This is a genomic window from Yersinia kristensenii, assembly GCF_900460525.1.
GTDB lineage: Bacteria > Pseudomonadota > Gammaproteobacteria > Enterobacterales > Enterobacteriaceae > Yersinia > Yersinia kristensenii.
This window is the reverse complement of the sequence record NZ_UHIY01000001.1, coordinates 2,074,382-2,189,724: the sequence shown is the minus strand read 5'-3', so window position 1 is coordinate 2,189,724 and position 115,343 is coordinate 2,074,382. Positions and strand designations below refer to the sequence as shown.

Here is a 115,343-nt window from a genome sequence, read left to right as displayed (position 1 = left end):
AAAACCGTTACGCAATTTTTCCAGCGCGGCAAACACAATCTTATCCGCGTAATCATATTGCCCCTGCGCGTGATAAATCACATCAAGGCGATTAAGCAGCAAATAGAGCTGCTCGTCGATTTCATCAAAAGGTAATGCGCGATCGATACCCAACTTCTCGGGCGCGGCCTCTTGCCCTAAACGGCGGCCAAACCAGATTTCAGCGGTTAAATCGCGCACTCGGTTAAACAGCACGCTGTGGTTGTGAGTCTCATCGCTTTTCACCAGAATCAGCACCGCTTCCGGCTCATTAAAGCCGGTCAGATAACTAAAATCGCTATTCTGCCGATAAGGATATTCAGAGTCTGCACTGCGCGTAGCCTCTGGTGCGGCAAAAATAATGGCAGCGCTGCCCGGGGCCATCTTCGCCAACAGTGCCTGACGGCGGTTCTGGTATTCTTGCTGAGTCATTACACCCTCCTGAAATATCCGGTTTCCATCATTCAACACACGACACAGGCCAGCTTAGTGTAATGTCGGTTTGCGTACTTCCGGAGCCGTCGGTTTTTCTTGAGTAAATTCAATATGACACAAGATAGCCGCGACACGGACATACTCGATGACTTCTTCCAATGATTGGGCCAGTTCTTCCTGATCTTCATCCTCGTCATATCCTAACTGAGCAATATTACGCAAATCATCAATGGCTTCACCCACTTCATCTTTCACTTGCGCCAACTTCGGTTGCAGCATCCCAAGACCTAACAGGAAATGGTTTACCCAGCCGGATAATGCATCAGCACGGTCAAAAACAGTGATCTCTTCCCCTTCAGGAATCAACAACTGGAACATAAAACCTTCGTTTTCAAGCGCTTCTTGTGTTGCTTGATGTAACTGTTGTAACGGCAAACCAAGGGCTTGCGAAAAGGCGACGCCCTCGTTGGTCAAGTCATGCACCAGTGCACGCCAACCATCGTCTTTACTGCCTCCGCACAGCATGCCACTGATCAGACCATGCATTTCAGCAGGGGTTAATGCCACTGCTTGCTGGTTCAATGCCAGGGCAAGTGATTGGTAAGTCGGTAATGTATTCTCTATAGACATGCGTATTGGTCATCGTTGGCAGGATAAGTTCGTGTTATGCTACCACCAAGAAAGGTCGCTATACCAGAAAACGCAACACTCTATACCCTATAGATTTCAAGATGCAGGAAGCGGCAAAGCCTTTTGTTACTTGAAAATAATGGATATATACCCTAAATAATTCGAGTGGCAGGAAGGCGGCAATTGAGTGAATCCCGCTGAGTTGACGCCAGTCAATGATTCGGGCGAGCGAGAGCAGCCAACGCATATGCAGCTTGAAATATGACGGGTATAAAGGGGTTGAATCTTGGTATCGAGGTATATATAGTGACGCCCGCTTTGCCGCTACGAGCATTTTGCCTCTGGTTTTCAGGGCTGGCGCGAAATTAGTCAGGAAGGTCGCATGTCTGCACAACCGGTAGATATTCAAATTTTTGGTCGATCGTTAAGAGTGAACTGTCCCCCAGAACAACAAGATGCGTTGAACATGGCAGCAGAAGATCTTAACCAACGGTTGCAAGATCTGAAAGTTCGCACTAGAGTCACCAATACTGAGCAGTTAGTTTTCATCGCGGCATTGAACGTATGTCACGAATTAGCTCAGGAAAGGTTGAAAACCCGTGACTATGCATCCAATATGGAGCAACGTATTCGGATGTTACAACAGACCATTGAACAAGCATTGCTTGAACAGGGTCGCATCTCTGAACGTCAGGATGCACAGTTTGAATAAATCTCTGTTGAATGATAGATTCAGCAGTGAGTAAAGAATTTCTCTGAGGTGTTCGTCAGCGGGCCAGTCCCCTGAGCCGATATTTAATACCAACAGAATGTAGCGACTCCGTAACTGGTGCGCATGCTCGGTCCGCCGAGAAGCCTTAAGGTTGCGACGCTGCGTTCACCTTGAACCATGGGTTCAAGGGTTACAGCCTGCGGCGGCATCTCGGAGATCCCTTTCTTATCGTGTAACACTTTGCGGTTATCACATTCGTTTCGATACCAGCAGTTTTCTATTCACTTATCTCAACCGCATGTTTTTTTAAGTTAAAAATATGTTTTTAAGTCAACAACATGCCCTTGAGCGGAAAAAAATCCGCAGTGAAATTCGTGAGCGCCGGCGTCTTTTGACTCCCGAACAACAGCAACACTCTGCCGATTTCGCGGCTAAACATATCGCTTCCCACCCCAAAATCCAGCAAGCCAATACCATCGCCGTATTTCTGTCTTTTGATGGCGAGTTAGATACCTCCCCGGTTATCGAATTATTGTGGCGGCAGAAAAAACAGGTTTATCTCCCGGTGCTTCATCCTTTCAGCCCAGGTAATTTACTGTTTCTCCACTATCGCCCTGATAGCCAACTCATTCGCAATCGCTTGAAAATCCTGGAGCCCCAATTAGATGTGCGTGACGTGCTGCCGTTAAACCAATTGGACGTGGTGATAACCCCGCTGGTGGCATTTGATAGCCACGGGCAACGTTTAGGTATGGGGGGCGGTTTCTATGACCGTACACTGCAAAACTGGCAGCAAGGCGGTCCCTATCCTATTGGTCTGGCCCATGATTGCCAGCAAGTCGAGCATTTACCGAGTGAGCATTGGGATGTGCCGTTGCCAGAGATTGTGACACCGACAAAACTGTGGCAGTGGTGAGAGATAACCTTTCAAAATAAAAAAACACCCGATATCTTATACATAGCGGGTGTTTAGTCACGCAATTCGATGTTTATCCCCAAAGTCACTGGCAATGCAGCCAGGCAGCAAGCGAACTAATCCCGATGAGCTTACATAAGTAAGTGATGCGGGTTAGTGAGGGCCGCTAACAACGCTGCAACGTCAAGGACAAAGCATCAGTAGAGCAAGCGCGCACGGATAGTCCCTGGAATCGCCTTCATGGCCTGCAACGCTTTTTCTGCATTCTCTGCATCATCAGTTTCAACATCAATAACGACATACCCGATATCAGCACTGGTTTGCAAATACTGCGCCGCGATGTTGACATTCTGCTCAGCAAAAATTTTGTTAATGCTGGTCAGAATACCTGGGCGGTTCTCATGGATATGCAGCAAGCGACGGGTGTTATCACCATGAGCTGGCAGAGAAACTTCCGGGAAGTTAACCGCAGACAGCGTTGAGCCGTTATCGGAGTACTTCGCCAGTTTACCGGCCACTTCATCACCAATATTCTCCTGTGCTTCCTGAGTTGAACCACCGATATGCGGGGTCAATAACACATTATCAAACTCGCACAATGGTGAATTGAACGGGTCTTTATTGGTTGCTGGCTCTTCAGGGAAAACATCGATTGCCGCACCCGCCAGATGATTGCTCGCCAGCGCATCACAGAGTGCCGGGATATCAACTACCGTCCCACGAGAAGCATTAATCAGCATCGCGCCCGGTTTCATCAGAGCCAACTGCTCAGGGCCAATCATATTTTTGGTGGAGTGATTTTCTGGCACATGCAAACTAATCACATCACTCATATTCAGCAAATCAGACAGATGGCGAACCTGCTGCGCATTTCCCAACGACAGTTTATTTTCAATATCGTAGAAAAACACTTTCATCCCGATACTTTCAGCCAGAATACCGAGCTGAGTCCCGATATGACCATAGCCGATAATCCCCAGTTTTTTGCCACGGGCTTCATAGGAACCGACAGCCAGCTTATTCCACTCGCCACGGTGTGCTTTAGCGTTAGCCGATGGAATACCGCGGAACATTAGCAGTAACTCGCCCAGTACCATTTCGGCTACCGAACGGGTATTGGAGAAAGGTGCATTGAATACCGGCACACCACGTTTAGTTGCCGCTTTTAAATCAACCTGATTGGTACCGATACAGAAACAACCCACTGCAACCAACTTTTCTGCTGCAGCAAAGACTTCTTCGGACAGATGCGTGCGCGATCGAATCCCAACGAAGTGAGCATCACGAATAGATTCTTTCAGTGATTCGGTGTCTAAGGCACCTTTATGATATTCAATATTGCTATAACCGGCTGCACGCAGATTATCAACCGTGCTCTGGTGCACCCCTTCCACTAACAGAAACTTAATTCTGTCTTTCTCCAGTGATACTTTTGCCATGTCCCCGACCCTATTTTCAGACTTCAGATGTGGCTGACGATATCGAATGAATCTGGTCAGCACCCCGTCAACATAACAAATATTTCGCGGGCGGCAATACAAACGATTGCCTCCCGTCAGCATAACAAACAGTGAAAATGTTAATTTATGGAATAAAAAACTGGCGGAGAGAGAGTTAATGGCAGGTTAAGAAAATGAAATGATTAAATGTGATATATATCACCAAATTTAATGGTTTTAAGAAAAGAGTTTTAAAGGCACAATTTATCAGGGTGAAGCCAATAACCTCACCCTAAATAATATTCATTCAACTACTTGAGCACGATTGTCTTAACACCCTCGGCAGTACCAATCAGCGCCACATCAGCACCTCGGTTGGCAAATAACCCTACGGTGACAACACCGGCGATGCCATTAATTTTATTTTCGAGCGCGATGGCATCTAAAATAGTCAGGTTGTGCACATCCAGAATAACATTGCCATTATCCGTCAGGACATTTTGGCGATATTCAGGTAACCCACCTAATTTCACCAGCTCGCGGGCAACATAAGAACGCGCCATCGGGATAACTTCAACTGGCAGTGGAAACTTACCCAGAACATCAACTTGCTTGGAAGCATCAGCAATACAGATAAACTTGCGGGAAATGGCCGCAATGATTTTCTCGCGGGTCAGGGCTGCACCACCGCCTTTAATCATCTGCATTTGGCTGTTAATTTCATCCGCGCCATCAACATAAATATCCAGCACATCGACTTCGTTGCAATCAAACACCTGAATACCATAGCTTTTCAGCTTGGCGGTAGAGGCATCAGAGCTGGAAACGGCCCCTTCAATCTGGCCTTTGATGGAGGCAAGAGCATCAATAAAATGTGCTGCAGTAGAGCCGGTGCCGACCCCAACGATAGTGCCGGGTTTGACATAATCTAATGCTGCCCAGCCCACTGCTTTTTTAAGTTCATCCTGAGTCATGGTAAGTTCACGCCTTGATGTGAAAGAAAACCTGACGTCATTATAGAGCATATATATGATAAAACATCGCAATAAAGCTGGCTCATGTCTGTGGTAATTCTAGCTGGATCACAGTTACGCCGGTTTATTTGTGGCGAGCGCGCCCGCATTCCAACATAGAAAAATGATCAAAATGTGGCATAGTGCGGTATTAACTTAAATATTTGGAGAGATGACTCCGATGAAACGCCCAGACTACCGTACGCTACAAGCGCTGGACGCGGTGATCCGTGAACGCGGTTTTGAACGCGCGGCACAAAAACTCTGTATCACCCAATCGGCGGTATCTCAACGCATTAAGCAGTTGGAAAACCTGTTCGGTCAACCGCTGTTGGTGCGCACTGTGCCCCCCCGCCCGACTGAGCAAGGGCAGAAACTGCTCGCCTTACTGCATCAGGTTGAACTGCTGGAAGAAGAGTGGCTCGGCAATGATAACGGCGGCGATACACCGCTGTTACTGTCATTAGCGGTTAATGCCGACAGTCTGGCAACCTGGCTGCTACCGGCGCTGAAACCGGTGTTAGCAGACTCCCCTATCCGGTTGAATTTACAAGTCGAAGATGAAACCCGCACTCAAGAGCGGTTACGCCGTGGCGAGGTAGTGGGCGCGGTCAGTATCCAGCCTCAACCGCTGCCAAGCTGTCTGGTCGATCAGCTCGGCGCACTGGATTATCTGTTCGTTGCATCAAAGCCCTTTGCCGACCGCTACTTCCCCAATGGCGTGACCCGCTCGGCATTGCTGAAAGCACCCGCCGTGGCCTTTGACCATTTGGATGATATGCATCAGGCGTTTTTACAACAGAATTTCGATTTGTCACCGGGCAGTGTGCCGTGCCATATCGTTAACTCGTCGGAAGCCTTTGTACAGTTGGCAAGGCAAGGCACCACCTGCTGTATGATCCCGCATCTGCAAATCGAAAAAGAGTTGGCATCCGGTGAGTTGATTAATCTGACGCCGGGGTTATTGCAACGTCGGATGCTGTACTGGCATCGATTTGCACCAGAAAGCCGGACAATGAGAAAGGTGACTGACGCCCTGTTATCTCACGGGCGTCAGGTATTACGGCAAGACTAGCTTATTTGGCGGCAACGGCTGGCGTGTTAGCGCTGGTTTTCAGCTCAAACACGACATCAACCTGATCATCAAAATGGATGGTTTGTTGCTCGTAAGTTTGGGCGGCATCATTGGCTGGTGCGGCGTCAGCACTCTTGAACATACGCGCTACCGGCATTGGCTGGTAGTTAGTCGCACGGTAACGAATGCTATATACCGGCCCTAATTTAACCTTAAATCCGTCAGCCAAAGCACCTGCCTGACTAATGGCATTCTCGATGGCTTTTTGACGAACCTGTTCACGATAAGTGTCCGGGTTGGCAACACCAAGCTCGACAGAATGAATTTCATTAAGGCCCGATTTGAGTGCCCCATCCAGCAATTCGTTCAACTTATCCAACTGGCGCAATGTCACTTGAACCTGACGTACCGCACGGTAGCCTTTCAATACAGCTTCACCGGTTTTCTGATAATCGTATTCAGCTTGAGTCCGGATATTGGCCGCATTGATGTCTTTTTTCTCAATCCCGCTCTTACGCAGGAAGTCGAAATATTGTGCGACGCGGGTGTCTGCCTGTTTCTTAGCATCTGCGGCATCTTTGGCAGAGACACTCACTTCGATGGTAATAGTGGCAATATCCGGAGCCGCATCAACACTGGCGGTACCCGAGGTGACAACATGCGGCCCTTCTGGCAGTTCAGCCGCCTGAACTTGTAGCGCCAAAGGTAACGTCCCTAATCCCATCATTGCGGCCAAAGCCAATGTCTTCAACTTCACGGAGCCTCCTAAAGTAATCATAATAAAACTATGCACTAAATAATTCGAGTTGTATGAAGGCGGCAACTGAGCGAGTCCCCAGGAGCTTACACAAGTCAGTGACTGGGTGAACGAAGGCAGCCAACACACATACAGCTTGAAGTATGACGGGTATAAGACAACCGTAGCATATCTTACTAAATTAGGGATTCGGATTAATGATAAAAACTTACAGATTCAATCCCTGCCGCGCTAACTGAAAAGCAATAAACCACATCACGCTCCCCACCAGCGAATTGATCACCCGCTGTGAGGTTGGGCGATTAAGCCACGGCGATAGCCACGCGGCCAGCAAAGCTAGTGCAAAAAACCAGGCTACAGAGGCGCTCACGGCACCAAAAGCAAACCATGGACGAACATCCGGTAATAACTGGCCGCCCAAACTCCCCAGCACCACAAAGGTATCCAGGTAGACATGCGGGTTAAGCCAGGTCACTGCCAATAGTGTCACCAGAATACGCCAGCGCCCTTGCGCACCTGTGGCAACAGTTGATGACGAGCTATCGCCACGCCATGCAGCCGTTAATGCGCCCCAGCCATACCACAGCAGAAATGCCACCCCACCCCAAGTGACCAGCGCCAGCAGTAAGGAAGAGCTATTCAGCAAAGCACTACCGCCAAAAATACCTGCACAAATCAAGATGATGTCACTGAGGGCGCACAACGCGGCACTCATCAAATGATGTTGCCGCTTAATTCCCTGATTCATCACAAAGGCATTTTGTGGCCCGAGGGGTAGGATCATGGCCGCACTGAGGGCAAAACCTTGCAAATAGACAGCTAACATACTGTTACCTTTAAATAATACTCAAAATGAGCTGAGAGAATTGTTGAAGAATTAGCAGCATATTACGAGGAGATAACCATCAGAGGAAATTGATATTTCTTATCAACTATAAGTAAAACTAATAATAGATAAACTAAAGCTCGCGCGTGGGAACAATAAAAGAAAAAGAGAAGAAAAACGGGCCAATAATAGCCCGTTTTGACTGAGTATAACGCTATCTGATTTTATGCTGACGGAGCAGATTCCACGTTATCAACCTGATGCAAATGCACATCCATCTGCGGATAAGGAATGCCAATTTTGTGAGCATCCAGCGCGCGTTTAAAGTTCTCCATCAAATCCCAATACACTTCCATTGCATCGCCATTGGTAGTCCAGACGCGCACGGTAAAGTTTAATGACGAAGCCGCCATCTCATTCAACCGCACGGTAACCCCTTTGTCATGCATGATGCGAGAATCGGCTGCAATGATGTCACCCAACACTTTCTTCACCACATCAATATCAGCATCATAGGCCACGCCAATAACCATATCAGTACGGCGATTGGGTTCGCGGCTAGTATTGATGATGTTGTTGGCGATAATTTTACCATTTGGCACCACAATGATTTTGTCATCAACAGTGCGCAATGTGGTTGAGAAGATCTGCACCTGCACCACGGTACCGGCTACACCGCCCAGATCGACATACTCACCCGCTTTAAAGGGACGGAAGGCCACTAGCAATACACCAGCGGCAAAGTTGGACAGTGAACCTTGCAGTGCCAAACCGACTGCTAAACCGGCAGCACCGATAACCGCAATCACCGAGGCAGTTTGTACTCCAAGGCGACCCAACACCGCGACGATAGTAAAAGCCAGAATACTGTAGCGCGCCATTGCCGCCAGGAAATCCGCTACAGTGATATCAATACCACGCAACTTCATCACTCGACCAAGCATGCGTGATACCACTTTGGCAATGATTGAACCGACAATCAGAATCAGTAACGCCGCGACAAGATTCACTGCATACTGAATCAGTAACTCCTGATTATTCACCAACCAAGTACTTGCTTCATTGATACCATCAACTACGTTTAATTCTTCCATTTAAACCATCCTACAAAAAACTCCCTGCGGGAGATATGACTCCAAAAGTGCCACCCAATGCTGACTAATACAGTGGGCAGTGCGTTTAGGGTAACCAACAATGGAGAATGTTGCCAATTTTGGCAGTCCCGTTAAGCCAACAAAACAGACGATAGAGTCAGTAGCAGCTGCTAAAGCGGCAATACAGTGATGCTCGCCAACAACGAAAAAAGGCCCCTAAGGGCCTTTTAAAACAGTCAGTATGAGACTGAATTACAGTACGTCGATTGCGTTCAGTTCTTTGAATGCCAGTTCCAGACGGGCAATCATTGAAACCTGCGCTGAGCGCAGCCATACGCGCGGATCGTAGTATTTTTTGTTCGGTTTATCAGCACCTTCTGGGTTACCCAGTTGGCCTTGCAGATAGCCTTCATTCTTTTTGTAGTAATCCAGAATACCTTCCCACGTTGCCCACTGGGTATCGGTGTCGATATTCATTTTCACTACGCCGTAGCTAACTGCTTCTTTGATTTCAGCAGCAGTAGAACCTGAACCGCCATGGAACACGAAGTCCAGGCTGTTGTGCGGCAGATTGTGTTTCTTAGAAACATAATCCTGAGAATCACGCAGAATAGTCGGGGTCAGTTTCACGTTACCTGGTTTGTAAACACCGTGCACGTTACCGAAAGAAGCTGCAATGGTGAAACGTGGGCTGATTGCGTTCAGTTTTTCGTAAGCGTAATCAACATCTTGCGGTTGAGTATACAGAGAAGATGCGTCCATATGGCTGTTGTCCACGCCATCTTCTTCACCACCAGTGCAACCCAGTTCGATTTCTAGCGTCATACCCAGTTTTGACATACGAGTCAAGTATTTGCTACAGATTTCGATGTTTTCTTCCAGGGACTCTTCAGACAAGTCAATCATGTGAGAAGAGAACAGTGGTTTGCCGGTTGCCGCGAAGTGCTTCTCGCCCGCATCCAACAAGCCGTCTAACCATGGCAGCAATTTCTTGGCGCAATGGTCGGTATGCAGAATAACAGGAACACCGTAGTGTTCAGCCATCTGGTGTACATGGTGCGCACCAGAGATAGCGCCCAAGATTGCAGCACCTTGTGGCACGTCAGTCTTCACGCCTTTACCTGCGATAAATGCTGCACCACCGTTAGAGAACTGAACGATAACCGGCGCACGCACTTTGGCTGCTGTTTCCAGCACTGCGTTGATAGAGTCGGTGCCGACACAGTTTACTGCTGGCAAAGCAAAGTTGTTTTCTTTTGCTATTGCGAACACTTTCTGAACGTCATCACCTGTGATGACACCTGGTTTTACGAAATCAAAAATTTTAGACATGTACGTTGTCCTGTTTCGTCGACTGAAGATAGCAGCTATCCGGGAGGATAGGCCCTAAATGTAAATCGGTTTTCGCCAGCCTAAAGCCCGCGAGCTTCATTGGCTAAATGCGAAACGGGCGGCTCTCGCCCCCCGTTATCTAAATTACTGCTTAGCGCGCTCTTCCAGCATCACAACCGCTGGCAGTTTTTTCCCTTCTACAAACTCAAGGAAAGCACCGCCGCCAGTGGAGATGTAAGAGATTTGGTCAGCAATACCGAACAGATCGATAGCTGCCAGAGTGTCACCACCGCCCGCGATTGAGAATGCTTCGCTCTCTGCGATGGCGCGAGCCACAATTTCGGTCCCTTTACGGAAGTTAGGGAACTCGAACACACCAACCGGGCCATTCCACAGAATGGTTTTGGCGTTTTTCAGAATCTCTGCCAGACGTTCTGCTGATACGTCGCCCAGATCCAGAATTTGCTCATCATCTTTGATCTGATCAGCAGGCTTCAATGTTGCAACCGCGGTTTCAGAGAATTCAGTAGCAACACGCACATCAGTAGGAACTGGGATATCGCAAGTTTCCAGCAGGCGTTTAGCTTCTGGAATCAGGTCTGCTTCGTACAGAGATTTACCTACATTGTGGCCTTGAGCTGCCACGAAGGTATTGGCGATACCGCCACCCACAATCAATTGGTCGGCAATTTTAGACAGCGCACCCAGCACGGTCAGTTTGGTTGAAACTTTAGAACCACCAACGATAGCAACCATTGGACGCGCTGGGTTACCCAGTGCTTTACCTAAGGCTTCCAACTCTGCTGACAGCAGCGGGCCAGCACACGCGATAGGAGCAAATTTACCTACGCCGTGAGTCGAAGCTTGTGCACGGTGAGCAGTACCAAAAGCATCCATGACATACACATCACAGAGTGCGGCATATTTCTTGGACAGAGTTTCGTCGTCTTTTTTCTCGCCTTTGTTAAAGCGAACGTTTTCCAGCACAACCAACTCGCCAGCTGCAATTTCAACGCCGTCCAGATAATCTTTCGCCAAGCGTACCGGAGCAGACAATTTGTCTTTCAGGTAGTTAACAACTGGCAGCAAGGAGAACTCTTCGTTGTACTCGCCTTCGGTCGGACGACCCAGGTGAGAGGTAACCATTACTTTAGCGCCTTGCTTCAGTGCCGCTTCAATTGTCGGCAGAGATGCACGGATACGCGCATCAGAAGTCACTTTGCCATCTTTTACCGGAACATTGAGGTCCGCACGGATCAGCACGCGTTTGCCAGCTAGATCCAGATCGGTCATCTTAATTACAGACATGGTGAATCCTCTTGTTGATTCTCTTTAAAGTTGCATAAGCTGCACATCAACGCTGATGTAACCGCAGTAAATAACGGAAAAACAATACGTTAGCATGCCGTACTAGAAACCGCTTTTGGCCATCGCCAATGTCGTATCCAACATTCTATTGGCGAAACCCCATTCGTTATCGCACCATACCAACGTCTTAATCAGGTGCTGCCCACTGACTCGCGTTTGAGTGCAATCGACAATAGCACTGTGCGGATCATGGTTAAAATCGGTCGACACCAATGGTAATTCCGTATAGTCAACTATACCACGAAATGAACCTCTTGCTGCCTTTTGCAAAAGCTGGTTAACCTCAGCCACACCAACCGGGCTTGTCACGCTGACGCTTAAATCGATCGCCGTTACGTTGATGGTTGGCACCCGTACCGAGATAGCTTCAAACCTGTCGCAAAACTTCGGAAAAATACGGGTAATCCCTGCTGCCAGTTTGGTATCCACCGGGATAATTGACTGGCTTGCTGCTCGGGTACGGCGTAAATCTTGATGATAAGCATCAATAACGGGCTGATCATTCATTGATGAATGAATGGTGGTGACAGTGCCGGATTCAATGCCATAAGCGACATCCAACAACTGAATAATAGGAATAATACAGTTCGTGGTACAGGACGCGTTAGAAACAATTCGGTGGTCTGCTCGCAAATCCTGATGGTTAACACCATAAACCACCGTAGCATCCAAATCATGTCCACCAGGATGGGCAAACAGCACCTTTTTGGCACCGGAGGTTAAATGCGCCTCGCCATCTGCACGGCTACCATAAACACCGCTACAATCCAGAACCACATCAATTCCTAACTCACCCCAGGGTAACTGCCCAATCTCCGGCTGATGTATCAACCGAATAATATCGTCCCCGACGTATAATTTGTCACATTCCTGACGAACATCCCAGGCAAACCGGCCATGGCTGGAGTCATATTTCAACAGATGGGCCATCCCCTCTGCATTAGCCAACTCATTAATTGCAACGACTGAAATCTCTGCCCGGCGACCTGACTCATACAATGCGCGTAAAACGCTACGGCCAATACGGCCAAAGCCATTTATCGCTATACGAATTGTCATGTTACTCCCTGTTTCTGGTTATTATCATGCAACCCCATAGCGTACTGCAGCGCACCCTAAGATGTTAATCGTCTTATCACAATTCAGCCAGAATACTTCCGGCGTTTTCCTCAGCGAAATTGGCTGAAATGGAAAGTGAATCATGACTGAAACGCTTCAGCCAGAATAAACCAAACTAATCATAAAAGGAATATCTGCCTGATAAAGGGCACAATTCATCCATCAATTAGCGAAAAAAAAGACCGCCGAAGCGGTCTTTTAACAGCTGTATTACCGAGCCTCTCATCACCCTTTACAGTGATTTATAGCCTTGATAACGTCATGCTGTTTTAACAAAAATTATTTCAACAACGCCTGGGCTTTTGCCACCACGTTTTCTACGGTAAAACCAAACTCTTTGAACAGCAATTCAGCAGGAGCAGATTCACCAAAGGTGTGCATACCCACTACTGCGCCATTCAGGCCGACATATTTGTACCAGTAATCAGCAATACCGGCTTCAACGGCAACGCGGGCGCTAACAGCAGATGGCAATACGGATTCACGGTAAGCAGCGTCTTGTTTGTCGAATGCATCAGTCGATGGCATAGACACAACACGCACTTTGCGGCCTGCAGCAGTCAGTTGATCGGCAGCAGCAACCGCCAATTCAACTTCAGAACCGGTCGCGATAAAGATCAGTTCAGGAAGGCCTGCACAATCTTTCAGCACATAAGCGCCTTTAGAGATATTGGCTAACTGCTCAGCAGTACGTGGCTGTTGTGCCAGGTTTTGGCGCGAGAAGATCAGTGCGCTTGGGCCATCTTTACGCTCCAAGGCATACTGCCATGCCACCGCAGATTCAACCTGGTCACATGGACGCCAAGTGCTCATATTTGGAGTCACACGCAGGCTGGCCATCTGCTCAACCGGCTGATGGGTTGGGCCATCTTCACCCAAACCAATAGAGTCATGGGTATAAACAAAGATGCTGCGGATTTTCATCAGCGCGGCCATGCGCACTGCATTACGGGCATATTCCACAAACATCAAGAAAGTCGCGCCGTAAGGAATGAAGCCGCCATGCAGGGCGATGCCGTTCATGATGGCAGACATACCAAATTCACGTACACCGTAGTGAATGTAGTTACCCGCGAGATCTTCGTTCAGAGATTTGGAGCCCGACCAGATAGTCAGGTTACTTGGTGCCAGGTCAGCAGAGCCGCCCAGGAATTCAGGTAACACTTTACCGAAAGCTTCCAGCGAGTTTTGCGAGGCTTTACGGCTGGCAATATTCGCCGGGTTAGCTTGCAGCTGTTCGATGAATTTCTTGGATTCAGTCGCCCAGTTAGCGGGCAGCTCACCACTGATGCGGCGTTTGAATTCAGCAGCCAGTTCCGGATACGCTTTAGCGTAAGCCGCAAATTTCTCGTTCCAGGCCGCTTCTTTTGCCTGGCCAGCTTTTTTAGCATCCCACGCGGCATAGATATCCTGTGGAATTTCGAATGCTGCGTATTTCCAGCCCAATGCTTCACGGGTCGCGGCAACTTCATCAACACCTAATGGTGCGCCATGTGAATCATGGGTGCCGGCTTTCTTCGGTGAACCAAAACCGATAATGGTTTTGCACATCAGCAGTGATGGTTTGTCGGTCACTTTGTGGGCTTCTTCGATGGCCGCTTTGATAGAATCAGCGTTATGACCATCAACACCCCGAACCACATGCCAACCGTAAGCTTCGAAACGGGCCGCGGTATCATCAGTAAACCAGCCTTCAACATGACCGTCGATGGAGATGCCGTTGTCATCATAGAAAGCGGTCAGTTTGCCCAGCTTCATGGTACCCGCCAGAGAGCAAACTTCGTGAGAAATACCTTCCATCATGCAACCGTCGCCCATAAAGGCGTAGGTGTGGTGATCGACAATCTCATGATTCGGGCGGTTAAACTGCGCGCCCAGCGTGCGTTCTGCAATCGCAAAACCGACTGCGTTAGCAATGCCCTGACCCAATGGGCCAGTGGTGGTTTCTACGCCAGCGGTATAGCCATATTCAGGGTGACCTGGCGTTTTAGAGTGCAGCTGGCGGAAGTTTTTCAGTTCTTCCAGCGGCAGATCATAGCCAGTGAGATGCAACAGGCTATAGATCAACATGGAGCCGTGACCATTCGACAAAACGAAACGGTCGCGATCAGCCCAGTGTGGATTAGTTGGATTATGGTTCAGGTAATCACGCCACAGAACTTCGGCAATATCTGCCATACCCATAGGGGCACCGGGGTGGCCGGAATTCGCTTTTTGCACTGCGTCCATGCTTAGTGCGCGGATCGCGTTGGCAAGCTCTTTACGAGAGGACATGTTTTACTCCAGGTCGGATTAAAAAAAGCGTTCAAGTTTACCATTTTCTCAGACTCAACATTGAAACGGCAACCACTAAAACCACAATGAGCAATAACTTCCATATTAATGACGAATGGAGTCTGCTGATTTTCAGAATAAATCTATAGCTCTGACGCCAATAGCACATTAATCTCCGCTATCCATTGTCAATCAGGCCATACCTTGGGTATCTCACCAGTGCTGCCCAGAGTAGTAGAAGCTGCGCTGATGCAATAGCTATTAATGCAATTGATGTAATGTAACAATAAAAACCCCATAACCACAGGAAGAAAGTGTTATGAAAATGCGTACCTCAATGATTGCCCTGAGCCTGACGGCATTACTTAGCGGCTGCCAGAATATAAATACTGATGGATTGATGCAATCCGGTGCCCAAGCTTTTCAGGCTGCAACCCTGAGTGATGCTGATGTCAAAAATCTCAGTGAAAAATCTTGTGTGGAAATGGATCAAAAAGCCCAGATAGCCTCTGCTGATAGCGCCTACGGCAAACGTCTGGCAAAAATTTCAGCGGCATTGGGTGATAATATCAATGGTACCCCAGCTAACTATAAGGTTTACGTCACAAAAGATGTCAATGCTTGGGCGATGGCCAATGGCTGTATTCGAGTTTACAGCGGCCTAATGGACATGATGACCGACAATGAAGTGGAAGGCGTACTTGGCCATGAGATGGGTCATGTGGCATTAGGGCATACCCGCAAAGCCATGCAAGTGGCCTATGGCACCACCGCCCTACGGACTGCTGCCGCATCTGCCGGTGGGGTTGCCGGGCAGCTTTCTCAGTCTCAGTTAGCCGATATTGGCCAGAAACTGGTGAATGCCCAGTTCTCACAAAAACAAGAAAGTGAAGCAGATGATTACTCATTCGACCTGCTGAAAAAACGCGGTATCGATCCTAACGGTTTAGTCACCAGCTTCGAAAAATTGGCTACCATGGAAGCCGGCCGCACCAGCAGCATGTTTGATGATCACCCGTCCTCACAGGCCCGTGCCGACCATATCCGCCAACGCATCGCCGCCGAGAAATAATAATATCTTATTAGTGTAAGCGCCCCATAACAGGGGCGTTATGACTTATTCCACCGCCAGATTCACTTCTATTTGATCACCGCTGATCCGCACGGGGTAAGTGTTCAAATCCCGCTCCCCCGGCTCACGCAAGCATTGTCCGGTTCGGATATCAAACAGTGCTCCATGCAATGGGCACTCAACGGTTTCTCCATCCATAAAACCTTGAGTTAACAATGCATTGGCGTGAGGGCAAACATCCTCCATCGCGAAATACTCGCCATCAAGGATATAGACACCAATCCTTTTATTATTAACTAGAGCTGAGAAAGGGAAGTCCGGTTTGACGTAACTTACCTTACAAACACTGACCCATCCCATGAAAGCACCTCGCCGATTATCGTCAGAAAACACCAATATTAGTGTGGTTGATATTTAGACAATCACCAGCCGTCGCGCAAACAAAAAGGGCAAACCTGAGTTTGCCCTTAAATGATATTAATCCGCTGCTAATACTTACTCATCTTCGAGATAAGTATAACCGTACAGACCAGCTTCAAACTCTTCCATAAACTGAGCTTGTAGCTCAGTGTCCAGATCGGTTTCTTTCACTTGATCGGAGAACTGTTTCAGCAACTTCTCTGGGTTCAATTGAACATATTCCAGCATATCCGCGACAGTATCACCTTCGTCGGTCTGTTCAAACTCAACCGTACCATCAGGGAAGACAAATACATCTACGGCTGCGGTATCACCAAATAGATTATGCATATTGCCCAAGATTTCCTGATAGGCGCCGACCATAAAGAAGCCCAGCAGTGGCGGATTCTCTGCATCATACGGCGGCATTGGCATGGTGGTTGCCACTCCGTCGCCATCAATATAATGGTCGATAGTCCCGTCGGAGTCACAGGTGATATCCAGCAAAACCGCACGGCGCTCTGGTGGCTTATCTAACCCCTCCAAGGGTAAAACTGGGAAGAGCTGATCAATACCCCATGCATCCGGCATTGACTGGAATAGTGAGAAATTGACATACAGCTTGTCAGCCATACGCTCTTGCAGCTCATCAATAATTGGCCGATGTGCGCGGTTGCTTGGGTCCAACTGCTTTTGGATCTCATTACAAATGCTTAAATACAGTTCTTCAGCCCATGCACGTTGCTTTAATTCCAGCATACCGTGTGCATACTGGGTGTGGACATCGTGCAAGTCCATTTGGCTGTCGTGTAGCCATTCGCGCAGAGAGCGGCGGTTTTCCGGCTCTTGCATTTCCAGCCAAGTGTCCCACAGGCTGATCAGCGCACGAGGTGCATCTTCTTCCGGCGGTTGTGGCTCATTAAACTCATTGCGTTCTACGCCGATCACATTGGAAACCAGCACAGTATGGTGTGCGGTGACTGCACGGCCCGATTCCGTAATCACCGTTGGGTGCGGCAAGCCGTGCTCATTACACGCATCACCAATACCCCAGATAACGTTGTTGGCATATTCATTCAGGCCATAGTTTACTGAGCAATCAGATTGGGAGCGTGTCCCTTCGTAATCCACACCCAGACCGCCGCCCACATCGAAACACTGGATATTGACACCCAGTTTGTGTAGCTCCACATAGAAACGGGCTGATTCACGGACACCAGTGGAAATATCACGGATATTGGATAGCTGAGAACCTAAATGGAAATGCAGTAATTGCAGGCTTTCCAAGCTATTGGCTTCACGCAGCATATCAACCAACTGCAATACCTGAGTGGCAGATAAGCCGAATTTGGATTTTTCACCGCCACTGGCCTGCCATTTGCCGGAACCTTGTGATGCCAGACGGGCGCGGACACCTAAGCGCGGGACGACATTCAGGCGCTCGGCTTCTTCCAGTACCATTTTGATTTCTGACATCTTTTCGATGACCAGATATACCTTATGGCCCAGTTTTTCGCCGATCAATGCCAGGCGGATATATTCACGGTCTTTATAGCCATTACAAACAATGACCGAGCGAGTCATACCGGCATGTGCCAAAACCGCCATCATTTCGGCTTTAGAACCGGCTTCCAGCCCTAACGGCTCACCAGAATTAACCAGTGACTCAATGACCCGGCGATGCTGGTTAACTTTAATCGGGTAAACCAGGAAATAATCGCCTTCATAGCCAAACGACTCACGCGCGCGTTTAAATGCACCATTAATTGAGCGCAGGCGATGCTGTAAAATCTGGGGGAAGCAGAATAGTGCAGGCAGTCGTTGCCCCTGCTCAAGCTGCATTTTTTTGACCAGTTCCGCCAAATCGACACGCGCCTCACGAACATCCGGATCAGGGCAAACACTGATATGGCCTAGTTCATTGACGTCAAAATAGTTGCCACCCCAGTAGGCGACGTTATACGTGCTCAGCATCTTGCTAGCATTACGATCATTCATGGCAACCTCCTGCATGGAGCGTAAAGAAACATGTGCGCCCGCAGCTGACGGACGGCCAATCAAGTTATCATCAGACATAATTCGCCTCTATTGCGATACTGACGATAAAGTCAGCTACTATCGCAGCTACAACCAGCAAGGACAACCCGCGTGAATGCCAAATTGGCAGAATATTGCGCTATAAAGCGCGATCCACTAGCAGTTTATCTCGGCTATTCATTACCCAAAACAGGGTAAATCACGTTTAAATGTAAAATACGTTTGACTGTAAATACGTATTGAGATTTTGTGAATCGGATTAGCCGCAAAGTCGTCAAGCTAGCCGGATTCAGTGCTTCAGAGGGTAATTAACCCGCCCGCGAATCCTGAGTTGCACCCATGTGGGTATAACATCGGGTTGATGGCGTACAAGAAAGGGAGGTTGCAAGGGGGGATTGAACGTCAGAACGACGCAGCTGTTGATGTGCAGCAACCAGTAGACAACGGATCATTAATCCAACCACCTCCACGCATGCCGCTCATGATGAACAGACAAGACTTTATTAATAAACAAATTAAGTAACAGTAAAATGACGCTGCCATTTTAGTGCCCATCACGACGATGCGCTCATAAGATTGAGTGCCTCTCACTAAGTGCGAAACACTAAGAATCTCACAATGAGCTAATGTCATCTTCTGCCATCTTCATCATTGCGTATCGAATAAGCTGCGCGCGCAGTTTATACCTATAACGGGAGCAAAATGCAAAATGAAAATGGCTTGCAAGTGTATCAAGAGGTAAATAAATCAAGTGACAACTAAAGTGAGAAATATCTTGATGCAAAAAGGGCTGGCGTTAATAGCAAAAGCTGACCTAAAATAGACGTCCAGATGTTAATACATCCATCCATTTTAATTGCTAGAATGTCTGTTAGGCTATAATTATGACGGACTTCTAAAGGGATAGACTGCTAAAGGCTTTGCCTAAAGGGGCGTTGTAAAGTGCAATGCAACGAAAAGCCCATACAAATCGCGGCTCTAATTGCTTGACTTCAATGCTATGCAGTGACATTTCACTTGTATTCAAGGTAAAGAAAAACAATGGCTAAACACCTATTTACATCGGAATCAGTTTCCGAAGGACATCCTGACAAAGTCGCCGACCAGATTTCAGACGCTGTACTTGACGCCATTCTGGAGCAAGATCCAAAAGCACGTGTTGCCTGCGAGACCTATGTCAAAACGGGTATGGTATTAGTTGGCGGGGAAGTGACCACTAACGCGTGGGTAGATATCGAAGAAATTACCCGCCGCACTGTGCGCGAAATCGGTTATGTCAATTCTGAGATGGGTTTTGATGCCAACTCTTGTGCAGTATTGAGTGCAATTGGTAAGCAATCTCCTGATATTAATCAGGGTGTTGACCGTGCTGATCCGCTGGAGCAAGGTGCGGGTGACCAAGGTTTGATGTTTGGCTATGCCACCAACGAAACTAGCGTCTTGATGCCGGCACCCATTACTTATGCTCACCGTTTGGTTGAGCGTCAGGCTGCAGTGCGTAAAGATGGTACTTTGCCATGGCTACGCCCGGATGCGAAAAGCCAGATTACCTTCCAATATGACGATGGCAAAATTATCGGTATTGATGCGGTTGTTCTGTCAACTCAGCATTCAGAAGATATTAGCCTGACGGATTTACAAGAAGCAGTGATGGAAGAAATCATCAAGCCGATTCTGCCTGCCGAGTGGCTCAATGCCGCCACTAAATATCATATTAATCCAACAGGCCGTTTTGTTATCGGTGGCCCAATGGGTGACTGTGGTCTGACTGGTCGTAAAATTATCGTTGATACCTACGGCGGTATGGCACGTCATGGTGGCGGTGCGTTTTCGGGTAAAGACCCATCAAAAGTTGACCGTTCTGCCGCTTATGCTGCTCGCTATGTGGCAAAAAATATCGTCGCGGCTGGCTTGGCTGACCGTTGCGAAATTCAGGTTTCTTACGCTATCGGTGTAGCAGAGCCGACTTCCATCATGGTTGAAACATTTGGTACCGGGAAGATCCCTGAAGATAGATTGGTCACTTTGGTACGTGAGTTCTTTGAACTGCGCCCTTATGGCCTGATCCAAATGCTGGATCTGCTGCACCCGATCTATCGCAAAACGGCTGCTTATGGTCACTTTGGCCGTGAAGAATTCCCTTGGGAAAAAACTGACAAAGCCGCGTTGTTGCGTGATGCAGCCGGTCTGAAATAAGTTTCGGCCGATCAGTTCTCAATAACAAAAACCCCGCTAAGCGGGGTTTTTTTATACTTTATTTTTATGGTTGCCGGTAACGCTCAATCAAGCTGAATATCGCCATTCCTGCCACCATCGCGGCGGCAAAAATAACACCTTGGTATATTCCCGCCCCCAATAGGACTAAAGCTGGCCCTGGGCATATCCCCGCCAGCCCCCAGCCAATACCAAATAACACGCTACCACCGATTAAACGGCGATCAATTCGAGTAGATGTTGGCAATTGGAGAGGTTGCCCCCGCAAACTGGTTTTACGTTTTTTAGCCCAACCAAAACCTAGTATCGCGATAGCAACCGCAGCGGCCATCACCAGCGCTAGCGAAGGATCCCATAAGCCACTAATATCCAGAAAACCCAGCACTTTAGCTGGATTCGCCATACCTGCGACTATCAGTCCCAAGCCAAAAACCAACCCGGCAAGCAATGAGAAAAGTAGATTCATATTCCCTTCCTATCGACTAAACGAATAGATGGCGGACAAGCCATACAGTGCCAAAACCCGCAAACATAAAACTCAATGTCGCCAATAAGGAACGTGGTGAAAAGCGCGCTAATCCGCAGACACCATGCCCGCTGGTGCAACCTGCACCATAGCGAGTACCGATCCCGACCAATAATCCGGCCACGATCAGAACCGGCCAGCCAGCATCAATCTGAATTACCGGTAGTGCAGTAAAGAGTGAATAAATCACCGGAGCAGCAACCAAGCCGAGGATAAAAGCAACGCGCCAGGAAATATCGCCGGCTTTTGGCGGCAATAATCCACCTAAAATGCCGCTAATACCGGCAATGCGGCCATTGCAAAGCAATAGGATTATTACGGCAATGCCCAATAGCGCCCCACCCGCCAGTGCGCTGTAGGGAGTGAAATTAGCCCAATCTATCGTCATGCGCCCTCCTTCTCTTGTGGGCAATAAAGCTGATAAAGCACCTCAAGTAGCGCCAATACTTTATTATCAGCGATTGAATAAAATATGCGTTTCCCCTCGCGGCGGGTGTTTACCAGCCCATCACTGCGCAATACACCGAGCTGTTGTGAAAGTGTCGGTTGGTGAATACCTAAAGCTTGTTCCAGTTCGCCGACCGCCTTTTCCCCCTGACTCAGTTGGCACAGCAGTAACAGTCGATCCTCATTCGCCAGTATTCGCAGCACGTCACAGGCCTGCCCTGCCGCGTACCTCATCAGATCCATACTGATCATTTTATTGTTATTCATATGCATCTCGAACATTTTTGAATCATTATATATTTTTATATTATATATTTTTACATAATGATCTACTAAAAATAGTCCCATTGACCTACTTGCATCTGATTATCTGCCGTTTTATTCTTCCGCGATATGAGTTCATTAAGAATCCCCATCGCGCTACAGCAAGCAGTTATGCGCTGTCTGCGCCATAAATTACAGCTGGCGAATCAGCATCTTGGCACCGATTATCCGGAGCCGAAAATCAATTATCATCAACGCGGTACCAGCGCGGGCAGCGCCTATCTACAATCCTTCGAAATTCGCCTCAACCCGGTATTATTGCTGGAAAATCAGCAGCCTTTTATTGATGAAGTCGTCCCCCACGAACTCGCGCATTTGCTGGTTTATCGCCAATTTGGTCGGGTAGCGCCCCATGGTAAAGAATGGCGCTGGATGATGGAGCATGTGCTGCAAGTCCCGGCCAGCCGTACTCATCAGTTTGAAGTGACCTCAGTGCGCAGTCAGACTTTCAATTATCAGTGCAAATGCCAGCAACACGCCTTAACTATTCGCCGCCACAATAAAGTACAGCGCGGAGAGAGCGAATACCGCTGCCGCGAATGTGGCGAAAAACTGCAATTCGTGACAGCAAAAAGCTGTTAGGAAATCTCGTTACTTGTTATAAAACAGCAAGTTAATTTGCCATTCATAACTATTATCTATAACCTGCCAGCTTTTCATCATCGGGCTGTTTTGAGATATGTTACGCAAACTTCTATTCCTGCTGGTTTTATCCTCCCCACTGCTTGCGCTCCCCGGCTACAGCCAAAGCATCAATAACTTTTCTCAGGCCAAAGCAGTTGCGGCAAAAATTAATCAGGATGCGCCCGGCAGCTTTTATTGTGGATGCAAGATTGACTGGCAAGGCAAAAAAGGCGTTCCAGACCTAACGAGTTGCGGCTATCAACCGCGGAAAAATGCCCAACGCGCAGCACGGATTGAATGGGAACATGTGGTCCCAGCTTGGCAATTTGGCCACCAACGCCAGTGCTGGCAGCAGGGCGGGCGCAAGAATTGCGCTAAAGATCCGGTCTATCGTCAGATAGAAACTGATTTGCATAACTTGCAACCCGCTATTGGCGAAGTGAATGGTGATCGCAATAACTTCATGTATTCCCAATGGAATGGCGGCAAGGGTCAATATGGTCAATGTGACATGAAAGTCGACTTTAAAAATAAGCAGGCTGAACCCCCAGCACGCGCGCGCGGTGCCATTGCACGAACTTACTTTTATATGCGCGACCAATATCAACTGCGACTTTCCAGCCAGCAAAGCAAGCTGTTCGAGGTGTGGAATCGCCAATATCCGGTGACAAACTGGGAATGTCTACGTGATGAGCGGGTGGCAAAAGTACAAGGGAATCATAACCCTTATGTACAACGCGCTTGCCAGCAGCAAAAAGGCTAATCTAGTATACTGATCAAAGTTTTCGTTTCAGGGCTAAAAATAACCCATGCGCATACCTCGCATTTATCACCCGCAGCCTTTGCAGGCAAATACCGAATTGGCACTCAGTGATGAAGCCGCCAATCATGTAGGCCGCGTACTGCGGATGACTGAAGGCCAAAGTCTGCAATTATTTGATGGCAGTAATCAGGTTTTTGCCGCTGAAATTATCCGTGTGGATAAAAAAAACCTGATTGTCCGGTTAGCCGAGGGGCAGTTGGAAGACCGCGAATCGCCCTTGAATCTGCATTTGGGCCAGGTCATTTCCCGTGGGGAAAAGATGGAGTTTACTGTCCAGAAATCTATTGAACTGGGTGTCGATGTGATTACTCCACTGTTTTCCGAGCGCTGCGGCGTTAAGCTGGATGGCGAACGTCTGGCGAAGAAAATTCAGCAGTGGCAGAAAATTGCTATTGCGGCCTGCGAACAATGCGGGCGCAATAAAATCCCAGAAATCCGTGAGGCAATGCAGCTAGCCGATTGGTGCGCAGAACAGGGTGACAGTCTAAAACTCAATCTGCACCCGCGAGCCAGCAACAGCATTAATACCCTCCCCTCGTCACTCAGTAAAGTGCGTTTGTTGATTGGCCCGGAAGGCGGCCTTTCTGCCGATGAAATTGCCATGACCTCGCGCCTTGGATTTACTGATATCCTGCTAGGACCGCGAGTTCTGCGTACCGAAACTACCGCCCTTACCGCTATCACTGCTTTGCAGGTGCGGTTTGGTGATCTGGGATAAAATTCGTTCCCATTAGGAGAGAAGAATGATCAAGCTCGGCATCGTAATGGACCCAATCTCGTCCATTAATATCAAGAAAGACTCCAGCTTCGCTATGCTGTTGGAAGCACAGCGCCGTGGTTGGGAACTACATTACATGGAAATGGGCGACCTTTACCTGCGTGGGGGGGATGGCCGCGCCCGCACTCGCCTGCTGAGTGTGAAACAGGACAAAGACAACTGGTTCAGTTTTGGTGTAGAGCAAGACTTACCGCTGCATGACCTTGATGTCATCCTGATGCGTAAAGATCCACCGTTTGATACTGAGTTCATCTACGCCACCTATATTTTGGAACGCGCGGAAGATAAAGGCACTCTGGTGGTGAATAAACCGCAGAGCCTGCGCGACTGTAATGAAAAGCTGTTTACCACGTGGTTCCCAGATTTAACCCCCGATACACTGGTTAGCCGCAGCAAAGAGCATATCCGCAAGTTCCATCAGGAACACGGCGATATCATTTTGAAACCGCTGGATGGAATGGGCGGTACCTCAATATTTCGCGTGAAGCAAGATGACCCTAATTTGTCGGTTATCATTGAAACACTGACCGAACTGGGCAGCCGATTCTGTATGGCGCAAAACTTCCTGCCTGCCATTAAAGAGGGTGACAAACGTGTTTTGGTGGTGGACGGCGAGCCAGTGCCTTACTGCCTGGCGCGTATCCCGGCACAAGGTGAAACTCGCGGTAATCTGGCGGCCGGTGGCCGTGGCGAAGCGCGCCCACTCAGTGAAAGTGATTGGGCGATTGCCCGTGCTGTAGCACCGACGCTGAAGAAAAAAGGGTTAATTTTTGTCGGTTTGGATATCATCGGCGACCGCCTGACTGAAATTAACGTCACCAGCCCGACCTGCATCCGCGAGATTGAAGCCGCTTTCCCAGATGTTTCTATTACTGGCATGCTGATGGATGCAATCGAAGTGCGTCTGGCTAATAAATAAACCGGCGCTCGCTCCAAAAAACTTGAAGCCGCAGCCAACAACCCTGCGGCTTCAAGGACAAAAATATCCCCACAGTCATTGGAGTTGCAGGTAGGCGGCAAGAGAACAAATCCCGATGAGCCTATTTATTTTAAGGTCAACGGGCAGTAAGTGATTCGGGTGTGTGAGCGCAGCCAACAACCCTGCGGCTTCAAGGACAAAGGGGATCCGTGACTTTATCCCCATTTATCCGCATACTGGCAGAGTTTTCCCCTTAACTCAGCGAACCCCCTATATAACATAATGAATTTACAGCATCATTTTCTTATCGCTATGCCGTCACTTCAAGACCCGCAGTTTATGCGCTCAGTTATCTATATCTGTGAACATAATAAAGAGGGTGCGATGGGCTTAGTCATTAACAAGCCGATTGAACAGTTCACAGTAGAAACTGTGCTGAAAAAATTGAAGATCAACCCAACCCCACGCGACCCATCCATTCGACTGGATAAACCAGTATTGGCGGGTGGTCCACTGGCGGAAGATCGCGGTTTTATCTTGCATTCGCCGCAGGAAGGTTTCGGCTCCAGTATTCCTATCTCACCAGATACCATGATAACCACCTCTAAAGATGTGCTGGCGACATTTGGAACACCGGAACAACCTAAAAATCTGCTGGTAGCACTGGGTTATGCGGGCTGGCAACAGGGGCAGCTGGAACAAGAACTGCTGGATAACGCCTGGCTGACCATTGAGGCAGACAGTAATATCCTGTTTAACACCCCGATCTCTGAGCGCTGGCAAGCCGCGGCCAATAAACTGGGTATCAATATCTTTAATATTGCCCCGCAAGCAGGACACGCCTGATGGCTAATCGCACAATTGTAGCCTTTGATTTTGGTACTAAAAGTATCGGCGTTGCTATTGGTCAGGAAGTCACTGGCACCGCCAGAGCACTGACATCCTTTAAAGCTCAGGACGGTACACCGGACTGGCAAAAAGTCGAAAAACTGCTGAAAGAGTGGCAACCTGATTTAGTTGTCGTCGGGCTGCCACTGAATATGGATGGCACCGAACAACCACTCTCGGCGCGCGCGCGCCGGTTTGCCAACCGCCTACATGGCCGTTTTGGTGTCCAAATTGCCTTGCAGGATGAACGCCTTAGTACCGTCGAGGCGCGAGCCAATTTATTTGACAGTGGCGGTTATCGCGCACTGGACAAAGGCAGTGTCGACGCCGCCTCCGCGGTGATCATTCTGGAAAGTTGGTTTGATGAGCAAGCAGGCTGAATACGTTTTTTGACATTTTATCATAAGCCAAATTCTGCATCCCCTGCTGTTTTCCACTATCCATTCCCGCTGCCTGCCCCGACAAATCGGGTATAGCGTGGCACCCATCCCCGCACAATTGTATACTGGATGGATGCCAATCAGCGGCTCAAAATATTGCACACCCTCGCGGGTGCTTTTTACATTTATTGAGGTTCTCTCATGACAAAAGTAACTGTTGCTGCGACTCAAATGGCCTGTTCCTGGGACCTGCCTAAGAACATTGAAAATGCCGAGAAACTGGTACGTGATGCGCACGCCAAAGGCGCACAAATCATCCTGATTCAGGAGCTGTTTGCCGCTCCTTATTTCTGCATAGACCAAAGCCCGGAACACTATGCACTGGCCCAAGAGCTGGATAGTAGCCCGCTTATCCAACATTTTTCCAAGCTCGCGGCCGAGCTGGAAGTGGTATTGCCACTGAGTTTCTTTGAGAAAGCCAACAACGCATATTATAACTCGCTGGTCATGATTGATGCTGACGGCTCAGTGCTGGATGTGTATCGCAAAACTCACATCCCTAATGGGCCGGCGTATCAAGAAAAACAATTCTTTATCCCCGGTGATACCGGCTTTAAAGTCTGGCAGACCCGCTACGCCAAAGTCGGTGTAGGTATCTGTTGGGATCAGTGGTTCCCGGAAACTGCCCGCAGCCTGGCATTGCTGGGCGCGGAAATCATTTTCTACCCAACAGCCATTGGTTCTGAGCCAGCTTATCCTGATATTGACAGCCAGCCGCACTGGACTCGTGTTCAGCAAGGTCATGCCGCTGCGAATCTGGTGCCCGTGATTGCCTCTAACCGCATTGGTACAGAAAAAAGCAAATATATCGATGGTCTGGAAATGACTTTCTACGGTTCCTCGTTTATTGCTGACCAAACTGGTGCGCTGGTAGCTCAGGCGAATAAAACCGACGAAGCTATTTTGGTGCATGAGTTCGATTTGCAGGAAATCGCGGCTCAGCGCGCTTCATGGGGCTTGTTCCGCGATCGTCGCCCGGAAATGTATCAGGCACTTGCCACATCTGATGGCAAGACCCGGAGATAATTTATGTCTGTAAAAGACCCAGTTTTACCCGATACGGCATCACAAGCACTGCCGAGTACTCCGCAGCAAGATGGCTTTTTTATGCCAGCAGAATGGGCACAGCAAGATGCGGTCTGGATGCTGTGGCCGTATCGTCAGGACAACTGGCGTGGCAAAGGCATTCCCGCTCAACAGACGTTTGCCAAAGTGGCGGAGGCTATCAGCCGTACTACACCGGTGTTTATGGGCGTACCTGCTGAGTTTATGGCGCAGGCAAAAGCCACCATGCCAGCCAGTGTCACCTTGGTAGAAATGGCCAGTGATGATGCCTGGATGCGCGATACCGGCCCGACCATGGTGATTAACGGTGCCGGTGAGCGCCGCGCTGTTGACTGGCAATTTAACGCCTGGGGCGGTCTTAACGGCGGTTTGTATGCCAATTGGCAGCAAGATGAGAAAATTGCCGTCCAAGTCAGTGATTTCTTGAATAATGCGCATTACAGCGCACCGCTGGTGCTGGAAGGTGGATCTATTCATACTGATGGCGAAGGCACTTTACTGACCACCGCTGAATGTTTGCTGAATCCAAACCGCAACCCGCACCTGAATCAAGCGCAGATTGAACAGTTGCTGCACAAATACCTTGGTGTCACGCATTTCATCTGGTTACAAGACGGCGTCTATAATGATGAGACTGATGGCCATATCGACAATATGTGCTGCTTTGTTCGCCCAGGTGAAGTCGCCCTGCATTGGACTGACGATCAACAAGATCCGCAATATGCGCGTTCGGTTGCTGCCTTTGAGGTTTTATCCAATGCAATCGATGCCAAAGGCCGTAAGCTGAAAATCTGGAAGCTGCCTGCGCCAGGCCCACTGTATAACACCGAAGCCGAGACTTTCGATGTGCTGTCCAGCGATGCCGTGCCACGTACCGCCGGTGAGCGGTTAGCGGGGTCTTACGTCAACTTCCTAATCAGCAATCAACAGATTATTTATCCGCTGTTGGACAGCCGCACAGATGGGCTGGCGCATGACCTATTGCAGCAGATATTCCCTGACTATGCGATTGTCGGCGTCCCTGCCCGCGAGATCTTGCTCGGGGGTGGCAATATTCATTGTATTACCCAGCAGATCCCCACGCCGTAAATACTCTTCGTACTTGGAGCCGCTGCGGTGTTAGCGGCTCTCACTTACCCGAATCACTTACTAATGTAAGCTCATCGGGATACATTCGTTTGCTGCCTTGCCGCTACTCCAATTACTTTGAGTAATCTCTTTTGTATACTTGGAGCCGCTGCGGTGTTAGCGGCTCTATATCAATTGACTCACATGCTGATCTGCCAATATGCCCTGTTTTTGCCGCTGCGCTATGCTCTGTTCAAAAGTTTGCATTCCCCATTGCCCACCCGTCTGTATCACTGAGTGAAGCTGGTAGGTTTTACCTTCACGAATCAAATGGCTGGCTGCCGTGGTTTGAGTCAGAATCTCAAATACAGCTATGCGCCCGCCGCCGACTTTATGACACAATTTTTGTGTGATAACGGCGCGTAAACTGGCGGCTAATTGCGCCTGAATCGCCGTTTTCTCTGCGACAGGGAATATATCCACCAGCCTATCGATTGCTTGGGCCGCGGTACGAGTATGTAATGTGGCTAACACCAAATGCCCGGTTTCAGCAGCGGTTAGCGCTAAACGAATTGACTCTGGATCCCGCAGTTCACCTAATAAAATGATATCTGGATCTTGCCGCAATGCCCCGGTTAAGGCGCTACTGAAAGAATCGGTATGACGCCCCAACTCCCGCTGCTGGATCAAACATGTTTTGCTGCTATGAAGAAATTCGATCGGATCTTCCAGTGTGATGATATGCCGCGCTTGTTTTTGATTCATGGCACTTATCATCGCGCTCAATGTGGTGGTTTTACCACTACCTGTCGCGCCGGTAATTAGAATCAATCCATTCTCTTGCTCAATGAGTTGGTTAATAATGGGTGGGACGTCCAATTCGTTCAGTGATGGGCTAGTTGCAGAAATGACACGAAAGGCTATCGAACGCCCCTGCTGTTGCTGGAAAACATTCGCCCGCAGCCGTTGCCCCGCACTCGTGGTGCAAGCACAATCAACCTGCCCACTTTGCTGCAATTGCCTTTGTTGAACTTCACTCAATAAATGTCGGCTAAGGCCACTCAGCCAATTGGCATTGACGCGCGGCCAATGAGTGAAGGTTTTCAATTCACCATCAATACGCAATACCGGATGATCACCGGTACAAAGGTGCAGATCGGATGCATTATGATTTACACTAGCCGCCACTTTATTGGCAAAATCCTGTTCGTTGAAGTCACCATCGGCATGTTCAGGGTTTTCTAAATCAATGTATTCGGTGAAAACATCACTAAATACGGGGTTATCCAAGTCTGTGTTTTTGTTATCCAGACGGGTGAAATCCATATCAAACTCCTGGGTCCATATGAGCACAATTGAGCAGAATCTACAGGATGTCAGAGCGCAAATCGCAACCGCTGCACGCAATTGCGGGCGCTCTCCAGAAGAAGTGACATTGCTTGCAGTCAGTAAAACCAAGCCTGTGAGCGCTATCGAAGAAGCCATCGCCGCTGGGCAATACGCTTTTGGCGAAAACTATGTGCAGGAAGGAGTGGATAAAATCCACTATTTTGCAGATAACGCCCCCTCAGCCCATCTTGAATGGCACTTTATCGGCCCCCTGCAATCAAATAAAAGCAGATTAGTCGCAGAGAATTTTGCCTGGTGCCATACCGTCGATAGGCTCAAGATTGCACAGCGCCTAAGTGCTCAACGCCCGCCAGAAATGCCAGCATTGAACATCCTGATTCAGGTCAATATCAGTGATGAGCAGAGTAAGTCCGGTATTACACTGGCGGAGCTGCCCGCTTTGGCAGCCAGTATTAATGCGCTACCTAACCTGCATTTACGCGGGCTAATGGCTATTCCGGCTCCTGAAACTGATTATCAGCGGCAACTGGCGGTATTTGAGCAAATGAATCAGGCGTTCTTGACTTTAAAAGCCAGCTACCCTCAGATGGATACGCTTTCCATGGGGATGACGGATGATATGGCTGCCGCTATTGCCGCGGGCAGTACTTTAGTGCGCATTGGTACCGCCATTTTTGGCTCCCGCGCTTAACCCCCGGTGGCTTCGAATACAAAGAGGGCCCCAAAGTAGTTGGAGTCACGGCAAGGCAGCAAAGGAGCGAATCCCGATGAGCTTACACAAGTAAGTGATTCGGGTGAGTGATAGATGCTAACACCGCTGTGGCTTCAAATACGCAGGGGATGAGGAGAACTGATTTAATGAAACATCGCAACATTACATTCATTGGCGCGGGCAATATGGCGCGGGCAATTATCGCAGGTTTAGTTGCCGGTGGTTATCCCGCTAAGATGATCAGCGTTTGCGCACCTTCCGGTAAAAACCGTGATGCTCTGGCGGCTGAGTTTGGTGTTATCAGTAGTGACGATAACATGACCGAGGCGAAAAAAGCCGAGGTGGTAGTTTTGGCGGTTAAACCCCAATTAATGGCGGCGGTATGCCAGCCGTTGCAGGAAAATATCAACTTCACTGGTAAGCTGGTGTTATCTATCGCCGCGGGTGTGCAGGTGGCCCGTTTCTATACGCTATTGGGCGAGAATCTCAATCTGGTGCGAATTATGCCCAACACACCATCGCTGGTGGGGAAAGGGATGAGCGGCCTTTATGCACCGGATCAAGTCTCGCAAGATGACCGTGATTTTACGGCTTCACTGATGAGTTCAGTGGGTAAAGTTTGTTGGGTGAATGACGAAAACGGCATCAACAGCGTTATTGCCGCCGCAGGCAGTGCGCCAGCTTATTTCTTCTTGTTTATGGAAGCGATGCAGCAAGAAGCTGAAAAATTAGGTTTTGACAGTGAAACCGCCCGTATGCTGGTGCAGCAAGCGGCGTCCGGTGCAACAGCATTAGTGGAAGCCAACCCGCAATTACCGCTTTCAACACTGCGTGAACAAGTCACATCGAAAGGAGGCACGACCGCGGAGGCAATTCGAGTATTTAACGAACAGCACTTGCCACAAATTGTTTCCAATGCCATGCAAGCCGCTATTGTGCGAGCAAAAGAAATGGAAAAGCTGTTCTAACCACAGCAAAATTTACAAAACCCGACACCGGCTCTGATGCTTTCCCGTTAAGATAGGGGCCTATAAAGTAGGCAAATAGGTTGTCTATTTACCTGCATACCATATTGAACAAAGGATTAAGGCAACTCATGCTAACGCTGACTTTTCTGGCAAAAACGGTCATTGACCTGTATGTGATGGTACTGCTGTTGCGTATCTGGATGCAGTGGGTTCACAGCGATTTTTATAACCCGTTTTCACAATTTGTGGTGAAAATCACCCAGCCGATTGTTGGCCCGTTGCGTCGGATTATCCCGTCTTTGGGGCCAATCGACAGTGCATCGTTGCTGCTGGCGTTCCTGTTGATGACCATCAAGTATCCACTATTGGTGTTGATCCAGAGCGGTTCAATGTCACTCAGCCCGTACAACTTGCTGTTTGGTGTTATTTCGTTAGTTAAAGCAGTCGGTTATCTCATTTTTTGGGTGATGATTATTCGGGCGCTGATGAGCTGGGTCAGCCAGGGCCGTAGCCCAATGGATTACCTGCTTTATCAGTTAACTGAACCTTTAATGGCACCGATTCGCCGCATTTTACCCGCCATGGGCGGTATCGATTTCTCAGCGATGGTGGTGATTCTTATTCTGTACCTGTTCAACTATTTAGGTACGGATCTGCTAGGTGAGCTTTGGTTCATACTGTGAGTGTAGTCACCCAGTTGCTGGACGGGCTGGCTCTCAGGCTATATATTCAGCCGAAAGCCAGTCGTGATCAGATAGTCGGTTTACATGGCGACGAACTTAAAGTCGCCATTACCGCGCCACCCGTTGATGGTCAAGCTAATGCTCATTTGGTCAAGTTTATCGCTAAACAGTTCCGGGTAGCGAAAAGCCAGGTGATTATCGAAAAGGGCGAGTTGGGGCGGCATAAACAGATCAAAATCGTTAACCCGCAACAGATCCCGCCCGAAGTGGCGGCACTGCTCGAATGATCAATACTTCCCGCTAGAATTGGGCGATTAAATATCGGCCTAAATGAAATTCAGGACTCTTCCATGCAAAAAATAGTATTAGCCACCGGCAACCCCGGTAAAGTGCGTGAGTTGGCAAACTTGCTGGCCGATTTTGGTTTGGATGTCATCGCGCAAACCGAACTGGGTGTCGAATCTGCCGAAGAAACTGGCTTAACTTTCATTGAAAACGCCATATTAAAAGCACGCCATGCCGCACAAACCACCGGTTTACCAGCTATCGCAGATGACTCTGGCTTAGCTGTTGATGCTCTAGACGGAGCGCCTGGGATTTACTCCGCTCGTTATGCTGGCATTGAGGCCAGTGATCAAGAAAACCTTGAGAAACTGCTGGTCGCATTGAAAGATATTCCTAATGCACAGCGCGGTGCCCAATTCCATTGTGTGTTGGTTTATATGCGCCATGCGGAAGATCCAACGCCATTAGTCTTCCATGGTCAATGGCCGGGTGTGATCGCTCACCAACCTGCTGGTGCGGCTGGATTTGGTTATGATCCTATTTTCTATGTCCCAGAACTGGGTAAAACCGCAGCAGAATTGACTCGTGAAGAAAAGCACGCCGTTTCCCATCGTGGTCAAGCACTGAAACTGATGCTGGATGCCCTGCGCAATGCTTAAATTACCCCCGCTTAGCCTTTACATCCACATTCCCTGGTGTGTGCAGAAATGCCCTTACTGTGACTTTAATTCCCATGCGCTGAAAGGTGATGTCCCCCATCAGGAATATGTAGAGCACTTGCTAGCGGATCTTGATGCAGATGTGCCTCTGGTCAGCGGTCGCGAGATAAGCACCATTTTTATTGGTGGCGGCACACCAAGTTTGCTCAGTGCCGAAGCCATGCAACAGTTGCTCGATGGCGTTCGCGCCAGATTGCCGCTGGCAATGAATGCTGAAATTACTATGGAAGCCAATCCCGGTGCAGTTGAAGCTGACCGTTTTAGCGGCTATCAGCGAGCCGGTATCAACCGCATCTCTATTGGTGTGCAAAGCTTTAGCGCGGCGAAGTTAACACGGCTGGGGCGGATACACGGGCCGGAAGAGGCGAAACGCGCCGCTGAATTGGCTACCTCATTGCAACTGCGCAGTTTTAATCTGGACTTAATGCACGGTTTACCGGATCAATCGCTGGAAGAGGCGCTGGACGACTTGCGCCAAGCTATTGCATTGAATCCCCCGCATCTGTCTTGGTATCAGTTAACGATTGAGCCAAACACCGGCTTCAGTTCGCGCCCTCCGACTCTGCCAGATGACGACGCGCTATGGGATATTTTCCAGCAAGGCCATCAGTTACTCAGTGCCGCCGGATATCAGCAATATGAAACCTCGGCCTATGCTAAACCGGGTTACCAATGTCAGCATAATCTCAACTATTGGCGTTTTGGCGATTATCTGGGGATTGGCTGTGGTGCACACGGTAAAATCACTTTTAGTGATGGGCGGATTTTACGCACCATAAAAACCAAACATCCCCGTGGGTTTATGCAGGGCAAATATCTGGATAAGCAATATGAAGTCGAAGCGGCTGACCGCCCTTTTGAGTTCTTTATGAACCGATTCCGTTTGCTAGAGGCTGCACCACGCGCGGATTTCACTCATTTTACTGGGTTAGCTGAAAGCACAATTCGCCCGCAGTTGGATGAAGCATTAGCGAAACAATATTTAATCGAAACCGAGGAATACTGGCAGATCACCGAGAAAGGAAAGTTATTCCTTAACTCGCTGTTAGAACTGTTTTTGTAAAACAATTGAGATTTTATAAAAATAAGTGAGAAAAACAGGTTCAGATGGCATTCCCAGTCTGAACCTGCAAAATCTGAATCACCCTATACCCAATAAATTTCGAGTTGCAGGAAGACGGCAATAAAATGAACCCACAGAATCGAGATAACTCAAGGACTTGGGTAAGTAATGACCACCAACAACCCTGCATCTGGAAAGATGGCAGGTATTAATTTAATGCTTTGAGTAAATCCTTACGTTGCTGCTCTAGTGTTGTCACACGCCCGCATACCTCATGCCCGAACTGCTGGAAATCCTGTTCCTGATTATTCCATTCGTTTTGGATAGCCTGCTGTAACCCCCCCAGATTCCCCATAATGGCCTGCAATGGATTATTGCCCCCACTGCTATTGGTCGCCTGCTTAACGCCCATCTCATTCAGGCTATCTTGCAACACACCGCCCATGCTCTGTTGCACCAACTGGCGGCCATCTTTTTCGACTTGATCGATAGCTTTATGGTGGAAAGTTAAACCGTCACTGCGTTTCTCAATAATGCGGTTCATTTGTTGCTTAAGCTGGTCACTCAAGGTGGTCAGCCGGTTACGCACATTACTGCTGCTCCCCAGTTGTTGAACAATCACTTTATCCAGCGAAACGCGTGCCTTTTCCAAGTGCTGCTGGGCACCATTTTCTATCCACGGCAAATCTTTGCGCAATGCCGTTTGATAGCGGAAAGCCTGTTGGCGCTGTGCATCAGTCACAGTTAATGTTTTGCCATTACGGGTAACATCACCGTCAGGCGAAATCTGTAAATTACCGCTGGCTCCCACTACCTGTACAGATTGCGGACTGATAATGACATCATCCTGCGGTTTTACACTGCACTGATAATCAGCTTGTGCCTGCCAGGCAGTCAGCATCAATACCGCTAGCCCCGCCGTGCGTAATGCTTTCATTTTAAGTAACATAAGACTCCTGAGAAACTGTGCCATCCCGTAGTTCTATGGCTATTTATAACGTGCTAATCTCCACCCTGCCAGAATTTACTTTAGGTATAAAGAAGAGCTGTCCTAAAAAATGGAGCGGCCAATCCGCTGTGCCAATAGTTCTAAGGCAGCGGTTCCAGCCAGAGAGTTCCCCGCAGGATCTAATTCGGGTGACCAAACCGCAATACATAACTCATCGGGCACAATGGCGATAATCCCACCGCCAACACCGGACTTACCTGGCATACCCACGCGGAAGGCAAATTCACCGGCTCCATCATACATACCACTAGTAATCATCAGAGCATTAATCTGTCGCGCCTGCATCGGCGTAATCAATGATTCTTGCCCGCTAATACTGTGCCCCTGATTCGCCAGGTAAACAAAGCAGCGGGCCAGTTCGACACAACTCATGCGCATGGCACAATAGTGAAAATAGGTCTGAAGCACCGTCAGCACATCATTGTTGAAATTACCGAAGGACTTCATCAGATAGGCGATAGCCGCATTTCGATCAGAGTTTTCAAATTCCGAGCGCGCGACACGAGCATCGTAACTGATGTTGTCGTCATTCACTAACTGGCGCACCACTTCCAACATTCGTTGCTTCGGCGCGCTAAGGCGGCTTTGCAACATATCGCAGACCACCAGCGCCCCAGGGTTAATAAATGGGTTACGCGGTTTGCCTTTTTCTAACTCTAACTGCACCAATGAGTTAAATGGCTGACCAGAGGGTTCTTTGCCAACCCGCTGCCATACCTCCTGTTCCCCATAACGCGATAATGCCAGAGTCAGACTTAATACTTTTGAAATAGATTGAATAGAGAAACGCTCATCGGCATCTCCGGCCTGAAATATCGTGCCATCCAGCGTACAGACCGCGATACCTAATTTGTCAGCCGAGACCTCAGCCAAGGCGGGGATATAATCCGCCACTTTCCCCAGACCAATCAGCGGGCGCACCTGCTGCAAGATATCTGCCAGCAAGGTATTATCTAACCCTGTTGTCACCCCTAAAGCTGCTGCCACAACGATACTCCTAATCAATCTCCGGTAACCGTTTCCGCTAACTGCGCCTGATAAAAACAAAGGCGCCTGCTTAGGCGCCCTTATTGATTATCTACCGTTAAAACGGAAGATCAATCCCACCAGATATCAAATAGCTCACTGGTTTCTACATCTTTTAATTTGCGCGCTTCCAGCCATTTAGTCACTAACGCACGGTGTTCATCGGTGCAATGACCGATTTCTTGCAGGCAAATCAAGCCTTCCCACTGCAAATAGCCGCTGCCATCAAATGCCAGGCCGTTTGCTTCAATGACTTCATCGATAAAAGCATCGACAGTTTCGTCAATAGCATCAACACCGGTACCTTCTGGGAAGGTCCACTTTACAGAAAAACCTAATTCCTGAAACTCGTCGATATGCATTTTTTTGCGTAAACGACGACTACGATTCTTAGCCATTATTCTTTCCTCTCAAACATCAGATCCCAAACGCCATGTCCCAGGCGCTGGCCGCGTAATTCAAATTTTGTCAGCGGACGTGAGTCCGGACGAGGCACATAATCATTCTGCTCTGACAGGTTGTGGTACCCGTTCGCACCTGACATAACCTCCAGCATATGTTCCGCATAATGCTGCCAGTCGGTCGCCATATGGAACACGCCACCCACTTTTAATTTACTTTTTACCAATTCGACAAAAGGTGCCTGCACAATACGACGTTTATTATGACGAGCCTTGTGCCATGGGTCTGGGAAAAACAACTGAACCATGTCCAGTGATGCATCCGGAATCATATTTTCCAGCACTTCAACCGCATCATGGCACATAACCCGCAGATTACTCAGACCCGCGTCATGAGCTGAGCCCAAGCAAGCACCCACGCCCGGAGAGTGTACTTCTATCCCCAGAAAGTTTTGCTGCGGATTACTGGCCGCCATAGTGACCAGCGAAGTTCCCATACCAAAGCCAATTTCTAATACCACCGGCGCTTCACGCCCAAATAAGGCGGTTAAATCAACAGGGGTTGGCTGATATTCCACGCCCATCACCGGCCAGTAGTTATCAAGCGCCAGTTGTTGGCCTTTGGTCAGGCGCCCCTGACGGCGGACAAAACTACGAATACGGCGCATAGCGCGGCCGTTTTCATCAAATTCCGGAGATATGACGTCATTTATCATGGTGCTTTCTGTCTGTTGGTTGCGTATACGAACGCGCATTATGCAAAGATACGCCAGTTTATCAACTCTGGCGGTCATAAGTACAAAATTAAGCTGTAAATAACAGATTAATGCCCAAACTGGCTAATTCAATGCCGCTAATGCCGCTGTAGTGTCAAGAATGATAGCATCTCCCCCAAAGTTATTGGCGTTACAGCCAGGCAGCAAGTGAACAAATCCCGATGAGCTTACTCAAGTCAGTGATTCGGGTGAGTGAATGCCGCTAATGCCGCTGTAGTGTCAAGGATAAAGGGGGTTTACAGTCAGAGGAGTCTATGCTGCAATCCAGCCCTAATTTATTTCTCTGCCGGATATCGATACCTGCTTATGATGCAAGCGCAACAATTCGCGCACGTGGTACTTGAGTGGTACCAAAGCTTTGGCCGCAAAACATTGCCATGGCAATTGGATAAAACACCTTATCAAGTCTGGTTGTCAGAAGTGATGTTGCAACAAACGCAGGTTGCGACCGTCATTCCTTATTTCCAGCGTTTTATGCTGCGTTTCCCTGATATTCGTGCTCTGGCGGCTGCCCCCTTGGACGAAGTTTTGCATTTGTGGACAGGGTTGGGGTATTACGCCCGCGCCAGAAACCTGCATAAAGCCGCCCAGACTGTTGTTGAACGTCATCAGGGAGAATTCCCCACGACCTTTGACGACATACTGGCACTCCCCGGCATTGGCCGCTCCACTGCAGGTGCTATTTTATCACTCTCTTTGGGGCAACATTTTCCAATTTTGGACGGTAATGTGAAGCGAGTTCTGGCTCGTTGCTATGCCGTTGAGGGATGGCCGGGTAAAAAAGAGGTCGAAGGGCGACTGTGGCAAATAAGTGAAAATGTCACCCCTGCCAAGGAAGTGGGTCAGTTTAATCAGGCCATGATGGATTTAGGCGCAATTGTCTGCACCCGTTCTAAGCCCAAATGCGAGCTTTGCCCCCTGAATATAGGGTGTCTCGCTTATGCCAACCATAGCTGGGCGCGCTATCCGGGTAAAAAACCCAAGCAGACAATACCGGAAAAAACAGCCTATTTTCTGTTGCTGCAAAACGGCCCTCAGGTGTGGCTCGAACAGCGGCCTCCCGTGGGATTATGGGGTGGGTTGTTTTGTTTTCCACAATTTGCTGAACGAGAGAGTTTGGATAGTTGGTTACAACAACGCGGCATGTCTGCCAGCGAGTTGCAGCAGTTAACTGCTTTTCGTCACACCTTCAGTCACTTCCATCTGGATATTGTCCCCATGTGGTTGAATACTGTATCAGGACGCGGATGCATGGATGATGGGGCGGGTCTCTGGTATAACTTAGCACAGCCGCCGTCGGTAGGATTAGCCGCTCCCGTTGAGCGCTTATTGCTTCAGTTAGCAAAGGAAGAGTTAGCAAAAGAAGAATTGGCGAAATAATAATGGGTAGCACCGCCGTCTACTCAAATAGCTGTATTTGACGATAGTCATCAAAGAGGATTTAGCATGAGCAGAACGATTTTTTGCACGTTTTTAAAGAAGGATGCTGAAGGACAAGATTTTCAGCTATATCCGGGCGAAATCGGCAAACGTATCTATAACGAAATCTCAAAAGAAGCTTGGTCACAATGGATAACTAAACAAACCATGCTGATTAATGAGAAGAAGCTCAGCATGATGAATGTAGAAGACCGAAAATTGCTGGAACAGGAAATGGTCAATTTCCTGTTCGAAGGGCAGGATGTTCATATTGAAGGTTATACTCCGCCGAGTCAGTAACCTATTACGGGGCCTACACTGGCCCCGCTGTTATTTATTCCCTAACGGGACATTCCTCATCAAGATATGGCTTGTAAGATGAAGAAAATTTTAGCTTTGTTGGTCATTGCACCATTGTTAGTGTCTTGTTCAGGCAATAAAAATCAGGCAGAAAACGAAGCCTTTGTCAAAGACACCAACGGTTTTGAAATTTTAATGGGTCAGTTTGCCCATAACATTGAAAATATTTGGGGATTAAAAGAAGTCCTAATCGCGGGCCCGAAAGATTACGTTAAGTATACGGACCAATATCAAACCCGCAGCCATATCAACTTTGATGCCGGTACCATTACGGTTGAAACTATTGCCACGACCGATCCGGCGGCTCACTTACGTCAGGCAATTATTACCACGTTATTAATGGGCGATGATCCTGGCTCGATCGACCTCTATTCTGATGCTAACGATATTCAGATCAGTAAAGAACCTTTCCTCTATGGGCAAGTACTAGATAACAACGGAGAGCCAATTCGTTGGGAATGGCGAGCCGCGCATTTCGCCGATTATTTACTGCAAACCAAAATGCAAAAACGCACCTCTGGTTTGCATGTTATCTGGTCGGTCACCTTGCAATTAGTGCCAAACCATCTGGATAAACGCGCACATAAATATCTGCCGCTGGTGCGCCAATCAGCCGAAAAATATGGTGTAGAAGAGTCATTGATTCTGGCTATTATGCAAACAGAATCGAGCTTCAACCCCTATGCGGTAAGTGGTTCTGATGCGCTGGGTCTGATGCAGGTTGTTCAGCATACTGCCGGGCGGGATGTCTACAAATTGAAGGGCAAAAGTGGCCAACCGAGCCGAAGCTATCTTTTTGATCCTGCTAACAATATTGATGCTGGCACGGCCTATCTGTCTATTCTGCAAAATACCTATTTGGGCGGTATTCAAAATTCCACCTCGCGGCGTTATGCTGTTATTACCTCCTATAATGGCGGTGCAGGCAGTGTGTTACGGGTATTCTCTAGCGACAAGAACCAGGCAGTAAATATTATTAATAGTATGGCGCCAGGCGATGTATTCCAAACATTAACCACCAAACACCCATCCGGTGAATCTCGCCGCTATCTGGTGAAGGTGAATAGCGCGCAAAAGAGCTACCGCCGCCACTAATTGTCATGGGTATAAAGGGCACAGTTCGCTGTGCCCTTTTTTATGGCTAAAATTGTGATCAGCAGATAATTATGCACATTTGAATAACAACCATTCGTAATAAAGCGCTTATAGTGCTGCTCACTATTCTCTTATCCACTACTGGTCGATTGAACAAATGGACTTTGGACTTACCTTTTTCGAAATGGCGGCTATTTTTTCTACCATGGTGGTCGCCTATATTATTTTTGGTATTACCGGCTTTGGTTCCGCGTTAATTGCCAGCCCAGTTTTAGCGCTCTTTATTCCTGTAGCGAAAATTGTCCCTTTACTGGCAATTATTGATATGGTTGCGGCGATCACTAATGTGGCGCGTCATAGCCGTCATGCGGATATTGCTGAGCTCAAGCGCCTGGTGCCATTGATGATTATTGGCAGCTTGATAGGCGCAACAGTCCTCCTGCGAACACGCCCCGATATTTTGCTATTAGCATTAGGCATATTTGTCATTTTATATGCTATTTACTCTCTAAACCGACGCAAACCGCAAGGGCAGTTTCAACCTGCTGCCGCGATCCCTTTTGGCTTAATTGGTGGCATCTTCAGTGCACTATTTGGTAGTGGTGGGTTTATCTATGCTATTTATTTATCCGGGCGGATAGCCAGCAAAGATAATTTACGGATTACACAGACAACACTTATTGGCCTAAGCACCTTAACCAGAGTGATTTTATTTGCTCTGGCCGGAGTCTATATGGACTTGTCGATTTTGTGGATGGTATTGCTATTGGCACCGGGGATGTTGGTCGGATTAACAATTGCCAATAAAATCAGCTTAGGGATCAGTCGCGAACAACTGATTAGAATCATAAATATCTTACTGCTGATTTCCGGTACTGCTTTGTTGGTCCGCTATTTCAGTTACTGATTATCCAACGAGGGATCAAAGTGACAGCCAATACTTTTATCAGCTGTCTCCTGTTTTCAAATCACTGAGTAATGACATAACCAAAAATACGCCGCCATTCTACATCTCCTTTTTCGATATAAACACCCTGCAATTCCGGGGAGAAGCCCGGCAATAAATTAATGCCCTCTTCCAACGCCAGGAAATAACGCTGTACCGCCCCACCCCATATTTCCCCCGGCACAACACACAACACTCCCGGCGGATAAGGCAAAGCCCCTTCTGCGGCAATACGCCCTTCGGCCTCAGCAATAGGAATCAGTTCAATATTATCGCGGACAAACTGAATATTAGCATCCTGCGGGTTCATCACGACCAAGGGGAAACTGGCTTTGCGGAACATATCCTTTTGCAGCTGTTTGACATCATGACTGACATACAAGTTATGCATTTCTTGGCATAATTGGCGCAAGGTATAGCCACGATAGCGCTCTTCATTCTTACGATATATCGTCGGTAATACATCACACAACTGCGCATCTTGCTCAATATAGCGCTCAAACTCCGCTAACATATCAACCAGATGAGCCATTTTTCTTGAATTTTCAGCAGGAGTGAGCAAGAACAGGATCGAATTTAGATCGCATTTTTCCGGCACTATGCCATTTTCTCGTAGGAAAGTTGCCAGTATCGCTGCTGGTACACCAAATTGGGTATATTGTCCGCTGCTGGCGTCAATACCTGGTGTTGTCAGTAATAACTTGCATGGGTCAACCAAATATTGGTCTTGGTTATATCCTTCAAACCCATGCCAATGCTCATTGGGAACAAAATTAAAGAAGCGGGCATCATTGGCAATAATATCCGTATCGTAATCCTGCCAATTTATTCCCTCCACTGTAGGCGGAATAAATGGTCGTAACATTGAGCAGCGCTCTAATAATAATTTACGAGTCTCGATACCGAGCTTTACACAATCCATCCACATGCGGCGACCACTGTCGCCGGAATGTATTTTGGCATTCACATCTAACGCAGCGAATAAAGGGTAAAACGGGCTGGTTGATGCATGCAGCATAAACGCATTGTTAAAACGCTTATGATTACAGTGGCGTTTTTGCCCTTTGATATGGTTATCTTTTTTATGTACTTGCGAAGTCTGAGAAAAACCAGCCTGCTGCTTATGCACTGACTGAGTCACAATAATCCCAGGGTCATTTTCATTTAATTCTAGCAATAGTGGTGAGAAATCCTTCATCATCGGAATAAATTGTTCGTAACCGACCCATGCAGAATCAAATAAAATGTAATCACATAAATGACCAATACTATCAACCACCTGGCGGGCGTTATACACAGTGCCATCATAAGTGCCTAACTGAATGATCGCTAATCTGAAGGGCCGTGCATCATTCACACGATCAGGAGCCACTTCAGCTAGTTGCTGACGTAAATAACGCTCATCGAAACAGTGTGAATCGATGCCACCAATAAATCCAAATGGATTACGCGCAGTTTCTAAATAGATTGGCGTCGCACCCGCTTGAATCAGTGCCCCATGATGGTTGGATTTATGGTTATTTCTGTCGAATAACACCAAATCACCGCGGGTTAATAAAGCGTTAGTGACCACTTTGTTGGCCGCCGAAGTCCCATTCAAAACAAAATAGGTTTTATCTGCATTAAAGACCTTAGCCGCATATTTTTGTGCATCTTTTGCCGCACCTTCATGGATAAGTAAGTCACCCAATTTGACATCGGCGTTACACATATCTGAGCGGAAAATCGTCTCACCATAGAATTCAAAAAACTGACGACCGGCAGGGTGTTTACGGAAAAACTCTCCACCTTGGTGCCCAGGGCAAGCAAAGGTGGAGTTTTTCATCTCGACATATTTCTTTAATGTTGAGAAAAAAGGCGGTAACAGATTTTTTTGATATTCGCTGGCGGCAGCCTCAACCTGAGCATTGTAAAATGCTTTATTTGCCTCACCGAGTGTGATGACCCCCTTAATAAGAGGCAAATAATCCGCAGAAACCGTCTGTTCGGCCATAACAGCAATAAAAGTAGGAATAGCAAAGCCCAAATCATGGAGCTTTGACAATATACCGGCATTCGCATCTTCCACCGATATCACCACAGCAGCAACATCGGTGAAATCGGTCTGATTGAGGTATACCACTCCCCGCTGACTTTCTATATAAGAAGCCAAACGAGCACTTGTTGCTATTTTTAATTGTGTCATGTCACTTACTCTCAAACGGTCAGGTATGAGGCTGCCACTTTGGCATATAGATGGCATCATATTGGGAATCATATGAATCGCCGGCAATTGATATCTTTAAAACGCACTTTCACCGGCAGAAATAAAAGCCAGAATAGTAAGTGAATTGGTCTCAGCATCGGCCAATAGACATCAGTAAAATCAGAGAATTAGCTCTATTTTTAATAATGCCTAATAGTGAGCAACACGTAGCCTTACCGCATAGAAGGAATAAGAGACTTACCCGAAATGAAACGAAGGAGGTAGCACATAAGGCGCTTAATATGCATTGGATAGTGTAAATCTGCCATAACCGCCCCCTGCTTAAATTCTCAAAATTATATGGACTAGAGGAATGAATAGTAACGCTAAATTCGCGCAATAATTACATGTTTATGGGAGCGATTCAACCCTTGAAGTTCAATAAAAATTCATATTTAGTGAATATCTAAGCTATTGTTATCTAACAAACTGAAAAATAAAAAATATATAAATCAATCAGATGAAACCGCCTGTTACGATGGAAAAAGCATCGCACCAACATTTATTAGCTATTTTTGCATGAAAAGAGAGCAACCGATCGCCTTTATATGAGAAACTCATTGACGATTTGGTGCCAATACGGTTTAATGCGCCCCGTTGCCCGGATAGCTCAGTCGGTAGAGCAGGGGATTGAAAATCCCCGTGTCCTTGGTTCGATTCCGAGTCCGGGCACCACTATTTATAAGGCCTCGCTGCAAAGCGGGGCTTTTTCGTATCTGGATTCTGGTCTATTTCCTGTCTGATGCCTGACTCATTGCGACCCCTATTTCAACACGCTATCTCCCATTTCCCCCTACACATCCCATCATAGTCATGCACTCTGTTACCTATACAACCAGAAGCAGCTATTCATCATATAATCGTCCTCATCCTTATTAACGCCCCTTTATCACGCCACAAAAAGCAGAAAAACTTCGGTTTTTCACGACCACCGCCCCCCGTAAGGAGGGCGGTGGTGAGATTACAACGCGTTAGTGAAAGTACGGGAGATAACATCCTGCTGCTGCTCGGATGTTAGGGCGTTAAAACGAACGGCATAACCAGAAACGCGAATGGTGAGATTCGGGTAGTTCTCTGGATGAGCAATAGCGTCCAGCAACATGTCGCGATTCATCACATTAATATTGAGATGCTGCCCCCCTTCCATGGCCTCATCATGGTGGAAATATCCATCCAACAAGCCGACCAGATTATTATTACGCACAGCCGAGTCCTTGCCCAGTGCAGCTGGGACAATCGAGAAAGTGTAGGAAATCCCGTCTTTAGCATATTTGAACGGCAGCTTACTGACCGAGGTGAGAGAGGCGATCGCCCCTTTACGATCACGTCCATGCATCGGGTTAGCCCCAGGTGCAAACGGCATACCGCTGCGTCTTCCATCCGGCGTATTGCCCGTCTTCTGACCGTAAACCACGTTGGAAGTGATGGTCAGAATTGACTGGGTCGGCACCGCATGACGATAAGTCGGCAGCTTGCTGATTTTCTTCATAAAACGCTCAACCAGATCACAGGCAATCGTGTCGACACGCTCGTCATTGTTGCCATACTGCGGATATTCACCTTCAATCGCAAAATCAACAGCCACTCCGTCAGTATCACGGATAGGTCTAACCTTGGCGTACTTAATCGCCGAGAGTGAATCCGCCGCCACCGAAAGACCGGCAATACCACACGCCATGGTGCGATAAACATCGCGATCGTGTAGTGCCATCAGCGAAGCTTCGTAACTGTATTTATCGTGCATGTAATGAATCAGGTTCAGGGCACTGATGTATTGCACTGCTAACCAGTCCATAAACACATCAAGGCTGGCCATTACCTGCTCATAATCCAGCACCTCATCTGTCATTGGTGCGCATTTCGGGCCGACCTGGATTTTGAGTTTTTCGTCCATGCCACCATTGATGCAATACAACAACGTTTTGGCCAGATTGGCGCGTGCGCCGAAGAACTGCATCTGCTTACCCAGCACCATTGGGCTAACACAACAGGCAATAGCATAATCATCACTGTTAAAATCAGGGCGCATCAGGTCATCATTTTCGTACTGTAATGACGATGTCTGGATCGAAACATTAGCCGCGTAGCTCTTAAATGCTGCTGGCAGGGCCTCCGACCATAAAATGGTCAAGTTCGGCTCCGGGGCCGGGCCCATAGTGTCCAGCGTATGGAGATAACGGAAAGTATTTTTGGTGACTAATGTGCGGCCATCTAACCCCATTCCGCCGAGTACTTCTGTTGCCCAAATCGGGTCGCCGGAGAACAATGAATCAAACTCAGGAGTCCGTAGGAAACGCACCATACGGATCTTCATAATGAAATGATCGACAAGCTCCTGAACTTCCTGCTCATTCAGCAACCCACTCGCCAAATCGCGTTCGATATAAATATCAAGAAAAGTCGCGGTGCGGCCCAATGACATCGCACCACCATTTTGTGATTTTACCGCCGCCAGATAACCAAAATAGAGCCACTGAATCGCTTCGCGGGCATTTTGGGCAGGGCCGGAGATATCAAAACCATAACGTGCGGCCATAGTTTTAATCTGCAATAGCGCGTGGCGATGCTCGGCCAGCTCTTCACGCAGGCGGATAACACTTTCTAACTCAATGCCCTGCTCAAGCTGCGGCTGTAAATCAGCAAACTGCAACTCACGTTCACGCACCAGATAGTCAATACCGTAAAGAGCAATACGCCGGTAATCACCGATAATACGCCCTCGCCCGTAGCCATCCGGCAAACCGGTTAAAATACCGGATTTACGGCATTTCAGCATCTCGGGAGAATAAACATCAAACACCCCCTGATTATGAGTTTTTCGTAAATCAGTGAAGATATATTTGAAGTCGGTGTTCATCTCGCGGCCATAAGCGTCAAATGCACTTTGGACCATATTGATGCCACCGAAAGGGTGTAATGCACGTTTCAGCGGTTTATCGGTCTGTAGCCCGACAATTTTTTCCAAGCCTTGCTCGATATAACCCGCTTCATGCGCCGTAATAGTGGTAGCAATATTGTCATCAAAATCTACTGGGGCATGGGTGGCATTCTCCTGGCGAATACCCTCCATAACCTGTTCCCATAGCTTTTGAGTGGCAGGCGTTGCCCCGGATAAAAACGACTCATCACCTTCATATGGCTGATAGTTTTTCTGAATAAAATTCCTAACGTTAATCTCATCACGCCAGTCGTTTCCGCTAAATCCGAGCCAGGCATCGGTATATTTCTTATTGCTAATATCTACATCAATCTTCATGAACAAACTCCAATAAACAAGATATAAGGGGCTACTTGATGGATCGGGCCGTTAAAAAACAGCCTCAGGAACCGCCGTGCCCTGTTGTGCATAGCCAAGACGAATAGCATCAAGCGCAATCATTTTTTCTTCATTAGTGGGGATCACTGCGGCGGTGACTCGTGAGCGTGCGGTGGTTATGACGTGGGATGATCCATGCTGTAACCGCTTGTTTTTGGCATGATCAATGTCAATACCAAAAACAGCCAAATGTTCCAGTGTTAACTGCCGGATCAAAGATGAGTTTTCGCCGATGCCCCCCGTAAAAATCAGAGCATCGAGTTTGCGTAGCGAGCTAGCGTGTCCGCCGATATGCCGTGCCAACCGGTGTACAAAGGTATTTATCGCCAGACGTGCACCTTCATGTCCCTCATGATAGGCATTTTCCAAAACGCGCATATCTGCGGATAGACCGGAGATCCCCAGTAACCCAGACTCTTTATTCACCATATGGTCCAAGTCTTCCAGACTCTGCCCGGTTTGACGCGCCAGGTAGGCCAATGCGCCATAGTCCACGTCACCACTGCGAGTTCCCATAATCAACCCCTCCAGTGGTGTCATACCCATTGATGTATCAACGCTTTTGCCATCCTGAACGGCACAAAGTGACGCTCCATTACCCAGATGAGCGATAATCAAACCGCAATCGCTGCCGTCAAATCCGAGAAAACTCGCGGCTTCCCCGACCACATAACGATAAGAAGTTCCATGGAATCCATAGCGCCGTACTCCCTGCTCGCGGAAATAGCGGTAAGGCAGTGCATAGAGATAAGCCTCTGGTTTTAAAGTTTGATGAAAACCGGTATCAAATACCGCCACTTGCTTGATGCCAGGGAATAGCTGACGTGCGGCTTCAACACCGTGTAAATTGGCGTAATTATGCAGTGGAGCCAGCGGCGAAACTTTTTTGATTTCCTCAACGACACGATCATCAATCAATACCGACTCACTGAATATTTCGCCGCCATGGGCAATTCGGTGGCCAATGAGTGAAATTGATTTATCCAGACCACGTTTCTCTAATTCATCCGCAATAGCAGCCAATGCGTCAGAATAATTCCATTTAGCCAATTGAAACTGAGTGACTCTATTAATCCGCAAAAAAGGTTTTTCAGTACCAATACCATCGGCAATCCCAGAGATTACCGCTTCACAATTGTCGGCTGTCAGTACTGAAAATTTAATGGATGATGAGCCACAGTTAATAACCAAAACTGTAGGATTTAATGTCATGTGATTACTCCGCCCGTGTTTTATTGGGTAAAACACGGGCTTTTAGCGCCGTACTTATAATAATTTGTAGACGATGTTGAAGATGGTCAGCAGACCGACGATAGTGACAAAATAGTTTTCTGGCCGGCCTCTGAAACGGGCCAGAGAGGGTAATTTATGAATAGCGTACATAGGCAATAGGCACAGTAGCGAAGCAATAATTGGTGCCCCCATAGCTTCAATTAAATCAAGTATATTCGGATTGATATAGGCCACTAACCAAGTTGATCCCATAATAAAGAACATACTGATTAGATTAAGCTTCCTGGTGGATATTTTTGTTTTATCGCCCTTATAACCGAACTTAATCACTAAGCCATTCAGACCCTCCAACGTACCGAGATAATGTCCGAAGAAAGATTTAAAAATAGCAACGAGTGCTATTAGCGAAGCTGCATATTCCAGAGTGATTGAAAACGTCGACCGATTACCAGCCATCGAAGAGAAATGGTTAGCCAGATAAGACAATACTGGAATATTTTGTGCCTTGGCTTCCGCCATATTTTGTGGTGAAAGAGTAAATAGGCAGCTAAAGGCGAAGAACATCACCACCGCTACCATTAATATGCTGGCTCTACTGATAATCTGAGAGCATTTCTTCTCAGTATATTCACGGCCAAACTCCGGTTCATATTCTTCACGTTTCGATACCACGAAAGAAGAAACAATCGGAGAGAAGTTGAATGAGAACACCATAATGGAAATCCCCAACCATACTGTCACCAATATACCGTCGTGCCCTAACAGCGAAATCTGGCTCAAATCCACTTGCTCAATAACCGAGGCATTCCAGTAAGGAATTAATGAGAGTGAGATGAGTACCAGGCAAGCAATAAACGGGAATACCAGGAAACTCATTACATTAACCATCAGTTCTTTACCGAAGTAAATCACCACGGCCATCAGTAATAACAGCGCTAGTGCTACCACACCCCGGTTTAACGGTGGTAATTGGAGTTGGTTTTCCCAGAACGTCATAAAGGTATTAGTGATAGTCACACCATAAATCCACAGCAGCGGACAAATGGCAAAAAAATACAAGAAGGTAATGACCACACCACCGGTTTTGCCAAAATGTTCTTCGACAGTTTCAGTGATATTGCCCGAACAATTGCTACCCGATAAACACAAGCGAGCAAGTGCACGGTGGCAGAGGAAGGCGATGGGATATGCCAACACCAACATAATTAAAATAGGAATTAACCCGCCAAAACCCGCGCGGATAGGAAAGAATAAAACCCCGGCCCCTATAGCTGTACCAAATAATCCCAAAGTCCAAGTTGTGTCTGATTTGCGCCACGTTTTTGTTTCTACTGTGGTTGTAATAGCATTATCGATATGCATTAATAAATTCCTTATTAATATATTTTACGAAATACTGCCTAGTCCCGTTATTTGTGATACGCGCGATAAATCAATATTCCCGCCTGATATAAGGCTGACAGTTTTTTTACCCGTAATATAATCTTTCAACTTCCCGCTTAATAATGCTGCGGATGCCAATGCTCCTGCTCCCTCAGTAATAATCTTATTACGCTGAATAAGATCAACCATACTTCTTCTAATTTCATCTTCACTGACCAATATAATATCGGTAACCAGTGCTTTAACTATTTCGAAAGGTAAAGTACCTGGGCGAGCGACATCACAACCATCAGCTAGCGTGCTGGCTTTTCGGTGATTGGTAATACTGCCACTATAATAGGATGCCGCCATGCCATGAACATTTTCTGACTGTACGCCAATGATATTAATTGTCGGATTAATAGATTTAATCGCCAGTGCAATACCGGAAATTAATCCACCACCACCAATGGGTACAATCACATTATCGACGTCATAAAGATCTTCGAGTATTTCCAGCCCTATTGTCCCCTGCCCGGCAATGACTTTTTCGTCATCAAACGGGTGGATAAAAATACGATTTTCCATTTCAATAATTTCGCTGGCTTTAGCAATGGTGTCATTGAAGTTCTCACCATGGAGCACCACCTCAGCAGAGTATTCACTGGTCGCCGCAATTTTTGATTTAGGTGCGCAATTTGGCATGACCACCTTGCTGTTAATCCCCAACATGGCACAAGACAGAGATACACCTTGCGCATGGTTACCCGCCGAACAAGCCACGACTCCCTGTTTTCTTTCTTCTTCGCTGAGTGAACTGAGCTTATTAAACGCCCCGCGGATCTTGAATGACCCAGTACGTTGCATATTCTCAAACTTGAGATAAATCTCACCATGACAGCGCTCACTCAGATAATTCGACCTCGCTAACCCGGTTTTATAGATATGTCCTTGCAATCTTTTTTGTGCATCAATCACATCATTTATTGTTATTGGTAAGTTGCTGTAAATTTTCATTTTTAATAGCCTTGCAGAATAATATATTTAAGAACAATGTATTCAATGCGACGGATGCTACGGCACAAAAAACTGGATTAATGTGACATTATCAGCAAAAAACAATGCAAGTGATCATGCGATCAGCTGTTTATTTCAATAAATGTAATGGGGTCGACATTCCTTTTTTAGGATTAGTTTTTCTAATGTTAATAAACAAAAGATGACGAAAACTATAGCCTGATGAATTATTGGGGAAAATTGCGAAGATCAGTCAGAAAGATGGATACATTAATTTAACATGCTGCTTACAGTCACTAGTGCAGTATAAAATACTAGATTCTTACTCTTCTACTCGCTCTCTATTTATAAATTTCCTCCACTTGCTATTCTTTTGCGGTTTCCATCACTAAGCCATTTAACAGCATCAACTATCTGCTTTAAATTTATCATGAAATTTACACCCAAAAATTTGGTTAATGAATGTGCAATCAATGATTGTTCCTCATTACTGTGAAATTTTTCTTGCTATGGTTTAAGTCATACTAAGCGTATTGGGTTTTGTCGGTATCATTCTGGGCTGCGCGGTGCGTGATCTTTGCTAACTTAAACTGCTGTCGATGCCAGTACGCTCATCAGTATCGACCTTAGCAAAAACTCATTCTATATTCATTGCCAAGAAAATACGGCAACACATTAATAAATGCTCACTGAGCATAGGAGCAATAGCAGGGGAATAATAGTGAACTAAAAGAGATGTATTTATATATCTATTATTGAGACTATTTAAATAGGTTGTTTTCTCTTTTCTCCTGTCAACAGGAGTATCCAGAATTTGAAAGCTTGTCGGGTCAAAAACGTCAGGTCTCACAGATTAAAATAACATGCAACCCGACAAGCGTTTAATACAACAGAATCCTATTTACAAAGTGATGTTGCTATTACTTCTCAATATTCAGCTTTTCAAGGGCCGATTCCAGCATACGTTTGGCCTCAGGGACAGATTCAATCAGCTGAAGAGTGAGCAATGCTTCAATGGTAGATTCTGCTCCCGAGTTTTTATTCACCTTGGTGGCCGAATCGATACCGTCAAAAGAAATCCCTGTTACCGGGTAATACATTTGAGCCTGTGCGGGATTGTTTTTAAAGAACCACAGCGATAAATCGACAGCTCGCTCCAGGTAAACAGCATCGCGAGAGATCTCCCAAGCTTTAATATTGGCAAACACCATAGGGCGAATAATATAAGCAATTTGGGAAAATTTCTTTTGTTCAATTAATGTGACCTTTTCACCCTGCTGCCGCACGGTAAACTCATTTAAGAATCCATTATTAATTAACCAAGGCTGGAAGTGGTCCAGTTCGGTAAAGGCCGCTTTAATCATCTCCCGATCACCCAGACTTTTGCCTGCTACCAGCAAAGCATAAGCCTGACTATTGCCGTAACCATGCCACAGATTTTGCCAACTTAAAAAGGCACCGTGGACTGGCGAAGACGTGTCTTTAATTTGCATTAACATGATGCCTGCAGCCAATGAACGCATCATTTTTTCAATTTCTGGTTTGGCTTCCAAAGTCTGTGCATCACTCAGAGCCATCAATAACACCGATGCCTGGTCTCCAGCAGTATGTGGCAGCCATTCAGGCACCGCTACGCCCTCTTTCTCACCTTGGGTTTGTTTGAAGTTAAAATCTTTATAAATAACATCAATGGTGGCAAAAATTGTCTCACGGGTTCTTTCCGCCAATGCACTATCAGTTTTTACCAACGTAGGGTAAGTCTGAGTCAGCGCCCATAACGCGCGCCATGTCCACCAATTTGGCTCAGCTACACTGGTTTTATATTCTTTATTAATAGAATGATCAGGATAAATAAAATTATAAAAGTAGCCATTATCTGCTCGTAGATAGAGAATAAACTCTACCAACGATTTTACTTTTTCTAAATCAGTTGCTGAACCAGTAATCTGGTATTGACGCTGATAAAAAACAGCTGCGCGGGCAACATCATCAATGGCAGATACGCCTTCGATGGGATCTTTAACCCAGCGGTAATCGGGAAACTCGCTATAGATATGAATGAGACCCAGCTCTGTTTTATTTGCCACCGTGACCTTCTGATATAAAGCATCCAGATGATCGGTATTAACTAACTTCGCATTGGAACAAAACGACGTCAAACTAATGATACAAACCAGGGTATTGAGTAATTTCATATTATTTCTCTTATTTTAAGTTATTTATTTTAAGTTATTTATATACAGTCACTTAAAAAATATAGTTAACCCCTAACTTACCAAAATGAGTGGTCGTATCACTGTAGTTTTTCTCATCGCGGACACCGCGATCCCAGAATTTTTTATCATACTCCACTCGGTAAAAATATTCGGCAACCAAATAAAATCTATCGGCGATTGGATAGCTATAGTTAAATATATATTTTTGAGCTTTAGAGGTTTCTCTGTAGCCATCGTGCCCACCAATACGTCTTAACTGCGGCTCCATTTTAAACAGGAAGTTATTTTTACCTATATTAACGGCAACCCAAGGACGAAGCTCCTGCTCCAGAACATTCGCTGTTTTTGCGCCGTCATGATTAAAGTCCTGACCTTCTTTACGGAATAACTCAAGACCCGCGTACACATTATCTGCAACTTTATAATTCACATTAATAAGCGCTTCGTAGAACTGGAACCGCCCATTATCAGCACCACGGGCGTCTTTATCTTCTACTAGCATTTTCACATCGGTATTCACACTCATTTTATCTGATATTTGATAACGATAATAAGGCCGGAAGCCATAACCATCGCCACCAATATTGTTATCACCGCCTGTTGTACGATTTTTCTCGTAACCAGTTTTACCTAAATAGATCCCTTCGAACATAAACCAGTGTTTATCGATACTTTTGGCCCAGGCAGGACGGATTTCCATTTCTATCATGCGGAAATCGACTTTATGATTACTGTCATTACGCGAGTCGCTGGTAAACTGCACCTGTTTAAGAACAAATCCTGTATTCCAACCCGTATCACCAAAATTAACTCGCCCGTCAGCGAATACCCTTTCATGTACCGGGCGAGAGTTAGTGCTGCGCCCCTCATTGCGGAAATGTTCTATTTTATATTCAGCCAACCAGTTACCATGAAAATAGGATTTTTCATTCTTAGGGATGCGCACAATACCAATATTATCATCGCTGAGCTCCACAACGGCTTCCACCGTCTCACCACCGTCTTTCACTATCCTTATTTTGTCACCGGCAAAAATAGGGCTATTTTCGGCATTGTTGGTTTTTACCCTATTCGGAGAATTATCCGCATGGGCAACAGAACAGATACTTGCCATCAGAAACAGGTAAAAATATTTTGAGTGTCTCATATGCATTCCATGTAAGCAGGCAGTCTTCCCATTTGATAGATAATAGGAATCCCACCTAATATAATTGATATTAGGTTTAATCCATTAAGGAAATTAAAAAGCGATTAATATTGTCTGATAATTAAAGTCCGATAAAGGGATCCTTAATATCAATCCAATGCGCTTCGGCATCACTGGCGCCAACATATAATCGCCAGCGGTTGTCGGGGAGCTTAATTAGCCCTCCAGGGAAAATAACATCCACTAAATCCGGGCGTTTAGCACTACCTGGTAGCAGATTATTTCTAGTCGCAATAATTTTTATTGATGTGTAGGTTTTAGTATCCGGGTTGAAGATAAATACTCCCGGATAGTAGTGCCTTCCTCCATGTTGGTCGAAACAGGCAATATGGGAAAGTAACCCAATGGTGCCGTCGCGAAGTAAATGAGTTTCATTGACTCCTCCCCATTCATCAGTATCAAACTGCTGATCAAACAATTCAGCACTGGCGATGGTTTCCGGTGTTAACGCTTCCAGGTTATTTATCTCAACATACCCAATAGTACCCCGACCGCCAATATTACCCTGTGGTCGAGTAAATACCCCGATACGCCCCTGCTGAATATGGCACAAACGGATATCTTTCATCCCCGGAGGGCCCGAGGCAAAACGGGTTAATGAGTGAATGTCTCGGCCACGGTAAAATACAGTATGCCAGATGAGTTTATCTGGATTGTCAGGGTGTGGATTAATCTCGACCCCGCCAAAAATCAGTTCATCCTCAATCCGAGTAAAGAAAGGATCCTGCAACTGGAATGTCGGCGCATCAGCAATCGGTCTCCATTTACTTTGATGTTCACTAAAAAACACAATAGTCGAATGCTCGGAATCTCTGGCTTCAACACGTCCGGCAATAACTACCTGCCCTGCGGAAGTAAATGGAGCCGTAATATTATAAATGTCTTTATCACCGACACCGGTAAACTCAAGTTTTCCGGTCGAGTAGGTAATATCAGACGTGCATTGCTGGTAATTGGCGAGCAATTGGGCAACGCTGGCGGGTGTATTATGTATCATCATAAAAGCCTTATATTTATCTCGTCATTACACCGACAGGTGCTGCCATAATTGAGCCATAGGCATTTCAGCCAGACACATACATTCGTCCGCCGCACCGTAATAGACCCGCAAAGTATCGTTTCCAATTAATGCACCACAGGTAAAGACGACATTACCAAAAAAGCCGTGAAGCTCATAAGGTGCCTGCGGTTGAAGCAAAGGTACCGGTGACTTTGCGAGAATTTTGGTAGGTTGTTCCAGGTCAAGCAATAGCGCACCAAGGGAATAACGTTGGTTAATATCAACTCCATGATAAATTTGCAGCCATCCCTTTTCGGTTTTCAGCATTTGCGCTCCACCGCCTAGTTTTAAAGCATCCCAAGGATCTTGCGATGTCCCCAATAAGTGTCGGTGATCCCCCCAATGCAGTAGATCCGTAGAACTGGCCAACCAAATCTCAGGTTTGCCGAAGTGTTTCGGAGCCGGACGGTGTAATGTCATGTATTTGCCATTGATTTTTTCTGGGAAAAGACAGGCATCACGATTATCCGGACAGAAAATCAGCCCCAGGCGTACTACCTCAGTAAAGTCGTGGGTGACCGCCAATGCGGTGCAAATACCCTTAGCAGACACAGCGGAATAGTTAATATAAAAAGCGTCGTCAATTTGGGTAATTCGGGCATCCTCACAACCAAAAGCTTCGTAACCATTCGCTGGGAAGATAAAGGGCTTATCGTCAACAATGAAAGTAACGCCGTCACGGCTTCTCGCTACGCGCAGATGGGAAAGAGAGGTCAGGTAGACCGTCGATGGGTCAGCAATGTCGGTGATTAACCGCGGATCACTAAAATCGTAGGCCGGATCATCACGCCGGAATAACCGAGTTGTAACCTGCCAGTGCCCACTATCTTCCATAAGCAAAGGCACGAGGGTGGTATCTTTGCTCTCAGAGATAACACTTTCCGCAATGCGAATCAGCATAATAGTTTCATCGCCGAGTTGGGTAACCCCTGCGTTAAAAGCACATTCGACCTTAAATCCCGGATGGCTGGGCGTAATATCCTGGGGCGTAATTAACGGATTACCGGAATACCTAATCATTATTGTCCTCTATATAAATAACGATATCGTTATTAGTCATTTCACTGTATTTACGGGTATCAAATAAAATTTGACCGGGGAGATGAGCTGCTAATGGATAAGCTCTCCCAAAATTAATCAATACAGTGGCGCGCTGGCGGTGATAGCAGCGGCTGAATATTAGGGTGTCTTGAACAAGTGTTAACTCGTCATATTTACCATATTGAAAAACGGGGTATTGTGCGCGTAGAGCAATCATTTTTTGATAATCATGCCAGAGAGAATGGAGGTCTTTTTGAGCCGCTTCAGCATTTATCTCCCGGTAATTTTCATTAATAGGCATCCAAGGCACTTGCGAACTAAATCCAGCCAACGGCACGCAGGACCACTGCATAGGTGAGCGTGAATTATCACGACTTTTGGTTAATGCAAATCGAAAAGCCTCTTCAGAATTACCGCAGGCGGCAAATTTCTGTTGGTAATGCATTTTTCCCTGAATGTCGTAAATCTCTTCTGGGCAGGTAGCCACATAATCCTGCATTCCTATTTCTTCACCGTAATAAATGAAAGGAATGCCATAAGCCATTAATTGCATGCAGGCCATCGCCCGAGCACGGAAAATATCGCCCACACCTTCACCAAAGCGGCTAATCATCCTCGACATATCATGGCTGGAGAAAAACAATGTCGGCACGCCGCTATATGTACTGTCCATCTGCTCAAACTGCTGGAAAATCTGTTGTAGATCGAAAGTCGGCTGACTGGCTAAATTAAAATTGAATACGACGTCACATAATGTGGTGGACTGATAACGCGCGAGTTCATCGAGCTTATCGCTGCCAACTTCCCCGACAATAAAATAGTCACCTTTGGCGCGCACATGAGCCAATAAATCTGAGAGACAATTCTCAATGCCCGGCTGATTAATATCATTCAGGTGTTGTTGCTCACCATTATCCAGCACCGGGTTATTCATTCTTGTGTCATTGCAGGACAGGAAATTGATCACATCCAGTCGAAAACCATCCACCCCCATCTCTATCCAGAAATCCAGTACGGTTTTAGCTTCATCAATCACCGCTGAATTGGCCCAGTTTAGATCAGCCTGCTCAATAGCAAACTTGTGATAGTAATAATCCCCGCCTTCTGCTTCCAGTTCCCAAGCCGAACCACCAAAAAATGACTGCCAGTTATTAGGTTCGCGGGTGAAAATAAAATAGTCCCGATATTGGCTTTCCGGGTTATTTAATGCATCTTTAAACCACGGATGCTCCGTAGAAACGTGATTCAATACAACATCGATAATCACCCGAATATTGCGTTTATGAGCCTCTGAAATTAACTGCGAGAAGATCTCTAGAGTGCCAAAATTCGGATCCACATTAAGGTGATCACTAATATCGTAACCATTATCCACTCTCGGAGAAGGGTAAAATGGCGTTATCCAAATCCCACCAATCCCTAACTTCTGCAAATAATCCAGTCTGTTTATTAACCCGTAAAAATCCCCTATCCCATCACCATTACCGTCCTGGAAACTGGGCAGATAAATTTGATAGAAGACCATTTCACGCCACCATTGCATATTCATCATTTCGGTAACGCCCTATTTTAATGACAGGGACATACCCTGCATGAAATATTTACGGAATAGAATAAACAGAACGACAATCGGGATGGTCTGAATAACCGCACCAGCAATCACTGGCCCAACATAAACACCATAAGATTTACTGAATGTGGCTAATAACACTGAGAGTGGCATTTTACTTTCATCCTGAATCACTATCAGCGGCCATAAGAAGTTGTCCCATGTGCCGACAAAGGTAAACAGTGCCACAATGGCGATAATAGCCTTATTAAGCGGCATCATCAGATAAATCATGATTTGCCACAGACTGGCATTATCTATTTTAGCTGCGTGAATATAATCATTGGGAGTTCCCTGAAAGCTTTGAGAAATCATAAAGATACCCCAAGAACTCATCAGAAATGGAATAATCATGGCGCTATAACTGTTTAATAATCCCAATTCTCTGACTAAGACAAATTGCGGAATAATAAACATAGATGCAGGGAAAACCATCTGTAAGAACAATAAATTTCTAAACAATGATTGGCCTTTGAACTGCATTTTAGCCAGTGCGAATCCAATAAACATGGAACTTAACGTCACTGCCACCGTCACTACAGTCGAAATAAAAAATGAGTTAAATAATGTTTTTAAAAATGGCTTCTCTACCCGACCGCTATTTTCAAACAGAAAGCGATAATTATCGAGCGAGTAGGCGGTATCAAACAACCCAGAAGTATAAACATCGGCTGACTGTTTAAAGGAAGATAACACCATCCAGATATAAGGATAGAGCCACGAGAGCGCCAGAGAAAACATAATCAAATGGATGATGAGACTACTGATATTTTTTTTCATTTAAACAATCTCAACCTTTCTTTCTAGCAGTTTTCTGACCGCTAAAATAATCCCAAAACTGGTGAGTGCGATAAAAATTGACATGGTGGCCGCCCAGCTTGGCTGCATCTTCATAAATGCGGTTTCATACATTACGATCATAGGTGTCGTGGTGCTATTAAGCGGCCCACCGCCAGTAATAAGATATGGCTCGGTAAAAATAGCGAAAGAAACGGTAATCGCGAGAACCAGCACCATAATCAATTGCGGGTTGATCATGGGTAAAGTGATATGAAATAGGCGCTTGATGGTACCGGTATTATCTAATGTCGCCGCTGAATAAATTTCTTTAGGGATGCTGTTCAGCCCAGAAAATAGAATCAGTCCGTAATATCCAACAAATTTCCATGTAACAACCAAAGCGATAGATAACATCGCTAAGTCTGGGCTAGTTAACCACGGTAGGGTGAAACCAAACCAATCATATAAAAAAGTATTTAATGGCCCATCTTGACTAAAGATCTTGGAAAACACAATGGAATAAGCCACGCCGGATGAAACGTTAGCCAGTAAAAAACTTAGCCCAACAAAGGTCCTGCCATACTTTAATTTCTGTAGGCCAAACGCAAATAGAAAGGAAGCGATAAACACAATAGGTAAGTAATACATTAAGAAACGTAGCACATTTAACATCGACTTCCAGAATAATGGATCCTGCATTACCAGAATAAAGTTATTCAGGCCATTAAAAGTAGGAGTACCGACAAATCGCCATTCAGTTAGCGATAAAACCGCGAGCCAAATAAAAGGATAAAACCAAAATATGCTGGTATATCCCAGATAGGAGGCAGCCAATATACTGCCTACATGTTTATCTTTAAGCTTTAAAAAAGTCATAATGCAAGGCCACCTGCTCACTTTAATCCGCAAAACGAGAAATTAACTCACTCTTACTATTCGTGTTTTAAAAGTTAGTGTTTTAAAATCGCGTTCACTTCTTTTACTGACTGTTGCAGCGCTTCATCCGGAGTTGCTGTATTAAAGGCTGTTTTCTCAATCATTTGCGTCATGCTACGTTGAATTTCTACTGTTTCACCACTGGAAACAGGCGGTATCGCCACATTGACATATTCGGCGTAAGCCGCTGCGTAAGGGTGTTGCTGATAGTATTCGGCAAAGAAAGGATTAGTGAGCAAATCTGCTCTAGCGGGTGGCATACCGGTCAGTTCCATCCACCGTTTATCGAATTTTGGCTGGCTGAATACCCATTGAATGAACTCCCACGCTTCGGGCTTAACTTTAGAGTGGCTAAATAGCACCAATCCTTTTCCATCGGCGAAGGTATGGGGTTTATCTTGTTTATTTTTGACTAGCATCGGGCCAATTTTTATATGCTTTAAAATTTCTGGGTATTGTTGCTGATAACGGCTGATATCCCAGGGGCCGCGTACTGCCCCCAGAACTTTACCGGTCACTAAAGGGTCATCTTGGCCAAAATCATACAGAGTCCATTTTTTTGAGAAAAGTGTGTACATAAAGCCCAATACGTCATGCCCATCCTGACTATCATAGGTAGCTTGTTGGTTGGCAATATAAGGTTTACCATCGCTTTGGGCATAATAGAGGGCGATAAAGTCAAACCAGCGGTCCCACCAATTACGGCCTGAGGTAGCTTGTATTGCATAACGTTTATCCGGGATAGTGTATTTCTCGGAGAGGGCATAAACCTCATCATAAGTTTTCGGAACTTCGCTAAAGCCCTGCTCTTCTAACAAATCGCCACGCCACCAGAATAATACTGGGTTCATATAAATCGGCAGGATGTAGTTCTTTCCGTTATAGCGCCAATTCTCCATGATATCCGTCATCTGGCGGGTACCAATTAAGTTTTCATAACCATCCAAAGTGGAGAGATCGACAATTTGCCCTAAATCGGCCAACTGAGAGCCGAAGCCGGTAAAAATATTTTCTGAAATATCAGGTGCGCGGTCAGAAGCAATCGCGTTCATTATGGCTTCTTCAGAACTACCCGCCGCTGGAATTGTTGAGAATACGACTTTCTTTTTATCCGGTTGTTTATTCCACTCTCCAACCACTTCGCTCCAGAATGCTTCCTGAACATTGTTCGGGGCTATCCACAGGGTAATATCCTGTTTTTCATTTTTATTCGATGTAGCGTTATTGTCGCAGCCAGTAAACACAACACTGCTGGAGGCAATTGCCAAAAAAATCAGGGTTTTCTTCATTTTATCTAACATTGCTTTATTCCCAGGGCCATTGTTGAATGAAAAGGCTGGAAGACCAATTTTAACGTTAAAATAAAATAGCAGCGTAATTCCCATAATGATGTGAAGTATTTCACATCTCATCATTTTAAGTTTAACGTTAAAATCGTGACATTCGTTCAAATTTTAACGTTAAAATTGATGTAGCATGTAGTTCTTAGGCTGTGGGTTTGATCATTTCACAAGGAGGAGGGGGATAGAACACAGGCACTTTGCTCATTCTTCTTTCCGGAGATTCTAACATGACCACGAGTAAAAAAAGAGAAACGCTTAAAACAATAGCTGAAGCACTTAACGTAACGCATACCACGGTCTCGAATGTATTTAATCGGCCAGAAAAGGTATCGCCGGAATTACGAGATAAAATTTTAGCCTATACAGAATCCATAAATTATCATGGCCCTGCGGGGGCAGGCCGCTTTCTGCGTACCGGACAATGCGGAACACTCGGGGTTATATTTAACGACAACCTGAGTTATGTATTCTCTGATCGACATGATATTGCATTGATGCGTGGCATTGCCGAAGAGTGTGAAAAAAATGGGATTAACATTGCTTTAATGCCGTTAAAAGCTAACAACGAGCTAAAAAAACGCATGATGGGCGCCTTGGTGGATGGCTATATTTTAAATGCTACCTATAACAATGACGAAATTGTTCAGGCGGCATTAACCAGTGGGCTACCAGTGGTTACCACCGATATCAAACTCCAGAATTTTGCCTGTGTTTCGATAGATGATGGCGCCGCAATGCAGGCCATTTGCCAGCATTTATTGGCCGCCGGACATAAAAAGTTCGGCATTGTCTCTTTCCCAGTAAATAGGCACTCAGATGTATTGTCGCCACTGGCCAAATTCTCTACGGAATATGATAACGGTGTAGCTTTCGGGCGGATAAATGCCTGTATCAAGGCGCTCACCAATGCGGGAATTGATTTGCGTACCAGCTATGTAGCAGAACAACCACATAGCGAAACTGGCGGAGAAACAGCGGCTAAAGCGCTATTGGCTGCAGAGCCGGATATCTCGGCCATTATCTGTTTATCAGACCGTTTTGCCTTCGGCGTTTATCAGTTTTGTCAGAGCCACAATATTTCGGTACCCGGCCAAATTGCGATTACCGGGTTTGACGATATCGATATTCAAGATCCTCCCATTGGTTTAACCACCATCCGTCAACCTATTGTGTTAAAAGGCCGCGAAGCTGCAAGAGCACTTATCTCGGGTCAATTAGCCCGTGATATATCTTTGGATTTTGAACTTATTGTTCGTGATTCTGCATAATCAAATGGAAAGGAAATGGAAAAATTAACCTGTTTTAAAGCTTACGATATTCGGGGAAAGCTCGGTTCTCAATTGAACGAAGATATAGCCTATCGAATTGGACGCGCCTATTGTCAGTGGCTCAAACCAGTAAAAGTAGTGGTCGGTGGCGATGCGCGAGCAACCAGTGCTGATTTAAAAAATGCGCTGGCAAAAGGGTTAATGGATGGCGGTGCTGACGTCATTGATATTGGCATGGTTGGTACAGAGGAAGTTTATTTTGCTACCCGTTTTTATGGCGTCGATGGCGGGATTCAAGTGACTGCTAGCCATAATCCGATTGACTATAACGGCATGAAACTCGTTAAAAAAGATGCGCAGCCCATTAGCGGTGATAACGGTTTGTATGAGATTCAGAAGCTGGCACAAGATAACTATTTTGCTCCGCCAGTCGTTAAAGGCCAGTTTGAAACCCAGTGTATTCGCGAACACTTTGTTGAGCATTTATTAAGTTACATCGACCTTAGTACATTAAAGCCAATGAAAATTGTGGTTAATGCGGGCAATGGCGCGGCGGGCCCTACGCTTGATGCATTGGAAGCGGCAATGGCAAAACGCCAAGTTCCCATCAGTTTTATTAAAATTAACCATCAACCGGATAGTCGTTTCCCTAACGGCATCCCAAACCCGATGTTAGCAGAAAACCAGTGGTCAACTCGACAAGCGGTATGTGAACATCAGGCGGATCTCGGGATTGCCTGGGATGGAGATTTTGACCGCTGTTTCTTCTTCGACAACTTTGGGAATTTCATTGAAGGCTATTATATTGTTGGCGTGCTAGCGGAAAGATTCTTGCGCGCGAATATGACAGGAGAAATAACCCATAATCGTGGGAAAATAATCCATGACCCCAGATTAATCTGGAACACAGTTGATATTGTACAGACACTTAATGGTACAGCGATCGAATCTAAAACCGGTCATGCTTTTATTAAAGATGCCATGCGCCATCATGATGCTATCTATGGCGGTGAAATGAGTGCCCACCACTATTTTCGAGATTTTGGTTACTGTGATAGCGGCATGATCCCTTGGTTGTTGGTAATTGAATTACTGTCGCACAAAGCAACATCGCTATTTTCACTGATTGAATCCCGTAAGATGCTATTCCCAGTATCAGGTGAGCTTAATTTCACCATTGACGATCCAGCCACTAAAATTCAACAAATAAAACAATTTTATGTCAATAGCGCCATCCGCGTGACCGAAATTGACGGTCTTAGTATGGAATTTGAATACTGGCGATTTAATATCCGAGCATCTAATACTGAGCCACTGGTCCGTTTAAATATAGAAACTCGTAGTGATAAAGATCTACTGGAGCAAAAAGTTACGCAATTGACTCAATTGCTACAGAAATAAAATACCCGACTATAAAAAACCAATTCAATCTATCTTATGTGTATCGTTAATACACGAGGATAAATTACAGCATCTTGTTGGAGCATATAATGGCTAGCGTTTCTCTCGCAAATGTCGTGAAGTACTATGAAAAAATTAAAACAATTGATAACGTCAATCTTGAAATTGCATCAAGAGAGTTTATCGTTTTGGTGGGTCCTTCTGGCTGTGGGAAATCCACATTATTAAGAATGATCGCAGGTCTGGAAGAAGTAAATAGTGGTGAAATTAAAATAGAAAATAAAGATGTGACCCATACTAATGCCGGCGCGCGCGGCGTATCTATGGTATTCCAATCTTATGCACTTTATCCCCATATGACGGTACGCGAAAATTTGGCATTTGGCCTTAAAAATATCAAAATTCCAAAACAAGAGATCGATGCTAGAATTGCCAATGCATCAGCTATTTTGCAATTGGATAATTATCTTGAGCGCCTACCGCAGCATTTATCTGGTGGCCAACGTCAGCGTGTCGCTATTGGCAGGTCAATTGTCAGTTGTGCCAATGTATTTTTATTTGATGAGCCTTTATCTAATCTTGATGCCTCGCTACGCATTCAGATGCGACAGGAAATCGGTAAACTACATGAGCGATTGGGTAAAACTACAATATATGTCACTCATGACCAGATAGAAGCCATGACACTGGCGGACCGGATAGTGATTTTAAATCAGGGGAAAATAGAACAGATAGGAACTCCTGAAGAGGTCTATAACCATCCGGCTAATATCTTTGTCGCCTGTTTTATCGGTGCCCCTAAAATAAACTTATTTAAGGCGATTTATGAGCAGACGGGCTACGTTAATATTAATGGACTCAGTACTTTTATTCCGCGACTGGCAAAACTGAATCTACCGGCAGGAGCACAATTGACATTAGCTATTCGGCCCGAACACTTTTCCTTAACCGACAGTACCGAACTATCCTTGGTGGTGAAAACCGACCTTACCGAAATGCACGGTGACTCCACCGTAGTGCTATTTAATTCACCTGAGCATGGCGCACTGCAAATGAAAGTCCCCTATCAATTGAAACTCCCCGTGGGTGAAGATGTGATTATCGGAGCTTCCTGTCAGCACATTCTGGTGTTTGATGAACACGGCCAAGCCGTGCACATTGAGCCATAATCAAGTTGACCACGTTAAAGGCCTGAGTGAGTTTTGGGGCCATTGACCTACTATTGATTAATATTGATAGCAACGTGAGTGGCACTATTGATGATGAGGGGATAATTTCTTTCGGTGGTAATGGTGATGAGCTGAATTACAGTGTCGTTGATGAGATTGCCAAACGCGCTTTGGCAACAGGAGCCAGAGTTTTAGCTGTGCGCAGTGCAGACCTACCACAAGGTGCTGATCTCAATGCAATATTACGTTATCCATTATAAAAAGGATTAATGACGATGACCTGATTTCCTGTATTTTGGGAAAGATAAGTCAGGTAACGCCCCAAATATCTGGGGCGTTTTTATTTCCTAATCGGTGAAACTGAAAAGGATACCAAACTCATCCGCAGAAAATCTCTATACGCCAAACTGCACTAAATCTTAGTATGAATTACCCTATTGTTATTATTCGACTGATTTATTGTCAGGAATATTTTCTGTTAACTCAGGTACAACAATGGGTATATGGCGAATATTAAACCCAGTAATACCCAGCACCAGAGTTATCAACGGTGCCGCAATATTAAATACGGCGAACGGCATATACGCCATAGTCGATACCCCGAGAACTGCGGCCATATAAGCCCCGCAGGAATTCCATGGGATCAAAGGTGAGGTAACAATACCGGCGTCAGAGACCGCACGCGACAGGTTTTCGGGTGCTAATCCACGTTTGGCAAATTCAGCGCGAAACAGGCGAGTGGGTAACAGCAGAGCAATATATTGATCGCCCGCCGCAATATTTAACCCAATGGCGGTGGCAACAACTGAGGCAATTAAGCGCCCCACGGTTCTGGCCCGTAACAGCAGCGGGGTCACCAATTTATTAAGCAGACCAAAGTCATCCACCATGATCCCGAAAGTGACGGCACCAATAATCAACCAGATGGTGAGTAGCATACTGTCCATACCACCGCGCGAAAGCAGGGCGTCGATCTGCTCAATGCCGGAGTTTTCCTGAAAACCGGTCGCCATGGCAATCCAAATAGCTTTAATGGCCAGCAGCGGTGTGGCAACATCCGGTTCAGCAATAAACCGCACAATAACCTGTGGTTGCATAAAAGAAGTCATGATCCCGGCCAGCAAAGCAGAGCACATGATGGCCAGCGCGGCGGGTACTTTCAATACGGATAACATCAGCAAAAAGAACAGGGGCAACAGATTCCAAGGTGTAATATGGAATAGCTCATTGAAACGGGTCATTTCATTATTAGTCACTGTTGCATCAAAAGCGCTGTGCTGATTCATACCCAGCACAATAAAAGCAATCAGGGCAATTAACGCCGCGGGAACGGTCGTCCAGAGTTGTGTACGAATATGTTTATACAGTTCCACACCATTTAATTGTGCGGCCAATACTGTACTTTCTGATAGGGGCGAAACTTTATCACCGACATACGCACCAGAAATCACCGCACCCGCTGTTATTTCTGGCGATAATCCTAGCATATTAGCCAAACCAACTAACCCAACCCCCAAAGTTCCGGCAGTTGTCCAGGAGCTGCCAATACTCAGCGATACTCCGACACACACCAGGAAAGCAATAGGGTAAAACCAATTAGGTGTAATCATAACAATGCCGTAATACACCATGGTTGGGATAGTGCCGGACATATTCCAAGTGCCAATTAACGCGCCCACAGAAAAAAGAATAAATATCGCGCCGGAGACCGTCGCAATACCCTTACGCCCTGATTCAGAAATAGCCTCCCAACTATGACCATTCTTTAATATGACCATTGAAGTGATCATTGTACTAATGATGATCGCGACTTGCAGTGGGCCATTGACGGCATTAAGGCCAAACAGGGTAACAGATGCCCCGACCAGCACAATTAATGAAACTACCGGAATAAGGGCATCCAGATAGCTGGGAGCTTTTATCGTACGGGGAGGTTTAGGGTCAATGTCCATGTATGCTCCATATACTACTCAGTCGAGGGGACTATTTTAAAACTTAATATCAGAGTGTTGCGCGACGTGTTATTAATCTAAGCGTAGTCGGTTTTAGCGGCAGCATAGAAAAATAGTAAGCTAATTATTTTAATAAATGTGCTAAATAAAACCGGCCCTTACTTGTCAATTCGCGACAGTTATTTCCCTCATTAATGAATATTTACTGATCGTTAGCAGGCAAGGCCAACAATGCATATCGGTTCAGCAGTTGGGTAAACCGGCTGTCTATCTGTTGGCGCAATGCCAATGGCGGGATTTGCCCTGATTCTGATTGTTCCTGATACTGCCGCAACAGCTCTTCCAGCGGAACTGTTTGTGCCAGCGGCTGTTGGATGGCGTAAACGGCAGACTTCAGTTCAGAGACTGTCATATATCCACGTTTTTTTTCATCCAAACTATTGAGGCGCTCACTCAACTGCCGTAATCGCTCTTGCGCCAGCGCGTAGTGTTGCAACTCCACCAATGGGGCTGCCCCATTCTCTCGTTGCTGTTGCCACACCGCACTCAACCGTTTTACTTCTTGATTGGTTGGCCACAGTTGTTGTGCCTGCGCTAATAGTGTATCCCCCTGCCCTTGTGCCCATAACGGCGGTAACTTTGCCAGTTGCTCCAACTGCACCGCACTGGCTTGCAACATAGGTTCCGCCAAATGCGCCCACTCAGTATCTGATGCCTGTATTTTCAGTTCATCGATTGATTTTGCAGTCAGCGGTGCAGGTAACGGAGCGATACGGGCCAACAATGCTTCCGCCAGCGGCGGGGATGACCATGACTGCCAGATAATGAAACTCCCCGCCATCAACACTGCCATCAACAATAACCCGGCAACAAAACCCTGTCCGGCCTTCCAGCGCGGAGGTGGCGGTGACGGCGGTGGAGACAATGCCACCTGAACACTCGGTGGGGCGGGTTCGTTGACAATATAAACCAGTGGCTCGGGTTCACTGACCGCAGCAGAGGATAATGTGGGTGGTACTTGTGGTTCAGTGATATCCGCCTGTCGTGCCGGAACCGTCAACCGGTCTGGCATATCAGAACTCGCCTCGGCACTTTCCAGACGCAATGCTGCGTTATGCAACATCAGGCGAACACCATCCAATTTACTCAAATGCTTGAGTTCTAAAGTTTGCAGTTGTGTACACAATTGCTCCAGCGCACGCTCCGCCCGGTACACCTGAGCCAGGTCGCCATAACACAGTGTCATGGTGCGCCAGACTTGTTGCAATCTGTCACTCAACCAAGCGAGTAACGCCACCCGAGCATGAGTTTGAGGTGGCCACAATGCGCTCCATTGATGAGACAGCAAGCCCGCCAGTAACTCCAGCCCCTCACATAATCCTGCGAGCCCGGCAATGTGAGTTCGCGCCAGGGTAAAATCTACCGTGGTCTGCAATTCAACGCCGTTCTGGCGAAACAGCGCCAAACAAAGCTGCTCAACCCGAGCCCAGTCAACATCGGGGCGAGCGGGATGATGTAACTTGCCAATTTCGTCACGTAAGGCGCTAAATTCAGCAAAATGGCGGGGATCACCGCCAGTTTTCAATGTACGCTCGGTATTCGGTGCCATAGTTTTCCTTCCCTGATTAAACATTAAAACGACTCCCTCGGATCGAGATAGTGTTGTTGTTTAAGGTGGCGCATCAGCACCCGACCTTCTGGCATAAACGCCGTACCATACCGCACTAGCCCCAGACCTTTCAGTTCCGCCTCAATGGCGTATTCCAAATGCCCTGGCGCGGTCTGTGGCAATAAAAAAACTTGTAAACTTTTTAGACGCGGCTCGTATTTCAGCAACACATCTGAAAGGGTATCTATTAACTGATGAGCAGTCCCCGGCATGCCTTGCAATATTTTAGTCATATCTGGCAGCCCGAAATCAGGTAAATGAGAAATGGTTCCAGCCCGGGAATTGAGTATCCGCTGGATATTATCCAATACCGATAATATGACCTGTTCTTCTTCACTCACAACATTGAGTGGTAAATCACCGCTGAAATTGCCGGTGAGGATTTCATACAGAGAGGGAGTATTCATAATATTTAGTCTGACGCTCGGTTCGCTTTATTCGGATAAAATCAGAAGGGTCATTCATGGCACAAGCCCATCATCAGGCTGATGGGGCTATCGAGTTGATGAATAAACAAGCTGACAAATATTGGTATCTTTGATCTCAGACTTTATTGCCTGGTTATCCCTTTACATTCATGAAGAGACCAGCCATTATCTGATGGATATAAAACGTCTATACCGGACCATTCTGGTTCAATTTTATCTGAGAATTGCCACTCCCAAAAATACCAAGCGGAACTTATTAGTTTCTCATTTTCTTTATTATAAACAATGAAAAATGATTAATTTGGAAACAGCTGTAGAACTCGTCCTATCCCACCATAAGGCTTATAGCCTGGGACATAAATTATAAAATAACACAAGCTAGGTTCATTCCAGTATTTATAACTTGGCGTGGCATTTTTATATGCTAAAACTTTAATAACAAAACAAATAGAAAGATATAAACACACCCCAACACTCCCATGAAAAGCAATATCGATAATACTTATGTACCAGTCCAATCCAAAATATAATCACCAATCACAACAATTACTGAGATAACAAAAATCATTAACTTTAAAATAAATTAATTTTCATTACAAACACCATAAAATTACTCCTACTGTTTAGATGTCGAACTTAATTAACTCATTTGTTATATTTTAAATGTTATTATTTTTTATTTGCAACAGTAAGACTTAGGACTACAAATAAATACCCCATAAAGCCAGATAGGAACATTAATGTTACTCTGAGAGGATTTGTGCTATACCATGTGGTAAACATAATTACAAATACCGACACTATCATTACTAATGAAAACCTTGCTTTCAGAAATGGAGAAATAAACACAGCAGGCATCACTATAAAATTCATATAAAACATAACAAAACCTAACGTCACCCCCCTGCTCTGGGGTTTAAAATGGCCCATATACCATTCATGACCTAGTTGATGGATGGAGAAAACAACAAAGCACGCCATTAATGCTATGATGACCTTGAACATAAAGTTTTTATTTATTCCATATCCCATGTTTTTCTAGTCGCTAAAATAAAAACATATCCAGTTACTACACTAGCCCCCATTAATATAACTCTAAGAGGGTGCAATGAATACCACTCAAAGAATAAATAGCATATCCCACAAAATAAAATCGCAAAACCAACCCTGAATGTTGTAAACAAAGTTACAAGTAAAACAGGAGAAGCAATCAATAAAAAATAAAAAGATATAAATATCATTCCAACATTTCGGTGAGAAGTAATATCGAACATACCTTTGTACAAGGATGAGCCAAAGCTGTAACTGCCAATCATAATGATGACAGATACAACAAAGATTATTAGCTTTAAAATAAACTGACTTTTGATGCCAAACGCCATCTTTATATAACTCATTTTTATCTATTGGCCTTCCTTGCACGATTAGATCAATTAGCTATGTACCCTGACAGCAAGTAACCACGTCTTGCGGCCGCAATAAGGTTTTCAATGTCCACTATTTAATGCTCCTACTTTGTAACTTTACTGGAAGTATCAGAATGTTCTTCATAAGGCGACCATGCATTATCACTCCAGCCCAGCAGGACTTTATCACCGGGTAAAAAATGAACGTGCAAATCATTCTCCCCCCACTTACGTTCCGGTAAAGGCATCTCAGCACGGCGCGTTTCTGTACGGAGCCCTGCATCATACTGGGCGCGGGTAGTGCTTAGCGTCCAAACAACTTCCGCCTTGTTGCCACTTATACTGCCGCAACAAGTTGCCCCCCCACCTCCGTGAGCAAAGGCATTCGACCCAGCCACCCCATTAACACTAAAACCCAGAATAGGCCGGTCAATCTCACTGTGAATAATCAAGGTTACTGGCCCAGTCGGCGGGCCCCATATCGATGCCCAGACCAACCAACCGCCGTATGCCAGCACCATCGCCAGCAAGCTGCCCCAAATCCATTTCCCCCAACGGGCATAACCGCGATTCACAGCACCATCAATTTTTTCCAGCCGGTTAAAAAATCCCATTATTTTTTCTCATTCTCAATTCTGATTAGCCGGAGTATTTAGACAGAATCAATGTAGATGATGCTTTCCACACCGTTATTTTCTGTAATGATAATTGCATTTCTTTCGACCCTGCCAGAATGAACCCACTATTGCCCAGTTCAATGGTGCGCGGTTTGTCCGGGTCAAGATCGTCACGGCTCAGCACCAGACGCCGGTGTTATCTTTCATATCCGGGCGATTAAACAGCCCCACCACGGATTTAGAAGCCCAAAATCAGGTAAATGAGAAATTGTTTCGGCCCGGGAGTTCAGGATCCGTTGGATATTATCCAGCACCGACAATATGACCTGTTCTTCTTCACTCACGACGTCGAGTGGCAAATCACCGGTGAAATTACCGGTGAGAGTTTCATACAGAGAGGGGGGAGTTTTGGTCCATATATTTACCTAGCTGAAAATATATTACGTTAATCATTATCAGTACAACAAGATAGTAACTAACTAAACTTATAGAAAGCAATTCATCACTATCATTATTTTTAAGAAAGAACACTTCATAATAAAAACTAAAAATAAGAAAATTTAAGTAGTAAACTTCACCTAATATAATTTAGCTTCATATAAAAAAGGATAAAGAGCCAATCAAAAAAATATATCTAATCATTACAACAACCCCCTATTGGCACAACTCTAACAGGGAGTAATGAATATCATTATTAATGAGTAAATAGCCTACTCTTCAGAAAAAACAAATATCACCCTGCAATCTTGTGAAAAATAATATCTAGAGTACTCTTGTGCAAGGCCAGATCTAAGCTATAACAGTTAATAACAATAATTACCGAGGTAAAAAATTACTAGTTTTAAAAATAAACTTATTGTTGATTCCATACACCATACTGATCTAACACCTCTTTCGATATACTATCTCCCAGAAGTGCTAATTAATCTAAATTTAAAGTTCAGTCATTAAAGGAAGGAAACCCAGATCAAGAAGTTTGATCTCAACATCATTAGCTTTGCTTATGTGTTCTTTATTTCGTCCATCAAAGATATCTATAGTTGAGACAACAATAGTTCCTTTTTGCTTTTCAGCAGACATCACAGGTACTATTCTAGCAGCCTCAGGAATTAACTCTGGTAATAATATCGCTGGAATATAAATCATCCACCCTACACAAATTCGATCAGGGAATACATTTTCACTATTATTCCAATAGCCATTAGTATTTATTGATGCATACACATGTCCTTTATTAGAAACAAGGAAAGTTAAAAAATCAATGACTTTTTCTACATTCACATCTGTTTCGTCACAGGTAATACTAACATCCAAAGTTGTTTTTTTTATATTTTCGACATGCTTTTTTATATAGTTTATTGAACAAACTTTGCTGTCAGTTTCACCATCCCATACACCTTCTATTATTAACGGATAATCTTTATCTATTTGACTGCGCCATCTTTCAACAACCTTAGGTTCAGCCTTGTCATGGTCAAATACAACATACTCAAGCGCTTGCTTTCTTGAATATCCTTTTTCGTACCATCGTTTTTTTGTCCCCAACATTCCATCTATCAATTCAGAAATATAAAACAATTCATCAAGGCATAACTCAACGTCAGGACGTAGAGTATCTTCATAGTAAGCATTTGTTGATATTCTTATCATGGCACCCACCTTGTAATTATGTCTTTAAAGTCTTTAAACATTTTCGAAAAGTATCGATAGCTCACTGGCTGCATAAAAACCCAAACGACTTTTAAAGGTTGATTAACCGTCGCAACAGCTTGGTGCCGTGCAGCTTGACTTAAACCACTTTTGTAACCTTTCCACCATCCTTTAGGATCGCCAAAAGCATCGAAAAACTGATCATATCGTGCCTTCGCTTCCCAGAACTGACACAGTTTATCTTTCCAGCCGTCAAATGAAACACCGCAGTACTTAAACTCCTGAATCTGCTGCGTTTCAGAGTTATAAAATGTGCCGCAAATGCGCGTCTGGTAACTTATGGTAATAATGCTCCAGCGCGAGCAACGTCTTACCATAGGTAATACTTTTCCTTCCGGGGGACAGTTTTTACACGTTTTTTCGTCGGTTTTGGTCTGTGCTCCCGTGTTGGCCTGTGCTCGCGTTTTGGTATCCGCACCCTCATAACTCACGGTTTCCGAATGATCCATATCGTCTTCCCAGAAATCACCGTGAGTTTCAGCGCTGACAGCTATTGGCTCATGTAGAGCAGGATCGTAAGCTTTCCCCTGGTAATCAAATCCGCCTTTGCTGCTGCTCCATGCCCCCCCATATGTAGGATCCGACATACCGTAATCGTCCCAGCCTCCGTCACTTCCTGACATTGGGTATGTAGGCGAGCCAATGGCACTGCCCGCTGCTCCTGCACTACCTGTCGCTACTCCTGTCCCTATACCAATGAAGGCCATCAGAGTCCTCTCCTTTCCCTGTTTATCACCACATGTTTAAAATCTTTCAGGCGCTGGTCCGCTGAATAGCCGTTGTAAGTTTTCAGCCATTTTTCCACTTCAGGTTTCTGGTAAAACTCCGGATAAAAAACCTCCAGTCGCAAAAAATCCCGTCTCACGTTTTTTTCACTCAATTGCAACGTGTTTGCATAGTCCAGCGCTTTCCTCAGGCGGGCGAGGAATATGTCATCCGGTTCTTTTATCACCGGGTATTTCTTCTTCAGTTTTTGAGCTGTATCTCGGACAAAGTCATCGTCCTCCATTTTATTAACTTCGGTGCACTGCTCTTCCGTCAGTTTCAGCATATAAATTCCTTTTGCTTCAATGAATAAACGCGTTTATCCACAGTCGAGTACCATTGAGCGATATCCTTGGTTAATTTCCAGTGCTGCTGTTCGTTCAGTTGTTCACCAAGCCTGACCTGAACTCTAGGATCCTGAAGACGCAGCAAAGCAATTCTCCCATCAGGCAGTTCAACATTCAGGCACTGTTGTAAATGTGCTAGTAGCTCAGAGAGTGATAATGCAGACAGGATCCAGGATACGGCAGGCAGATGTTGTTCAAGTTCTGCTAACTGTTCTCTGAATGCCATAGCCGTGTGCATATCAATCAGCCAGGGCCCTGCGAAAGCAATTCTGGAATCAGGATATTTATCAAATAACGGCAGGACAGTACTATCAGTGACTTGAAGCTCCTCACCATAGTGGCGCTCATACTGGAGGCCATCTACCAGGGCAAACAACGAGGTTCTTGTCGATGCGATCAACTCCTGGCTTGCAAGGCTGAAACTCATATTCATGATTCACCTCTAACAACAAAAGTATCGCCATTCATCGCAGCCTTCATCAGGCAACTGAGGCAAATACCACTCCCTGCCACCGCCTGAAATGGCATTGTCGCTGTCGCCGTCATCGCCGTCCTTTTCACCTTCCGCAAATACTGGCTTGGGGTGCCATATTCAATTTTCCCGGCTTCTATTTTCAGGTAGCTGCCGCCGCCATTGAGCGTAATGCGCTTTTTGCCCGCAAACAGCATGTCATCGGCAGAGCTGACGGTGAGTTTCTGCTCCGCAAACAGCCGCGCATTGCCGTTTTGGGCCTGTATCTCAATCGGCCCTTCGCTCGATTTCAGACTCAACTGCCCGCTCCGTGCAAACAACCCCAGCTTTTCGCCGGTCAGCACGCTCATATTGCCCATCACCCCCGCGCTGATATCGCCTCCGGCATTTATCACCATATTCTTGCTGGCGGTGAGCTGCATATTTTCGCCGCTGGTGAGGGCTACGCCCAATGGCGCAGAGAAATGGATAACTTCATTGAGCGGTTTTAGCCGCTGCGCAAACATCGCCATCTGACTGTCAATGTCCGCTTTCAGCGCCTCGGCCTGCCCGGCCGCAGCTTCCAGTTGTTTGATCTGCTGCTGAAGGTGGTCGATTTCCTTCAGCGCGGCATCCATGTCCAGCACGTCTCCGGCGGCTTTCTGTTGCCCGTCGGCACTGATAAACAGCCCTTTAGTGGCGCGGATTGCGCCGTATTCATCGGTGCGCAACTCGGTACCGGTGCCGCGTACTTTGCCCTGCGCATCTACCAGATGGCCGGTGTTCAGCTGAGTTTTGCCCCATTCCGTGGCGAGCTTGATATGCTCCTCACCCCGCTTATCCTCCATCCGCAGTTTGTTGTTCGCGGGCGTCCGGAGAATATTGCGGCTGTGATTATCACGGTTAACGTGGTCAGAATGTTCAGAATCATGCAACGCATACGCAATATACGGCAGATCAATATCACCCTGACTGAAAGCCAACGCCACCTCCGCACCATCAATGAGCGGAGTGTGCCAACCGTAGATTTCACCGGCATAGGGTTTCGCCATGCGCAGCCACAGATAAGCATACCCAGACGCCGTGTCGTGGCGGTCAAAGTCCAGTTTTACCCGGTAACGGCCGGTCTCATCCAGCCAGGCGTAAAGGTCATTTTTCTCGCGGCTCTCGACTCTTGCCGGCAGGGTGCCGTGGATGGTCGGGCGCATGATTTCTGCCGGGCGGAAGCAGTAACGCTCGCTGTAAGGTATGCCCCACACCGAGACGTGCAGCCGCGAATCGCGGGAAGCACTGAAGCTGGTGAGCGTGATAACCACACCCTCTTTCATCGCCTCAATGACCGCCCCCTGCGGCTCCAACACCATGCCCGGCGTCAGGCCGGAGGCATTGCTGAACAAATGGATACGGGCGGATTGATTCAGTTCGCGCTCGTGATAAAGCCGGGCATAAAATGCGCCACTTTCGGTTTCCGGCTCCGGGTCCGTGTCATCGCCGGCGGTGAGATAAGGCGCGCTGTAGCGGTAATGTTCACCGGTGGTCACCGCATCGTGACGAACGCTGACAGTAGCATCCAGCGGGGTGCGGGCGGTGCGATAGTTATAGTCACGCACCGCAGTCCCCCCGGTGACCACATTGTGCCAGCTGCGCACGCCCCAGACTGACTCCGTGGCCCCGTCATCAAGCCCGGACGGCGCGCTGTAGGGCAGCCGCACATCAAACTGGTAGTGAAGCTGGCTGTCAGCAAATATCACCGTTTCCTGCTCGGTCGCGGGCTGCATCTCAGTGCGAAACCAGATACCGACTTCAGACAATAGCCGCTGAATAAACTGCAAATCGGTTTCTCGCCACTGAGTTATCAACTCACGCGGTGGGTAAGTGCGTTCGAGGCGAAACTCAAAATCCGGCCCTTCCAATCCGTGGTCGCGCAGCACCTGTTCCACCACTTCCGGCACCGACTGGTTTTGGAAAATGGCACAATTCCGGCGGCGGGAAAGCAGCGCCAGACGGGATTCCAGCCTCACGCGGTAATGCGACTGATCAGCGGAGGTAGAAAGCCACTCCAGCCGGGTGAGAATACCGTGCACCATCTTACCGTTGCGCATCCGCAGTGTGGCGAACTTCAGCAACACCTGCTCAGGGGCGATATTCGTCTGCGCCGTGGTGAATTCAATCATCCAGGAAAAAGAGGTATTTAATGCCTCGCGACCGCGTAAACGCAGCACATCCGCGGTCACCGTGCTGTCATTGATTTCCAGCACATAGCGGGATTGATTGTTAAAAAGGGGGAACCCGTTAGCCATGATGTTATTCCTTTACTGGCACCAGAATGAACCCGCTATTACCCAGTTCAATGGTACGCGGCTTGTCTGGATCAAGATCGTCACGGCTCAGCACCAGACGCCAGGTGTTATCTTTCATATCCGGGCGATTAAACAGCCCCACCACGGATTTAGAAGCCCGAAATCAGGCAAGTGAGAAATTGTTTCAGCCCAAGAGTTCAAAATATGCTGGATATTATCCAATACCGATAATATGACCTGTTCTTCTTCACACACAACATTGAGTGGTAAATCACCGGTGAGGATTTCATACCAAGAGGGGGAGTTTTGGTCCATATATTTACCTGACTGAAAGTATATTACGTTAATCATTATCAGTACAACAAGATAGTAACTAACTAAACTTATAGAAAGTAATTCATCACTGTCATTATTTTTAAGAAAAAACACATCATCATAAAAACTTAAAATCATAAAACTCAAGCAGTGAACTTTACCTAAGATAATTTAACCTCATATAAAAAAGGATAAAGAACCAATCACAAAAATATATCTAATCATTACAATAACCCCCTATTGGCACAACTCTAACAGGGAGTAATGAATATCATTACTAATGAGTAAATAGCCTACTCTTCAGAAAAAACAAATATCACCCTGCAATCTTGTGAAAAATAATATCTAGAGTACTCTTGTTCAAGGCCGAATCTAAGCTATAACAGTTAATCACAACAATTACTGAGGTGAAAAAATACTAGATTTAACTAAGCCCATACTGGGTATCACTTCTACTTAATGTGGCTCAATATTTCTAACTATTTTTTCTTGTTGTGAATTTTATTTACAATAGTAAGATCTAGGATCACAAATAAACACCCCATAAAACCAGATAGGAACATTAATGTTACTCTGAGAGGATTTGTGCTGTACCATGTGATAAAAAATAATTACAAATACCAACACTATCATTACTAATGAAAACCTCGCTTTCAGAAATTGAGAACACAACAAAGCACCCCATCAATGCTATTATGTTTTTGAATACAAAACTTTTATTTATTCCATATTCCATTTTTTCCAGCTCACTTTTATCTATTGGTTTCCCTAAAATGACTGGATCAATTGAATGACTGTTTTCCGGTGAGGATTTCACCATCAGGTTGATAGGTCACAGACTTTATGAACAAGCAAATTGACAAATATGGCTATCTTTTTTCTCTTGAGATTATTATTTAATCGACTGTTTACATTCATTAAGAGTCCAGCCAGACCAACCATGATCTGAAGGATATAAAACATCTATACCGGACCATTCTGGTTCAATTTTATCTGAGAATTGATATTCCCAAAAATACCAAGCGGAACTTCTTAGCTTCTCATTTTCTTTATTATAGACAATGAAAAATGATTGATTTGAAAACAGCTTTAGAACTCGTCCTATCCCACCATAAGGCTTATAGTCTGGAACGTAAGTTATAAAATAACACAAGTTAGGTTCATTCCAGTATTTATAACTTGGCGTGGCATTTTTATATGCTAAAACTTTAATTAAAAATAAAACAATCATCATGAAAAACATTAGAAACAAAAAAACAAAAATCGTGATTTTAATTTTATTACGCATTTTATTTGCTCCTTGAAATGTATTCTTCTATATCAACAGCATTTAAATGAATAATAATATCTACTGGTATTTTCTTTATTTTTGAATAAACAAAAAAATCCCCACTTCTATTGACGGATTTGTATTTCTCCCTGTACTTAACGAAGGAATTATTTGTTACTCGATAATAATTCTCATCATCTTCTTTTATAATTTCCCTTCCTAGAAGCTCGCTTACAATACTTGGTTTTATGACGCCACCCCACCCCCAATAACCTAACGGTTGATCATCACCATCATTCATAAATTCGTATGTATCTCTAACATATAAGCCTAATTCACTTATTTCCAATCGGAATAGACCACTTTTATCCTTTGTTATTATCATATTCATAAAAGCAACCTTTACAATAAATGAGCCTAACGCACCATAAATATCATCTAGTTTATCGGTAGCCTTTTCCCACAAGGTACTTCCTATGGATACATAATTAAATTGAGATTTCTTATCCAACTCTATTGCTGACAAATCACTAAAGTCCAGAAATTGTGTTTTTAATGTCTTATCGTTTCTATCCACAAGCCCCATCTGGTCCAAACGGCTGATGATAGCGATTAATCCGTTTGTTAGCTGATCCATTACTCCTTCTTTTCTTCCAAGATAGCCATTATATTCACGTATATATGATATATTTCGTATGAAATTATCGATAACTGGCCCAACTCTTTTTGATGCAATGTATAACCATTCAAACTCAATATCATCAACTATATGTTTCTTATCTATTTTTTGCATATCAACTTTGTTCAACTTTTCCTTTTTACTCATTTCATAATAAGAATCATAGAACCACTTTCTCATAAACCTTGCTGAAACAGTCCACCCCATACTATCCATTACGGTTGGAATATCTGTGATTTTGAAAACCTTAATGGGGATCACCTGTTTGCTGTCTTGCTCATCAGTTAGTTTAGATGTGACTTTTAAATCAGCCATAGATATTACCCTATTACTAAAGAATTTTGTTCTAAGATAGTCAGATCAACCTCAGACTCTTCGGTATGACTTAAAAAGCCCGTGAGTCCACTATCACCAGTGACCCCTTTTGTTATGGTTCCTAAAGATGATTTTAATACATATCTGATCCCATCAATTGGCTGAAGAGTCCTATCATCGAGTAGAATGAAGCTCCGCTTATAGCTATCAGTTGCACCAGGCATAAATGGAAATTCGAGCTGCTTTGTATTTGCCGCCGTGGTCGCCGTCCTTTTCACTTTGCGCAGATACTGGCTTGGGGTGCCGTACTCAATTTTCCCGGCTTCTATTTTCAGGTAGCTGCCACCACCATTGAGCGTAATGCGCTTTTTGCCCGCAAACAGCATGTCATCGGCAGAGCTGACGGTGAGTTTCTGCTCCGCAAACAGCCGCGCATTGCCGTTTTGGGCCTGTATCTCAATCGGCCCTTCGCTCGATTTCAGACTCAACTGCCCGCTCCGTGCAAACAACCCCAGCTTTTCGCCGGTCAGCACGCTCATATTGCCCATCACCCCCGCGCTGATATCGCCTCCGGCATTTATCACCATATTCTTGCTGGCGGTGAGCTGCATATTTTCGCCGCTGGTGAGGGCTACGCCCAATGGCGCAGAGAAATGGATAACTTCATTGAGCGGTTTTAGCCGCTGCGCAAACATCGCCATCTGACTGTCAATGTCCGCTTTCAGCGCCTCGGCCTGCCCGGCCGCAGCTTCCAGTTGTTTGATCTGCTGCTGAAGGTGGTCGATTTCCTTCAGCGCGGCATCCATGTCCAGCACGTCTCCGGCGGCTTTCTGTTGCCCGTCGGCACTGATAAACAGCCCTTTAGTGGCGCGGATTGCGCCGTATTCATCGGTGCGCAACTCGGTACCGGTGCCGCGTACTTTGCCCTGCGCATCTACCAGATGGCCGGTGTTCAGCTGAGTTTTGCCCCATTCCGTGGCGAGCTTGATATGCTCCTCACCCCGCTTATCCTCCATCCGCAGTTTGTTGTTCGCGGGCGTCCGGAGAATATTGCGGCTGTGATTATCACGGTTAACGTGGTCAGAATGTTCAGAATCATGCAACGCATACGCAATATACGGCAGATCAATATCACCCTGACTGAAAGCCAACGCCACCTCCGCACCATCAATGAGCGGAGTGTGCCAACCGTAGATTTCACCGGCATAGGGTTTCGCCATGCGCAGCCACAGATAAGCATACCCAGACGCCGTGTCGTGGCGGTCAAAGTCCAGTTTTACCCGGTAACGGCCGGTCTCATCCAGCCAGGCGTAAAGGTCATTTTTCTCGCGGCTCTCGACTCTTGCCGGCAGGGTGCCGTGGATGGTCGGGCGCATGATTTCTGCCGGGCGGAAGCAGTAACGCTCGCTGTAAGGTATGCCCCACACCGAGACGTGCAGCCGCGAATCGCGGGAAGCACTGAAGCTGGTGAGCGTGATAACCACACCCTCTTTCATCGCCTCAATGACCGCCCCCTGCGGCTCCAACACCATGCCCGGCGTCAGGCCGGAGGCATTGCTGAACAAATGGATACGGGCGGATTGATTCAGTTCGCGCTCGTGATAAAGCCGGGCATAAAATGCGCCACTTTCGGTTTCCGGCTCCGGGTCCGTGTCATCGCCGGCGGTGAGATAAGGCGCGCTGTAGCGGTAATGTCCACCGGTGGTCACCGCATCGTGACGAACGCTGACAGTAGCATCCAGCGGGGTGCGGGCGGTGTGATAGTTATAGTCACGCACCGCAGTCCCCCCGGTGACCACATTGTGCCAGCTGCGCACGCCCCAGACTGACTCCGTGGCCCCGTCATCAAGCCCGGACGGCGCGCTGTAGGGCAGCCGCACATCAAACTGGTAGTGAAGCTGGCTGTCAGCAAATATCACCGTTTCCTGCTCGGTCGCGGGCTGCATCTCAGTGCGAAACCAGATACCGACTTCAGACAATAGCCGCTGAATAAACTGCAAATCGGTTTCTCGCCACTGAGTTATCAACTCACGCGGTGGGTAAGTGCGTTCGAGGCGAAACTCAAAATCCGGCCCTTCCAATCCGTGGTCGCGCAGCACCTGTTCCACCACTTCCGGCACCGACTGGTTTTGGAAAATGGCACAATTCCGGCGGCGGGAAAGCAGCGCCAGACGGGATTCCAGCCTCACGCGGTAATGCGACTGATCAGCGGAGGTAGAAAGCCACTCCAGCCGGGTGAGAATACCGTGCACCATCTTACCGTTGCGCATCCGCAGTGTGGCGAACTTCAGCAACACCTGCTCAGGGGCGATATTCGTCTGCGCCGTGGTGAATTCAATCATCCAGGAAAAAGAGGTATTTAATGCCTCGCGACCGCGTAAACGCAGCACATCCGCGGTCACCGTGCTGTCATTGATTTCCAGCACATAGCGGGATTGATTGTTAAAAAGGGGGAACCCGTTAGCCATGATGTTATTCCTTTACTGGCACCAGAATGAACCCGCTATTACCCAGTTCAATGGTACGCGGCTTGTCTGGATCAAGATCGTCACGGCTCAGCACCAGACGCCAGGTGTTATCTTTCATATCCGGGCGATTAAACAGCCCCACCACCGCCACAAACTGTGTGTTTTCATCCATTGGCATATCCAGCGTGACGTTGCCTTTCGGCATCACCAACACGGATTTAGAGGCTAAAATATCATCTTTAAGTACCGTATCCGCTTTACGCAGCAGAGTTTGGTAGTCTGCTGAGTCCACATTTTTGCGGTCTTTCAACTGATAGACCCACACCATAGTCGCCAATGGCGTCTGCTCACCGTCAGCATTGATAGCCGCGCGTGGGGAGAAGTCCAGATGCAGCGTTTTTATCTGTTTGTAGAAGATCGACTTTGTCATATTGACCGTGCCATCCTTGACGGTCTGGGTTAGACCGCAGCCTACAAGCAGGCCACAAAGGGTAAGTACCAGCACCCGCCAGCCGGTTAGTGTTGCCATTCAGAAATTCCTTTTATTTATACCCGTCATACTTCAAGCCGTATGTGCGTTGGCTGCGCTCACTTGCCGCCGTCCAGCAACTCGAATTATTTTGGGTATATTAACTAATGAAAATTGACGTTATTCAAAACGGTAGTGACCGTCTTTTGCCGGAGATAAAAACGTACATGCCAGCCCTTCATAACAGCCGAGACTAACTGTCAAAAATTGCCGGTTATCACTGAGTTTTCCGTTTTTCAGGCCAAGCAGGCCAGTACGTCCCAGTTGAATGCGGCGGCTTTTTCCTAGCCGGGGTTCTGGCAGCAGTTGCACTGGCACGGTGAGGCGCAATCGCACATCACTGCGATACCCCAGATAGACCCGCATCAGAGCTAACAAGTCGGTATGCAGCGACCCGCCAGGGAGCCAGCCATCCGCCTCTGTCGGGTTACAGGTAGACAGTGTCACCAATACCCGGCTATTTGCCTCTTTTGCTGTTTTTCCCAGTGTCGCCCGTTGCGAGAGTGTGACCCGATTTTCGCGCCCCAAACCATTACGATTCGTGATTTGGATTTTCACTGGATCATGCTGGATTACCGTGGCCTCGGAGTCTGGAGCTAACAAATTGACCAATGCGCGGATCCCTTCGGCATTACGCGTGGGTAAGCGCATGGTGCCCAATAGCGCCAGAAAACGAGAGACCGGCGTGGCGATTTGCTCAGCCGTACCGGGGATACCTAGCCCCACCAGCCCCAGCAAGCACTGTGATGTTGCATCAGTACCACCGGCTTCGAATGTCGCCGGATAGGCGTATTTTCGCCAGATACGGTAATATTGGGTGGTGATACGGTGGCTAAAAATGTCCAAAAATGCCGTTAGGGCTTCATGCCCCTCCCGCCGCTGGGTAATATCATCCAGATAGGTGCCGGGCAAAGGAGAATCGACACCGTACATCCCAAGAAAGGTGGTACGCACGGTAGGCGGTAAATCAGGGTTATCTTCGTCAGTCTCAACTTTTTTCAGTTCGCTGACTGGGAACCCCATTCCTGGCCACGGACGAAAACGCACCGGATCATTTTCCGGGTGACAAGTTGCCCCCAGTAAGGGCGAATTCGGCGCGGCTTGCTCCAACAACTGGCAAAAACGGTAAAAGTTAACTCGCCAGATATCCTTGCTTAATGCCTGTGTCAGCCCGGTACGTGCTGGCTGTGAGTCTCGCGCCATCTCAGTCGTTTCCCTGTGGGTTGCAGCACCAGTGTCAGCTGGTTGAAAAGATGAATATCAGCATAAAGCGCAAAGAAGCGGTGCAACATCTCACCGAACAAATTCACATCGCCCTCTCCGGCAAAGTTATCCATATTCAATGTGACTTCGATATCCACACCCCGGAGCATAAAACCTTTCTCAAAACGGCGGATAAGGGTGTGATTCACCGCGACAATCGCTTCCAGACGGCGACGGTTCATTTCATCGTCTGTCCAGTCATATAGCGCCAAAGTGCCCCTGAGCACCTCTGGGTTATCCATCATACTGAGGAAATTTGAGCCTAAATGGCTCATGACTCGCCAGTGAAAACGGTCATTCGCCGGGGGATATAACGGCAGACTCGGGGCCGAGAGGTTGAGTACCCGCACCGGCACTTTCCCGGCTTTGACTACCCGGTCTAGCAGGGTGCTGGCTAGCGCTTTACGTGGGAGTTGCCCATTAGTGCCGGTGATGCGCATGGAAAGCGACTCTGGTTTTTCTGCCAGTTGATCCACTTCAAAGGAACGTCCGCCGAGGATAAGCCAGGTGTCATACAGGCCGGAGGCCCCCCGTTTTACGCGAGTGTGGTAGTAACGTTCCGGCGCATCGTGCCGCATCATGCCACCCCGATGGCGGAAACTGGTGAAAGGCACATACGCGTGTTTACCGTTTTTCACCGCGCCATGGATATTGTCCACACTGTAGATTTCGGTATGGCCGTCCTGAAGACGCAGTGGCCGCAGCAGGTATTCATTGTCTAGTGGATTGAGGGTCAGCGGGTCAGCTTCCAGAGTGAAAAGGTTGATCACTGGCGCACAATGCAGGCGGAAGTTCTCGGTTTCAAACGGCAGATCAGACGACCAGGCTTCGTTGAGCACGATGTCGATTTCAAACCAGCTACTGTCCTGAGTCAGCCCGATAGTATCCAGCCCGTGTAGCTCCACAAACATAAACTTCGGCCGGAAGCTAAAATATTCCAACAATAACTGATACCCACTGAAAGCGGATTCGGCTTTAGGCCACAACCGGTCTTTATCGTCAAACCCCATCGGTTTGCACCAGCCATCAAATGTCCGGCGTTCTGCGCGCGTGCCCGCGTGGCGGGCGTGCATGGCATGCACTCGGCGGGTTAAGGCCAGATGCAGAGCAGAACTGACCGGGCTTTCTGCACTGAGGTAGATGGCGACCTTATCTATCCCAGCTTTCGCCCAATCCACCTTTTCGGTGCACTCAAAGCGCAGCCGGATAGCTGAGCGTCCGTCAGTTTCCGTCTGCAACCGGGCGTCGGCGAGATGCAGTGGTTGCAGCGCAATGTCCCGCGTAGTGCGATATTGGCAACTGGTTTTATGCGGCCCTACCGGACGGGATAAAACAGAGAAACCCTGCGGTAGCGACTCTGCCTGACGCAGGCTACGCCAGTCGGGCGAAAACTCCACAATCGCCAGAGACGGAATGGTGCGCATGTAATGCGGCCAGAGCAAGCTGACCAACCCTTCGGTCAACTCCGGCAAGTCGTCATCTAGCTTTTCGCGCATCCGCCCCATCAGGAAAGCAAAACCTTCGAACAGGCGCTCAACATATGGGTCGCGAGCGCCCGGTTTATCCAGGTTGAGCATGGCTGCTCGATCTGGATGGGCGCGGGTAAACTCTTTACCGGCCTCGCGCAGATAGCGCATTTCGGCCTCATAGTAGCGCAGCGTTAAATCATCCATGCACGAGGTTCCTGAAAATCATCTGAGAAAAAATAAAGTTAACCACAGAGCACCATGGCTCGGGCTGGATCGATGGCAATAAGGCCCGCCAGCAGCGCATCCATTTCTGGTGTCAGGCGGGTTTTATCCGACTCACTGCGGCTGGCTTTCATGCGCAGTAACTTTAGGCGGCGGGCTTGTACTTCAAACAGCAACGCCGGTTCCCAGTCACTGAGTGTCAAGTGTGGGCCGGTTGCAGAAAGCTCACCCAGTAAATGCAGCGCCATTTCGTTACGTCCGTATTGTTCTGCGACCCTTGCCATCAACAACCGCAATAACCAGCGGTGGCGAGGAGCATCCATCCCAGGGCGAGTCTGAAGCCAGGCAATCGCCACTTCCGGCCCCTCACTGTCGCCCTTTTCCATCGCCTCAGTTTCCAACGTAAGCACGTCATCCGCCTGACTGCCGCCAACGTTTGCCGGTGTATCGTGGAAAGTCAGGGTATTCTCGTTCACTTTCTCAGTGATCCAACCCAACGTAACCTCATCAGCAAACGGGGTGCCATCATTCCAGGCCAGCGTTTCCAGCCCCGGTAAACGTTTTAGGAACAACCGCAGATCGGAGAGAATATATTCAGACCATGCCTCCCAAGGCTGACCAGCACGGGTCAGCCCCTGCCAAAGGTACCATTGCACGTCGAGCCAGAAATGGTTAACACCTTCGCAGTACATCTGGCTGGCCTGCTCGACCAACTCTGCCCAACTTTGCTGACGGTACAAGCGTTTAAGCTGGGCGCGGTACTCCGGCTTTGGTGGCATCAGGCGGGTCCGTCCACTGGCATCTAGCGCAGGAATTTGGTCGACCGTATCCCAGCGCACCGTTTTCATCATACGGTGGGAAGCCAGCCAACCCTGCGGTTGTTCCCCGAGCCAGCGGGAAAGTAATTTTGCTTGATCCAGCAAGTCACGACCTGACTGGATCGCCGACAACTGCGGCGAACTCCGAGTCCCCGCCGTGAGCGCTGCATCTTGGGTACTGCTATTTTGCGGAATAAGCGCATTCAGGCCACCGGAGCGCGCCAGACGATTTTCAAGAGCGGAGCACAACCCCGCAAAGGAGGGCTGCTCATTTTCAGGCCAATCACTGACCGCGGCCTGTAGCAAGCTGAGGGCACCCGCTGTCAATTCGGCATCTTCACGCGCCACTTCGGGCCAAAGTGTAAGGCTGTCGAGGACTTTTGCGCTATTGAGCCACTCCAGCGCCCCTTTACGGGCAACTGGGCGCAACGGGTGACACAGAGCACCGTAGCGGGCTATCATCGCAGCCAATAAAGTCAAACTTTCTGCCAGCCCTTTTTCGCCATCACGATGCAAACGAGCCTGAATGTACCAAGTCACCACACGGATATCTTTGGTGGTTTGGCAAAGGAGTTTCTCTGCCAATTGACACATCAATGTTAGGTCTATCCCTGACAGCTTGTTGATTTCTTCCCGCATCGACTGGAAATCATCATTGTAAGCCGGGTCTTCACCGGCCTCTGATTCAGGACTGATGGGCAGTAACCAGTTTTCCCATAGAGACCGGGCAACGGATGCACGGGATATAACATTCTGTTGCTCCATTTCATCAGCGGAACAAAGATAGAGAAGAGAGTCAGGTGATGACATTTAATTAGCTGTCCCTGTTTGAACGGATAAATGGTTTAAATGGGTAAATGGTTTTAACAAATAAATTGAAAGCAGTGACAGAGACCTGACGAAGCACATAAGTCTATTCCTATGGGGTCATTATTAAATAGACATTAATTTAACATAATAAATATAATAAAAATCTTGTTGCATGCATAGGTAAATAACCCATGCATGCTTGAATTCAATATATAAATATTAATTCATCTTACTATTGACTCTCATAATGGCATTATCATAAACAGGGTTCTGTTTTTCATTTTTAGCTGCTTTATAATAAGTCAATGCATCAGAGTATTGGTTTGCTGCTTCATAGACTCTACCAATATTGTAATTCGCACCCGCGCGAATTGTTGGCGCACCAGCACCAGACGCTAACGCAATAGCTTTACGGTTTGCCCAGATGGCTTCTGCTGTACGTCCAGCTTTTTGATATGTCAGGCCAAGATTGCCATAGGCCTTACCATTGTCAGAATAGTTATTGATAGCTTCTGTGAAGAAATAGATGGCATTCTCATAATTTTTCTCTTTATAAGCTGCCTCTCCTTTCAGATTCAGTGATTTTGATTTATTTATATGACTCTCATCCCAGGTCTGCTGATCAAATGCGGCATTATTACTGAGAAGCGGATTCAGATACCCACTCAGACTGCTTGGGTTCATTGAAATACCTTTAATACTGTTTATATCCTGAATTTCACCGTTTTCATTTACCCTGAATACCGTCCATAAATTCCCTTTCTGACCAGTCGGAATATAATATGTCCGGACTAATGACTCGCCAACATACACAAATACTTTTGCCTGGCTGCCGGATAGATTTGTTGTCTCTGGTTCAGACAGGTCACTGTAATCATGAACCGCATAAACATAAGCCTGTCCATTTTCCCGTTTAGTTAATGTAATGGTCTCTGGACCAAAGCTGTCCGTATCATCTACATCCAGATTCCCGTTGCTCCCTTCTTTGTTTTCGAAGTAGAGGTGGTTATCAGAATAGACCATATGCGAATCGAGGTCAGAGGGCGTAAGACCCCAGCTCAATACCACTCGCATGCTATCAAGCCCTTTCATTATCGGACTCAGAGCATAGCTCATGCCGTTACAAGGGCATTTTGCTACCAACGTTGAGTACCCATCCTTTTTTATAATAACTAAGTTATCGCTGGTATCGGGATAAGTGCCGTTATAACTCGCTTTTCCCGCTGAATCACTCACAGTGGTCAGTGATTGTTCGCCATTGCGCTGGACGACAACCTGAGCATTGGCAATTTTCTGGTCTTTTATTGTCGCACTCAATACTTCAATATTCGCTTGGCCAGCATTAGCGTAGAAACTTGTTGTAAGAAAGATTGATAGAAAACTAACTGTTAGCACCCTGTTCATACCGCTCCTTAATTTATTATTAACTTATTTTCATACCTAGCATTTATAAATATGTTCTTAGGAATATGAATGACTGAAACCTCCCAGAACACTAATCATTCTTCCCGTGAACTCATGCTTTCATCAATCTCGCTCCATCCTCTGAATCATCAGGGTTATTCATCTTCTGCGGCGAATTGTTCCAGGTTCTCGGCACCGGGTTCGACATTAAAAATTGACTCTGGCAGGCGAAATCCCTGAAGTTTCAGTAGCGCAAGCGGCCCGTCGCCAAGCTCGCTACGCAGGATAAACTTCAGTGTATTGCCGTCTTGTGTGACCCACACCAGTTGTGTGCGGCCGCTGTCCAGCGGGGTGACCTGTGCCTTATCAAGTAAGCGGATCAAGCCCCAGTTTCCTTGATTATCGGCATACAACCGCATACCGCTACTGACACTGCGCCAACTGAGTTGAACGCCCGGATAGTAGGTATTCCCCGGCCAGGTGAAGCTCTGCCAACTTTCCATCTGGTTAAAGTAATCCAGGCTCTGCTCGTCAACGGTCAGTTGCATGCGAGCAACATCTTTCGACGGGCGCGCCATTAGCTCAAAATGCACATTGGCATCCCCCTGAGCAAAGACGATGTCCGAAAGTTCAGCCAGTTGGTTGATTGCATTGAGGAAGGCAGGATTGACGGTCATCCCTTGGCTGGCGGCGGGGTCTACCACCCAGCGATTGCCTTCTTGATGTAGGATGCCGCCAAGGTTAGTTTTCAGGAATGTGGTAATACGCCCAGAGTCGCTGCGTAGGAACTGGGCCAACAAAGGCAGTGAAGCATCGCTGCCGGTAGATTTGAACGGATAACGGCCAACAAACGCTTTATTCCACTGCTCGACAATCGTCCTCTGCCAGCGGGCATTCAGACTTCCCGCGGCGGGAGCTAGCACCTGACGCCATGCCAGATCCAGCGGTTGCACAAACAGCGCTTGACCAAAACCATTCCACTCCTGCCCAAGGCTGGCTGCCATCAAACTGCCGTAATCACGGGTATCAGTCAGATCAATGGCTTTTCCCTGAAAGACGGTTTGAGCCAGCATTTGTGACATCGCCTGAGGATCCGGCGCACTAGTAACTTGCTGAAGTTTAAGGCGAACTTGTGTGACGCGAGCCAGCCATGACTGGAAGCTCAGGTTACCGTTACTGCCAGTACCGTCTTTTCCTTCCATGACGCCCAACAGTGGACCAAATACGCCATCCAGTGGACCACGAGGCCCCAGAGCCTGCTGTACAAACTGCTGCGAGTTCTTTTCGCGCCCGATCAACTTTTTGGCTGAATCCACAATCGAATCCGCCAATGCTTCACCTTTCTGGCCGGTTTTCCCTTGCCAGGCAAGCGTATTCATCAAGGCAACCAACGGTGACTGGCGGATATCAGCCACCAGATTTAGCTGGGCAATGGCCTCTGATAATGAGCTAGCCGCATGCCACTGAATGCTGTTGACCATATTCAGCCACGCATTACCGAAGTCAGTAAAATAGCGCTCGGTGAGCCGTGCTTTCAGGGCCTCCGGCGACATCTCACTGTCCGGCTGATGGGTTTTGTCCGTCAGTACCCAATCGATTTCATCACGGCGGGTTTTAACGACGTCAGCAATCGCGTCCTGAACTTGATCTTCCCATGCCTGACGGGTAAACATGCCCGGTACCACGGTATCCGTGCTGAATAGCGTTGACGCGTCCGTATCCCCGGTCATATCTGCTAGCGTTAAATCAGGCCAATTACTGGAGATGCGCTTGAGCATCTCTTGATACAGTCCCGCCTCTGCATTGCGTTGCCCTATCTGCTTGAGCAAAATTTGGCGGACGGTGCTGATAAGTTCGGTGTTGGGCTTTATTTTCCAGTCCGGATGCATCGGGAGATTTTGGGCATAAAACCCTAACAGTTTTGGTGCCAATGACTGCCAAACACCATCCGGCACACCTTCGCGTGTTGGCCACGACACCATCATATTTTTTGACAACCAGACTGCATCGGCTTTATCCGGGTGAACCAGCATCAGATAACTTTTGAGCTGATTGTAGGCCTGCTGAGTTCCCTGAGCTCTGGCATCACTGGCTGGCGGCAGTTGTACAAAAGCATTCAGTTGTTGTTTCAGGTGCTCGGCAGTAGCATCGCGCATTAGCTGGCTGTTGTTACGGGCATACAACGGCCAAAGTGCCGTTAGAGTGTCGTGATCCTGATTAAGCCCAAAGCGGGTATACCAAGGTGCTCCTTTAGCCTCTCGGTTTTGTAGGCGGGCAATGGTCTGCTGGAGAATAAGCTGATTTCGCAAACGTTCCGGTAGCGATTGCTGTGTATCGGCAGCAATACGGGCGGTGTCCTGCGCCTGGTAAATTTGCGCTCGGTTTACACTCAATGATAATAGCGTACCGGCGGCCCAGAGAGCAGCCAGAGCAAGAAGCAGCAACCGCAGCGCTTTCAATCCGTCAAAGGTGATTTTTTTCGCGACCGCATTCTGGCTGTCTTCTACTACGGCCTGCCACGCGGGGCTGCTCAACCGAACATGCGGAGCGGTGCCACCGCCCGCCAGCTCTGGGCTGAGCATGACGCCACGTAGGCGATAAGCAGCCGCCCCCTGCATCAGCCCGTTCAATAAGACGGTTAGCCGAGCTTTCAGTTCACCTTGCAGGCGGGAAGACAGCCGTAAAAGCCAATCATGGCGGGTGTCGTTCAATATTTGCGCCATCCCGGCGCTGCGTAAACGGGGAACCAGCTCATCAAGAGAAGAAATCGCCTCTTCCGCTGTCGCGTCCGGCCCAAACAACGTGCCTGTTGCCGTTCGCTCCCTTTCTTGTTGCGAGCCATATTCTTTATCTGTCAGCCACAGCCAAGTAGGTGCTTTCCAGCCCAGCAATTTGTCGGCTTTCTGGCGGCTGCGTAAAAAGGTATCGCGTTCGGCCGCTGAGGGGAGTGAGCCGGTATTGAGCACCTGCACAATGCCGTCCAGCGGACGGCGCGGGCGCACCTGTTTTAGCGCAGACAAAAAGGTGTCATCCGGTGGCGACTGCGCATCACCGGCATGGATCAAAACGATGCCATCACCTTCCTGCCACACATCACGGGTTAACCCCGGTGCGGCTTTCTCAATGTCAGCACTTTCGCCCTGTACCAGCAGGATACGGACTTTGCTTTTCCAGAAGCGGCCATAGCGGAGATGCAAATATTCGGCTAACTGCTCTGCACTGAAGACGAGCTCATTCTCATCTTCCTCACCGGTAATAATTTGCATCACAGGGCTGACAATCTGATCTTTATTCTGACCCCAGTGAAAATATAACCCGGATTTTCCCGCGAAATCGAAAACTTTTTCGACAATCCATCCCAGCAGAATAAGCGTGGTCACCAGCACTGCACAGAATGCGAAAATGCGCAGTCCGTCATAAGGTCCGAACCCGGTTACTAAGGTTACTTTTTCCGGAAAGGCATAAAACAGAAATCCAACGATGGCTGTCAAGAAGAAGGCGACAGTAACGACGGAGCCGATGAGTGTTTTGACTTTTACCTTAGACATTCCCTGACAATTCCTTACTAACTTCTTATTTGGTGATAACAGTGACCCAGATGTTATCTTTGTCAGCAGCTGGTTGTACTGCGATAACCTGCACTCCACGCTGTTCAAAGGCTGAATCGGCAAGTGTGATGGCAACCCACGGAGCAGCATGATGGGTGTAGCCCAGTACCGAATCGATACTGAAGTTTTCTTCTGAAAGGCTGAATTTCACCCCGTTTTTTTCGCAGGCACTATTCCAGCCGCTACCTTGTGCCAGAGTCGCTCCGGAAATCCAGCTTCCCTGAATCGCATCGGATTTGATTTTCGCCCAGAGCAGCGCCCGGTTAAGCGTTTTTGTCAGTGTGGAATCAGTCCCTCTTTCCGGACGATGGAGGCGCAGTGCATCAGGGTAAAAGAATACTTTCCGGTTACTGAAGACAAGCATCGTGACAGCGTCAGCATCTCTTTCGTCAGGTGAAGTCGGTAAGGAAATTGTAATGGCAACCAATATGCTGGGGTTGCCCCAACATTTATCCAGCCAGGCATCAAATGCCGCAAGCCCTCTTCCTGACATCATCCGGAAAACTCTACCAGTCTTCTGTAAAAGTTCAGTTTTAAATTGTTCTTCTGCACTGGCAGAAATATCCGCGTCGCAGTCCAGCATCAGCCAGCAAGGAAGCTCTGTCGGAAGAGGTTCAACAATCCCTTCAACTCGAGTGGTCAGTTTGGTCACTGTCGCTTTCAGTTCTTCGGCCAAATTTTTTTGGAATGCGGTCAGAGCGGCATATCTGACCGGCTTCTCACATCCCCTTGGTCGAGAAAAATCGACCACAGGGGCTGCCCTGTTCATTGCAGCCAGCAATTCACTGGCTTTGTTTCCGGCTGGAGTCAAAATATGCGTTCCAAGGATCCAGGCACAACGCTGGCCGCATTGAATTTCACGCTCAATGAGCGCTTCACGTTCCACATTACGGGACTCGGCACCGACCTGCTCAGCTTTATAAGCAAACCGGCGCAAACCGAAAATCAGCCCCCACGTACAAAATGGAAGTCCCAGCGCGGTAAACCAGAAGGCAAAACCAGTGCGCTCCGAAGTCCAACTCCAAAGAGTCAGGGCAACACCTCCCAGCATGACAAACGCCAAGAACAGCAACCATCGACGGGGGCTGGGACGCGCTATTTTTGTTGCCTTTTCAGGGATGGCATCCAGCCAGACAGGCATAATCAACTAACCTTTGCTGCTGTAAAAGAGCTGACCAGTGTGCAACCACACCCGCACTTATATCCGTGAAATGCCACAGGGATTCCGTTATCTAAATAATCAGGATTACCCTCGACAATGGTGGTCGGGCCATGGCCTTGAATCGGGCAGGAAACTTTATCGCCTTTACGGGCAACACCAATCCCACCGAATTTCATTGTGTCAGAAGCGGTCATCACTGAACCGCCGTGAGTGGTTTTATCGCCTTTACGGATAATCTGGAGCATTATTGGGACCTAATAAAATGGCTAAAACGTTTAAGTTTTATAAAATAAGCCGAAAATAAAAAAGAACCTGCCAGTAATTAATTCTGTATTTGTTCCAAGAAACCGTTTAATTCGTTCACTCGTGAAATATTCATGTCCATTCGACATATGCTGTACATCGGTGTGCCAATAATAAAACCCTGAACATCACACCAGTTTTCTCGCAAAGTTAGCCAACTTTTTTGTGCTGTCTCGAAGTTCTTAGTCACATAAGGAAGATCGCGCACTTCGATTATTTTGTATATTTTCTGATAAACGATATTTATGTCTTTTTTTGCAGTATCAGACACCAAGTCAGCACACCCCATCACGATGGAGTTATTTATGCCTGGGCTATCTTCCCGACAGTCGGATTCAATTTTTGAATAATCTGTTAGTGCAGCATGTAAAAAAAATGGAAACAATAAAAGCACAAAAGCCGTTTTATTTATTAAGTTCATACTCAGAGGCCGTCCAGAATAGTTTATATCTTAGATCGCAATATAATTTTACAATCCCATTGTGGTATATATTGCATGCACCAATCAATGTACACTATAGCTAATACTAATAGTTCCAGATCACCACTACAAATGAATCAGTACTAATTAACATAACATCATTAACCAAAGGGACGGAATTATTGCAGCTCGGAAATTAATGACATTTGAATGGATGTTATCTTGTCATTGGTTAAGTTAAATATAAGTGACATCCCATCCAAAGAGTAGGAAATAATATTACTTGACTCATTAAATTCAATTCCGCCATAAGAATTTATGATATTAGATTTATTATCACCAACTTTAACATTACGGCCTGCATGATATTTAGGTGTCGTCAATGTTATAGTGGAAATAATGTAGTCATCATCCATAGTCCATAATCTTTCATTGTAATTTACGTTTGATGCTATTACGATAAAATCTTTATACACATGAGAATAAAATTTATTGAGTCCGCCGTTATCATTAGAGAAGTCACCAATATATTCTGATGATATTATATTTTCCTTCAGTAAAGTTTTATTATTTGAAAATGAAACTCCTAATCCAAACCAATCATTTTGGTTAATTACAGTAAAATCAATAATGTTCAGGTTTTTTTTTCGTGTTTTATTGATTATAGAAGATAAATAATTTAATTCAGTGCTATTGACCCATCCTTTTACTTCTTCACCTTTGGCTGTTATATAGTTCACATAGGTAAAATCACCGTGTATTTTATATGCATAGAGAAAGTCTCCTGCAATTACAAATTTATCACCTTGTTTACATAGGTTATCAGGGGCAGTATAAAAATAAACCTTTCTTTTATTTGCCACTACAAATGGTTCTTTCGGTATATTGCTCTGTCCATTTATAGTTGCTATTTTTGCGATAGCTTGAATGTCAGTACATCTATTATTAGCTACTGCAACATTAGCTGTTAACAAACCAATAAAAATATATTTAAATTTCATTTAGAAACTCATTTTTTATATACTGGAATATCTAATGGTAATCTAATATCCGGGAATTGGTCACACTCACGCTTCAAGGATTTTGATTGTTCGAGAGCCCAGTTTGCAGCTGTAGTATACTGATACGTAACTGGTTTTTCAGGATTCCATCTCATCTTATAAAGTGTATTTTGCTTAACTCGAATATAATGGCTTGCGATCCAAGAGGCTCCCCCATTAATAGCTTTTTCTGGAGTTGTCCAGCCCATTTTTTTCGCCATCGTAGAGCCCGTCGCTACCGCTTTTCCATCTAATGCGCCGATCCCATACATGTTATATACCATAACTCCATCAACCGTAATACCCGTACCTAATGGGCTGGTTCCGTTTCCTGTTTCAAGAGAAGCATGTACAGCCAGGTAGATAGCATTTACACCATACATTTTAGCTGCATTTAAGAGTGTTTTTTCATGTCCAGACAAAACTCCTTTACCTATCAGATATTTTCTCATTTGATCCTCCGACACATTTACCTGTGTCGAAATATCAAGATATTGAAATATATATAAGGTTCGGACATATTATTTTCTGGAACAAAATAAGGCCGAATTTCATCCTGAGTCGCTAATATACAGATAATTGCCGCCTTTGGAGCATTCCAGTTATTATGATCAACAAATCGAGTTACCTGATAAAACTTCATGGTTTCTTTCGCTGTCAGTAACATGTGCCGCCGCCTGGATTGCTGGACTCCCCATCAGTACCTAGTGAATCAACTATTTATTGGAAATTACATTTTTTCATTTTAATATCTCCTCCTCCATCAGAAGCAACAACAAAATCAGGTTCTGTTTTCCAAACATAACTTTTCTTCTTGGTATCATAAAAACCTTTCCAAGACACATGTAAAATCCCATTTTGAGTTGATAATTCAGCAATAGGTTTACTTTGAGAGATGTCAGCCCAATTGATTACGTCATTCATTGATTCAATGACATCACGATAGAATACTTTTGATTTCCCATCAGGATCTTCTACTAAATGTGCAGATATATATAGATTATTATCATTTATATTTATCTTCGCCTCATCGGATGAATATATTTCCACACTTCCACCAAACCCTCCGCATTTCACTGACCAATAACCAATATTTTCAACATTGGCAAACGCTAAAGCAGGGATAAAATAAAGCAAAATAACTATAATTTTTTTCATATTAGAATCCATTTAAAAATCCATTTTTTATATGTAAGTCTGTTTTTCCTTCCATCTCTTCCTTAAATAATTCACTATAAATCCTCAAACATTCACTAAGCGACTTTATTGGCTGATTATGTCGTGCAGGAGGAAGACTTGCCCATTCATAACTACAGCTATTCTCGATGGCCTCTTTGATTTTACCCTGAATAATCATATCTAAAGCATTGTCTCGAACTTTTTCTTTTAAGATTATCACACAAAGCAAATCTTGCGATTCAGGTGTAAAATCAGTAATGCCATATTCTTTCCGCCAAAAAGCCATCGAACGATCATCCCAAGTATATCCCATCACCTGATAGGCTCCTGCTGCGGAAGATATATATTTTTTTCCAGTCTTCTTATTTTTCCGCGTAATCTTAATCTGCGGGTGAGTTGTAAACGTTTTATTATAGTCTCGGATGAAAGATTCCCCCCCAAATAATCGCTCATATCCTTCTTCGCCTGTTGTTCCCTCACAAACCCTGATCATTCTCATGAAAGCTCTTACTCTGGCTTCCTCAGTAGATATTGAACTTAATAAGAAATTATTAAGAAATGCAATCGGGTGCATATGCCACAACGAAGGCCCCAATTTTTCAGTTGTCACATCCTGCATCCAAGCCATCTTGTCGAGGAACTCTTCGCTATATTTCTTCCATTCGGGCGCTTCTTTCTTCAGCGCATTCAAGAACGGTTGCCAGATAGCATCATCTTTTTTGAAATACCAGTCGCTTGGGTGTTTTACTATCGTTTTCTGGATGACGTCTCGATAGTCGGGGTTATGAATCGCTCGCCAGTACTCCATTGATGAGTAATCGGCAGCCCCGCTGTCGATTTTATCCAGAAGTCGCTGATAGTTGTGTTTCACAAGAGCATGGCTAGTTCGGGCATCATCCTTCGCGGCACCATGAAGTGATTCGATGATGTTCCGGAAAAATCCGGTCGGCTGTTCTTTTCCATTCAGGTAATCGAAACTCAGAGGCTCTGCAATTTCAGTTCTGAAACCAAGTTTTGCCAGATCATACTGGGACAAAAGCTGAGGCTCAGTTTGTCCTTTTGGCACATAAGCATTTTCCGGACGCAGTTGCCAGTATTCTTGCTTCGTCGATTTATCAGCCTCTGTTGTCACCTGACTTAGCGGCAGAATCCCCGTCCTGGTAGTCACCTTTGTATCCTTTGAGAAGGTTCCTGTAGTGACATCTTTTTTAAACAAAATAAGGCTAGGGGAATACTTTAGGTAGAGCGGACTTTTCTCTCCAACTTTTTCAGGGTTGGTCAGGAATTTCTCCAGATTATCATCCATACTCATACACTCGATGTGAACCTGATATCGTGCTTCATAACCCCCGTCTTTCGGCACCTGGTAATATCCCATATGTCCTACGGGATCACTTGCACTAATAGGATATGGGGTTGGGCAAATCACTTGATCAAACTTCATAACATCTTTAGCTGGAGGTAACAATTGCCTCCACCATGACGGCTGAGCAATCCCATCTGTTCCCGGCACTATATTATTTTTATCAACCAGCATCCAGTATTGCAGACCGGGCTTCAGGGAAGTTTTTTTGCCTTTTTTCAGCGCCTCTTCCGTGAAGCCAACAAAGGTGACAAGACCATACTCACGCTTATTGAACGCAACAGTATGGAGGTTGCTGTCTGTCTTATCCCATTCCACAATAGCCCCTTTAGGCATGGTTCCTTTCCGGTAGCTTTCGCTGATACTTTTATTATTTGTGCTGGCAGTCATCACCCATTCTGGGTCGTAGGCAGACAGCGCATCCTGCACGGTCCACTTTTTTTCCGTCGAATTAGTATTATAGGCCGAATACGGAGCCAGATGCATATATAACGTATAGAAATGTAACCCGCTCGCTTCTTTCTCACCCAGCTGGATATAGTGTTTCACCAGAACGAATGAACCCGAAAAATTCAGCGGCCCGGTCTCCCACCCCAGCGTAAGATAATCCTTACAGATACGATAGGCGACAACTTCGCCATCAACCATACAGCGCACTGCCTGATCGCCTTTAAAAGCAACAGGGAAATCAATGACCTCTGACGCTGCTTTTCCACTTAGGGCGCACCAAGGAGTAGTGGCGTTAGTGATATGAATTCCACCATGCCACATGCCATTACGACCAATCATATAGAGTCCGGTTGACTCACCATCCAGATGGGAAAGAATCTCTTCCTGATTACCAAACTCACTCCCCCGTTTGTTGGAAGGGATCGGCCAGACTATTTTGATAGTTTTCTTTTTTTCCGTGCTTTTACTATTGGTATCCGCATTATCTGTATAACGATAAAGTGTATAGGCAGGCTTCACGTTTCTATATTGTGGACCGGGATAAAAACCTCTGAGCTGCACGAAATCCGAAACCCAGTTAGTTCCATTAAATAGAGCAATATGTCCATGTGGATGTCCAGCGATTGGTTGAATGACAACAACATCACCCGTTTGTTGACCAGAGATAATAGCCGTGTCTGTAGGACCCGTTCCTGTATGAACATATACGGGTTTAAAACCAACTAACTCAAAAGAGGGGCCATAATCACACGCTGATGCTGAGTTTCCAATCCTCGGCGGTGGAATCCGGATTGTGACTCCACCGGCTTCCACCGCCCTTCTTACATACGCAGCACATTTACCAATACTATTGGGTTCAACATGGCTGTTTATATAATTTACCGACGCACCATTATTCCACATGATTTCAGCCTTTTTATTCCGTTACGCTGATAATTTTCCAGCCATCATTTTCTTGTTTCAGTGTGACTATGAGTTTTACTTTAGGGTCTGCACCAGCACCTAAAATCACACCAACCAATGACCCTTTGCTATTTTGTGAAATAGTGCTGGTTTTAATATTTGATTTCCATGAGGGGTAGACATCTTGTGACTTTGTAAAGTAATTGACGTCAGATTCCACCCAAACGCCATACCAGTCACAAATATAATTACCTTTATATTGCTTGCACTCGTGTTTCTGAGAGCATTTATTCTCTAACTCAGCGGCTGAAACTGAATTATCAGAGTCATAATTACACATGGTAGAATCATTAATACTTCTCATCAGTTCATTTGAGACATATTCGCTGATCAACACCTCATTGTTCGCTGAGTTGTCACTCAGATATGCCTTATAAAAGTTATTCACTGTGCTTTCAATGCCTGTAAAACCAGCGGCTAAAGTAAAATGTGAAAACGTAAGTGTGAATATAAAAAGCAATGTATTACGGAAAGTAAAAATTAATGATCTCATATTATATTCTCAGTCATTAAAGGATTTACTGATGACTTTATTTACCAGAGTAATCTCAGTCACGTTAAAATTCGGAGTTTCCAAAGGCAAACTATTGCCAGACCCCGGCACCACATAATTTGCCGTTTTCATAATGAAATCCCCTGCCGAGCCGTGCTCTATCCCGCTCTGGCTCAGTTTCAGGTACGAGCCCCCGCCATTCAGCGTTAGCGTTTTCGGCGTGCTGATGATGATTTCATCCTCACTGCTGGTGATGGTGACCTGTTGTTTGGCGAAGAGGGCCAGCGTGTTGTGCTGCGCCTGAATTTCTACGTCGCCCTGATTAGCCACCAGCTTTGCCCCGTCTTTATGTACAAACAGCCCCAGCGCCTTTTCGACCGAGACGGAAAGGTTTTTCATCGCGCCAATATCAAGGTGCTGACCTGCATTAATCATGGTGTTGCGGGCGCTGGTCATCTGGAGATGCTCGCCAGAGGTGAGGGCTATCCCTTGCGGGGCGCTCGCCAAGACGACAGCGGATTGCAAACCAGACAGCCGCTCTTTGACCAGGTTAATCTGGGTCTGAATATCCGACACCAGCGCCCCGGCCTGCTCTGCTGCCGAGTTCAGCGCCTGCATTTCGCTGTTGGCCTGATTAATCAGGTTAACCGCGGGCGCCATTTCCAATACCTGCCCCTGCGCTTTCAACTGATCATCCGCCGTCAGGAAAATCCCTTTGGCCGCACGGACAGCACCAAACTCATCAGTGCGCAGTTCAAACCCACTGCCACGCTGTTCCCGCTGTGCATTAACCAAATGGCCCATGTTCAATTGGCTCTTACCAAACTCCGTCGCGAGCTTAATGTGTTCCTGTTGACGCAGGTCTTCCATTCTCAGCTTGTTATTGGCTGGGGTGCGCCAGATGTTGCGGGTGTGGTTATCACTGGTGACGTGGTCAGGGTGTTCGGAGTCGTGCTGCGTATAGGCAATGTAAGGCCGGTCTGGGTCGCCACTGTCAAACACTACCGAAACTTCGGTTCCGTCAAGCAGCGGGGCATGCCAGCCATAGGTATCACCGGCATACGGCTTGGCCATTCGCAGCCAAAGATAAGCATATCCCTGTTCTGTGCCGTTGCGGTCAAAGTCCAGTTTCACCCGGTAGCGCCCTTGGTCGTCCAGCCAAGCGTAAGTATCTCCTTTCTCTGTACTTTCTACTCTGGCAGAGAGGGAGCCGGAGATCACCGGGCGATTCAGTAGTGCTGGGCGATAGCAAACAGTTTCACTGTAAGGGATGCCGTCAAATTCGGATTGGAAGCTACTTTTCCGTGAGCCGCGGCTGCGCACTGTCGTCACGACAATGCCATCTTTCAACCCCTCTGGCAGCGCACCATCCGTTTCCAATACTTGACCGGGGGACAATAGTGGGCGAGTGGAGCGGCCCGTGACGGTCAACTGGCCGTTGAGAATACGTTCATGCCGTATCCGGGCATAAAATGCACCGGTTTCGGTACTTTGGACATCACCTTCGGACAGGAATGGCTCCGCGTAGTGATAAACTTCGCCCGTCGTAATGCCTTCTGGGCTGCTGATATTCTCATTGCTGTCCTGCGGAATAAGCGCCTGACGGTAGTTATAATCGCGCGTGGCCACACTGTCGCTCACCACGTTGTACGCCGTTTGAATATCCCAGAGGCTCTCTTGCCCGCTGTCACTCATGCCCGCCGGGTTACGCAATGGCAGCCGGGTGCCGAACTGGTATTGTTCTTGGGAATCCTGAAATATTACGACGTCCTGCTCAACGCGGTTGTCCATCTCAAAGCGCCAGAAAATGCCAACTTCTGCCAGCAAGCGCTGCACAAATTCCAGGTCTGTTTCCCGCCACTGGGTAATCAGTTCCCGTGCGGGATATTCACGCGCCAAACGAAATTCAAAGTCAGGCCCTTCAAGACCGTGCTTGCGCAGAACCTGCTCGACAACTTCCGTCACAGATTGGTTAAGGTAAATTTCATTGTTTTTCGTATGCTTTAACAGCGCAATGCGCGGCACCAGCGTCAGTGAATAGCGGGTTTCATCCGCTGAAGTCGAGAGACGACGAAAAGACTGCACGACACCATAGACAGTCCGCACCGGCACCGCAGGCCCGCCATTAAACATTGGGGTCTGGAAAGTGAAAGAGCCCGGCTTAAGCAACAGCGTGTCGCAAGCAATGTCTGATTCGCTACAGGTGAGTGAGACATGATACTGCCAAGGGCGACTGAAAGACTCTTCGGCATGAAAACTCAGCACATCCAGGAAGTGCGGGCAGTCATGTACGGCCACATGATAACGTGATTGCCCCAAGGACTGTTTCAACGGGCTGGCAATATTCGTCAGTATCGAATCACTCATCATTCACTCCTTGAAACTCCAGTGTGATGCCATCTTCTTCATTCCAGCCCAATATCAGGCCGGTCGGTTTTTGTTGTAACGCCAAACGTTGTAGTAACTGTTGGCTCAGCACCGGTAAAATCTGTTGATTGAGCAAGCTGTCAATGTTACGCGCTCCGGTATCCGGCAACAGGCAGGCCGCGACCAATGTTTCTGTCAGGCTCTCTTCAATCTGGCAGTTCAGGCCGTAGTGCCGTTGTAGCCGTTGCGCCACCTGATTCAGTTTGATCGCCACTATGCGTTTTAGCGCATCCACCTGTAGCGGACGATAAATCAAGGTTTGGAAGCGGGCCAGCAAAGCGGGCTGGAAGTGATCGCGCAGGATCGGGCGCAGCAGCTCGTGCAAAGTGCTGTCCGGCGCTTCCGGCTGTTGATCCAACAATTGCATCAGTGGATCACTGCCCAGATTGGCGGTCATCACAATGACCGTATTGCGAAAATCAATTTCACGCCCTTCGCCGTCGCGCATAAAACCACGGTCAAATACTTGATAGAACAAGTTCAGCACATCGCGGTGGGCCTTCTCAACTTCATCCAGCAACACCACACTGTAAGGCCGCTTCCGCACCGCCTCAGTTAATACGCCGCCCTGACCATAGCCGACATAACCCGGTGGCGAACCTTTCAACTGAGAAACAGTATGCGCTTCCTGATATTCCGATAAGTTAATGGTAATCAGCGATTTTTCACCGCCGAACAGACTGTCGGCCAGCGCCAGTGCTGTTTCGGTTTTACCCACTCCACTCGGCCCAACCAACAGGAATACACCCAGCGGGCCATTCTCCGGTGTCAGGCCGGTTTTGGCTGCCCGCAGCCGTTGCGCCAGTGCGCCCAATGCTGCATTTTGCCCAATGACCCGCTCACCCAGAAGGTTTTCCAGTGACAGCAAGTTGGTTTGTTCGTCTTTCAGCAAACTGCCCAGCGGCACGCCGGTCCAGTCGGCAATAACAGTGGCGACTGTACGGCTGTCGACATCCAGTGATAACAGCGGATTATTCCCCTGCATGGTGCTCAATTGCTGCTGCAATGCCGCGCGCTCACCGTGGCGGCTGATATCCTGACGCACCGCCAGCAGTTGTTGGGTCAGTTCGCGTTCCTGAAGATATTGCTGTTTAAGCTGAGTTTGCTGTTGTTGCAGTTGTTCACACTGGCGGGCTATTTCGACCAGCCGCTCGGAGTCATCCTCCGCACTCAGCACGATGTCCTGCTCTACCGCCTGTTGCTCCATCGCCAACGCGGCTAAAGCAGCATTAATCTGTACCAGTGCTTCCGGTTCAGTATCCAGGCTCATGCGTACCCGCGCACTGGCGGTATCCAGCAAGTCGACGGCTTTATCCGGTAATTGACGGCCGGTGATATAGCGGCGGGATAAGGTGACCGCGGCTTTCACCGCCGCGTCCTGAATATGCACGCCGTGATGGGTCGCGTAGCGCTCTTTCAGCCCCCGCAACATCAAGCAGGCGGTATCATCATCCGGCTCATCCACTTTGACCATTTGGAAGCGGCGTTCCAATGCGGCATCCCGTTCAAAATACTGTTTGTATTCCGACCAGGTGGTGGCGGCGATGGTGCGCAGTTCGCCACGCGCCAGTGCCGGTTTAAGCAAGTTGGCGGCATCCGCACCACCGGCCTGATTACCCGCACCAATAATAGTGTGGGCTTCGTCGATAAACAGCAGTATCGGTGTCGGCGATTGTTGCACCGCCTCGATAACATTTTTCAGGCGCTGTTCGAACTCGCCTTTAACCCCGGCACCGGCTTGTAACAGGCCCAAATCCAAGGTGCGCACACTGACAGTTTTCAAGCTGCTCGGCACATTACCCTCGGCAATACGCAGCGCCAGCCCTTCAACCAGCGCGGTTTTACCGACGCCCGGTTCACCGACCAAAATCGGGTTGTTTTTACGCCGACGCGACAGAATATCAATCATTTGGCGGATTTCACTGTCGCGGCCAAACACCGGGTCAATCTGGTTAGCACGGGCTTTGGCGGTGACGTCGAGGGTAAATTTATCCAGCGCGGCTTGCAGGGCGTCATTCAGTTGAGTCTGACCGCTGGCCGAGGTAGTGGTCGGGGCTTCATCCGTTAAGTTGACCGGGCTGTCTGCCAGTGCCGCCGCTTGTTGAACTTCAGGGCGTTCGTCGGATTGATTATCCAGCAAGGGCAGCAGGCGGTGTAATTGGGTGGCACTCAGACTGAGCAACGGCCAGGCGGCATCGGCGGCTAATAATGACGGCGTGGCAATCAGCGCCGCCAGCAGATGGGTGGAGCGCACCGCATCAGCATTTTCCTGCAACGAGGCATCCAGCCAGGCACTTTTGATCAATTGCTGTAATGGCGCTGACAACTGAGGTTTCCCCTGCACCGTGCGCGGCAAAGTCTCTAAATGGGCCAGTAACCCCTGCCACAGGCTGTCCATATCCCACTCATAACGCCGGGCAATAACGGTAATATCGCCCTCGCCCTGCTCCAGCAGTTTCAACAACCAATGTTCGACGGTTATCTCGGCATGGGCGCGGGTCTGACACAGGGTGGCGGCACCGGCCAGTGCCTGCGCACAATAAGGATTTAACCGACGTAATAAGTGTGCTGAATGCGTTGTCATAAATTCTCTTCCTTGTGTGTCATTTACCCTGTCAGGCACGCTACCGCCCATAGCCATATCCTAAATAAGGAAACCGAGGCCCATAAGGTCATCAAAGTGTTGTTAATTTTTGCTCAATCACCGCAACAAGCAGTGGCTCAGCAAAAACAAAAAAGCAGACGGCGAACCGTCTGCTTCGGGTCACTATGCGGTAGCGCGTTCGTTCCAAGAATCGGAATGAATGATGTTGCCGTCTTTAAAGGTCCAGGTGACTTTTTCGTAGCGTAATTCAACCAGTTCCAGGTGGTTGTGCTTCTCTTTAGCCGGATCTTTGATGTCGTGCATTTTCGGCGCAACTTTGACCACTTTGACGTTTTCCAGTTTGGTGTTGAAATATTCAACTTCCTGGCCAGCGTCATCAATGCGGTACCATTTGAACTCGGCGGTTTTCAGTGTTTGACCGGTGGTCACCGCTTTGTACAGATAAGGGGTAGACGCATCGATTTCTTTGGTGAAAACGAATGGGGTGTGGATACGGGTGCCAGTCAGCTTGCCGGTATTGTTATCGGTTGGGATGTACAGGTTATGATCCTGTGCCACGATCTCAATGCTGCCTTCACGGCTTTGCACATCAACAGAACCCTTAATGTCCGCACCGCCATCGTCTTTCAGCCACAGATATACTGGAATTGCCATGGTTAACTCCTTGTTACTTACTGAATGAAGTCGCGTGTTCCTGCGACCGGTTTTCCTTCATCTTTCAGGTTGCTGTCTGACTGCAACCTGAAATCTATTGGGTATTTCTTTCGGGCACCTGACAGGCATCGGCCTGAGGCACCAAGCTAATTTCGACCCGACGATTAAGCGCGCGCCCCTCCGTTGACTCATTAGTCGCGATAGGGCGTGTTGCCCCGTATCCCTGTACAGCAAAGCAAGTCGGCGAGACGTCGCTGGTTGACAGCATCCAGTCACGCAGAGCTTCGGCACGTTTCAGTGATAGTGTCTGGTTGGCACCGGCATCACCGGTGATATCGGTATGCCCAGCCACTACAATCAGCCAGCCGGGTTTGGCCCTAATATCAATTAGCGCACTGACCAGCATTTTGGTACTGCCCGGTTTGAGCTGGTACTTGCCGGTGTCAAATAGCGATAGCGCGTCGAGACGGACGGTTTTTGGCGTTTGCTTTTCCACCGGTGTAGGCGGTGGCGGTGGCGGAATATAAGTATCAATGGCTTGTTGAAGGGCTAACCATAAACGTTGCCCTGGGTATAAACCCAGACTGTATTTCAGAGGCTCACCCTGCCGCTGCCAGCGCTCGAGTAACAAGGCATCCTGTTGAAGAGCGGCGAGTGCCTGCGCTTTGGGTTCGTAGTGAGTCATCGGGATGGCATGCCAGCGTTGCAAATCTGTCTCTACCTGATAGATAAGGCTGCGGTTATTAGCCACAGAGAATCCAATGGCACCCAGAGCACACAGCATCAAAAGGCATACCATACGGCGAGAGTCTTGCCCGCCCTGTACTGGTAAAGCATAAGGCGACAGCAGCGGAAGCACCGCATCAGGAAAGCGATATGAATTCTCAAGTTTCGCTGATGTTTGAGCAAGTTGAAGACCGGTTCGGCGATACAGCCATTGAACCCAAAGGGAGTGACTTTCTCCTCTCGGATAACCGGTGCGCAGTGCAACCGCAAAAGGAGGCACCGGCGGGCAAAGCCGGTCAGTTTTCTCTAGCTCATCAAGCACGATTGCACGGATAAAGGTGAATGCCTGGCTCAGAATAGGGAGGAGCCTGATGTTCTCCGCCGAGAGTTGCCATTCCTGCAATGGAATGAGAGCTTCATTCTCTGGACACACTACAGCGTCGGCCCCACGAACAATATTCCACGGTGTTTCAGGCCCGGAGAACTGGCAACTCAAAACCACGGGTAAGCGGAAGCCGATCAGCACACTCAACTGCTTGACCTGTTGGCGCAAGGCTTTCAGCGATGCCCGCAGCACAGCCTCATCCTGATGCTGATCCGGCAGACAGCTGTACATAATTGAAAGTTGCCCCAGTTGGCGGGGCTGTTGTAGCTGAATGTTGCGGACAATCTCGGGGAGCGCGCCAATATCACCGACGCGCAGCCAGCAGCCTTGCCCGGTTTTTCTCAATGGCCGTTCTGGAAACAAGTCATCCAACCCATCACCGCACACCAGCACCACAGGACTTTGGTTTTCAATCAGTGGCAAATCTAATGTGACAACAGTGCTAGCCGCAGCGGCGCAGCGGCGATAACGTCGCCACACGAGCCGACAGGCGATCATAACAATCACCAGTGAGAGCAGCCCTTTGGCCCAAATTGCAACCGGGAAGAAGTACCACAGCAGCCAAAGCAACACAGCGGTACTGATGAAAATGTGAAACATCCCGGATACGATGACTGATTTACGCATTAGTGTCGTAACTCCGGGAGTTGAGCGGACAGCAATACCTGTAACCAGTGATGCCCCCCCACCATACGACCCCAGTGAGAACCATCGCAAAAGCAACCCAGAACCACACTGAGCGTAATAGGGTGTAACGACGGCGGCCGGTTTTGTGAACTATCAGTGATAAACCCGCATCAGGTGGTGAAACACGTTCGTTCAAGGCTTTCAGAGTTTCATCTCGCTGGGCCTGATCCACCGTTTTCACGCTGTACAACCCCTGAAATCCCAGAGATAGCACTCGGTGATAGCACGTTAATACCGCCGCGACAGGTGCCGGTTGACGCAGCACTTCAGCAATACGATCCCAAATAGCTTCACCGGCGTGTAGAGAACCGAAAAAACGGGCCTGAAGGGGTGCCGTTCGCCAGGCTCGTTGCCCTTCGTCGGCAGTAATTTCCTCGCCCTCTTCGGCACCCTTTGGCTTACGGCTCATCACGGTTTCATCAAGCAGGGCGCATTGGGCATAAGTAATGTGTTCAATGCTGGTGTCGTCGTAGCCCGCTTTCTCCAGCGCTTCACGAACGTTTTCAACCTGCTTTAGGCAATTTTGATAGAGCGCTTTACCATCAGGTGTGGTGGCACCGTGCCGCAGCATGGCGACTGTCAGCCAAGTTTCGGTCATCAGTTGGTCAATATCGATTTCTTGTCTCATGAGCGCAACACCGCAAATAACTCAAGTTCCAGTGACCCCAGAAGAGAAGGGACGTAGAACATGCACACCCCTTGCTCCAACATGTCGCGGGCAGCCACACTTTCCATATCGAGCGCAAAATACTGATTTTCCAAACGAACAGGCAGCGCAGCAGGGACGCGATTTACCGCAATCAGCGGAATACCTTTTAGCGCCACACTGTAGATTTCATTCACATCATCTGGAGAGCCAGCCTTGCAGAGTGCCGGGAATCGCTCGGCAATTTGCCAAGCGGGGATATCAGAGCGCACAGAGAGGTACAAATCGGCTTCCTCACGTAAGCGCACATCATGCAAGGATGCTTTCCATGTTTGTTCATCGGGCCGTGACATTTCCAAAGCAATAACCCGTGATGGCAAACTGGCCTCCAATAACCCGCTAATCAGATCAAACAGCGGTGGGAACGTATTACCCGGTTCCGTATGGTCATATCCCGGTATCGCATCAAGATCGCTATCGAGCGAGAAGGTCAGCATGCTCCCAGCCAGACGCGCTAGCTCAGCCCAAACCTGCTCAGGATGGCGAGCAGGGAAGCGCTCATATTCGGTCAATACGCGGGCGTGAGAATTAAGGGCATTGAGCAACCAGAAAAGAGAAACATCCGCTACCGCGAAGTCAGCCAGCCGTTCGTTACTCTCACGGCGCATCGACATCAAACGCTGACGGCGGGAGCGCAACTGGCGATTCAGCAAGACCAGACGCTCACGCAATATCGGGCTGGCGGAAAATAGCACCATTGGGGGGATAAACTGGGGATCCTGACGCCATCCGCCCTGCCCATCACGCACCAGACGCGCAATTGCGCAGGTTTTCCACGATTCGTTGCTTTCATGCTGGAAACGAATCGTCAGGTTGAAACGTGCCACCGCCATTGATTCTTCTTCAGGCCCAAAGGCATCTGGAACAGTGACCCATTCCTCGCAATAGCGCAGTGGGCGTTCAGAAACCGTGGCTTCTTGCTGCACATTGGAGGTTCCTGGTTGCATCAGCGGCAGCGCGAGCATGACGGTCACTGCCTCCTGACCCACCAGTTGATTGATCACCAACTCACGCGCTACCGGGGGTAAATCGCTATTGAGTGTGTCAACCAATGTGCCATCAGGGAGCCAAAGCCGCAGGTGACGGATTTGTATCAGCCCGGAAGACAGTAAATTGTCATCAAACTCCACCTGTTCCACGCCCCATGGGAATGGGGAGGCTAATGAAGCCACGCCAACACTCCTAAAGGATTCCCATTCTGACTGTTGCTGGAACTGCTGAGGGGACAGCAATGCCCCCTCATTCCATAACGGACGATAAATTTTCATCGTATTTCCGTTTATGCCTTAGCCTTCGGCATCTGCGAGACTAATGACAGATTCACATCCATGCCTTCCACCTGGAAATGCGGCACGGCATACAGTTTGACGCGGAAGAAACCTGGGTTGTCTTCAATATCTTCGACCGTCACTTTCGCATCACGCAGTGGATGGGAAGCCTGCAAATCATCACCAGGATCAGTCATTTCAGTGACCAACGTGCGGATCCAGTTATTCAGTTCCAGCTCCAACAGACGGCGGTCTTTGGTGGTACCGATGTTCTCGCGCTGAATCAACTTCAGATAATGGGCAATGCGTGACAGCAAGAAGATGTATGGCAAGCGCGCATTAATACGGCTGTTGGCAGTGGCATCAGCGGTGTCATACAGCGCAGGCTTCTGGGCAGAGTTGGCCGAGAAGAAGCACGAGTAATCACGGTTTTTGTAGTACGACAGCGGAATAAAGCCCAGATTGGCAAACTCAAATTCGCGCGTTTCCGGGATCATCACTTCTGACGGGATTTTGACCTGATTACCGGTACCCAAATCGTACAGGTGAATAGGCAGGTTGGTCACCGCGCCACCGGCCTGCGGGCCACGGATCTGCACACACCAGCCGTTTTTGATGAAGCTTTTCACCATATTGGCGGCAAAAGCAAACGAGGCGTTGGTCCACAGATAACGGTCATGGTCCGGCCCTTTCACCTGCTCTACGTAGTTAAAGCTGCGTACCGGCACCGTGTCCGGGCCGTAAGGCAAGCGCCCCAGCACGCGCGGCATGGTCAGGCCGATATAGCGGGAATCATCTGAGTCGCGGAAGGCTTTCCACTTGATGTATTCGGCGCGGTCAAAGTAGTTAGCGATATCTTTGATCGCCGCCACTTCTTCCATGTTCTCTTTGCCAAAGAACTCGGGGCCAACGGAACCGATAAACGGCATATGGGCCGCCGCCGCCACTTTGGAGATATTACGCAATAGCGCGATATCCTGTGGGCCACGGTCAAATTCGTAGTTGGAGATAGCCGCTGCAATTGGCTCGCCGCCAGGAGTATCATATTCCTGAATATAGGTCTGAGCGTATAACCCGCTTTGCACGATTTCAGGCGCATCTTCAAAATCCTGCACCAGATGATCTTTACTGATATCCAGTAATTCAATGCGAACATTTTGACGGAAATCAGTTTGATCAATAAGGGATTTCACGCCACGCCAGGTGGACTCTACCCGTTGGAAATCAGGGTGATGCATCACTGCATCTAACTGGCGACTGATTTGGTCATCCAGCGCCGCAATGTGGCCATCCAGCAAGGTTTTATCCAGCTTTTCCACTTTTTTCGACGACTGCTTCAGCAGATCCAAAAAGACACTGACGGCGGCAGTGACGCGCTCATCGGTGGTTGCATCCGCCATGGCATCGTTATTCTGGAAAGCATCAAGACCGGTCAGTGAAGATACCGGGCTGAGGTTGATTTTTTCAAACAAAGAGGCGTAAACCCCTTGGGCTACAGCGTTATTCTTTTCTAATACGGTCGTCGCACTACCCTGCGCAGTATTTTCCTGTACAGACATCAGCATGTTCCTTCTCTTTTCTTTCTATTTATTACTGGCGGCCAATCCGCTGATTAACAGTCTTTGGGGGCTAATGCCGCCAATTCAGCGCGAAGTTCATCACTCAAAGCATCGTCTTTCAGGATGTTTTCCAGCTCACGACGGAAAGTGGCGTTGTCCAGCAGATTGGACTTGAGGTCACGCAACAAATTACGCATCGCCAGCAAAGCACGCAGTTGAGGGATTTGACGAGCGACGCTTTCCGGTTCGAAATCTTTCATTTCGCGGAAGGTCAGAGACACGGCAGTATCGGTGTTATCACCTGCCAGCGTGTCGGGTACCGCGAGTTTCAGGCTCGGTTGGAACTCAGCCAGAACGCTATTAAAATTGTTTTTATTGATATTGAGCTTTTCACGTTCAGACAGCGGGCGCTGTTCCTGACCGTTGCTGTAATCCCCCATCACCAACAATTTTAGCGGGAGCTCTACTTTCTTCTGAGCCCCACCAGTGTGGAGGTCTAACTTAATATTAATACGCGCTTTGGGTATTTCATTTTGGAAACTTGAAGAAGACATCGACATTCCTTGTTAGGGAAAAAAATTAAGGAAATCCATTCCTGAAAAAACGCGTAAAAATAATCTACTTGTGTGAACACAATATCTAACACCCTCCGAAACGTCGGGCGTATGTAATAATAAAATAATTGTCCGTAGATAACCTTACCCATTCACAGGATGGCATAACACGGTATCTGATAGGTATTTTTCACACACATAAGCACATCAATTAAATACCCGAGGCGCAGTGTAGAAACATTAGCCACTTAACACCAACGCGTTAAATGTAACTAAATGTAAATTAAAAAGGTAAAAAACAAAGACAACATCCTATTGATGTGTAAGACTTTTCTTACAATAAAAATGTAACCACATATAACAAAAGGGATTAATAATCATCATATTGCTTAAAGTAATAGTTTTGGAAATGTATTGTAGGAACATGCCTACAAATATTTTTTCGAAAATGTGACATCCCTCAGGGATATTTGATTACAAGAAGCACAAATAAAAGCTCAATCTATTATTAGAACGAATCAATTAACTTCTAGTAACGTAAATATAATTTATTGCTAGATAATATCATTGGATGCTTGAACATAGCCTAGCCTACACAAAACTTAACTTTCTTGGAGCTAATATGCGTAAGAAGCGCTGACCAGATATTGAAACTGCTTGATTTTGCGTAGCCCAGAGATCACACTCATTTTATGAACGCAGACTCTCACCTGAATAGATTACAGCCCTTGAGGCTCAGTACCAACACAGTCGTGACCGCCGTGTCTGCGACAGGATTCGTTGTGCGCTTTTGTCTGCTCAAACAGCCATGATTGCGCAGTCACACTTGCTGATATATCAAAGGCAACAGGAAAACAGTAATTAACTCAATGTTCAATGTATGTAGAAGATTGATAGGGAATTGCGCCACCTCCGTTGCCTCATGGCGGCAACATCAAGACGTTTATCCTTCATCTTGAAGTTTATTGGGTATATAGAGTTTAGGTTTTTGATAAAAGATCATAAATTACCTGATTTCATGAGAAAATTGCCCCGAATACCAATACTGGCAGTACCTGCATTCTCTGACAGATATGCTATCTTTACTTTTTTACTCAGTATGTATCCTATGTCAAATACCCAGCAATTCTCATTTGAATCACGCCCGCTGGTGCCTTTCGCCCATGATTATGCCCATGGTGCCAGTGAGCCTTGGCACAGCCATAACTGTGCTCAATTGCTGCATACCTTAAGCGGCGTCGTACATGTGCAAACGGAACATGGGAGTTGGATTGTACCCCCAAGTCGTGGTGTTTGGCTGCCTGCGGGGACGCGTCACTGCCTTCGAGTTACGGGTAATGTTGCCGCCAGAACCCTGTTCATTGACCCTTTCGCTCGCGCAGACCTACCTTCAGTATGTCAGGTGGTACAGATTTCCCCTTTGCTCAGAGAGTTAATTGTCGCGTCAGTACTTTTACCTGCTAGCTACTCTCCCTATTCTCGTGATGAGCGCATTTATGAATTGATTCTCGATGAAATCCGGGTGATGACGGTGCTGCCTTTCAATCTTCCCGAGCCACAAAGTCCGACACTCTTGTCACTTTGTCGGCAGATACAAGCTGAACTGGGTAAACCCTGGACAACCGAGCAGGCAGCGGCGCTGATCAATGTCAGTGAACGGACACTATTGCGTCACTTTAAACAGCATACCGGGCTGGCATTCAGTGAATGGGTACGCCGCGCCCGCCTGATGGAAGCATTAAACCGCCTTGCTCAGGGGCAGTCGGTACTGCGAGTAGCGCTGGATCTGGGCTATGAAAGTCACAGTGCATTCAGCGCCATGTTCCGGCGTATTCTAGGGGCTTCTCCCAGTGATTATTTTCTCAAATCATAAATCGACTGACTCAAGTGATTCCCTAATGCGTTGAATAGCGCTTGAAGTGATGCCCGCGAAATATCGTTATCGATTCCAACACCCCATTGGCTTTCCCCGTTATCAAATGTGCAGCGGATATAGGATACCGAGCGGCTCTCGCTATGACGCCCCAAAGTGTGCTCATGATAATCCTGAATCGAAAAGCGCTGTTTTACCACCGGCATAATCGCGTATGCTGCCGATGAAAGTAGACCATTTCCGGTTCCTTGCAGTAAAAACATCTCGCCATTAACCTCAACACGCACCTTGATATGTAATGAATTAAGCTGGCTTTCAGTGCTGTACTCCACCAGCCGCAAAACAGGATGTTCATGTGGGCCATAAATATGATGGAACAGCCGCCACAGTGCGGCCTGAGTTATTTCTCTGCCGTGCTCATCAGTTTCAGCTTGAACGCGCTGACTGAAGTCTTGCTGTAGCCCGCGAGGCAAAACCAATCCATGATTTTGCTCCAATATCCAGGCAGCACCACTTTTACCTGACTGACTGTTAACCCGAATAACCGCTTCATACGTGCAGCCAATATCGTCGGGATCTACCGGCAAATAAGGCATCTCCCAAAGTGTAGGTTGCTGAAGTTGACGCGCACTGAAACCTTTCTTGATAGCATCCTGATGTGAGCCGGAAAATGCAGTAAAAGCCAGTTTACCCGCATAGGGGTGCCGAGGATGTACCGGCAGTTGATTACATTGTTCAACCACTTCAACCACCTCTTTCATCCGACTAAAATCAAGGCCTGGAGATATCCCCTGACTATAAAGATTCATCGCTAAAGTCACCAAACAGACATTCCCGGTGCGCTCCCCATTACCAAACAAACAACCCTCAACACGATCAGCTCCCGCCAGCATGGCCAATTCCGCACAAGCAATGCCTGTACCTCGGTCATTGTGTGGATGCACACTGATACATACAGCGTCCCGCCATGAAAAGTGGCGACAGAAATGCTCAATTTGATCGGCATAAACATTGGGTGTATTAACCTCAACGGTTGCCGGTAAATTGACGATCATCGGCCTTTCATCACAAGGATGCCAAACAGCAGCAACCGCCTCGCAGATCGCCAAAGCAAATTCTGGTTCGGTAAAGCAGAATGTTTCAGGAGAATATTCATAACACCACTTTGTTTGCGGATGACTCTCACACAAAGCGCGGATCTGCCGGGTTGAATTGACCGCAAGCTGAATGATTTCCTCTTTGCTCTGACGGAAAACCAACCGACGGAATAAGGGGGCCGTAGCGTTATAAAGATGAACGGTGGCACGTTTAGCACCAATTAATGACTCGAATGTCCGCTCAATAAGATCTGCCCGCGCCTGAGTCAAAACCTGAATGGTGACATCATCAGGAATACGTTTTTCTTCAATGAGTTGTCTCACAAATCGAAAATCAGTTTGTGAGGCAGAAGGGAATGCTACTTCGATTTCTTGAAAGCCGCATTTGAGTAATTGTTCCCAAAACAACAGTTTTCGCGTGCTATCCATGGGTTCGGAAAGTGCCTGATTACCGTCGCGTAAATCGGTGGAAAGCCAGCGAGGTGCCTGCGTCAGACTATTATCCGGCCAGCGCCTATCGGCTAATGGCAGTGGTGGAAAGGGGCGATATTTTTGCGAAGGGTCTGTCAGCATGATAGATGTCCTGATGGTGTGTTTCTTTCATCCTGACAATTTTCCCTGCTGGCCGCTTCAGCATAACTGACAACAACTAGCGTAAATCCGACACGACATTTAATACATTAGCGTTTTTACGGCTCGAGTCCTGATATAGAAAGCAAGATCATGGCCTTATTTGACAGATAATCTACTATTAACATCCAGATGAGCATCAACCAGAGCGTCGAATTGCCCCTTAAGTATTTTAATTATTGTGATATAGGAAAGATAAAGCATGAATAAAAACTGGATATCTAAAACTCTGTTAGGTGCAATGGCCTTTGTCGGCACCATCACGCTAATTCCCACGGCACAAGCCTGTACCCGAGCTGTTTATCTGGGGCCGGAAAATTTAGTGATAACCGCCCGCTCGATGGATTGGAAAGAAGACCTTCATTCTGATTTGTGGGTATTCCCACGAGGAATGGAGCGCACTGGAAATGCGGGGCCAAACTCAGTGACGTGGACATCAAAATATGGCAGCGTGATCACCGCCGCCTATAATATAGCCACTACTGACGGCATGAATGAAAAGGGCTTGGTGGTGAATATGCTGTGGCTGGCTGAATCCCAATACCCAAAACCCACCCCGGCTAGACCTAATATTTCACTAGCGGCCTGGGGGCAATATGTTCTTGATAATTTTGCTACCGTTGATGAAGCTGTTAATAACCTTAAAAAAGAACCCATTACAGTATTAACCAGTAATGTCCCCGGCCAAGAAAGGCTTGGAACCATTCATCTCACGCTGTCCGATGCCAGTGGTGATAGCGCCGTATTTGAATATATTGATGGCAAACTCACTATTCACCACAGCCGGGAATATCAGGTGGTCACCAACTCACCGACCTATGACAAACAATTAGCGATCAACTCCTATTGGCAAAGAATTGGTGGCACCAACATGCTGCCGGGCACCAATAGCTCCAGTGATCGTTTTGTTCGCGCGCAATTTTATATTAATGCAATTCCCAAATATACCGATAAGCAACTGGCTACAGCGAGCGTACTGAGTGTTATTCGTTCAGTTTCTGTTCCTTATGGTATCAGCACACCGGATGAACCCAATATCTCCTCCACCCGCTGGAGAACCCTCTCAGACCAGAAAAATAAGATTTACTATTTTGAATCTACGTTGATGCCAAATACATTTTGGGTTGATTTTAATAAGATCGATTTTTCTCAATCTGCCGACGTGAAAAAGCTGAAGATCAATACTCCACAAGCGGCGCAATATACTGGTGATGTCTCATCACATTTCCAACCAGAAAAACCGTTTGTATTTGAACCTGTTATTCAGAAAACCTAACGTAGCCTGTTGGGCAGTAGAATAAAAACGGGGCGGGAATAACCCTAATGCCATTAGCAT

Annotated in this window: 99 protein-coding genes, 1 tRNA gene, 1 other RNA gene and 5 pseudogenes (1 of these 106 cut by a window edge); 31 read left to right on the top strand and 75 right to left on the bottom strand. The window is 47.1% G+C overall.

The window, feature by feature from the left end; all coding sequences use genetic code 11:
- Positions 1 to 450, bottom strand: the 5' end (the start) of a protein-coding gene (gene pepP, locus DX162_RS10030) for a Xaa-Pro aminopeptidase (RefSeq protein ID WP_004390981.1). Its footprint begins 864 nt before the window's first position; 450 of the gene's 1,314 nt are visible here — the first part of the coding sequence; the start codon lies at positions 448 to 450; the stop codon falls past the left edge of the window.
- A gap of 54 nt (positions 451 to 504) precedes the next feature.
- Positions 505 to 1,083, bottom strand: coding sequence for a YecA/YgfB family protein (locus DX162_RS10025; protein ID WP_004390982.1), 579 nt, complete (start codon positions 1,081 to 1,083; stop codon positions 505 to 507).
- A gap of 382 nt (positions 1,084 to 1,465) precedes the next feature.
- On the opposite strand from DX162_RS10025, the gene zapA reads away from it, so the two are divergent.
- The 3 genes from zapA to DX162_RS10005 all read left to right on the top strand — a co-directional run bounded on the left by zapA (position 1,466) and on the right by DX162_RS10005 (position 2,711).
- Positions 1,466 to 1,795, top strand: coding sequence for a cell division protein ZapA (gene zapA / locus DX162_RS10015; protein ID WP_004706812.1), 330 nt, complete (start codon positions 1,466 to 1,468; stop codon positions 1,793 to 1,795).
- A gap of 37 nt (positions 1,796 to 1,832) precedes the next feature.
- A non-coding RNA gene (ssrS, locus tag DX162_RS10010) (6S RNA) lies at positions 1,833 to 2,016 on the top strand.
- A gap of 98 nt (positions 2,017 to 2,114) precedes the next feature.
- The gene (locus DX162_RS10005; protein ID WP_004390984.1) at positions 2,115 to 2,711 is read left to right on the top strand and encodes a 5-formyltetrahydrofolate cyclo-ligase; all 597 of its coding nucleotides are present in this window, start codon (positions 2,115 to 2,117) and stop codon (positions 2,709 to 2,711) included.
- 197 nt (positions 2,712 to 2,908) lie between these two features.
- Here the strand turns inward: DX162_RS10005 and serA are convergent, their stop codons facing one another.
- Both serA and rpiA read right to left on the bottom strand, forming a co-directional pair.
- Complete coding sequence (gene serA / locus DX162_RS10000; RefSeq protein WP_004390985.1) at positions 2,909 to 4,150, bottom strand: phosphoglycerate dehydrogenase; 1,242 nt, start codon at positions 4,148 to 4,150, stop codon at positions 2,909 to 2,911.
- Between the two features lie 311 nt (positions 4,151 to 4,461).
- Positions 4,462 to 5,124: a ribose-5-phosphate isomerase RpiA gene (rpiA, locus tag DX162_RS09995; protein WP_004390986.1), complete on the bottom strand. Its 663-nt coding sequence runs from the start codon at positions 5,122 to 5,124 to the stop codon at positions 4,462 to 4,464.
- A 220-nt stretch (positions 5,125 to 5,344) separates the two neighbouring features.
- Here rpiA and DX162_RS09990 point away from each other — a divergent pair, with 220 nt between their 5' ends.
- Complete coding sequence (locus tag DX162_RS09990; RefSeq protein ID WP_032819980.1) at positions 5,345 to 6,238, top strand: LysR family transcriptional regulator ArgP; 894 nt, start codon at positions 5,345 to 5,347, stop codon at positions 6,236 to 6,238.
- A 1-nt stretch (position 6,239) separates the two neighbouring features.
- Here the strand turns inward: DX162_RS09990 and DX162_RS09985 are convergent, their stop codons facing one another.
- From DX162_RS09985 to tkt, 7 genes are all read right to left on the bottom strand, one after another.
- On the bottom strand, positions 6,240 to 6,995 hold the full coding sequence (locus tag DX162_RS09985; RefSeq protein WP_032819981.1) for an oxidative stress defense protein: 756 nt from the start codon (positions 6,993 to 6,995) through the stop codon (positions 6,240 to 6,242).
- A 208-nt stretch (positions 6,996 to 7,203) separates the two neighbouring features.
- Positions 7,204 to 7,821, bottom strand: a complete 618-nt coding sequence (gene argO / locus DX162_RS09980; RefSeq protein ID WP_004390989.1) for an arginine exporter ArgO — start codon at positions 7,819 to 7,821, stop codon at positions 7,204 to 7,206.
- A 224-nt stretch (positions 7,822 to 8,045) separates the two neighbouring features.
- Positions 8,046 to 8,915 carry a small-conductance mechanosensitive channel MscS gene (gene mscS, locus DX162_RS09975; protein WP_004390990.1) on the bottom strand — a complete coding sequence of 290 codons (870 nt, stop codon included), beginning with the start codon at positions 8,913 to 8,915 and terminating at the stop codon, positions 8,046 to 8,048.
- A gap of 252 nt (positions 8,916 to 9,167) precedes the next feature.
- Positions 9,168 to 10,247 carry a class II fructose-bisphosphate aldolase gene (fbaA, locus tag DX162_RS09970; RefSeq protein ID WP_004390991.1) on the bottom strand — a complete coding sequence of 360 codons (1,080 nt, stop codon included), beginning with the start codon at positions 10,245 to 10,247 and terminating at the stop codon, positions 9,168 to 9,170.
- Positions 10,248 to 10,391: 144 nt separating this feature from the next.
- On the bottom strand, positions 10,392 to 11,555 hold the full coding sequence (gene pgk / locus DX162_RS09965) for a phosphoglycerate kinase (protein WP_032819982.1): 1,164 nt from the start codon (positions 11,553 to 11,555) through the stop codon (positions 10,392 to 10,394).
- 102 nt (positions 11,556 to 11,657) lie between these two features.
- Positions 11,658 to 12,674, bottom strand: a complete 1,017-nt coding sequence (gene epd / locus DX162_RS09960; protein WP_004390993.1) for an erythrose-4-phosphate dehydrogenase — start codon at positions 12,672 to 12,674, stop codon at positions 11,658 to 11,660.
- Between the two features lie 339 nt (positions 12,675 to 13,013).
- Positions 13,014 to 15,008, bottom strand: coding sequence for a transketolase (gene tkt / locus DX162_RS09955; RefSeq protein ID WP_032819983.1), 1,995 nt, complete (start codon positions 15,006 to 15,008; stop codon positions 13,014 to 13,016).
- Between the two features lie 319 nt (positions 15,009 to 15,327).
- Between tkt and loiP the strand changes: the two genes are divergently transcribed.
- Positions 15,328 to 16,080, top strand: coding sequence for a metalloprotease LoiP (gene loiP / locus DX162_RS09950; protein ID WP_004390996.1), 753 nt, complete (start codon positions 15,328 to 15,330; stop codon positions 16,078 to 16,080).
- A gap of 45 nt (positions 16,081 to 16,125) precedes the next feature.
- Here the strand turns inward: loiP and DX162_RS09945 are convergent, their stop codons facing one another.
- The 3 genes from DX162_RS09945 to DX162_RS22930 form a co-directional block, all read right to left on the bottom strand.
- Entirely contained in the window at positions 16,126 to 16,440 is a 315-nt protein-coding gene (locus DX162_RS09945; RefSeq protein WP_032819984.1) for a non-heme iron oxygenase ferredoxin subunit, read from the bottom strand.
- Between the two features lie 135 nt (positions 16,441 to 16,575).
- Positions 16,576 to 18,555, bottom strand: a complete 1,980-nt coding sequence (speA, locus tag DX162_RS09940; RefSeq protein ID WP_098081105.1) for a biosynthetic arginine decarboxylase — start codon at positions 18,553 to 18,555, stop codon at positions 16,576 to 16,578.
- Positions 18,556 to 18,824: 269 nt separating this feature from the next.
- Positions 18,825 to 18,968 (bottom strand): hypothetical protein, encoded by a 144-nt coding sequence (locus tag DX162_RS22930; protein WP_420855986.1) that lies wholly within the window; start codon positions 18,966 to 18,968, stop codon positions 18,825 to 18,827.
- Between the two features lie 589 nt (positions 18,969 to 19,557).
- Between DX162_RS22930 and metK the strand changes: the two genes are divergently transcribed.
- The gene (gene metK / locus DX162_RS09935; RefSeq protein WP_004390999.1) at positions 19,558 to 20,712 is read left to right on the top strand and encodes a methionine adenosyltransferase; all 1,155 of its coding nucleotides are present in this window, start codon (positions 19,558 to 19,560) and stop codon (positions 20,710 to 20,712) included.
- 64 nt (positions 20,713 to 20,776) lie between these two features.
- Here the strand turns inward: metK and DX162_RS09930 are convergent, their stop codons facing one another.
- Genes DX162_RS09930 through DX162_RS09920 form a run of 3 tightly spaced genes read right to left on the bottom strand, consistent with a single transcriptional unit; the run spans position 20,777 to position 21,970 of the window.
- Entirely contained in the window at positions 20,777 to 21,196 is a 420-nt protein-coding gene (locus tag DX162_RS09930) for a DUF6691 family protein (RefSeq protein WP_004391000.1), read from the bottom strand.
- Positions 21,197 to 21,212: 16 nt separating this feature from the next.
- Positions 21,213 to 21,644 (bottom strand): YeeE/YedE family protein, encoded by a 432-nt coding sequence (locus DX162_RS09925; protein ID WP_032819985.1) that lies wholly within the window; start codon positions 21,642 to 21,644, stop codon positions 21,213 to 21,215.
- The gene (locus DX162_RS09920; protein WP_004391002.1) at positions 21,641 to 21,970 is read right to left on the bottom strand and encodes an ArsR/SmtB family transcription factor; all 330 of its coding nucleotides are present in this window, start codon (positions 21,968 to 21,970) and stop codon (positions 21,641 to 21,643) included. The genes DX162_RS09925 and DX162_RS09920 overlap by 4 nt, the downstream gene beginning before the upstream one ends.
- A 126-nt stretch (positions 21,971 to 22,096) precedes the next feature.
- Here DX162_RS09920 and DX162_RS09915 point away from each other — a divergent pair, with 126 nt between their 5' ends.
- From DX162_RS09915 to aguA, 8 genes are all read left to right on the top strand, one after another.
- Complete coding sequence (locus DX162_RS09915) at positions 22,097 to 22,609, top strand: SprT family zinc-dependent metalloprotease (RefSeq protein ID WP_004391003.1); 513 nt, start codon at positions 22,097 to 22,099, stop codon at positions 22,607 to 22,609.
- A gap of 97 nt (positions 22,610 to 22,706) precedes the next feature.
- Positions 22,707 to 23,414 (top strand): deoxyribonuclease I, encoded by a 708-nt coding sequence (gene endA / locus DX162_RS09910; RefSeq protein ID WP_004391004.1) that lies wholly within the window; start codon positions 22,707 to 22,709, stop codon positions 23,412 to 23,414.
- 46 nt (positions 23,415 to 23,460) lie between these two features.
- Entirely contained in the window at positions 23,461 to 24,192 is a 732-nt protein-coding gene (rsmE, locus tag DX162_RS09905; RefSeq protein ID WP_004391005.1) for a 16S rRNA (uracil(1498)-N(3))-methyltransferase, read from the top strand.
- A gap of 25 nt (positions 24,193 to 24,217) precedes the next feature.
- Complete coding sequence (gene gshB / locus DX162_RS09900; RefSeq protein ID WP_032819986.1) at positions 24,218 to 25,171, top strand: glutathione synthase; 954 nt, start codon at positions 24,218 to 24,220, stop codon at positions 25,169 to 25,171.
- A 282-nt stretch (positions 25,172 to 25,453) separates the two neighbouring features.
- Entirely contained in the window at positions 25,454 to 26,017 is a 564-nt protein-coding gene (locus DX162_RS09895) for a YqgE/AlgH family protein (protein WP_004391007.1), read from the top strand.
- Positions 26,017 to 26,439, top strand: a complete 423-nt coding sequence (ruvX, locus tag DX162_RS09890; RefSeq protein ID WP_032819988.1) for a Holliday junction resolvase RuvX — start codon at positions 26,017 to 26,019, stop codon at positions 26,437 to 26,439. Before DX162_RS09895 ends, ruvX begins: the two co-directional genes overlap by 1 nt.
- Positions 26,440 to 26,640: 201 nt before the next feature.
- Positions 26,641 to 27,525, top strand: coding sequence for an N-carbamoylputrescine amidase (gene aguB / locus DX162_RS09885; RefSeq protein WP_004391008.1), 885 nt, complete (start codon positions 26,641 to 26,643; stop codon positions 27,523 to 27,525).
- Between the two features lie 3 nt (positions 27,526 to 27,528).
- Positions 27,529 to 28,653: an agmatine deiminase gene (gene aguA / locus DX162_RS09880; RefSeq protein WP_004391009.1), complete on the top strand. Its 1,125-nt coding sequence runs from the start codon at positions 27,529 to 27,531 to the stop codon at positions 28,651 to 28,653.
- Positions 28,654 to 28,818: 165 nt separating this feature from the next.
- On the opposite strand, the gene DX162_RS09875 is transcribed toward aguA, so the two are convergent.
- The gene (locus DX162_RS09875; RefSeq protein ID WP_004391010.1) at positions 28,819 to 29,958 is read right to left on the bottom strand and encodes a type IV pilus twitching motility protein PilT; all 1,140 of its coding nucleotides are present in this window, start codon (positions 29,956 to 29,958) and stop codon (positions 28,819 to 28,821) included.
- A gap of 19 nt (positions 29,959 to 29,977) precedes the next feature.
- On the opposite strand from DX162_RS09875, the gene DX162_RS09870 reads away from it, so the two are divergent.
- From DX162_RS09870 to hemW, 6 genes are all read left to right on the top strand, one after another.
- Complete coding sequence (locus tag DX162_RS09870) at positions 29,978 to 30,673, top strand: YggS family pyridoxal phosphate-dependent enzyme (RefSeq protein WP_004391011.1); 696 nt, start codon at positions 29,978 to 29,980, stop codon at positions 30,671 to 30,673.
- 167 nt (positions 30,674 to 30,840) lie between these two features.
- Positions 30,841 to 31,662, top strand: a complete 822-nt coding sequence (gene proC, locus DX162_RS09865) for a pyrroline-5-carboxylate reductase (protein ID WP_004391012.1) — start codon at positions 30,841 to 30,843, stop codon at positions 31,660 to 31,662.
- Positions 31,663 to 31,790: 128 nt separating this feature from the next.
- Positions 31,791 to 32,345 (top strand): YggT family protein, encoded by a 555-nt coding sequence (locus DX162_RS09860; RefSeq protein WP_004391013.1) that lies wholly within the window; start codon positions 31,791 to 31,793, stop codon positions 32,343 to 32,345.
- Positions 32,342 to 32,632, top strand: a complete 291-nt coding sequence (yggU, locus tag DX162_RS09855) for a DUF167 family protein YggU (protein WP_032819990.1) — start codon at positions 32,342 to 32,344, stop codon at positions 32,630 to 32,632. The genes DX162_RS09860 and yggU overlap by 4 nt, the downstream gene beginning before the upstream one ends.
- Positions 32,633 to 32,695: 63 nt before the next feature.
- Positions 32,696 to 33,289: an XTP/dITP diphosphatase gene (locus tag DX162_RS09850; protein WP_004391015.1), complete on the top strand. Its 594-nt coding sequence runs from the start codon at positions 32,696 to 32,698 to the stop codon at positions 33,287 to 33,289.
- Positions 33,282 to 34,412 carry a radical SAM family heme chaperone HemW gene (gene hemW, locus DX162_RS09845; protein WP_032819992.1) on the top strand — a complete coding sequence of 377 codons (1,131 nt, stop codon included), beginning with the start codon at positions 33,282 to 33,284 and terminating at the stop codon, positions 34,410 to 34,412. The genes DX162_RS09850 and hemW overlap by 8 nt, the downstream gene beginning before the upstream one ends.
- A gap of 208 nt (positions 34,413 to 34,620) precedes the next feature.
- On the opposite strand, the gene DX162_RS09840 is transcribed toward hemW, so the two are convergent.
- The 4 genes from DX162_RS09840 to trmB all read right to left on the bottom strand — a co-directional run bounded on the left by DX162_RS09840 (position 34,621) and on the right by trmB (position 37,564).
- Positions 34,621 to 35,361: a YggN family protein gene (locus DX162_RS09840; protein ID WP_004391017.1), complete on the bottom strand. Its 741-nt coding sequence runs from the start codon at positions 35,359 to 35,361 to the stop codon at positions 34,621 to 34,623.
- A gap of 102 nt (positions 35,362 to 35,463) precedes the next feature.
- Positions 35,464 to 36,390, bottom strand: coding sequence for a glutaminase B (glsB, locus tag DX162_RS09835; RefSeq protein WP_032820015.1), 927 nt, complete (start codon positions 36,388 to 36,390; stop codon positions 35,464 to 35,466).
- Between the two features lie 128 nt (positions 36,391 to 36,518).
- Positions 36,519 to 36,845 (bottom strand): YggL family protein, encoded by a 327-nt coding sequence (locus DX162_RS09830; protein WP_032819994.1) that lies wholly within the window; start codon positions 36,843 to 36,845, stop codon positions 36,519 to 36,521.
- Positions 36,845 to 37,564, bottom strand: a complete 720-nt coding sequence (trmB, locus tag DX162_RS09825) for a tRNA (guanosine(46)-N7)-methyltransferase TrmB (RefSeq protein WP_032820017.1) — start codon at positions 37,562 to 37,564, stop codon at positions 36,845 to 36,847. The genes DX162_RS09830 and trmB overlap by 1 nt, the downstream gene beginning before the upstream one ends.
- 366 nt (positions 37,565 to 37,930) lie before the next feature.
- Here trmB and mutY point away from each other — a divergent pair, with 366 nt between their 5' ends.
- The 4 genes from mutY (at position 37,931) to DX162_RS09805 (ending at position 41,405) form a co-directional block, all read left to right on the top strand.
- Positions 37,931 to 39,004, top strand: coding sequence for an A/G-specific adenine glycosylase (mutY, locus tag DX162_RS09820; protein WP_004391022.1), 1,074 nt, complete (start codon positions 37,931 to 37,933; stop codon positions 39,002 to 39,004).
- A 66-nt stretch (positions 39,005 to 39,070) separates the two neighbouring features.
- Complete coding sequence (locus tag DX162_RS09815) at positions 39,071 to 39,343, top strand: oxidative damage protection protein (RefSeq protein ID WP_004391023.1); 273 nt, start codon at positions 39,071 to 39,073, stop codon at positions 39,341 to 39,343.
- A 78-nt stretch (positions 39,344 to 39,421) separates the two neighbouring features.
- Positions 39,422 to 40,498: a membrane-bound lytic murein transglycosylase MltC gene (mltC, locus tag DX162_RS09810; RefSeq protein ID WP_032819996.1), complete on the top strand. Its 1,077-nt coding sequence runs from the start codon at positions 39,422 to 39,424 to the stop codon at positions 40,496 to 40,498.
- Positions 40,499 to 40,655: 157 nt separating this feature from the next.
- Entirely contained in the window at positions 40,656 to 41,405 is a 750-nt protein-coding gene (locus DX162_RS09805; RefSeq protein WP_032819997.1) for a sulfite exporter TauE/SafE family protein, read from the top strand.
- Positions 41,406 to 41,466: 61 nt separating this feature from the next.
- Here DX162_RS09805 and speF read toward each other — a convergent pair whose 3' ends face one another.
- Positions 41,467 to 43,629: an ornithine decarboxylase SpeF gene (speF, locus tag DX162_RS09800; RefSeq protein WP_004391026.1), complete on the bottom strand. Its 2,163-nt coding sequence runs from the start codon at positions 43,627 to 43,629 to the stop codon at positions 41,467 to 41,469.
- Between the two features lie 659 nt (positions 43,630 to 44,288).
- Between speF and DX162_RS09790 the strand changes: the two genes are divergently transcribed.
- Positions 44,289 to 44,364: transfer RNA gene (locus DX162_RS09790), tRNA-Phe, on the top strand.
- A gap of 286 nt (positions 44,365 to 44,650) precedes the next feature.
- Here DX162_RS09790 and pflB read toward each other — a convergent pair.
- The 12 genes from pflB to DX162_RS09730 form a co-directional block, all read right to left on the bottom strand.
- A complete protein-coding gene (pflB, locus tag DX162_RS09785) occupies positions 44,651 to 46,945 on the bottom strand; it encodes a formate C-acetyltransferase (protein WP_004391028.1) in 2,295 nt (764 codons plus the stop codon).
- Positions 46,946 to 46,996: 51 nt separating this feature from the next.
- On the bottom strand, positions 46,997 to 48,217 hold the full coding sequence (gene tdcD, locus DX162_RS09780) for a propionate kinase (RefSeq protein ID WP_004391029.1): 1,221 nt from the start codon (positions 48,215 to 48,217) through the stop codon (positions 46,997 to 46,999).
- Positions 48,218 to 48,271: 54 nt separating this feature from the next.
- Entirely contained in the window at positions 48,272 to 49,600 is a 1,329-nt protein-coding gene (gene tdcC, locus DX162_RS09775; protein WP_004391030.1) for a threonine/serine transporter TdcC, read from the bottom strand.
- A 24-nt stretch (positions 49,601 to 49,624) separates the two neighbouring features.
- Positions 49,625 to 50,617, bottom strand: a complete 993-nt coding sequence (gene tdcB / locus DX162_RS09770) for a bifunctional threonine ammonia-lyase/L-serine ammonia-lyase TdcB (protein WP_004391031.1) — start codon at positions 50,615 to 50,617, stop codon at positions 49,625 to 49,627.
- Positions 50,618 to 51,537: 920 nt separating this feature from the next.
- The gene (locus DX162_RS22845; protein ID WP_321572392.1) at positions 51,538 to 52,194 is read right to left on the bottom strand and encodes a sugar phosphotransferase; all 657 of its coding nucleotides are present in this window, start codon (positions 52,192 to 52,194) and stop codon (positions 51,538 to 51,540) included.
- A 670-nt stretch (positions 52,195 to 52,864) separates the two neighbouring features.
- Positions 52,865 to 53,980, bottom strand: coding sequence for a hypothetical protein (locus DX162_RS09760; protein WP_032819999.1), 1,116 nt, complete (start codon positions 53,978 to 53,980; stop codon positions 52,865 to 52,867).
- A gap of 121 nt (positions 53,981 to 54,101) precedes the next feature.
- Positions 54,102 to 55,040: an MTP-1 family protein gene (locus tag DX162_RS09755; RefSeq protein ID WP_004391034.1), complete on the bottom strand. Its 939-nt coding sequence runs from the start codon at positions 55,038 to 55,040 to the stop codon at positions 54,102 to 54,104.
- A gap of 24 nt (positions 55,041 to 55,064) precedes the next feature.
- Entirely contained in the window at positions 55,065 to 56,120 is a 1,056-nt protein-coding gene (locus DX162_RS09750) for a glycoside hydrolase family 130 protein (protein WP_032820003.1), read from the bottom strand.
- Positions 56,113 to 57,693 (bottom strand): alpha-glucosidase, encoded by a 1,581-nt coding sequence (locus DX162_RS09745; protein WP_004391036.1) that lies wholly within the window; start codon positions 57,691 to 57,693, stop codon positions 56,113 to 56,115. Before DX162_RS09745 ends, DX162_RS09750 begins: the two co-directional genes overlap by 8 nt.
- Positions 57,694 to 57,705: 12 nt before the next feature.
- Complete coding sequence (locus tag DX162_RS09740) at positions 57,706 to 58,530, bottom strand: carbohydrate ABC transporter permease (protein WP_049559945.1); 825 nt, start codon at positions 58,528 to 58,530, stop codon at positions 57,706 to 57,708.
- On the bottom strand, positions 58,531 to 59,406 hold the full coding sequence (locus DX162_RS09735; protein WP_004391039.1) for a carbohydrate ABC transporter permease: 876 nt from the start codon (positions 59,404 to 59,406) through the stop codon (positions 58,531 to 58,533).
- 74 nt (positions 59,407 to 59,480) lie between these two features.
- Positions 59,481 to 60,767, bottom strand: coding sequence for an ABC transporter substrate-binding protein (locus DX162_RS09730; RefSeq protein ID WP_032820020.1), 1,287 nt, complete (start codon positions 60,765 to 60,767; stop codon positions 59,481 to 59,483).
- Positions 60,768 to 61,036: 269 nt separating this feature from the next.
- Here DX162_RS09730 and DX162_RS09725 point away from each other — a divergent pair, with 269 nt between their 5' ends.
- The 4 genes from DX162_RS09725 to DX162_RS09710 all read left to right on the top strand — a co-directional run bounded on the left by DX162_RS09725 (position 61,037) and on the right by DX162_RS09710 (position 64,907).
- Complete coding sequence (locus DX162_RS09725; RefSeq protein WP_004391041.1) at positions 61,037 to 62,077, top strand: LacI family DNA-binding transcriptional regulator; 1,041 nt, start codon at positions 61,037 to 61,039, stop codon at positions 62,075 to 62,077.
- Positions 62,078 to 62,092: 15 nt separating this feature from the next.
- Positions 62,093 to 63,478 carry a phosphohexomutase domain-containing protein gene (locus DX162_RS09720; protein WP_004391042.1) on the top strand — a complete coding sequence of 462 codons (1,386 nt, stop codon included), beginning with the start codon at positions 62,093 to 62,095 and terminating at the stop codon, positions 63,476 to 63,478.
- An 89-nt stretch (positions 63,479 to 63,567) separates the two neighbouring features.
- Positions 63,568 to 64,647 (top strand): ABC transporter ATP-binding protein, encoded by a 1,080-nt coding sequence (locus DX162_RS09715; RefSeq protein WP_032820005.1) that lies wholly within the window; start codon positions 63,568 to 63,570, stop codon positions 64,645 to 64,647.
- Positions 64,648 to 64,673: 26 nt separating this feature from the next.
- Positions 64,674 to 64,907, top strand: coding sequence for a hypothetical protein (locus DX162_RS09710; RefSeq protein WP_004391044.1), 234 nt, complete (start codon positions 64,674 to 64,676; stop codon positions 64,905 to 64,907).
- Between the two features lie 183 nt (positions 64,908 to 65,090).
- Here DX162_RS09710 and DX162_RS09705 read toward each other — a convergent pair whose 3' ends face one another.
- From DX162_RS09705 to tssB, 39 genes and pseudogenes are all read right to left on the bottom strand, one after another.
- The gene (locus DX162_RS09705) at positions 65,091 to 66,599 is read right to left on the bottom strand and encodes a Na+/H+ antiporter NhaC family protein (protein ID WP_004391045.1); all 1,509 of its coding nucleotides are present in this window, start codon (positions 66,597 to 66,599) and stop codon (positions 65,091 to 65,093) included.
- Positions 66,600 to 66,801: 202 nt separating this feature from the next.
- On the bottom strand, positions 66,802 to 68,208 hold the full coding sequence (locus DX162_RS09700) for a VasL domain-containing protein (RefSeq protein ID WP_032820006.1): 1,407 nt from the start codon (positions 68,206 to 68,208) through the stop codon (positions 66,802 to 66,804).
- Between the two features lie 23 nt (positions 68,209 to 68,231).
- On the bottom strand, positions 68,232 to 68,675 hold the full coding sequence (gene tssE, locus DX162_RS09695; RefSeq protein ID WP_032820007.1) for a type VI secretion system baseplate subunit TssE: 444 nt from the start codon (positions 68,673 to 68,675) through the stop codon (positions 68,232 to 68,234).
- Positions 68,676 to 69,712: 1,037 nt separating this feature from the next.
- Positions 69,713 to 70,078: a hypothetical protein gene (locus tag DX162_RS09685; protein WP_032820021.1), complete on the bottom strand. Its 366-nt coding sequence runs from the start codon at positions 70,076 to 70,078 to the stop codon at positions 69,713 to 69,715.
- Between the two features lie 128 nt (positions 70,079 to 70,206).
- On the bottom strand, positions 70,207 to 70,716 hold the full coding sequence (locus DX162_RS09680; protein ID WP_004391048.1) for a DUF3304 domain-containing protein: 510 nt from the start codon (positions 70,714 to 70,716) through the stop codon (positions 70,207 to 70,209).
- A 100-nt stretch (positions 70,717 to 70,816) separates the two neighbouring features.
- Positions 70,817 to 70,956 (bottom strand): annotated as a pseudogene (locus DX162_RS22760) (type VI secretion system lipoprotein TssJ); the annotation flags it as partial.
- Positions 70,957 to 70,961: 5 nt separating this feature from the next.
- Positions 70,962 to 71,138 (bottom strand): annotated as a pseudogene (locus DX162_RS22565) (GPW/gp25 family protein); the annotation flags it as partial.
- Positions 71,139 to 71,652: 514 nt separating this feature from the next.
- A complete protein-coding gene (locus DX162_RS09665; protein WP_071777632.1) occupies positions 71,653 to 72,369 on the bottom strand; it encodes an Imm52 family immunity protein in 717 nt (238 codons plus the stop codon).
- The gene (locus tag DX162_RS09660) at positions 72,366 to 73,136 is read right to left on the bottom strand and encodes a Tox-REase-5 domain-containing protein (protein ID WP_004391053.1); all 771 of its coding nucleotides are present in this window, start codon (positions 73,134 to 73,136) and stop codon (positions 72,366 to 72,368) included. Before DX162_RS09660 ends, DX162_RS09665 begins: the two co-directional genes overlap by 4 nt.
- Entirely contained in the window at positions 73,136 to 73,480 is a 345-nt protein-coding gene (locus DX162_RS09655) for a hypothetical protein (RefSeq protein WP_032820011.1), read from the bottom strand. The genes DX162_RS09660 and DX162_RS09655 overlap by 1 nt, the downstream gene beginning before the upstream one ends.
- A complete protein-coding gene (locus tag DX162_RS09650) occupies positions 73,474 to 73,974 on the bottom strand; it encodes a DUF4123 domain-containing protein (protein WP_050413811.1) in 501 nt (166 codons plus the stop codon). The genes DX162_RS09655 and DX162_RS09650 overlap by 7 nt, the downstream gene beginning before the upstream one ends.
- Positions 73,971 to 76,292: a type VI secretion system Vgr family protein gene (locus tag DX162_RS09645; RefSeq protein WP_098081102.1), complete on the bottom strand. Its 2,322-nt coding sequence runs from the start codon at positions 76,290 to 76,292 to the stop codon at positions 73,971 to 73,973. Before DX162_RS09645 ends, DX162_RS09650 begins: the two co-directional genes overlap by 4 nt.
- 4 nt (positions 76,293 to 76,296) lie before the next feature.
- A pseudogene (locus tag DX162_RS09640) lies at positions 76,297 to 76,440 on the bottom strand (type VI secretion system lipoprotein TssJ); the annotation flags it as partial.
- Between the two features lie 5 nt (positions 76,441 to 76,445).
- Positions 76,446 to 76,607: pseudogene (locus DX162_RS09635) on the bottom strand (GPW/gp25 family protein); the annotation flags it as partial.
- Between the two features lie 892 nt (positions 76,608 to 77,499).
- Entirely contained in the window at positions 77,500 to 77,895 is a 396-nt protein-coding gene (locus DX162_RS09630; RefSeq protein WP_032821323.1) for a hypothetical protein, read from the bottom strand.
- Position 77,896: 1 nt separating this feature from the next.
- Complete coding sequence (locus tag DX162_RS09625) at positions 77,897 to 78,871, bottom strand: DUF6402 family protein (protein WP_004393641.1); 975 nt, start codon at positions 78,869 to 78,871, stop codon at positions 77,897 to 77,899.
- A 5-nt stretch (positions 78,872 to 78,876) separates the two neighbouring features.
- Complete coding sequence (locus tag DX162_RS09620) at positions 78,877 to 81,339, bottom strand: type VI secretion system Vgr family protein (RefSeq protein ID WP_115155857.1); 2,463 nt, start codon at positions 81,337 to 81,339, stop codon at positions 78,877 to 78,879.
- Between the two features lie 4 nt (positions 81,340 to 81,343).
- Positions 81,344 to 81,868 (bottom strand): type VI secretion system lipoprotein TssJ, encoded by a 525-nt coding sequence (gene tssJ, locus DX162_RS09615; protein WP_098081096.1) that lies wholly within the window; start codon positions 81,866 to 81,868, stop codon positions 81,344 to 81,346.
- 120 nt (positions 81,869 to 81,988) lie between these two features.
- Positions 81,989 to 83,071, bottom strand: coding sequence for a type VI secretion system baseplate subunit TssG (tssG, locus tag DX162_RS09610; RefSeq protein ID WP_032820668.1), 1,083 nt, complete (start codon positions 83,069 to 83,071; stop codon positions 81,989 to 81,991).
- Complete coding sequence (gene tssF / locus DX162_RS09605; RefSeq protein ID WP_004392168.1) at positions 83,035 to 84,804, bottom strand: type VI secretion system baseplate subunit TssF; 1,770 nt, start codon at positions 84,802 to 84,804, stop codon at positions 83,035 to 83,037. The genes tssG and tssF overlap by 37 nt, the downstream gene beginning before the upstream one ends.
- Positions 84,805 to 84,842: 38 nt before the next feature.
- On the bottom strand, positions 84,843 to 86,450 hold the full coding sequence (tssA, locus tag DX162_RS09600; RefSeq protein ID WP_004392169.1) for a type VI secretion system protein TssA: 1,608 nt from the start codon (positions 86,448 to 86,450) through the stop codon (positions 84,843 to 84,845).
- 219 nt (positions 86,451 to 86,669) lie between these two features.
- Positions 86,670 to 87,854 (bottom strand): tetratricopeptide repeat protein, encoded by a 1,185-nt coding sequence (locus DX162_RS09595; protein WP_032820670.1) that lies wholly within the window; start codon positions 87,852 to 87,854, stop codon positions 86,670 to 86,672.
- A gap of 155 nt (positions 87,855 to 88,009) precedes the next feature.
- A complete protein-coding gene (locus tag DX162_RS09590) occupies positions 88,010 to 91,402 on the bottom strand; it encodes an ImcF-related family protein (protein WP_098081093.1) in 3,393 nt (1,130 codons plus the stop codon).
- A gap of 25 nt (positions 91,403 to 91,427) precedes the next feature.
- Positions 91,428 to 92,603 carry a hypothetical protein gene (locus DX162_RS09585; protein ID WP_004392173.1) on the bottom strand — a complete coding sequence of 392 codons (1,176 nt, stop codon included), beginning with the start codon at positions 92,601 to 92,603 and terminating at the stop codon, positions 91,428 to 91,430.
- Positions 92,604 to 92,605: 2 nt separating this feature from the next.
- Positions 92,606 to 92,869, bottom strand: coding sequence for a PAAR domain-containing protein (locus tag DX162_RS09580; protein ID WP_004392174.1), 264 nt, complete (start codon positions 92,867 to 92,869; stop codon positions 92,606 to 92,608).
- A 77-nt stretch (positions 92,870 to 92,946) separates the two neighbouring features.
- Entirely contained in the window at positions 92,947 to 93,348 is a 402-nt protein-coding gene (locus DX162_RS09575) for a lysozyme inhibitor LprI family protein (RefSeq protein ID WP_098081091.1), read from the bottom strand.
- Positions 93,349 to 93,527: 179 nt separating this feature from the next.
- The gene (locus DX162_RS09570) at positions 93,528 to 94,349 is read right to left on the bottom strand and encodes a hypothetical protein (protein WP_004392178.1); all 822 of its coding nucleotides are present in this window, start codon (positions 94,347 to 94,349) and stop codon (positions 93,528 to 93,530) included.
- Between the two features lie 8 nt (positions 94,350 to 94,357).
- The gene (locus tag DX162_RS09565) at positions 94,358 to 94,840 is read right to left on the bottom strand and encodes an N-acetylglucosaminidase (RefSeq protein WP_004392179.1); all 483 of its coding nucleotides are present in this window, start codon (positions 94,838 to 94,840) and stop codon (positions 94,358 to 94,360) included.
- Positions 94,841 to 95,108: 268 nt separating this feature from the next.
- Complete coding sequence (locus tag DX162_RS09555; RefSeq protein ID WP_004392181.1) at positions 95,109 to 95,546, bottom strand: hypothetical protein; 438 nt, start codon at positions 95,544 to 95,546, stop codon at positions 95,109 to 95,111.
- 1 nt (position 95,547) lies between these two features.
- The gene (locus tag DX162_RS22560; RefSeq protein WP_004392182.1) at positions 95,548 to 98,283 is read right to left on the bottom strand and encodes a glycoside hydrolase family 24 protein; all 2,736 of its coding nucleotides are present in this window, start codon (positions 98,281 to 98,283) and stop codon (positions 95,548 to 95,550) included.
- Positions 98,284 to 98,296: 13 nt separating this feature from the next.
- Positions 98,297 to 98,836 (bottom strand): DUF3828 domain-containing protein, encoded by a 540-nt coding sequence (locus DX162_RS09545; protein WP_004392183.1) that lies wholly within the window; start codon positions 98,834 to 98,836, stop codon positions 98,297 to 98,299.
- 9 nt (positions 98,837 to 98,845) lie between these two features.
- The gene (locus DX162_RS09540) at positions 98,846 to 101,203 is read right to left on the bottom strand and encodes a type VI secretion system Vgr family protein (protein ID WP_032820673.1); all 2,358 of its coding nucleotides are present in this window, start codon (positions 101,201 to 101,203) and stop codon (positions 98,846 to 98,848) included.
- Positions 101,196 to 103,847, bottom strand: coding sequence for a type VI secretion system ATPase TssH (gene tssH, locus DX162_RS09535; protein ID WP_032820674.1), 2,652 nt, complete (start codon positions 103,845 to 103,847; stop codon positions 101,196 to 101,198). The genes DX162_RS09540 and tssH overlap by 8 nt, the downstream gene beginning before the upstream one ends.
- A 183-nt stretch (positions 103,848 to 104,030) precedes the next feature.
- Positions 104,031 to 104,522 carry an Hcp family type VI secretion system effector gene (locus DX162_RS09530; protein WP_004392186.1) on the bottom strand — a complete coding sequence of 164 codons (492 nt, stop codon included), beginning with the start codon at positions 104,520 to 104,522 and terminating at the stop codon, positions 104,031 to 104,033.
- Positions 104,523 to 104,616: 94 nt separating this feature from the next.
- Positions 104,617 to 106,260: an OmpA family protein gene (locus DX162_RS09525; protein ID WP_032820676.1), complete on the bottom strand. Its 1,644-nt coding sequence runs from the start codon at positions 106,258 to 106,260 to the stop codon at positions 104,617 to 104,619.
- Positions 106,260 to 106,948, bottom strand: a pseudogene (tssL, locus tag DX162_RS09520) (type VI secretion system protein TssL, short form). The gene DX162_RS09525 and the pseudogene tssL overlap by 1 nt, the downstream one beginning before the upstream one ends.
- A complete protein-coding gene (tssK, locus tag DX162_RS09515) occupies positions 106,945 to 108,294 on the bottom strand; it encodes a type VI secretion system baseplate subunit TssK (protein WP_004392189.1) in 1,350 nt (449 codons plus the stop codon). Before tssK ends, tssL begins: the two are co-directional and overlap by 4 nt.
- Before the next feature lie 11 nt (positions 108,295 to 108,305).
- Positions 108,306 to 109,859, bottom strand: coding sequence for a type VI secretion system contractile sheath large subunit (gene tssC / locus DX162_RS09510; RefSeq protein ID WP_004392190.1), 1,554 nt, complete (start codon positions 109,857 to 109,859; stop codon positions 108,306 to 108,308).
- Between the two features lie 47 nt (positions 109,860 to 109,906).
- Entirely contained in the window at positions 109,907 to 110,407 is a 501-nt protein-coding gene (gene tssB / locus DX162_RS09505) for a type VI secretion system contractile sheath small subunit (RefSeq protein WP_004392191.1), read from the bottom strand.
- Between the two features lie 1,108 nt (positions 110,408 to 111,515).
- Here tssB and DX162_RS09500 point away from each other — a divergent pair.
- Entirely contained in the window at positions 111,516 to 112,280 is a 765-nt protein-coding gene (locus DX162_RS09500; RefSeq protein ID WP_032820677.1) for an AraC family transcriptional regulator, read from the top strand.
- Here the strand turns inward: DX162_RS09500 and leuA are convergent.
- Entirely contained in the window at positions 112,262 to 113,950 is a 1,689-nt protein-coding gene (leuA, locus tag DX162_RS09495; protein ID WP_004392192.1) for a 2-isopropylmalate synthase, read from the bottom strand. The two genes, DX162_RS09500 and leuA, sit on opposite strands and share 19 nt — an antisense overlap.
- A gap of 259 nt (positions 113,951 to 114,209) precedes the next feature.
- Between leuA and DX162_RS09490 the strand changes: the two genes are divergently transcribed.
- A complete protein-coding gene (locus DX162_RS09490; RefSeq protein WP_004392193.1) occupies positions 114,210 to 115,283 on the top strand; it encodes a linear amide C-N hydrolase in 1,074 nt (357 codons plus the stop codon).
- Positions 115,284 to 115,343 lie beyond the last annotated feature (60 nt).

Bases quoted from the DNA above. Each gene is read 5' to 3' on its own strand.
- DX162_RS09920 (WP_004391002.1), bottom strand. From the start codon at position 21,970: ATGAATAACAATAAAATGATCAGTATGGATCTGATGAGGTACGCGGCA.
- DX162_RS09870 (WP_004391011.1), top strand. From the start codon at position 29,978: ATGAGCACAATTGAGCAGAATCTACAGGATGTCAGAGCGCAAATCGCA.
- DX162_RS09645 (WP_098081102.1), bottom strand. From the start codon at position 76,292: ATGGCTAACGGGTTCCCCCTTTTTAACAATCAATCCCGCTATGTGCTG.
- DX162_RS09755 (WP_004391034.1), bottom strand. From the start codon at position 55,040: ATGATGATACATAATACACCCGCCAGCGTTGCCCAATTGCTCGCCAAT.
- metK (WP_004390999.1), top strand. From the start codon at position 19,558: ATGGCTAAACACCTATTTACATCGGAATCAGTTTCCGAAGGACATCCT.
- zapA (WP_004706812.1), top strand. From the start codon at position 1,466: ATGTCTGCACAACCGGTAGATATTCAAATTTTTGGTCGATCGTTAAGA.
- DX162_RS09840 (WP_004391017.1), bottom strand. From the start codon at position 35,361: ATGTTACTTAAAATGAAAGCATTACGCACGGCGGGGCTAGCGGTATTG.
- tssH (WP_032820674.1), bottom strand. From the start codon at position 103,847: ATGACAACGCATTCAGCACACTTATTACGTCGGTTAAATCCTTATTGT.
- DX162_RS09490 (WP_004392193.1), top strand. From the start codon at position 114,210: ATGAATAAAAACTGGATATCTAAAACTCTGTTAGGTGCAATGGCCTTT.
- rsmE (WP_004391005.1), top strand. From the start codon at position 23,461: ATGCGCATACCTCGCATTTATCACCCGCAGCCTTTGCAGGCAAATACC.
- tssG (WP_032820668.1), bottom strand. From the start codon at position 83,071: ATGGCGCGAGACTCACAGCCAGCACGTACCGGGCTGACACAGGCATTA.
- speA (WP_098081105.1), bottom strand. From the start codon at position 18,555: ATGTCTGATGATAACTTGATTGGCCGTCCGTCAGCTGCGGGCGCACAT.
- DX162_RS09685 (WP_032820021.1), bottom strand. From the start codon at position 70,078: ATGGCGTTTGGCATCAAAAGTCAGTTTATTTTAAAGCTAATAATCTTT.
- tssE (WP_032820007.1), bottom strand. From the start codon at position 68,675: ATGAATACTCCCTCTCTGTATGAAATCCTCACCGGCAATTTCAGCGGT.
- DX162_RS09990 (WP_032819980.1), top strand. From the start codon at position 5,345: ATGAAACGCCCAGACTACCGTACGCTACAAGCGCTGGACGCGGTGATC.
- DX162_RS10005 (WP_004390984.1), top strand. From the start codon at position 2,115: ATGTTTTTAAGTCAACAACATGCCCTTGAGCGGAAAAAAATCCGCAGT.
- fbaA (WP_004390991.1), bottom strand. From the start codon at position 10,247: ATGTCTAAAATTTTTGATTTCGTAAAACCAGGTGTCATCACAGGTGAT.
- DX162_RS09760 (WP_032819999.1), bottom strand. From the start codon at position 53,980: ATGAGACACTCAAAATATTTTTACCTGTTTCTGATGGCAAGTATCTGT.
- DX162_RS09580 (WP_004392174.1), bottom strand. From the start codon at position 92,869: ATGCTCCAGATTATCCGTAAAGGCGATAAAACCACTCACGGCGGTTCA.
- DX162_RS09565 (WP_004392179.1), bottom strand. From the start codon at position 94,840: ATGAGAAAATATCTGATAGGTAAAGGAGTTTTGTCTGGACATGAAAAA.
- DX162_RS09655 (WP_032820011.1), bottom strand. From the start codon at position 73,480: ATGCTGAAACTGACGGAAGAGCAGTGCACCGAAGTTAATAAAATGGAG.
- DX162_RS09735 (WP_004391039.1), bottom strand. From the start codon at position 59,406: ATGACTTTTTTAAAGCTTAAAGATAAACATGTAGGCAGTATATTGGCT.
- aguB (WP_004391008.1), top strand. From the start codon at position 26,641: ATGACAAAAGTAACTGTTGCTGCGACTCAAATGGCCTGTTCCTGGGAC.
- tssJ (WP_098081096.1), bottom strand. From the start codon at position 81,868: ATGGCAACACTAACCGGCTGGCGGGTGCTGGTACTTACCCTTTGTGGC.
- DX162_RS09895 (WP_004391007.1), top strand. From the start codon at position 25,454: ATGAATTTACAGCATCATTTTCTTATCGCTATGCCGTCACTTCAAGAC.
- DX162_RS22845 (WP_321572392.1), bottom strand. From the start codon at position 52,194: ATGGCTCTGAGTGATGCACAGACTTTGGAAGCCAAACCAGAAATTGAA.
- DX162_RS09745 (WP_004391036.1), bottom strand. From the start codon at position 57,693: ATGATGAATATGCAATGGTGGCGTGAAATGGTCTTCTATCAAATTTAT.
- DX162_RS09930 (WP_004391000.1), bottom strand. From the start codon at position 21,196: ATGAATCTACTTTTCTCATTGCTTGCCGGGTTGGTTTTTGGCTTGGGA.
- DX162_RS09915 (WP_004391003.1), top strand. From the start codon at position 22,097: ATGAGTTCATTAAGAATCCCCATCGCGCTACAGCAAGCAGTTATGCGC.
- mutY (WP_004391022.1), top strand. From the start codon at position 37,931: ATGATGCAAGCGCAACAATTCGCGCACGTGGTACTTGAGTGGTACCAA.
- DX162_RS09630 (WP_032821323.1), bottom strand. From the start codon at position 77,895: ATGCGTAATAAAATTAAAATCACGATTTTTGTTTTTTTGTTTCTAATG.
- loiP (WP_004390996.1), top strand. From the start codon at position 15,328: ATGAAAATGCGTACCTCAATGATTGCCCTGAGCCTGACGGCATTACTT.
- hemW (WP_032819992.1), top strand. From the start codon at position 33,282: ATGCTTAAATTACCCCCGCTTAGCCTTTACATCCACATTCCCTGGTGT.
- tssF (WP_004392168.1), bottom strand. From the start codon at position 84,804: ATGGATGATTTAACGCTGCGCTACTATGAGGCCGAAATGCGCTATCTG.
- DX162_RS09570 (WP_004392178.1), bottom strand. From the start codon at position 94,349: ATGAAATTTAAATATATTTTTATTGGTTTGTTAACAGCTAATGTTGCA.
- tdcB (WP_004391031.1), bottom strand. From the start codon at position 50,617: ATGAAAATTTACAGCAACTTACCAATAACAATAAATGATGTGATTGAT.
- tssA (WP_004392169.1), bottom strand. From the start codon at position 86,450: ATGTCATCACCTGACTCTCTTCTCTATCTTTGTTCCGCTGATGAAATG.
- DX162_RS09555 (WP_004392181.1), bottom strand. From the start codon at position 95,546: ATGAAAAAAATTATAGTTATTTTGCTTTATTTTATCCCTGCTTTAGCG.
- DX162_RS09700 (WP_032820006.1), bottom strand. From the start codon at position 68,208: ATGGCACCGAATACCGAGCGTACATTGAAAACTGGCGGTGATCCCCGC.
- gshB (WP_032819986.1), top strand. From the start codon at position 24,218: ATGATCAAGCTCGGCATCGTAATGGACCCAATCTCGTCCATTAATATC.
- DX162_RS09620 (WP_115155857.1), bottom strand. From the start codon at position 81,339: ATGGCTAACGGGTTCCCCCTTTTTAACAATCAATCCCGCTATGTGCTG.
- DX162_RS09945 (WP_032819984.1), bottom strand. From the start codon at position 16,440: ATGGGATGGGTCAGTGTTTGTAAGGTAAGTTACGTCAAACCGGACTTC.
- epd (WP_004390993.1), bottom strand. From the start codon at position 12,674: ATGACAATTCGTATAGCGATAAATGGCTTTGGCCGTATTGGCCGTAGC.
- DX162_RS09875 (WP_004391010.1), bottom strand. From the start codon at position 29,958: ATGGATTTCACCCGTCTGGATAACAAAAACACAGACTTGGATAACCCC.
- DX162_RS22560 (WP_004392182.1), bottom strand. From the start codon at position 98,283: ATGTGGAATAATGGTGCGTCGGTAAATTATATAAACAGCCATGTTGAA.
- DX162_RS09530 (WP_004392186.1), bottom strand. From the start codon at position 104,522: ATGGCAATTCCAGTATATCTGTGGCTGAAAGACGATGGCGGTGCGGAC.
- endA (WP_004391004.1), top strand. From the start codon at position 22,707: ATGTTACGCAAACTTCTATTCCTGCTGGTTTTATCCTCCCCACTGCTT.
- DX162_RS09625 (WP_004393641.1), bottom strand. From the start codon at position 78,871: ATGGCTGATTTAAAAGTCACATCTAAACTAACTGATGAGCAAGACAGC.
- rpiA (WP_004390986.1), bottom strand. From the start codon at position 5,124: ATGACTCAGGATGAACTTAAAAAAGCAGTGGGCTGGGCAGCATTAGAT.
- DX162_RS09665 (WP_071777632.1), bottom strand. From the start codon at position 72,369: ATGATAAGAATATCAACAAATGCTTACTATGAAGATACTCTACGTCCT.
- tdcD (WP_004391029.1), bottom strand. From the start codon at position 48,217: ATGACATTAAATCCTACAGTTTTGGTTATTAACTGTGGCTCATCATCC.
- tkt (WP_032819983.1), bottom strand. From the start codon at position 15,008: ATGTCCTCTCGTAAAGAGCTTGCCAACGCGATCCGCGCACTAAGCATG.
- mltC (WP_032819996.1), top strand. From the start codon at position 39,422: ATGAAGAAAATTTTAGCTTTGTTGGTCATTGCACCATTGTTAGTGTCT.
- DX162_RS09590 (WP_098081093.1), bottom strand. From the start codon at position 91,402: ATGTCTAAGGTAAAAGTCAAAACACTCATCGGCTCCGTCGTTACTGTC.
- proC (WP_004391012.1), top strand. From the start codon at position 30,841: ATGAAACATCGCAACATTACATTCATTGGCGCGGGCAATATGGCGCGG.
- aguA (WP_004391009.1), top strand. From the start codon at position 27,529: ATGTCTGTAAAAGACCCAGTTTTACCCGATACGGCATCACAAGCACTG.
- DX162_RS22930 (WP_420855986.1), bottom strand. From the start codon at position 18,968: ATGATCCGTTGTCTACTGGTTGCTGCACATCAACAGCTGCGTCGTTCT.
- DX162_RS09860 (WP_004391013.1), top strand. From the start codon at position 31,791: ATGCTAACGCTGACTTTTCTGGCAAAAACGGTCATTGACCTGTATGTG.
- tssK (WP_004392189.1), bottom strand. From the start codon at position 108,294: ATGAAAATTTATCGTCCGTTATGGAATGAGGGGGCATTGCTGTCCCCT.
- speF (WP_004391026.1), bottom strand. From the start codon at position 43,629: ATGACACAATTAAAAATAGCAACAAGTGCTCGTTTGGCTTCTTATATA.
- tdcC (WP_004391030.1), bottom strand. From the start codon at position 49,600: ATGCATATCGATAATGCTATTACAACCACAGTAGAAACAAAAACGTGG.
- DX162_RS09850 (WP_004391015.1), top strand. From the start codon at position 32,696: ATGCAAAAAATAGTATTAGCCACCGGCAACCCCGGTAAAGTGCGTGAG.
- tssC (WP_004392190.1), bottom strand. From the start codon at position 109,859: ATGCTGATGTCTGTACAGGAAAATACTGCGCAGGGTAGTGCGACGACC.
- DX162_RS09925 (WP_032819985.1), bottom strand. From the start codon at position 21,644: ATGACGATAGATTGGGCTAATTTCACTCCCTACAGCGCACTGGCGGGT.
- DX162_RS10025 (WP_004390982.1), bottom strand. From the start codon at position 1,083: ATGTCTATAGAGAATACATTACCGACTTACCAATCACTTGCCCTGGCA.
- DX162_RS09525 (WP_032820676.1), bottom strand. From the start codon at position 106,260: ATGCGTAAATCAGTCATCGTATCCGGGATGTTTCACATTTTCATCAGT.
- leuA (WP_004392192.1), bottom strand. From the start codon at position 113,950: ATGCTGACAGACCCTTCGCAAAAATATCGCCCCTTTCCACCACTGCCA.
- DX162_RS09575 (WP_098081091.1), bottom strand. From the start codon at position 93,348: ATGAACTTAATAAATAAAACGGCTTTTGTGCTTTTATTGTTTCCATTT.
- trmB (WP_032820017.1), bottom strand. From the start codon at position 37,564: ATGATAAATGACGTCATATCTCCGGAATTTGATGAAAACGGCCGCGCT.
- DX162_RS09545 (WP_004392183.1), bottom strand. From the start codon at position 98,836: ATGAGATCATTAATTTTTACTTTCCGTAATACATTGCTTTTTATATTC.
- tssB (WP_004392191.1), bottom strand. From the start codon at position 110,407: ATGTCTTCTTCAAGTTTCCAAAATGAAATACCCAAAGCGCGTATTAAT.
- serA (WP_004390985.1), bottom strand. From the start codon at position 4,150: ATGGCAAAAGTATCACTGGAGAAAGACAGAATTAAGTTTCTGTTAGTG.
- DX162_RS09750 (WP_032820003.1), bottom strand. From the start codon at position 56,120: ATGATTAGGTATTCCGGTAATCCGTTAATTACGCCCCAGGATATTACG.
- mscS (WP_004390990.1), bottom strand. From the start codon at position 8,915: ATGGAAGAATTAAACGTAGTTGATGGTATCAATGAAGCAAGTACTTGG.
- DX162_RS09830 (WP_032819994.1), bottom strand. From the start codon at position 36,845: ATGGCTAAGAATCGTAGTCGTCGTTTACGCAAAAAAATGCATATCGAC.
- DX162_RS09805 (WP_032819997.1), top strand. From the start codon at position 40,656: ATGGACTTTGGACTTACCTTTTTCGAAATGGCGGCTATTTTTTCTACC.
- DX162_RS09650 (WP_050413811.1), bottom strand. From the start codon at position 73,974: ATGAATATGAGTTTCAGCCTTGCAAGCCAGGAGTTGATCGCATCGACA.
- pgk (WP_032819982.1), bottom strand. From the start codon at position 11,555: ATGTCTGTAATTAAGATGACCGATCTGGATCTAGCTGGCAAACGCGTG.
- DX162_RS09500 (WP_032820677.1), top strand. From the start codon at position 111,516: ATGTCAAATACCCAGCAATTCTCATTTGAATCACGCCCGCTGGTGCCT.
- pflB (WP_004391028.1), bottom strand. From the start codon at position 46,945: ATGAAGATTGATGTAGATATTAGCAATAAGAAATATACCGATGCCTGG.
- DX162_RS09585 (WP_004392173.1), bottom strand. From the start codon at position 92,603: ATGCCTGTCTGGCTGGATGCCATCCCTGAAAAGGCAACAAAAATAGCG.
- DX162_RS09730 (WP_032820020.1), bottom strand. From the start codon at position 60,767: ATGTTAGATAAAATGAAGAAAACCCTGATTTTTTTGGCAATTGCCTCC.
- DX162_RS09725 (WP_004391041.1), top strand. From the start codon at position 61,037: ATGACCACGAGTAAAAAAAGAGAAACGCTTAAAACAATAGCTGAAGCA.
- ruvX (WP_032819988.1), top strand. From the start codon at position 26,017: ATGGCTAATCGCACAATTGTAGCCTTTGATTTTGGTACTAAAAGTATC.
- DX162_RS09595 (WP_032820670.1), bottom strand. From the start codon at position 87,854: ATGAACAGGGTGCTAACAGTTAGTTTTCTATCAATCTTTCTTACAACA.
- DX162_RS09720 (WP_004391042.1), top strand. From the start codon at position 62,093: ATGGAAAAATTAACCTGTTTTAAAGCTTACGATATTCGGGGAAAGCTC.
- DX162_RS09740 (WP_049559945.1), bottom strand. From the start codon at position 58,530: ATGAAAAAAAATATCAGTAGTCTCATCATCCATTTGATTATGTTTTCT.
- DX162_RS09715 (WP_032820005.1), top strand. From the start codon at position 63,568: ATGGCTAGCGTTTCTCTCGCAAATGTCGTGAAGTACTATGAAAAAATT.
- DX162_RS09540 (WP_032820673.1), bottom strand. From the start codon at position 101,203: ATGAGTGATTCGATACTGACGAATATTGCCAGCCCGTTGAAACAGTCC.
- DX162_RS09660 (WP_004391053.1), bottom strand. From the start codon at position 73,136: ATGGCCTTCATTGGTATAGGGACAGGAGTAGCGACAGGTAGTGCAGGA.
- DX162_RS09815 (WP_004391023.1), top strand. From the start codon at position 39,071: ATGAGCAGAACGATTTTTTGCACGTTTTTAAAGAAGGATGCTGAAGGA.
- DX162_RS09705 (WP_004391045.1), bottom strand. From the start codon at position 66,599: ATGGACATTGACCCTAAACCTCCCCGTACGATAAAAGCTCCCAGCTAT.
- DX162_RS09680 (WP_004391048.1), bottom strand. From the start codon at position 70,716: ATGGGATTTTTTAACCGGCTGGAAAAAATTGATGGTGCTGTGAATCGC.
- argO (WP_004390989.1), bottom strand. From the start codon at position 7,821: ATGTTAGCTGTCTATTTGCAAGGTTTTGCCCTCAGTGCGGCCATGATC.